Genomic DNA, 115,343 nt, shown 5'->3' on the forward strand with positions numbered 1-115,343 from the left:
GCCTGCGCGCGGGCCTGCCAATGATCTGTTTGTGACCAAGCCCTTCGCCATCGACGCCCTGCTCGATGTGCTGGCGCAGCAGCTCGCGCTGGCATGGCCTGCGGAGAGGGGCGCGTTTGCGGGCAGCAGCAGTCCGCCGCAGCTGCCCGCCGCGCTCGCCAAGGCCGCGGCGCCGCATCTCTCCCGGATCGCGGAACTGGTGCGGATCGGCCACGTCCGGGGGATCGAGGCGGAGATCGATGGTCTTGCCCGGCTCGGCCCGGACGCGGATGGCATCGTCACCGAAATGCGCAGCCATCTCGACAGCTTCGATTTGCCCGCGCTGGCAGCCTGTTCGCAGAAAGCCTTGCACCCATGATCGGCAAAGCCCGCACCGCTGCCGCCACCGCGACGATCCTCGTGATCGATGATAATCCCGAATCGCTCCGGTTCATTGTCGATACGCTCGAAGATCAGGGCATGACCGTGCTGATCGCCCGCAGCGGCGAGGCTGCGCTTGATCTGCTGGCCCATACTGCGCCCGATCTCATCCTGATGGACGGGATGATGCCGGGGCTGAGCGGGCTCGAAACCACGCGGCGGATCAAGCGCGACACCGCGCATGCCCATATTCCGATCATCTTCATGACCGGGATTACCGAGCCCGATCATGTCGTTGCCGCGCTCGACACCGGCGGGGTTGATTATGTGCGCAAGCCGATCGTGATCGACGAATTGCTGGCGCGTATCCGCGTCCACCTTGCGAATGCCCGGCGGTCCTACCGCTCGCAGCTTGCGCTGGGGCGGGCCGGACGCTCGCTGGTGGCGCTGGGTGCGGATGGCACGCTGGCGTGGTGCACCCCGCAGGCCGAAACGCTGTTCCGGCAGATCGATCCGGCGTGGGATGAAAATGGCGAGCGTCTGCCTGCCGGAATCGAACCCGCCGTGCTGCAATTGCTGCGCGACACCGAAGGGCGCAGCGCGCTCAAGCTCGATATCGCGGGCGTAACCGTCGAGATCGCGCGCAGCGAGAGCGATCAGCCGACCGAAATGCTCGTCAAGATCACCGAGATCGGGGAAGCCTCGAAGGTGCGCCTGATCGAGGCGCGCAGCGGCTTGACACACCGCGAGGCGGAAGTGCTGCTTTGGGTGAGCTATGGCAAGACCAATCGGACGATCAGCGAGATCCTCGGCATCAGCCCGCGCACCGTGAACAAGCATCTCGAACAGATCTTCAAGAAGCTGGGGGTCGAGACCCGCGCCGGGGCGACAGCGCTCGCGGTGCGGATGATGGAGGAATAGCCGCGCGCCTGCCGCGCTCCGCCTGCATACGACTACGTCATTTGGACACTACTTTCGCACCGCACAATTGGGGCAGACCACCGGCAGAGGGTCGAGGGCTGGTCGGGCCTGCCAAGCGTGCGTGCGGCGATCCTGATCGGCCTTCTCCAACAGCGTGATCGGAGTGACACATGGCCGGAGTGCAGGTTGGTAAGCGGATCATCGGGGCGGATGCACCGGTGACTGTCGGCTGGGAGAACATCGACCGGGTGCAAGGCGGCCCGCTCAAACAGGCCTTCTTCACCTATTTCCAGCCGGTCGTGCTCTTCGCGCTGATCGCCTTCTGGTACAACGCCCCCAATGAATGGGCGCTCGCCTCGGTCGGGATCTGGATCGGGCTGGGGTTCAAGGTGCTGCTGCTGGCGCTCGAATGGGTCAATCCGCGCTATCGCAGCTGGCAGCTGACGTGGAAGGAATTCGCCACTGATCTGTTCTATGTCGGGCTTGGCTACACCGCCTTGCGGATGATCAGTGGCTATTTCGGCGATGATGTGATGATCGAGGCCATCCGGGGCGCGATGGATTGGGACAAGTTCACCTGGTTCATCGGCCTGCCGCTGCTGGTGCAGGCGATCCTGATCTCGATGATATTCGATTTCGGGCAGTACTGGATGCATCGCGGGATGCACAACTGGTATCCGCTGTGGCTGACCCACGCGCCGCACCACTACATCACCCAGCTGAACATCAACAAGGGCGCGGTCGGCAACCCGATCGAGCTGTTTCTGATCGGCCTCGGCATTGGCGGATTCTTCGATTTCCTGCCGCGCGCCTTCCTGATTGCAGGCGCTTTCGGCATGGCGGTGGGCACCTATCAGCACATCAATGTGCGCTTCAACACGCCGCGCTGGTGGCGCTTCATCTTCAACACCACCGAACATCATTCGGTGCACCACGCGCAGGATTACGAGGCCACCCGCAGCAATTATTCGGGGACATGGATCCTGTGGGATCGCCTGTTCGGCACCTGTGTCGATGGCGAAGCCGAACTGCTCGGCATGGAGGGCGGCCGGCGCATGGATATCGGCGAGACCATGGTCTTCCCCTTCACCCAGGCGTGGAAAGACATGAAAGCGCGCCGTGAACAGCGACAGGGCCTTGGCGGCGCGAGCGCGCCGCAGCTTGAGCCTGCCGAATGACCCGGCTGCGCGTTCCCTACGTCGAAAAGATCTGGCGCATCGAAGACAGTCTGGTGGTCGAGGTGCCGTTGACGCCGGACGAGGCGTTCGCCCGGCTTGATCCGCTGTTCCAGACCGATGGCACCCGCTACGCGATCGAAGGCGATACGCTCGGCTATCTCAAGACCAATCCGCGTGCGCAGGACAAGCTGGCGACCTTCACCAGCGGCACCTTGCGGGTGGAACCGGCGCAAGGCGCAACGCGCCTGACCTACCAGGCCGCGAGCACGGCGCTGCTGCTGTGTTTCCTCGCGCCCTTGCTGTTCCTGTTCTTCGCGCAAGTGATGGAAGCCGCCAACCAGTGGGAGCGCGCCAAGGCCGAAGCGTCTGAAACCGCCAAGAAGAACAAGCCGGACGAGGCGAAGGACAAGCCCCTGCCCAAACTGCACCCGATCGATGTGATGCTCGGCGCGCCCGCCCCGAAAGATCCCAAGGCCGACAAGGACAAGCAGAAAGAACCCAAGGAGAAGTTCAAGACAACGCCCGCCTATGCGCTTGCCGGGCTGTTCTTCGTGCTCTTCCTTGTCGGACGGGTGCTCGAACCGTGGCTGCTCAAGCGCACTTTCCGGCAGGCGCTCACGCGCCCGCATGGCGAAGCCGCCATGGTGGATGGCGGTTCGGATGATCCCGATCCGGCGCGCGCTGCACCTGCATGAATGCCTGCATCCGCCCGGCTGCCCTGCATGACTGATCTTGCGCCCCTGCTCTACGCCTTGCCCGTGCTGCTGATCGCAGGCGCCGCAGCGGGATTTGCAGGCGGGTTGTTCGGAATTGGCGGGGGCTTTGTGGTGGTCCCCGCGCTGATGTTTCTGCTGCCGCTGATGGGGGTCGCGCCCGATCAGGTGGCGCATGTTGCGGTGGGCACCTCGCTGGCTTCGATCATTGTCACCTCGCTGCGGTCAACCCAGGCCCATGCGCAGCGCGGCGCGGTGGATTTCGCGCTGCTCAAAAGCTGGGCCGGATGGGTGGTGCTGGGCACGGCCATCGGCACCGGGCTCGCCAACTTCGTCTCCGGCAACCAGCTCGCGCTGATTTTCGGCAGCGGCGTGCTGGGCTTTGCGGCCTATTTCCTGATGCCCGCGCGGCAAGGTGCACCGCGCTTTGCCGGGCTTCCCACCGGATTGCCGCGCGCCGGGCTTGCGAGCGCGCTCGGGGTCTTTTCCACCCTGCTCGGGATCGGCGGGGGCACCTTGACGACCTTGACTATGACGGTGTGCGGCGCGCCGATCCACCGTGCTATCGGCACGGCCGCCGGCATGGGCGCGATCATTGCGGTGCCCGCCACCATCGGCTTTGCGATCATCGGCATGAACGAGCCCGGCACCGGCTGGGGCGCTGTCGGCTATGTCCACCTGCCCGCAGCATTGGCGCTGATTGCCACCTCGGTGGTGTTCGCCCCGCTGGGCGTGGCCACCGCGCACTTCCTCGCGCCCGCGATGCTGCGGCGGGTGTTCGGCGTCTATCTCGCGCTGATCGGCGTGCTGATGATCACGAAATTCTGAACCAGCCCCTCGCCTCAAGGAGAGCCGCTCATGCCTGTCACCACCCGCCGAAGCTTTCTTGGTGCCGCCAGCCTCGTCAGCGGCCTTGCCGCTGCCCCACTGCCAGTGCTGGCCGCGGCCCCGCGGGGCGAACCCGATTTCGGGCCGAAGATCGGGCAGGCCCTGCTGAGCCGCAACGAAAACCCCTATGGCCCCGCCGCTTCAGCCTTGCGCGCGATCAGCGAGAGTGCGCAGATGGGCTGCTACTACACTGATCGCGGCACCGAAAAGCTCACCGCGATGATTGCCGAGCGTCATGGCGTCAGCCCATCGCAGGTCGTCATCGGTGAAGGTTCGACCGAGATCCTCTGCGCCATCGCGCTGGCCTGGGGCCGCAAGGGTGCCATCCTCTGCCCCGATCTGTTTTGGGATACCACCGTGGTGTATGGCGAGCGGCAGGGCGTGCAATCGATACGCGTACCGCTTGCCGCTGATATGAGCCTCGACCTCACCGCTCTCGCCGCCAAAGTGACTGACGGGGTCTCGCTGATCCAGATCTGCAACCCCAACAACCCCACAGGCATGCTGATCCCGGCGGCTGATCTGCGTGCCTTTGCTGCCTCTGCCGCGCCCAAGGCGACGGTGCTGATCGACGAGGCCTATAATGAATTGACCGATCGCCCCGATGACAATGCGATGATCGATCTGGTGCGCAGCGGGCTCGATGTGATCGTGTGCCGCACCTTCTCCAAGATCTATGGCATGGCGGGGCTGCGGGTCGGCTACGCGATCACCTCGCAAGACAATGCCGAACGGATCCGCGCCCATTTGATGAGCTTTGGCGGCAATCTGGCCGGGATCGCGGCGGCGATTGCCAGCTATAACGACACCGCTTTCCTCAACCAGTCGCGCGCAATGGTGCTGGAAGGCCGCGCGATGATCATGGATGCAGTCGCCAAGGCGGGGCTGACGGCCCTGCCCTCGCAGACCAATTTCGTCTTCGTGAAGGTGCCCGATGCCAACGCGCTGCGCGATGCGATGGGCGAACGCGGCATTGCCATTCGCGGTGCCTATGGCGCGGCATGGCGCGGCTATTCGCGCGTCAGCACCGGCAAGCTCGACGACGTCGCGCGCTACGCCGCGGCCTTGCCCGAACTAGCACAACGCCTCTGGGGGTAAGGCGCTCTCTGCGCCCCCTTCCCCTTGCCCCTTGCCAAGTCGCACGCGGCGAGGCAGCCTCTCCAATCATAACAGGGGGAGAGGGGATCATGAAACATCGCGCCGCAGGCCTGCGGGCCGCTGCTGCCATGGGCGTGCTTGCACTGGCCGCGCAGGCCCCGCTGGCCGCACAGGATGCCGCGAGCGACTTTACCATGGCCGCCAACCGCGCCCTTGCCGAACGGCTCGATCTTTCAGGCGGGCAGGACGAGGCCGAAGCGCTGCGCGGCAAGATCGCCGAAATCCCCGATGGCCTGATCACCAAAGCCGATGGCGCGGTGGTGTGGGATTGGCGGCCCTATGCTTTCCTTGAAGCCGCCGATGCCCCCGCCAGCGTCAACCCGTCACTGTGGCGTCAGGCGCGGCTCAACCGCATCCACGGCCTGTTCGAAGTGGTGCCCGGCGCGATCTGGCAGGTGCGCGGCTATGATATCTCAGTGATGACGATCGTGCGCGGGCAATCGGGCTATATCATCATCGACCCGCTCACCGCCGAGGAAACCGCCGCAGCCGCCTGGCAGCTGGCGATGGCGCATCTGCCGCAATTGCCGATCCGTGCGGTGATCTTCACGCACAGCCATTCCGATCACTTCGGCGGCGTCGGGGGGATCATCACGCGCGAGCAGGCGCTCAGGGACGGCATCCGCATCATCGCCCCGCACGGCTTTTCTGAAGAAGCCGTTGCGGAAAACGTGCTCGCGGGCACCGCCATGGCACGGCGGGCGACTTACATGTTCGGCACCTTCCTTGCGCCGGGGCCGCGCGGGCAGATCGACACCGGGCTCGGCCCGCGCCTGCCCGCAGGCACCATCGGCTATATGGAGCCGACCGAGACGATCCCGCAAAGCGGCGGCACGGTGATGATCGATGGCCTTACCTTCGATTTCATGGATGCCGGCGGGACCGAAGCGCCTTCAGAATTCATGTTCTACATCGCCGATTACAAGGCGCTGCACACCGCTGAAGTCGCCACCAGGGTGCTGCACAATGTGCTCACCCTGCGCGGCGCGCAGGTGCGCGATCCGCTGGTCTGGTCAAAGGTGATCGACCGCGCCTTGCAGAAATGGGGCGGCGTCGCGGACCTCGCGCTGGCCTCGCATGGCTGGCCCTTATGGGGCAACACGCGGGTGCAAACCTATCTGGCGGGCCAGCGCGATGCCTATCGCTATGTTCATGATCGCACGCTCAACCGCGCCAATAACGGCGCGACCCTGCACGAAGTGGCCGATGGCATCGCCGATGCGCCGGTGCAGCAAAGCGCCTTCGACACACGCGGCTATTACGGCACGCTCAATCACAATATGAAGGCGACCTACCAGCGCTATTTCGGGTGGTGGGACGGGGTTCCGGCACATTTCAACCCGCTCCCCCCGGCGGAGTCGGCCAAGCGCTATGTCAAGCTTGCAGGCGGGCCCGACAAGCTGCTGGCGGCGGGCAAGGAAGCGCTGGCAGCAGGCGAATATCGCTGGGCGGCAGAGCTGCTCAACCATCTGGTGTTTGCCGAGCCCGCCAATGCGGCGGCACGCAGCGCGCTGGCTTCAGCCTATGAGCAATTGGGCTATCAGGCGGAATCCGGCGCGTGGCGCAATTACTATCTCGCCGGCGCAGCCAGCCTGCGCGGGACAGCGCGCACCACCGCGGTATCGAGCGCGCAGAGCCGCGCCTATATCGAAGGGATCCCGACCGAGGCGCTGTTCGATGCGCTCGCCACCCGCTTCGATGCTGACAAGGGGCGGGCGCTGCGCGGGCAGTTCCAATTCATCCTGCCCGATCGCGGCGAGCACGTGGCCATCGAGGTCGGCGGCGGGGTCGAATTACCGCGCTATGGCAGCCGCTTTGCTGCGCCCACCGCGACGATCACGATTGACCGCGCGGCGCTTGATGATGTGACACTGGGCGCGGCGACCTTCCCGCAACTGGTGCAAGCAGGGCGGGTAAAGATCGAGGGCAATGTCGCTGCCTTCGGGCAGTGGTTTGCGCTGCATCCGCCCTTCGATCCGCGGTTTGCCGTGGTCGAGCCCTAGGCCCGACGCAAAACCGCCGGGACACAGCGGGCGAAAACCCGATGTATCCCGGCGGTGTTGCCAAGCAGGGGAAGACTCCTCGGCCCGTTGGATCAGAAGCGCGTCGTCACCCCGAGGAAGAACGAGCGACCGATACCCGACACCGGATAGGCCGAGCTCGACAGGTAGGGCTCTTCATCGGTCAGGTTGTTGATCCCGCCGTAGAAGGTCATCCGGTCGGTCGCATCAAGATTGAACGACAGGTTGTGGATCCAGTAATCCTTGGCGAAGCCAGCCGGGCCGAATTCGGTATCAATCCGTTCGATCTGGATCACCGAAGCCAGTGCGGTCGATTCAATATACTGGACCCCGTAGCTGAGCGTGAAGGCCCCGCGGTTCCAGGTTGCCGAACCGAAGCCCGACCATTCCGGCGCGCCCAACTCCCGAAGGCCCGGGTTGACCAGCGTGGTGTCAACCGGATCGAAGAAGCGATCAAGCCGCTCGGTCCAGTTGCCGGCAACCCGGAAGTTGAAGTTGTTCTTGCCGATGTCAAAACCGTAGTTCGCCTGGAAGTCGATCCCGCGGGTTTCCAGCTGTGCGAAGTTGATCTGGGTCTGACGCAGGAAGTTGAGACCCAGGAACGTCGCCGAACCAGCCGTGCGGTTACGCGTGAACAAGCCGCAGAAATCATTCGGGAAGGTCGGCAGATCATAACAGGTGTCGACGATATCCTGCGCCGTCACTGCCTGAATGGCGTCCTCGATCTTGATCGAATAGTAATCGGCCGAGAACGACAGGCCCGGCACGAAGCGCGGCTGTACCACGGTGCCGATCGTGAAGGTGGTGGCGGTTTCCTCCTGCAGATTGGGGTTGCCGCCCGAGGTGCCCGAGAAGCGCGCGGTGAGCGGATCCTCATAGCCGACCGGGATACCATCCGCTCGGCAATTGTTCAGGCGGTTCTGCGCCGTCGGATCATTGCTGGCAAGCAACCGGTCGATATTGGATTGGCTGCACGGATCATTGGGACGGAAGGTCGCGCCCTGCTGCGGATCGAACAGTTCCGCGATGTTGGGCGCACGGATCGCGCGGGCATAGGTGCCGCGGAACCGGATATCGGGAATGGGGGCCCAGACGCCGTTGACGTTCCAGGTAAAGTTCCCGCCGACAGTCGAATAATCAGCGTAACGGCCGGCAGCCCCGAAGCTCAGCTCGTAGAAGAAGGGCATATCCTTCAGCACGGGCAGATTGATCTCGGCAAAGGCTTCGCGGACGTCAAACGAGCCGCCTGCGTTGAACTGACGCGTCGCCGCATCGAAGACCAGCTGCTGGTTAGGCGAAACATCGCCGATGAAAGTCCCGGCCGGCCCTGCGGGCGAATTGGCCGGCAGGATGCCCAGGATCAGGTCATCAAAGCGCGAGCTCGACTTTTCCTTGCGGTATTCGGCACCGACTAGGAAGCCAACCGCCCCACCGGGCAGGTTGAAGAAGCCGCTGGTATCGCCGCTGAGAAGACCCGTCACCACGGTCTGTTCCAGACGGAAGCGGTTGGTGGTCGGGGTGGTGATGAAATCAACCCCGGCCTGGCTCACCGAATTGACCCCGCGGAACAGGTTCACCGGCGCGCATTGGCCATCGCCGGGGCGGAAGGTGAAGAAGCCGGGGGCGATCACCGGGAAGAATTCCGAACCGGGGTGCGGAGGGGCCGCCGGGTTCACCGTCGAACGGCACGCCGGTTGGCCGGTGCGCGGATCGGTGACGACATCAATAGCCGCGAACAGGCGATCATAGCGCACCGAATTGCTGAAGGTGTTCTCGTTGTCGGTGCGGCCATAATTGCCGACGAGCTCGTACTTGAGGTTCGAAGTGATCTCGCCCTCAATCCCGGCAACAATCCGGTAGGTGTCGCGCTTGGCCGTGGAAATGCCCGGCCCGAGATCAAGGAAGTCACGGCTGACCCGCAGACCGCCCGCGTCGGCCGCATCGGCGCGCAACACCTCGGGAATGAAGGGGTTGTCCGGCGCGATGAACAGGCTGTCGTAGAAGGTGTTGTAATTGTTCCGGCTCAACGTGTTGGTGCGGACGTATTTGGCATCGACCCAGATCTGGGCAGCGGGCGAGAACTCGAAATTGGCCCGCAGGTTGGCGTAAATGCGCTCCGATTCCGGGATCAGCGAGGTTTCGTTGGTGCGTTCGACCGCACCATCACCGCCGAACTGGTTGGCGCCGGTCGAAATGATGCCATCACGGAACGGGCGCACCGTGCCATCATCATTGGTGACAAGGCACCCACCGCCGCCCAGGCCGGTACGGCCGATATAGCTTTCGTTACAATCGGGAATGCCGTTGTTGTTGGTGTCGGCCGTGAAGAAATCGAAATCATTACGGAAAATCAGGCCGCGGTTCGATGAAATAGCAAAGCGCGGATCAGCGCCAATCACAAAGGCTGACGAATTCGCCGCCCGATCAACCAGCGCCTGCTCGGCGGCGGTAATGCCGCCCGGGAACAGGGTGGCGACTTGCGCGGGCGTCGGGATCAGCGGCCCGGACGGGAAACGCGTGTTGCCCGGCCCGGGGCCACCAAGCCGGAACCGGTTGGCGAAGTTGGGCATGGTTGCCGCGTTGATATCGCCGCGCTGGAAGCGGCGCAGCGGGTTGGCGTAAGTGGTCGAATTGTTGCCACGGCCGTTGTCACGGGTGAATTCGCGATCACCCATGAGGATTTCATCATCCTGGGTGTAGCCTGCTGCCAGCGTCACGTTGCCGCGTCCGCCAGCGAAATTCTGCCCGACAATACCTTCGATGCGGTAGCTGCGCCCATCGCCTCTGGAGGAAATGCCCATCTGGCTATCAATCATGATGCCTTCGTAGTCGCGCTTGAGCTTGTAGTTGACCACACCCGTGACAGCGTCAGCACCATAGACCGCCGAGGCCCCGCCGGTGAGCACCTCGACCTGTTCGATCAGCAGCCGCGGGATCGTCGCCACGTCCACCGTCTGCGATCCGGCAACGCCCGACACGTGCCGCCAGCCATCAATCACCACCAGCGTGCGGTTGGCCCCAAGCTGCCGGAGATTGAGCGTGGCCTGACCGACCCCGCCCGCGCCGCGCTCAAGCGAATCGGCGACCGTGCCCGACGAAATCAGCGCCGGAATCTGCCGCAGCGCAGCGGTCACATCGGTTGTCCCGAAATTCTGGAAATCGGCATTGGTCAGCGTGCTGACCGGCAGGGGTGCGGTGGCATTCGGATCGCGCGAAATGCGCGAGCCGGTAACCGTGATCGGTGCACCGGCATCCTCGGTGATTTCCCGCTCCTGATCGACATCTTGCGCAGCCGCGCTCTCGGGCGAAAAGCCCGCCGTGAGCACCAGAGCACACGCCAAAGCCGGCATCGAAACCGCGTTGAACCGTTTGATCGCGTTAGTCATAATCTTCCCCCTTTGCACTGCGCTCAGCGGCGTGCGGCCCTGCGGCAGGACAAACCCACCGCTACCAACCCTGCTTGCCCTGACCTTCGCAGCAGCGCTTTTCGGCGGCATGCCACGGCAAGATCGGGATCGCACCCGTTACGCTTGACAGAATGTTACAGCGATTGCCCCCGCCATCATCCCGCCCCCAGATCATTCACGATATTTCTTCGCTCGTGAATTATCGGCAACTTAGTTGCTTGGAAGCCTGCAAAGCAAGGCCCACTAACAATTATCAACCGCGCTTCGCTGCTGGGGGCGCAGTTTGTTGCAAAACCGCAACAATCAGAACCCGGATCAACGACTCAATGCCATCGTCCGACTGCATGCAGCCGTTTCCGCGCCTTGTTTTCAAACGCTTAATTGCAGCCCAGCACTTTCACCCGGCAGGCTGATCGGTTTCCGCAAGAATTCGTCCGATCGCAGCGATCAGCTCCTCGGACTTGTAAGGCTTCTTGAGCAGCTCGAACGCATCGTGCTGGGCGATCCCCAATTCATCGAAGGCGCTGGCGGGGAAGCCCGAAGTGAAAAGCACTCTCATCCGCGGGGCGATCGGCCTGACTTTCTCGGCGAGTTGCACGCCATTGATGCCGCCAGGCATAATGATGTCGGTGAACATCAGATCAAACGCGGTGTCCTTGGCCAGCAAAGCCAGTGCCGCTGCGCCATCAGGTACAGCCACAACCTGGAAACCGGCGTTGCCCAGCAGCCGTTCAACGTGCCCGCGCACCTCGGCCTGATCCTCGACCACAAGGATGCGAATATCCGCGCTGACGAGCTTGGAGCCTGCGGCATTGATCGGTTTCTTGGGCTTTCGCGAAGGCTTGGTGATGGGGAGATAGAGGTTCACCACTGTCCCCTCGCCCAGTTCGCTGTAGATTTGCACCGTACCGCCCGACTGCCGGGCAAAGCCATAGACCGTGCTGAGCCCGAGCCCGGTGCCCTTGCCCACGTCCTTGGTGGTAAAAAACGGCTCGAACGCCTTGGCGATCACCTCCGGGCTCATCCCCGACCCATTATCAGTGACACTGATGCAGACATATCGTCCGGGTGCCAGATCAGGCTTGCTGGCGATCATCCGCGATGAAATGGTCACCACCTCGCAAGCAATCTCGACTTTGCCGCCCTTATTGCCAAGCGCATCGCGCGCGTTGACGGCGAGATTGATGATCGCCTGTTCGAGTGCCCTGCCATCAACCTCGATCGGCTCGAGATCGGGCGCTACGCGGATCGTGAGGTCGATGCTCTCGGTGAGGCCCGAGCGCAACAGCACCGCGACATTGTCGATCAGTTCGGCGAGGTTGACCGATGAGGTGTTGAGATAACCCTGTCCCGAGAACGACAGCAAGCGCGAAGTCAGGCTGGCAGCAGCTTCGGCTGCCTGCATGATCAGCGCCACGGATTCCGCATCTTCGCCTTGCAGTTCGGCCATCTCGAGCAATTCGGCATTGCCCTGGATGATCATCAGCAGATTGTTGAAATCGTGAGCTATGCCGCCCGTCATCTGACCGACCGCCTCGAGCGCGCGGGACCGGGTGAAGCCTTCCTGCTGGCGTTTCTCGACCGTAACATTGCGGCAGGTGCCAACGGTGCGATAGGCCTTGCCATCGGGGTGACGCAGAATGGAGGCCTTGACCTCCAAATCAATGACCACTCCCTGCGTGTCCTTGAGCCGGAATTCGCACTGCCAGCGGTCCGCCTCGGATGCGAGCGCGGCCATCACGGACGTGGTGACGCGCTCGCGATCTTCATCGACAACATATTGCACCCAGCGCGAGGGGTCATTGCCCGAGCCATCGAATTCCACGCCAAGCTTGGCGGTCCAGTTGGGGGTGATCCAGAAGGTGTCCTCGTCGAAATCGTGATCCCACAAGACGTCGCTGACACTGTCGGCAACGATCCGGAAACGCTCCTGTTCGCGCGCGAGGCGATGGGCCGCCTCTGTTTCAGCCGTCACATCGCGGGCAATGCCGACAATGCGCGGCCCGTAGGTGGATTCGCGCACCTCGGCGATGATCGCCATGTGCATCACTTTCCCATCGGGACGGTTGAACCGGACCGTGACGGAATAGCCTTCCTCGTTCCGCAGCGCTGATTCCATCAGCTTTTCATATCCCGGGTGATCATCGGGATGGATGCGCGAGAGGAAGGTTTCAGCCCTGGCCGGGAACAGATCGGGCGCAAGGACGGTCATCTCCAGCAATTCATCAGACCAGTGCAACCGATCGTGATTGATCCAGTAATCAAACACGCCGATCTTGGCGACCGAGCGTGCAATCTGGAAATACTGCTCGGTCTCACGGCCTTGCAGGATCGATTCGTCGAGATCCGCTTCGAGCTTCTTTTCCTGCGTAATGTCGCGGATGGCACCGACCACGGCCGTGGTCCGGCCATTTTCCCCCAGCATCGCTTCGCCAAGCACACGCAGCAGCATTGGCGTGCCTTTGCTGCTGTGGGCGCGCACTTCGGCCTGATAGGGCGTCTGGGTCTTGATGCACGCCTCGAGCATGGCGATCATCATTTGCCGATCGGGCTCATCGACAAAGGTGATGCAATCGGTAACGCTCGGCGGGGCTTCGTGCTTGTCCCATTCCCAGATGTCGTAGGCCCCATCCGACCACAGCACCTTGTCCTCGTCGATATCATAGCCCCAAGTGCCGACCCGGGCGATCTTCTCGCCGCTGGAAATCAGTCGCAGATCCCGTTCGTGCTGTTGCTTGATCTTGCGGAGCTTGGTGAGATCTTTCTGGATCGACAGATAGGCGATGGTCTCCCCATTATCGTCTTTTAGGGGCGAAATATGCAACCCGGCCCAGAAAGGGGTGCCATCCTTGGTGTAGTTAAGAATGGTCTCTTCGACCCGCTCCCCCTCGATCAGACGCTGGATGATCCGCGAGGCGACAACCGGATCAGTATCCTCGCCCTGAAACATCTTGGGCGACTGGCCGATCAGCTCATCGCGGGCGTAGCCCGTGGCGTTTGCCATCGCCTGGTTGACGTAAACGATCCGCGGCCCACCGCGACGCGTCAAATCGGCATCAGTGATAAGCACGAATTCAGCGAGTTGATCGAGCGCATACTCGGACAGGCTGGCCGATTTCGTGGTCGCTTGGCTCATGCGCACCTCTCTCCGAAGGGCTGAAGGTCAATCCAGCGGCGCATGACAATAGGGCAAGACCAAGCAAAGGGAAACAAAGCAAATGATCTCAAATCGCCACCGAAAATCGACATGATATGGTGCGGCCTGGTCCGGTTGGATCAAGGGGATGATTTTGCCTTTCTGCGCGGACGGATTGTCGTGGAAATCCCCTTGACGGCAGAGATCAGATCAATCGCCTTGTATGGCTTTTGGAGAAGATCAAACCCTTCCCATGCATGGACACCGACTTCGGCAAAGGCGCTCGCCGGAAAGCCTGATGTGAACAAGACTTTCATCTTGGGCAGGATCCGGGACGCGGCATCAGCAAGCTGCACGCCGTTCATGCCGCCAGGCATGATCACATCGGTGAACAGCACATCGAAGACCTCGCCCGCTTCGAGACGGGCCAAGGCTGCACTGGCATCCTCGGCACTGGCGACCTCGTAACCGGCGCGAGTCAAAAGTTTTTCGACATGGCGCCGAACCTCGGGCTGATCTTCGACTACCAGGACCGTGATCCCCTTGGCATTGCCTTCGATCTAGGTCTCGCTCACCGGATCGCGCGCCACCTGCTGGTTCGTGCTGACCGGGAGATAGAGCTTGATCGTGCTGCCATGGCCAAGCTCGCTGGTGATCTGCAAGGCGCCGCCCGATTGCCGGGCAAAGCCATAGGCCGAACTCAGTCCCAGCCCGGTGCCTTTGCCCACATCCTTGGTAGTGAAAAACGGTTCGCAGGCCTTGGCGATCACCTCATCGCTCATGCCCACGCCATTATCGGAAACGCTGATGCAGACATAATCGCCGGGCGCAAGATCATAGGTCGCGCCCACCATCTCATCCGTGACGAGGTGGTTGTTCCCTGCTATGATGATCTTGCCGCCCGTCGGCATGGCATCGCGGGCGTTGACCGCCAGATTGATGAGCGCCTGTTCCAACGCGGTCGCATCGACTTCAATATCGCGAATGTCGCTGGCAATGTCGCTTTCGATGGTGATCGCGCTCGTCAGCCCTGATTTGAGCAGCGGCAGCAATTCGTCCATCAGATCGCGCAGATTGAGATGGGTGTTGTTGAGCCGGGTCTGGCCGGAGAAGGACAGCAGCTTGGCTGTCAGATTGGCAGCCGCTTCCGATGCCTTGGTGATCAACTGGATGGATTCGCGATCCTCTTCATCAAGCTGGCTCATCGCCAGCAATTCGGCATTGCCGTGGATGATCATGAGGAGGTTGTTGAAGTCATGCGCGACGCCGCCTGTCATCTGGCCGACGGCTTCAAGGGCCCGCGATCGGGTGAAGCCTTCCCGCAAGCGTTTCTGCTGGGTCACATTGCGCAGGTTGCCGAGCAGGCGATAGGCCCGGCCATCCTCGTGGCGCAGGATCGAAGCATTGATCTCGACATCGACCCGCCTGCCTTCGGTATCCACAACCCTGAATTCGCGGCTCCATACCGGGGTATCGGATTTCAGGGCTTCGATCAGCGAGGCCCAGGTTTCCTCGCGATCTTCCGGGGCCACAAAATCAGCCCACCTCCCCGGAACAAACTGGCTGGTGTCGACCACCAACCCGAGCTTTTCCGACCAGCTGGGTGAAACCCAGCAACTGTTCTGCTCGATATCGAAGTCCCACAGCACATCGCTTACTGTGTCGGCGATGATGCGGAAGCGCTCTTGCTGAAGCTTGAGCAGGTTGGAGGCGGCGACTTCCTCGGTGACATCGCGCGCAATGCCGACAATGCGGCGGTCGCCATCCTCGTCATGCACTTCGGCGATGATATGCATGTTCATCACCTCGCCGTCAGGACGATGAAACCGTATTGTCAGGCTGTAATCTTCGCCTTGCGCGATCGCCCGGCCGAACAATTCATCGAACACGGGCCGGTCCGCCGGATCGATCCCGGAAACGAACGCTTCGGCCGGAGCGGGCCATGGCCGGTCGCTCAGCCCGGTCATCTCGAGCAGCTCGTCCGACCAATATTGCAGATCCTGCCCGACCGAATAATCGAACGTACCGATCTTCGCCGCCTGCCGCGCGCTGGCGAAATAGCGCTCCATCTTGCGACTGTGCGTGAGCGTTTCGATCAGCCGGTCAAGCACCCGCTGCTGGCCGGTGATGTCACGAATGGCGCCGACAACCGCGGTGGTCTTTCCGTCATCCCCCAGCAAGGGTTCGCCGCGGATCACCAGTCGCAGCGGGGCCCCCTTATCGGTGAGCCCGGCAAACTCGTGCTCGAACGGCACGGCATCGCGAATGCACCGCTCCATCAGTTCGACCATCACCAGACGATCAGCCGGGGCGAAAAATCTCAGATGGTCTTCGGCTGTGGCCGGCGCATGGCCCTTTTCGAGATCGAAGAGCGTGTAGGCCCCGTCCGACCACAAGATGCGATCATCGCCGAGATCAAAGCTCCACGTGCCGAGATCGCCGATGATCTCGCCGGCCGAGAACAGCCGCCGGTCCCGCTCGCGCGCGGCAAGCGCCAGGCGCTTTTCGGTGACATTGCGCTGCACCGACAGGAAAAAGCGAACCTTGCCATCCGCATCCCGGATCGGCGCAATATTGAGTTCGGTCCAGTAGGGGCGGCCTTCCTTGGTGTAGTTGAGCACCTCCTCGCGCACGGTAAGGCCCGATTTGAGCCGAGCCTTGACCCGTGCCAACGTGGCCTTGTCGGTGTTCTCGCCCTGAAAGATGCGCGGGGACTGCCCGATCAGCTCCGCCTCGGCGTAGCCGGTCGTCTCCATCAGCGCACGGTTCACATAGATCATGCGCGGGCCACCGTCGCTGTCGGCGTCACCTTCTGTGATGATCACAAAATCCGACACGCGATCAAGCGCAAACAGAGGAAGCCAATCGAAGCCCTGCTGCAATTCGACCATGCCATCCCCCTGCCCTTGACTGCGGCGCCTAGGTCGTGCCCCAGGGTTTCGCAATAAAGTTAAGCAACGCTGCGCTCCTTCGGTTAGGCGGCGGAACTAACGGGATTGGTGTTTGCAAGCGTGAGCTCGGGCCGCGTGTGCGAAACCTGCAGCGGCACGGCAGCCGCAGCACCCGCGCCGTGGTTCTGCAACCGGACGACCAGGTCACGGAAATGCTGCAGCGCGACGGGCTTGGCAAAACAGATGCCGGCCCGCCCACCCGCGTGCCAGCGCACCGTCGCCTGTTCGAAGCTTTGTCCGCCAATGCTGATCGACACCAACTGCCCGATCGCCAGCCCCGGGACGGCATCGATGCAGGTTCCGCGCAGCGACAGGTTGTGCACCGCGACCTGTTCGTGGCGACCGCCGCAGAACAGGCTTGCCGTCTGCGACAGCGGCAACCGGACCGAGCGCAGGCGCTGGTTTCCCGGTGCAGTGCCAGGAAGCTTGCCGATTTCCGCGCTGACCCCAAAGCGGCCATTGGCTACCCAGCGCACCACGCCCGATTTCGGCCCTTCGCAATCATAGCAGAACGCGATGGCATCCCCCACGCAAACGCCCGGAAAGGCATCGGAACAGATGCCGGAAAGCGAGATGTTTCTGAGCGTGACAAAGTGGATCGCGCCATCATGGATGACGTAGGCACTCTTGAATGTGGCGATGCTGCGCTCGGTCTTGCGCCGTTCCATCATATGATGATCCCTTTCCCCTAGGGTGATCAGTGTCCGCAGGTCTGGCTAGCGAAATAAACCGCTCAGAATTATCATTTCTTCGCCCTCATGGCCGTATCAGCCCACAAACCCGGCTAACCACTTGTTCACCGAATGGACGATCACCTCCCGTTTGCGGCAGAAGTTTCATTTGCTGGCCTACTGAGTTTGATGTAGGCCTTAAGACACTTGTTCAGGCAAGATGTGATCGTGCAGATGATAATGTGCAGCGGTTATTTTTCCATGATTTTCAATACGATAGTTCAAAACTTGTTGCATGGTGACCGACTGCTGGGATCAAGGTAACGCACGCTGCGGGGAACGGGACTTCCCCTGTCGGAGATGTCCGGATGAAAACCGCAACTGCTGAAAGTCCGCTGGTCGCGATTGTTGATGATCAACGTGATGTGCGGACAACTGTGGGCCGCGGCTTGGCGGCGCATGGTTTTCGCGCACACCCCTTTGCCAGCGGGCAGGATCTGCTCGATGCGCTCGAATATCTCGAGCCCGATTGCATTCTGCTCGATATGCGCATGCCCGGCATGGACGGTATCGAAACGCTGAAGGCCATTCCGCACCGTCGCCGCAGCATTCCGGTGGTGTTTTTCACCTCGCATGGGGATATTCCCCTTGCCGTCGAAGCCATGCGCCTAGGGGCCACCGATTTCATCGAGAAGCCGGGTTCATTCGAGCAGATTGCCGCCAAGCTGCGCGCGGCGTTGAGCACGCGGGCCAAATCCCATGATCCGGAATACAGCAGCGAGAACGCACGCGAGATCATCGATAGTCTGACGTCCCGCGAGCGCGAGATCATGCGACTGGCCAGCGATGGCATGCAGAGCAAGGAAATCGCCGCCCACCTCAACATCAGTGTGCGCACCGTAGAGTCGCACCGCCATCACGCCATCCAGAAGATCGGCGATGGCCGGCTTATCAACATTGCGAGGCTTTTCCGCGCGGTGGAAGGGAGCTAGGATCGCGTCATGCGCGTGCTGTTCAAGGATGACGATCCGATGACCGCGCGCACTCTTGAACGGCAATTGCGCAAGCTGGGCCATGCCACGGAACGCATCACTGATATCCAAGCGCTGATGTCGGGCCAGAGCGAACTCGAACCCGATGTCATCATCACCGACATCTTCATGCCCGATATCGAAGGTCTCGAATTGATCCGGATGATCAAGCGCAGCCCGCTGGGCGATGTCCCGATCATCGCCATTTCGGGCGGTGGCGCTTACATGGGCGGTATTCCCAATGTCGAAGGCTGCTTTGTGGCCAAGGCTGCTGTTACCATTGGCCCTATCAGGTTTTTGCGAAAGCCCGTCTCGCTTGAAGAATTGCAAACAGCGCTCGATGCCTGCGCGCAGACAAAGCCGCCACCCCCTCACAGCTAGGACCGCTTCAGGCGGGCTTTCCGGGGCAACCCGCCCGCACCCATTGCGCCGCGACCTGCGCGGGCATGGCTTGCCCGAAGAAATGGCCTTGCAGGGCGTGGCATCCCATCGCGGCGAGCCGGACGGCGATTGCGCCATCCTCAACCCCTTCGGCGGTCACGGTCATATCGAGCTTGCGCGCAATCCCCATACAGGCCTCGATCACGGCTTCAGCGGATTCCGATCCGGGCAAAGCGAGGCAGAAGGACTTGTCGATCTTCAACTCGGAAAAAGGCAGGCTGGCAAGGCGGCCAAGCGAGGAATTGCCAGTGCCGAAATCATCAATCGACAGGCCGAACCCGGCCAGTCGCAATTGCGTGACCTTGCGGAAATCGAGCTCGTCGAATTCGAACAGCGTGGCCTCGCTGAGTTCGAGGATTACCCGGCTGGGTGCGATCGCGTAATGGGCGCAGCGTTCCGCCAACCGTTCGCGAAAGCCATCAGCCACGGCGTGGACCCCGAAGATATTGATCGAGATTGACAGATCAGGCGCGGTGGTCAGATCGGCGAGGAATGCGAGCGATTTCTCGATGACGATATCGGTCACGGAGGTAGAAAGATCATCATCGTGGACCAATTGTTCGAGATATTGGGGCGCGAAATAACCGGTGCTCTGGCCCGAGATGCGGAGCAGGGCTTCAAACCCTTTGAGGCGGAGCCCATCGGCATAGAAGATCGGCTGAAAATAAGGCCCGATCTGACCGCTACGTGCCGCCTTCTCGAATTCACCGGGAGACAGCAGATCAGCGGACCGATCGCGCAAAAGCAGGGGCGAGGCATCCGGCAGGGCGATGCTCGCGCGTTCAAGCACCTGACGCAGTTCGCGCGCGGAAAACGGCTTATGGAGGAAACCGGCAATTTCTGCCTTGGCCGCTTGCAGGACCCCGCGCGAGGCTTCGAAGGTGCGCTTATCCGCCCCGGTCATCACATAGATCGCCGCCTTACAATGAGGGCCAAGCCGCGCAATCACATCGATCCCGTCCACCTCCGGCATCATCAGATCGATCAGCAGCAAGTCCGGCCCAAAACTGGCAAGCAGCGCTTCAAATTCGACAAGAGTGGAGCACGCCCGCACTTCGGCGCCGAGCCGTTTTGCCATCAGGGCAATGGTGTCACGGACCGCCGCATCGTCATCCAGCACGAGCAAGCGGCGCGCCGGATACCCCTCAACCGCTCTCGATTCCGGCCGACCAGACAACAAGCTCTCCTGCGGATTTATGTTTCGCGCTCGCTTCATAAGCAACATCTGGCCGGATGTCTTGACGTTTGTGCAAACACACTCAGGCGTGCAGCAGCGAAGCGCATTGCGCAGGTTGCTGCTTGTTGGCATGCCCCCCCGCCAGCGCTTCCGGGGCAATCCCGGATGCCCGTGAACTTGCGTTCGACAGGGCATCCGGACCCGCTGTTTGGCCAGACCCGATGCGGGCAAGGCCTTGGGGGTACCAACGGGGAGCGCCGCAAAACATTCTGCCATGCCGGCCACAGGCAAGCGGCCAGCACAACAGCCGTTTTCATCAACTATTCGGGCCTTAGCTGGTGGTTATCCCATGGAGCGTGAAGGGAATGTCCGCAGGACTACTGAACAAACGCGCGCCAACGTTCTTGAAAACTGCGAAATCATTCCGCCAGCACGCGCAAAATCGCATCTTTGAGCTCGTTGGCCTTGTAAGGCTTGCGCAGTAGAGCGATCCTGCTCTGGTCCTTCAGGCCCAGATGCTCGAAAGCCGCAGCCGGGTAGCCCGAGGTGTAAAGCACTTTCATGTCGGGTGCGATGGCCGCAGCCGCTTCGCCAAGTTCCTGGCCGTTCATCCCGCCCGGCATGATGATATCCGTGTACAGCAGATCAAACGCTTCCCCCTTTTGCAACAGGGCCAGGGCGGACACGGCATTGTTGGCCGCCACCACCGCATAGCCAAGCCGCCCGAGCAGCTTTTCGACATGGGCGCGCACTTCGGGTTGATCCTCAACCACAAGAATGCGCTTGGGGGGAGGGGGAGCCTCTTGCAGCACGTCAGCGCGGCTCTCGCTTGGGTGCACAACACAGCCGGGACAAGCTGACAGATAGAGCTTGACCCTCGTGCCCTGCCCCTCTTCGCTGGTGATCGTGACCCCACCGCCCGATTGCACCGCGAAACCATAGACCGTGCTGAGGCCCAGCCCCGTGCCCTTGCCGAATTCCTTGGTGGTGAAATAGGGTTCGAAGGCCTTGGCAATGATCCCTGACGACATCCCGACCCCGCAATCGGAGACGGACAGGACGACATATTGCCCCGGCGCGAGGCCGGCATCATGGGGCAGCATATCGGCGGTCACCACGTGGTTCTCGCAGGCGATCGCCAGTTCACCGCCATGGGGCATCGCGTCCCGCGCGTTCATGGCCAGGTTGATGATCGCCTGTTCGAGTCCATTGGCGTCGACGTTGGCCTCCCACAGCCCATCACCCACAGACAGTGTAAGCGCAATACTTTCGGGCAAGCCGGCCCGCAGAAGCGGCCACACGCTGTCGAGGAGCGCGGTCATATCGACGCAGCGGGTCTCGAACCGGGTCTGGCCGGAAAATGCCAGCAGGCGGCGGGTCAGCGCGGCCGCGCTTTCGGCCGCATGATTGATCAAGGCCACGCTTTCGGCATCGGGCTCGGCCAGCGTGCTCATTTCCAACAGCTCGGCATTGCCCTGGATGATCATCAGCAGGTTGTTGAAGTCATGGGCTATGCCGCCCGTCAGCTGGCCCACGGCTTGGAGTGCACGGGCGCGGGTGTAGCCTTCCTGCTGGCGCTTGATGGCGGTGATATCGCGCACACTGCCCAACACCCGATAGGCCTTGCCATCGGGGTGACGCAGGATCGTCGCTTTGGCGACAACATCGATCTTCTGCTGGTTGGCACCGATGATCTGGTATTCCCTCTCCCACTGCCCCGCCCCCGATTTCAGCGCGGCGCTGTAGGATTGGAAGGTCTCAGTCACATCAGCCGGGCTGATCCGCTCCATCCAGTGGGCCGCCTCGAAGGGGGCAGGCGGTTCCTCCAGCCCCAGCTTGGTGCCCCAGTCAGGGGTGACCCAGGATTTCCCGGTTTCAAGATTGTGATCCCACAGAATGTCGCTGACCGTATCGGCAATGATCCGGAAGCGGGTTTCGGAGGCTTCGAGATCCGCGAGCGCGGCGGTGAGTTGGCCGACATCGGTGGCCGTGCCGATCACCCGCACCGCCTTGCCATCGGGATTGCGCACAATGAAGGCGCGGATCACGATATGGCCGATGGATCCATCCGGGCGGCTGATCGAGTGATCGACCGAGAACCGCTCCTCGCCCGAAGCAATTGCCTTGAGCGTTACGTCGCGCACCGCATGTTCGCTGCCGCTGATCGCATTGCGCGCGTCGAGATTGTCCGGCCCCATCACCTCGGGCGGATCATAGCCATAGACATTGCGGAAGGCTTCGTTGGCGTAGAACGAGCTGGTTTCGATATTCCATTCGAAGATCACGTCCTGGCTGGCTCTGGCCGCCAGTTCGAAGCGTTCGCGATAGGCGCGGGCGGCCTGCTCGCTCTCGATCAGCCGCGAAACATCGGTGAAGCTCACCAGCACGGCGGCGACCTTGCCGTCCTCGTCGGTGGCGAGAAAGGCGTTGCACAGCGCCCAGACAATATTGCCATCGACCGGATGCTTGCGCCCCATCAGCAGGCCGCGCACCGTGGCCCGTTCGCGCATCGCCCGGTTGAACGGGCGTTCTTCAACCGGCATGGGCGACCCATCGGGACGCAGGAACTCCCAGTTGCGTTCCTCATTCGTCCGATCAAGCGGCGTCACCCCGCTGAGGCCCAGCATCTCCCGCGCCTTGGGGTTGATGTAGCGAATGCGCGAGTCAGGATCGTGAATGATGATCCCGGCCAGCACATTTTCGAAAATGAACTGGTAATCGCGCTCAAGCTGGGAATAGCGGGTCCGCACAGTGCGGTTGGCTGTCACATCGCGCGAAATGCCGATAAAATGGGTAACGGCGCCAGTGGCATCGGTCATCGGCTTGAACGACAGGTGGTTCCAGAAGGTCTCACCCGATTTGCGATAATTCAGGATCTCGCCATCAAAGGGCTGGCCTTTGGCGAGGGCTTCGTCGATCGCTGCGATGGTTTGCGGATCCGTGTCCGCACCCTGGATGATCGCGCACAAGGCATGATCAAGTTCGCCGCGATCAAAGCCGGTGATGTCGAGAAAGGCCTGATTGCAGAAGGTAATCCGCCGGTCACGGCCAAACACCAGCACGCCATCGGTGATGGCATCCAGCATGCCGGTGTAGAACGCCTCGTCCATTCCCGCCCCACTCCCCAGTGCGGATTGATCGCTGCCTGCAAAACCTTGCCAAGGGCAAAGCCCTTGCCGCAGCGTGACAAGCGTGATGCACCAAGCCTTGGGTGTGCCGCAAGGAAATTGGCACGGCAGCGATGATAGCGCGCGGCGGACGGAGTGCTGCTAGCGCACGATGGCGCGGCGATAGCCGGCGGCCTGCGCTTCTTCTTCAGAACAGAACCACGCCTCGGGACGGGTTGCCTCGTAATAGGGCATGCCCGGTAGATGATAGATCCAGGCGCCGCGGCGCGAATGGTTCCCCTTGATAACGCAGGGGCCTTGCCGCGCCGCGCTGCGGGGTGCGGCCGCCGCGCGGGCCTGCGCGCGGCGATCGCGCTGCGGGCTTTGGGCCGCCTGCTTGGCCATGCGATAGGCTTCAGGGGTAGCAAAATCCCACTGCCACATGCCGCTTTTGCTCGCCCGGGCGCGCGCTTCAGCCGCGACATAGTCATCGCTGTATTTGCGGAAGGCCATCGCCCACCCGGCCTCGACCAGAGCCTGCCCGAGATCAGCCGTCCCGATGCGGCAGACGGCCACCATCCGCCCATAGGCATCCGTGCCTTTGCCGAGGCAGGTCAGCGGTGATGTCCCGATCAGCGAGTCAAGCGCATCCTTGGCCATTTGCCCGCAAGGCACAGTCGCGCCATTATCGAAGCACGGCTGATCGCCTTCGGGCGCATCAATGCCGAAAATCCGCACCTGCATGCCGGCCACGGCGAGGGAATCGCCATCAATCACCCGCGCTGGCCCTTGCAGCGCTTGCGCCTGGGCCGAAGGCGCTGCCGCAGCGCTGATCGCGGCGAGCAGGGCCGCCAGCATAAAGGCCATCGGCTTTGGCGTGCGACTGCTCTCCACCAGGAAGCGGATGAGATATCGTTCTGAAAAACAAGCACTTAAATCGGAGACAATCGATCCCAGAAACCGCGTTGTCTTGCGATGTTCAGAAGCAAAGCGCTCCACCTTTTCCCTCCCTTGCGCCAACAGAAGCGAATCTCTGCTGTCTCACAGGGGCGAGAATCTAGGGCATTATTGGCAAGGATCTATGAATGTACGGGAAGACACCGTGCGTTCTTGTTTGCCTGAAATGCGGATCGGGTCTTATTATATTGAAATATATATAAATGTCGCTTATCCCAGAACCTATCCGGGCGCAGGCCAATCTTGAGGATGATGACGGCTCACGCCAACGAGAGCCACACGCAACCGCAAGCGCGCGACCATGGCTGCAAGCGGCTACGTTGCCTCATACGCAAACACTTTGAGTGGAGCGTACGCCTTTCGCCTTTGAAGGTTTAAAAAAGCTGAGAATCTTGTCTAGTAAAGAAACAGCTTTGATTTTCTCACTTCTAAGAAGCGACAGCACTGGATAGTGCTTCCTGCCCAAGGTGGGAGTCATCGAGGTGGATAGGAAAAAAAGCAAGCGCCAAGAAGTTCGGTACGAGTGGGAGATGCGTGACGGAAGTCAATGCAGGATAACACTTTTTGATGTAACAACTTGGGAGGCAGACGAAGCCGCGAAAGCCTGTGGTTGGCCGGGCCATTCTGGTCTTGGCTGAAACCAATTCGCATTGGGCCTGCCTGGTTGGTTGAAGATTCTGGCAGACTGTTCCGATCGCATTTGGAATGGTCTTGGCATCGCGAACCGAATGGTAAGCGCGGGCGAAAGCATGGGAAAAGCTGCGTTACCGGTCATGCGAGAGCCAAACCGATCCCCTAGAATTTGGTCCGAGTCTTTTTGAACAGACGGATGATCCACAGTCGTGTGGCAGCTTTACCAAACAATTGATTAAAAACGATTTATCCTCTATCTTATCTCTTTTTCCGGCACCGTCCGAATGTGAAACGTGCAATAAGTTATTGCGTTGAAATATTTGACTGTCAGCCGGTTTTTGCTAAATTTTTTGCTCCAAGCGAGGGTTCGACTGCTCCCGTAAGGGGGGAGGAAGTGCTATGCCGATGACAAGCCCGAAAGTCGCTTTTGCAACCAGGTCACGTCAGTCTATTGGCAAGCGTGGGAACACCGCCGTCATCTGGGCTCTGACCGCAGCCTTTATCCTGGTAGCAGGACCGTCGGCTTCAGCGCAGTGGGGCGTCAGCCTTCGACGTGAGGTCAGTCCCATTGCGCGGTTCACCCAGATTGAGGATCTCACGGGAACACCGGCCCAAAAACGGCAGACGGAAGCGATCAACGCAATGATCCCAGCCCGTCCCGAACTTGCGGTCGCCGCGCTGGGATTTTCGCTGCCGGCCGTTGGGGCCGATTCGCTCACCCATGCCTCAGCCCTGGATTGCATGACCGCGGCGATTTACTATGAAGCGGCAAATGAGCCGCTGACAGGACAGCGTGCCGTTGCTCAGGTCATCCTGAACAGAGTGAGGCATCCAGCCTTCCCTAATTCGGTGTGCGGTGTCGTCTTTCAAGGCTCGGAGCGTGCCACTGGATGCCAGTTTACGTTCTCTTGTGACGGTTCCTTGGCGCGAGCCCCGTCAAAAAGGCTTTGGCTCCGTGCACAATCAGTCGCCGCCGATGCCCTGAGCGGACTGGTCGAGACAAGAGTTGGGCACGCCACTCACTATCACGCATCCTATGTGCTGCCATACTGGGCACCTAAATTGACCAAGCTGACGACGATCGGATCGCACATCTTCTATCAATGGAACGAGAATTGGTCTCGTCCATCGGCTTTTACCGACCAGTATGCGTTCAACGAAGTCATGCCGCTTAGTGCGCAGACCGCTCTTTCAGGCCACCTGCTCGCAGCAGCGCACTCAGCTTCCAATCCCCTTCTCAGCCCCGCTACACTCTCGATCAACGATGCGGACGTCGCACCTGCCGGACAGTTTTCGTCAACGCAGGCAGCGGCGCGTCCCAAAGTGGCTACACCGCCGTTAACCAACCTCAACGTGCGTGAATCACAATTGATCGCGAGCGGATCGCGGCTGAAAGAGAGAGCCGGACAAGCGCTCGTTGCCGGGCAGGACATCATGCCAGACTGACGATCCCATGAGAATGCAGCAGGGGAGCAGGGCTGCAACCTTGCGGAACGCGTGCAAATGGGCGGTCGGCACGGGGCGGAAAGCATCTGATTACAGTAAGAAAGTGATAAAAAATCCGCAGCCCCTGCAAGGACAAGCGCCGATTGACGAGGCGCCCTCCTGATGATCCGCCTGACTTGTGGTCTGAGCCCGAAATTTCTGCCAGCTACGATTAAAACCCCAGGCCGTTGTGAAGCCCACCGCGGGGCGTGACGGCAAACCGTAGTGGGGACATGCCCCAATACGGTTTGCCGCTCGTTTTCCTGCTTCAGCTGGCGCAGACGCCGGGCACCCGACACCTCGAGACCGCCCTACTTTGCCGTCTGCTTTTTCAAGGTCGCCGAGCTGATCCCATGACGACGGCACACATCCGCCCTCGGCAACTCCGCTTCCTGCTCTTTCAAAACAGCGATAATCTGTTCCTCTCTGAACCAACTTCGCTTCATCAGTCCTTCCCCTTGTCAGGGGCGGTTCCTGCTCATCGCTTGAGGAAATCCAGGGGCTCAGACCATCAGACTTACCGCTGGAGCGGAGGAAAGGTGATAAGGGCAGCCGATGCGACCGAAATTAGTTCCTTTTGGGCCAAAACAAGGCTATGTGACTCGCCATATTCGCGCAGGGGGCGGTAAATGGCACGTATTCGCATGACTTTAATTGGCGCCTTCATTTACTTGATGGCACACCCGGTCATTGCTGCAGCCCATTCGTCTGGCAGCGGCCGAGGCCGTGGTCGCGGAATCGGCAATGGTCACGGTGGCGGGCAACCATTATCGGTTCCCGAAATCGATGCTTCGACTGGAGCGTTGGCGCTGGCTGCCTTGGGTGCAGCCTTGATCTTGGCGTGGGAAATCAACCGGCGCCGCAAGACTGCTTGAAGTCAAATCAAGGACCACTGCCCCGTCAACCAGGCGGCCAAGGCGACTGTGGTGTTCGCTACTACATGTGCGATGACAGCGTCACCCAGTCGCCCCCGGCGTAGCATTGCGGCTGCGAACAGCAGGCCAGCAATCCCGGCCAGAATAATGCGACCGTGTAGCAGCGCAAACAGAATGGTGGACAGCGCCACGGCCAATAATCTGGCCGAAGGCTTTCCTGTGTCCAAGCGGGCCAGAATATAACCGCGAAAGAAAGCTTCCTCTATAAGGGGGACCAAGAGCGTTGTTCCTAACGTTCGCCACAGTGCCCAGACTATCAGAGCGGTGCTGCCCAATGTATCCACCCCAAGAGTGTTTCCTTGAGGATCACCGGAAAACCAAACCCAGATAAGCCCAACCAATAACCCAATTCCGATCGAGACGGGGTCAAACGAGAGCTTTATCTGCGGCGCCAGCGCGCCGCGCATCCAAAACAACGCCCCCGCCATGACTACAACCTGCAGCGGATACCCCAGTGCAGGAAACGTCCAAAATGCGTGAACAATTATCCCTGACAACATGAAGAGGATGAAGGGCAGGATGAGGGCCGCAACGGGATCGTCACGTAATTTGCCTTTAGGCTGCGAAACGAAGCTACGGCGGTGGAAAGTCGGCACCGATTGGGCGAAAAAAAGCACCGCCAGTGCAAGTATTGTGAACAGCAGCCACCCGGCAAAACTATGAAATCCGTTTACCGCTAGTTCTGGCGAAAAATGCTCTCCAATCATGATTAGCACTGTGATCCGCAAGATGTTGAAGATCCAACTGACAATCAGTGCAAGAGGCCAAAGTACGCTCCAGAATCGGCTCTGGTGGAGCGTATCTCGAAATAAAATAGCGTAAATTGTCATGAACCCAGTGATCAACGCGAGCCCTTCAATTCCGGAACACTGGCTGGCCACGGCGACCATGAAATTTGGCAAGCCGATCCACTTGCGCACTGGGTCTACAAACACATCTTGGTGGAGAGCCGACAGAAGAAATGCAACGGCTTGAAAGGTTGCGTTTGAAATCAGTTCGATAGCCCATATTGGCTCGATCAGTTTCGCAAGAAAAGGGATCAAAGCAGCCAAGGCACAGATCAAAACAAGGAGGGGGCTATCTGTCTTCAGCCACATCCACCATTTTTGTGGCGGCAAAAGCCAGAACAACCCACCAAGGGCCGCCAATAATCCACCGCCTGAGAGCGCCAAAAAAACATAAATAAAATCTTGGTTTAAGTTATAATTGGGGATTATTAGCAAAGGGAAAAATATAATGGAAATTCCAACCAGATGAATTAAAGCCCATTTATTTTCTCGGTCAGAATTCTGAAAAATTTCAAAAAATCGGCGCCACGCATTTTTTTGGCCGTATATTACTAAACCTAAAGCAACCACGACACACAATGCACTAATAAATACACTGCGTAAGGCTCGGCACTCTGTTTCAAGACCAGTCAGGCGGCAATCAATTGGAGTGAAGATTTGAAAACTCGCGATGACGGCGAGAGTCTCAATTACGTACAATGTCAGAAGCGAAAAAAATCCGATTCTTGTCACGCAATCATTCCTATTTTTACCCCGCCGTCGCGCTACACGTTTGCTGGTAAACCGAGCGTCAAAACACGTCGTGACAAGTAGTCTGGGCCCGAAGTATCCACTATCCAAGGGTAGGCTTTTGGGTGAATTTGATGCCCATAGCTGCGAGTGATGGCAACAACCAAATCTTGGGCGGGCCGTTCACCTGCCGTCGCGCTCCCCGCACGCAGCGGAGCGGCTCTGTCAGAGCAAGTGCGACAGCTAAGGTCACCCGTTTTCGCTCACATCCACCCAAACAGAACCGAGCTCGGCAGCCGCTACAGGGCAAAGGCACTTCCGCTAGATCATGCTCCAGCGACCAGCCGGAAGGCCCGAAAGGCGCAAACAAAGCAGAGTCTAAGCTCAAGTGGCTTTGGGTGTTGCCCGGGGTTTGTGAGGGAACTGCCTTTCAGCAGGCCAAAACGCGCGATCAACGCAAAGCGCCTTTGGTTAAATCTCGCAGAAATCCAAGGGAAAGCACCTTAAAAAGGCTGGTGCCGCTTACGTGACTCGAACACGTGACCCCATCATTACGAATGATGTGCTCTACCAACTGAGCTAAAGCGGCGCCCGTCGTGATCGCGGGATAGCGCAATCGCTACCACACGCAATCGCAAAAGGTGGAGGCCCGAGCCGGAATCGAACCGGCGTATACGGATTTGCAGTCCGCTGCGTCACCACTCCGCCATCGGGCCGAGCCATCCGTTGGGCCCATAAGACCGCACCGGACAGATCGCGCGCCCTAGCGAGTCCCGCAGGCAAAGGCAATCACTCTTGCGCACCCCCACACGAGAAGCTGGTGCATGCGCCGTCCTTCCGCAACGTCAGGCTGGACCAAAGCCCGATTGCACGGCAAGGCAACGCCCATGACGATAGCCAGCTTGCTCGCACCGATCACCGGCCAGCCCGGCCCGGCCCGCCTTGCTCATGCGCAGGATTGGATGCAGGGGCGCACGCTCTATGGCGGCGCTTCCGCACTGGTCGCCTACACCATGGCAACCCGCGCCTTCCCCGACCTGCCGCCGCTGCGCTCGGCGCAGATCGGCTTTGTCGCGCCGGTGGGCGAAGAGATCGCGCTCACCGCAGAAATCGTGCGGCAGGGCCGCAATGTCACGCAGGTGCGCAGCGAAATCCTGTCGGAAGGCAAGGTTGCGCTCACCGCGTTCTGGCTGTTCGCGACCGGGCGCGAGGCCAATGCACTGCGCCCGGCCGATCCGCCCGCAGACTGGCCCGGCCCGCCCGAAGACAATGCCCCGGCCATGCAGCAAGGCGCCCCGTCCTTCATCGCACATAATTTCGATATCCGTTACGGCCAGGCCAAGGGGAGCGATCACGGCGCCACGGTGCGGCGCTGGGCGCGGCTGACCGAAGCGCATGATCTCGATCCCGTCGCCAAGCTGGTGCTGATGGGGGATGTCATGCCGCCGGGTGCGATGCGGATCATGCAACGCCCCGGACCGATCAGCTCGATCAACTGGTCGTTCAACGTGCTTGATCCGCAATCGATGTCGCCGGATGGCTGGTATCTGGCCGAGAACGCCAGCCAGTTCGCAGCGGATGGCTATTCCTCTGAGCGGTTGCGGATGTGGGACAGCACCGGACGGCAGGTGCTCGACGGGATGCAATGCGTGGCGGTGTTCGGTTAGGGCCGGACTGCGCTCAGCCCCACCCTCGCCCCCTCACACATCGTCGAATTGCGGGCGGCGCTTCTGCATTTCGGCCATCACTGCCTCAACCTGATTGGGGCTGCGCATGATGGCATGCTGTTCGAGGCTTTCCTCAAGCAGGATCGCATCGGTGCTGCGTTCGAACATGGTCGCCTGCAAGCGCTTGGCCGCGCGGATCGCGTGCGGGTTCTTGTTGGCGATGGTCCGGGCGATGGCAGTGGCGCGTTCGAGCGGGTTGTCCTCGACATAGGTCGCCAGCCCCAAGGCTTGCGCCTCGGCCCCGGTGAATTCGCGATTGGTATAGATCAACTCGCGCAGCACATCATCGCGCACCAGCCCGCGCCACAGCGCATAGCCGCCCATGTCGGGCACCAGCCCCCATTTGAGCTCCATGATCGCCATGCGCGTGTCGGGATGGACGACGCGGATGTCGGCACCGCTCGCGATCTGCAAGCCACCGCCAAAACACACGCCATGCACCGCCGCTATCACCGGCACCGGCAGCTTGCGCCACTGCATCGCCACCTGCTGGGCGCGGTTGGCATTGCCATAGGTGCGTTCTGTCAGGCTGGGCTCGTCGGGCGAGGGGTTGCGGGAGAAGTTCGACAGATCAAGCCCGGCACAGAACGCCTTGCCTTCACCCGAAAGCACGACAGCGCGCACGCCCTTCATCCGCTGGAGCACACTGCCCGCCTCGATGATCCGCTCGAACATCTCGGGATCAAGCGCGTTCATCTTGTCCGCCCGGATCAGCCGGACATGGGCCACGCCGTCATCATCGAGATTGATAGTGACCCGCTCATTGGTGGACATGGTGGCAGCAAGCGGCATGGGGGAACCTTCTGTTTTCCGTGGTGAGTTGGGTAGCGCCAAGACTGGCGCAAGGCTGCGAGCAAGTCCAGCCGCAATCACACCACCCGGCGCGGGCCGATTGGCGGAGGAAAGCCGCTCAAACCCCCGAGATGGCGCGTCAGCATCGGGCCAAGCCGGTGCGCGGCGAGCTTGGCGTACAAGCGCCTTGCCGCCAGTTCCGCGCTGGCCTGTTCGCGTGCCCAAGCCATCAACACTTCGTCAGGAAGGCGGCGCTGCGGGGCGGCGGCAAGCCGCCACAACAGCGCGAATTCGGGCGGATCAAGGCCAAGCCAGCAATCCTCGACCCGGCCATCGTGATGGAACAGATCGAGCGTCAAATCGCCGAGCTGGCGAAAGCGCGGCACGAAGGTCTGGCCAGCGGCAAAGAGGCTCGCGCCATCCATCACGGCCATATCAGGCCCGCGCGCTCAACATCTCCGCGACGCGGCGGAGATCATGGCCGAAGCGCCAGTCGCGATAGGAGCCGAAACGGCTCAACCGGATCCGGTGCTGCACCAGACCGGCAAGGAGCAGCGCAACCTGACAGAAGCCGGGCGCTGCCGCGAGCACCATATGCGCTCCGGGTGAAACCTGATCGACAGTGCCTTTCACCAGATGCGCGCTGACAGCCACGACCTGAAAGGCAGTGATCAACAGGGGGTAGATCCGGTTGGCGTTGAGCGCGACGAGGATGAGCCCGGCCAATGCAGCCGTATCGGCGAGGCCGAAAAACAGCGAGAACGCGCCCAGATCGGCAACCCCGTCGCTCAGCGTCTGGAACACCAGCGAAGGCGCAACGATAGTGCTGCCAAAGACGATGGCCAAGCCGCGTTCCGGCCCCCCGCCCCAGCGCCACAATGCAAACAGCAGGCTGACGAATATGATGTTCTGGATATCGGCCAGATGGGCGCCGATGAAGTCGGAGATCATCCCCGCACCTCGCACCAAGCGGCGGCGATCATGGATGGTGTGGCCATCGGCACGCCCCGATGCCTGCGGTGGGCGCCGGACACATCAGCGCGGACGGACACAGGCACCGTTACAGACGGGGGCCGCGACCTGCGCTGGCGCGCTCCAGCCCTTCGCGGAAAGCGCGGTTTTGCCGTCCACCACATCGCTCAGAACCATGGCGGCATTTATGCTGAGGATGACGGTGGCGAGAATGCAGGCGGCCATCGAAAGGATCGCAAGCAGCCGGAGGGGCACCGCATGCTCGCCGTCGAGCAGCTTGGGGACAAGCTGCGGTTCGTCCGGCTCGGCCTGATTCTCCGATGGCACGAAGGGCAAGGCGTCACCCAGCAGGATGCTGCCGGTTTCGTCGCGCGCCCAAGCCTCAACCAGCGGGAAAGTCCTGGCGGGTTGGGCGGCGCTGCTCGCCGGGACAACCGGCTGCGACGGGGCAGGTGTCGCGAGCGAGCGGGAATCACGCGGGCGGGACTGGGGCAGCTCCATCCGATTGTCGCGGTGGACTGCGCGATAATTCTCGACCAGCTCGGACAGGCTGCCCGCGCTGTAGATATCCTTGAGAGCGCGGATGTGCTGGTTGATCCGCGATTCGGATACGCCAAGCTCGCTCGCAATCACCTTGATCGGGACGCGCCGGTCGATCCGCTGCATCACAGCGCGCTGCCTGTCTGTCAGCAGAGGTGTAGCGCTCGGCCGCATTCCCTTCTCCCAAAAACGGATACCCGGGATTCAACCCAATGCATCCGTTCATGACAAGGAAAATCTTCTTTCCGAGGCGAATAATTTCAGAATGTTGGCGCGTGGTTACGCCGCCGTCGAATTGACCCCGACCGAGGCGAGATAGCGCCGGATGTTGCGCGCGGCCTGCCGCAGGCGTTGCTCGTTCTCGACCATGGCGATGCGCACATAGCCTTCGCCGTTCTCGCCATAGCCCACGCCCGGTGCGACGGCGACCTGCGCCTGTGTCAGCAGTTGCTTCGAAAATTCGAGACTGCCCATGCCGCGCAGGGCAGGCGGAAGCGGTGCCCATGCAAACATCGAGGCCTTGGGTGACGGGATCTCCCAGCCCGCGCGCCCGAAGGCTTCGATCATCACATCGCGGCGCTTGCGATACAATTCGCGGTTGCTCTCGATGATGTCCTGCGGGCCATTGAGCGCCGCACACGCCGCCGCCTGAATCGGGGTGAAAGCACCGTAATCGAGATAGGACTTCACGCGGGTAAGTGCAGCAATCAACTGGCGGTTGCCGACCGCAAAGCCCATCCGCCAGCCCGCCATCGAATAGGTCTTGGACATCGAGGTGAACTCGATCGCGACATCCTTCGCGCCCGGCACCTGCATGATCGAAGGCGTCGGATTGCCATCGAAGTACAGCTCGGAATAGGCCAGATCGGACACCACCCAGACCTGATTTTCCTTGGCCCACGCCACCAGCCGTTCGTAGAAGGCGAGATCAACCGTCTCGGCCGTCGGGTTCGACGGATAGCTCACCACCAGCACCGAGGGGCGCGGCACGGTGAAATTGACCGCGCGATCGAGCGATTCCCAATAGTGTTCATCCGGCGTCGTCGGCACGGAGCGGATCGTCGCGCCCGCAATGATGAAGCCGAAGGTGTGGATCGGGTAGGATGGGTTGGGCGCCAGCACCACATCGCCCGGCGCGATGATCGCGGTGGCGAGGCTGGAAAGCCCTTCCTTCGAACCCATGGTGACAACCACTTCGGTTTCGGGATCAAGTTCCACCCCGAAGCGGCGCGCATAGTAATTGGCCTGGGCGCGGCGCAGGCCCGGAATGCCCTTGGACTGCGAATAGCCATGCGCATCAGGCTTGGCCGCCACTTCGCACAGCTTGTCGATGACATGCTGCGGCGGCGGCTGATCGGGATTGCCCATGCCGAGATCAATGATGTCCTGCCCGGCCAGCCGTGCCTGATGCCGCATCGCGTTGACTTCCGCGATCACATAGGGCGGCATGCGCTTCATGCGGTAAAACTGGTCGTTCATGGCGTGTCCTGATCTGGCCGGTGGCGACGTGCGGAATGCTGCGTCCCGTGCAACTCTAGGGCATTATCGGTCGAAGTGGGAAGGCGTTTTCGCTAGAAGGGCATCGACCAAGGGATTCTCCCGCTGCTTAGGCGACACAGCGCGGGATCAAGGGCGGGACAAATGCGGCAATGGCCAATGCGGAAGACAGCAACGAAATCCTCAACGCGGCGCTCGGCCAGTTCATGGCGATGCAAGGCGAAGCGATCCGCGACATGTTCGGCATGGGCGCCGGCGGCGCGAGCGGGATGACGATGCCACAAGGCTTTCCCGAAGGGCTTGATCCGGCAGCGCTGTCGGGCGGGATCGCCGAATGGGCAGGGACCGCCGCGCAATTGCAGCAATTGTGGCTCGATTTCCTGACATGGCAGGCCGGCAAGAGCGCGGAAAAAGCGCAAAAAGGCGCCAATCTGCTCGATCCGGCGCAGTGGCTGGTGATCTCGCAAAGCATGCTGACCCAGATGCCGACCGATCTGTTCAAGGCGCAGGGCAGGCTGGTCGAGGAGTCGATGCAATTGTGGCAGGGCATGGCCGAACGCTTCATCCCCAAGCCGCAGGGCGCCGGGGTCGACCCGGCCGACCCGACTGGCCTGCCACGCAGCGACCGGCGCTTTGCCGATCCGGCATGGCGCGAAAACCCGGCTTTCCTGCTGATGCATCAGACCTACCTGATGCTGGCCGATTATTTCCGCACCAGCGTCAAAGGCATGAGCGACCTCGATCCGGCCAAGCGCCAGCAGCTCGAATTTGCTGTCAGCGCGCTTGCCGAAGCGATGAGCCCGGACAATTTCCTCCTCACCAATCCGGTGGTGATGAAACGCACCATGGAAACGCACGGGCAAAATCTCGTGCGGGGGATGCAGCACCTCATCAATGATCTGAAGCGCGGGCAATTGACCCACACCGATCCCGAGGCCTTCCGGCTGGGCGAGAACCTCGCCGCCAGCCCGGGCAAGGTGGTGCACGAAACGGCAATGTATCAGCTGATCCAGTACAGCCCCTCGACCGAGGCGGTTTACGCGGTGCCGCTGGTGATCTTCCCGCCGTGGATCAACCGTTTCTACATTCTCGATCTCACGCCCAAGAAGAGCTTCATCAAATGGGCGGTGGATCAGGGGATCACGGTCTTTGTGGTGAGCTGGAAATCAGCCGATGCCAGCATGGCTGAGGTGGTGTGGGATGATTATACCCGCGCCCAGATCGAAGCGATCGATCACGTGCGCGCGCGGCTTGACGTGCCTGCCGTCCACACCATCGGCTATTGCGTGGCGGGGACAACGCTGGCCGCGACGCTCGCGATCCTGGCCCGGCGGGGCGAGGCCGACAAGGTGAAGTCCGCCACCTTCTTCACCGCGCAGGTCGATTTCGAGAAGAGCGGCGATCTCAAGCATTTCATCGATGATGCCCAGTTGGAGATGATCGGCAAGCTTTCGCCCGAAGGCTATCTTGACGGGCGCTATCTCGCGGCGACCTTCAACGCGCTGCGCGGACGCGATCTCATCTGGAATTATGTCGTCAACAATTACCTCTTGGGCGAGGATTACCCGGCCTTCGATCTGCTCCACTGGAACGGCGATGTCACCAATCTGCCCGCCAAGTGGCACAATGATTACCTGCGCGATCTCTACCGCGACAACAAGCTGGTGGTGCCCGATGCGCTGCACGCCGATGGCACGCCGATTGATCTGACGCGGGTGGCAACACCCTGCTTCATCCAGGCCGGACGGGAAGATCATATTGCCCCCGCCGAAAGCGTGTGGCGGGCAACGCAGCACTTCACCGGCCCGGTCGAATTCCTGCTCGCCGGATCGGGGCATATCGCGGGCGTCGTCAATCCGCCCTCGGCGAACAAGTATCAATATTGGGTGGGCGACAGCACCGCCCCATCACTCGCGGCCTTTATCGAGAGCGCGGTCGAGCATCCCGGCAGCTGGTGGCCACATTGGCTGGCCTGGCTTGAGCGACAGAGCGATGCGCGCGTCCCCGCCACCGGCAAGCGCGTGCCCGGCAGCAAGGGCGACCGCGTGATCGAGGATGCGCCGGGCCGCTATGTAAAGACCCGCTAGGCCGCTCTTTTTCCAAGACTTCTTCCGTCCTTGGCGTGTTTATTGTGCGCTGCACAAAAAATGCTTGACTTCGCACACGCACACCCTATTTTGTGCAGTGCAACATGGGGTCACCCAAGGACGTGAGGACAATATGGCTGACGAGATCATCAAGGCTGACAGTGTGAAGCCTGCCGCACCGGTTTCGAAGATCGATGCCGCGGCCGAGAAGGCCTATGCCGAAGCCGCTGCCAAGGTGGTGGAAGCCCCCAAGGCGACGGGCAAGGCTCCGGTCGTGAAGGCTGCTGCCAAGAAGGCAACGCCCGCCAAGAAGGTTGCGGCTGCCAAGAAGGTCGCCGTGAAGAAGGTCGCTACCAAGCAAGCCGCGCCGAAGAAGGCTGCTGCCGCCAAGAAGCCCGCCCCCGCCAAGGCGGCGGCTCCGGTGGCCAAGGCTGCCGCGGTGCTTGCTACCCCCGTCACCACCATTACCAAGCTCAAGGATACCATCATGGCCACTGCCAAGAACACCGATTTCACCGCCACCGCCAAGACCGTGGCTGCCGATGTCCAGACCCGCGTGAAGGGTGCCTATGCCAAGACGGCTGAAGTCGCGGCGGAAGTCACCGAATTCAACAAGGCCAATGTCGATGCGGTCGTGGAAAGCGGCAAGATCTTCTTCGCTGGCGCGCAGGAACTGGTGAAGGACAATGTCGAAACTGGCAAGACCGTGATCGAAACCGTCACCGCCGATGCAAAGAAGCTGATGGAAGTGAAGTCGCCGACCGAACTCATGCAGATGCAGGGTGAACTCGCGCGCCGCAATTTCGATGCGATCGTCTCGTTCGGCTCGAAGCGCACCGAAGCCTGGGTGAAGCTCTACAACGAAGCCTTCGCTCCGATTTCGAACCGCGTGAGCATCGCGACCGAAAAGCTGACCAAGGCTGCCTAAGCCAATCTGTTTCTGAGCCGGGCCTCTCCTCTCTCTCCCAACCCGGCTTATGAAAGTGCGCTGATCAAGCGCAGGGCCGGATGAACCAAAAGCGGTTCATCCGGCCCTTTTTTGTGGTCGTGCGCCTGCCTCGTCTGCCAGTTCGTGCCGGACGGCGGGAACAATGTGGCTTCAAGTCTCTTGCACACCTGTAAGCGAATCCCATAATGAAGGCCTATGCCCCGCAACCTTACCCCTCCCCTTGCGCAGAGCGCTGCAGCGCCGGTCATCCCGCTGACCCCGCTGCGCGCGGGTGACGACGACAAGGACGCGGACAAGGACGGCGCCGGCCAAGTCGGGGTTGCCACCAAGACCCGCACCAAGCCCAAGAAGCCGAGCCAGTACAAGGTGCTGATGCTCAATGATGATTACACCCCGATGGAATTCGTGGTGATGGTTCTGAAGCGCTTCTTTTCGATGGATCTCGAACAGGCGACCCGTGTGATGCTGCATGTCCATCAACGCGGCGTCGGAGTGTGCGGGATCTACACCTACGAAGTGGCTGAAACCAAGGTGCATCAGGTGATGGATTTCGCGCGGCAGAACCAGCACCCGCTGCAATGCACGCTCGAAAAGGCCTGATCAGCGCGCTTGCGGCACGGCCAGGCTGCGCAATGACAAGGCCTCGCCACCCCCGCACACAGGGGGACATGACCGCCGCGAAAAATGCCGCTATGGGCTGGGGGGAAAGCGGGTTTGCCCGCATGCAGCCACACCACCAACCGTCAGGCGACAAGGCGTTCCGGACCGCTCGTGCTCAGATTCCTCCCCGCCATTGATCGCTATATCCTGCGGCTCGTGATCGTGCCGATGGTCGGGGTGTTCGCGCTGGCGGCCTCGCTGTTCATGCTCGACAAGATGCTGCGCCTGTTCGATTTCGTCGCGGTGGAAGGCGGCCCGGTCGGCGTGGTGTTCCGGATGCTCGGCGCGCTGGTGCCGGAATATGCCAGCCTTGCCATCCCACTGGGGCTGCTGCTCGGCATCCTGCTTGCCTTCCGCAAGCTCGCCACCTCGAGCGAACTTGATGTGATGCGCGCGGTCGGGCTGTCCTACGGCCGCTTGCTGCGCGTGCCCTATGCGATCACGCTGGTGCTGGTGGCGATCAATGTCGGGCTCGTCTTCTATATCCAGCCGGTCAGCCGCTATTACTACGAACAGCTCGAATATGAACTGCGTTCGGGTGCGCTCGGCGCCTCGATCAAGGTTGGCGAATTCAACAAGCTGGCGGATCGCTTCGCGCTGCGGATCGATGCCAGCGAGGATGAAGGCCGGCGCCTGATCGGTATCTTCGCGCGGGTCGCCAACGAAAAGGGGCAGGTGCTGTCCATCAGCGCGCGCGAGGGTCGCTTTCTGGCGACGAGCGACAACCCCGACACCATCATCCTGCGCCTGATCGAAGGCACCATCATTCAGGACACCAGCCTCAAGGAAAACGGGGCGAGCCCGCGCGTGCTTTCCTTCAGCCGCCACGATCTGCCGATCGATTTGCCCGCGATCGAACAATTCCGCGCACGCGGCGATTCGACACGCGAATATATCCTGCCCGAATTGCTGCGGATCAGCTGGAATGATCGCACCGCCCCCGCCCAGCGCGATGCCGGGCAGGCGACGTTCAACTACCGGCTTGTCGAAATCGTGATGATGCTGCTGATGCCGCTGCTTGCGGTGGCGCTGGCGATACCGCCCAAACGCTCGACCAGCGCGCTCGGCGTGTTTGTCTCGATCGTGATGGTGGTCGCCTATCACAAGGTGAACCAATACGGCGAAGATGTTGCCGCGCTCGGGCGGATCGATCCGATCATTGCGCTGTGGGTGCCCTTTGTGCTGTTCGCAGCGCTCATCATCTGGATGTACACCCGCGTCGCGCATGTGCCGGGCGGCCAGCCCATCGGCGCGCTTGAAACCGCCGCGAGCAAGCTCGGCAAGCGGCTTGCCAAGCTCTTCGCCCGCCGCAAGCGCCATTATCAGCCCGTGCTCCGCGATGGCGACGCCGATCTTGCTGCCCAGGCCGCGGAATAGAGACCGGCGCGATCCATGAACCTTGATTTCTTTCCCTCGCGCACGCTGACGCTTTACCTCGCCAAGATGTTCGCCGTGCGCATTCTGGCGGTGCTGTTCCTGCTGGTGCTGGTGCTGCTGGCGCTCGATCTGCTGGCGGCGACGGGCAAGATCCTCGAGGTGGCGGGCAATGGGCAGGCCGAAATCCTGCGCTATGCCGGGCTGCGCCTGCCGCAGCTGATTGCGCGGTTCCTGCCCTATTCGGTGCTGCTGGCGACCTTGATCACGCTGGTGACGCTCAACCAGAACAGCGAAGTGGTGGCGATGAAGGCAGCAGGCCTGTCAGCCCATCAGGTGCTTGCCCCGCTGCTGCTGACGGCGGCGATAGTCTCGCTGCTCAGCTTCGGCTTCAACGAACGCGTGGTGACGCGCGCCAATGCCGCACTCAACGGGTGGGAGCGCAGCGGATTCGCCGCGATCCCGCCAGCCCCTGATGTGCGCGCGAATATCTATCTCACCGATGGCACCAACATCCTTGTCGCGGCCAGCCTCTCCGGGCGGGGCGGCACGCTCGAGATGACGGGGGTGACCTGGTATGCCCGCGGGCCGGGCGGGATTATCCGCGAACAGGTCAAAAGCCCGCGCGCGGTCTATGCGGCGCCCGGCTGGCGACTCGAAAAGCCGGTGCGCTTTGACGTGGCGAGCGCCTTGTCCACCCCGCTCGAAACCCTTGTCGTCGGCAAGACGCTGACCCCTGAACGGATCGATCTGCAAGCGGTTGATGCCGATGCGCTCAGCTTCTTCGAACTGCGCGGCACGATTGATGCTTTCGAGGCGACCGGCCGCCGCACCTCGGAACTGCGCGCCAAGTGGTGGCACCGCATCTCCGGCCCGCTTTCGGCGCTGCTGATGCCGCTGCTCGGGTCAATCGCCGCTTTCGGGCTCGCCCGGTCGGGGCAATTGTTTGTGCGTGCGATCATCGGGATGGCGCTGGGCTTTGCCTATTTCGTGGTTGATAATGCCGCGCTCGCGATGGGCAATTTTGGCGGCTATCCGCCCCTGCTTGCCGCGTGGGCGCCCTTCGTGCTGTTCCTGCTGGTGGGCGAGACCGTGCTGATCCGGACCGAGGAGTGAGCAATTGGTCGCTCAGGCTGGCGCGGCCCGCCGATGCGGCGGCCATGCCGCAGATCGAACGCGCTGCCGCGGTCGCCTTTGTCGGAGAGGCGGCAATTGATCCATCCCGCACCCGTTCGCCCGACGATTATGCCCGCCTGATCCGCAAGGGCCACAGCCTTGTCGTCCATGTCGGCGAGGCCATGGCCGGGTTTCTTGTGGCCGAGCCGTTCCGCCGCGAACTCCACATCTGGGAAATGGATGTCTTGCCCGCGTATCAGCGCCGCGGGATCGGGGCCGGGCTGGTGCGCGCTGCGATGATTGATGCGCGCAACACCGGGTTCAACGCGCTCACTCTCACCACCTTCCGCGATCTGGCGTGGAATGCCCCCTTCTATGCGCGGCTGGGCTTCGCAGAGGTCACCGCGCTTGATGCGCACCTGCGTCTCGCGGGTGAACTCGCCAACGAGGTCGACGACGGCTTGCCCGCCGACCGGCGCTGCGCGATGATCTGTTTTCTGGATTGAGCGAAGAAGGGGACCTACCCCCGCTTGCCCATCGTGCTGCGCGCGATCCGGCTGACCAGCGTCAGCATGCCGGGATGATTGGCGCCTTCATAGGTCGACCCCGTGCCTAGTTCGCGCGCCAGACGGCGGTGGGCTTCGGGCAGATCATGATAGGGCATCGAGGGCATCAGGTGGTGCAGCGCGTGATAGCGCAGGCCCACCGGCGCCCAGATTTCCGCAGCCAGCCCCGGCGGCGGCACATTGACGCTGTCGAGGAATTGCGCGGTCACCGTCATCGGTTCGCCTTCGTTCTCCCACAAATGCGCCACCAGCGTGCGCAGCTGGTTGAGCACGGCGGTGAAGGAGAAGATCGCAAGCGCGATCAGCAAGGGCCGCCAGCCAATCACGAACGGGCTGGCAAGCAGGACAATGGCCCACACGCTGGCGAGCGCTTCCTGCCAGCGCACGCGGCGCACCAGATCGCCTTCGGGCGGGCGACGGCGGAATTCCGGATTGATCGAGAGCGCCGAGAACCGCTCCCACACCAAGGTGCGCACCGCCGGGATCACCGCGCCAAGCGGGACCAGCACGGCAAACCGCACTACCAGTGCAAGCGGGGCCAGCAGCGCAACCAGCACGAAGGCCGGCAGGCTCCACGGCTTCATCAGCGCGAGCGGGAGATATTCGGGATCTTCCGCGGTGCCATATTGCGTGCGCTTGTGATGGATGGTGTGGACGCCTTCATACATGAAGCTAGGCGTCAGCATGGGAATCCCGACGAGCAGGTTCCAGCCGGTGCGGAAACCCGGCAGCGCATCGCGGTGGATATGCGTGAGTTCGTGGATGAACATCAGCGCGCGATACAGCGCGAGCGCGGCCACCAGCCCCGCTGCCACCTGCACCGCCAGCGTGTGGCTGAGAATCGCAACGGCAATCCCGGCATAGCCGATCCCTGCCGACAGCAGCATATCGGGCCAGTAAATCCCGGGCCGGGCCTCGCCCAGCCCTTTCGTCAGATCGCGCGCGGCGCGCAGCATATCCTTGTCGTCCACGCTCTGGAACGCCGCGCGGGTGGCGCGAACGGGCGCGTCCTTGCGAACAGGCGCAGCAGCAGAAAGGGATTGGGGCATGGTCATGATCGGGAACTTTTCAACAAATTGGCCGCGCTCTTAGCCCAGATCACACTGCCTTGCCAAACCGAGTGTGGTGATGACAGTGATCGAGGCGCTTGCGCCTGTCGTCAACACACGACACAGACGCACTGATCCAACGCAATACGGGACGATAGCTTTGGCAGACGCACCCCTTAACGCCGCAGACATAGGAATTGTGCCCGTCAGCGACAAGCGCGGGCGGGCGCGCTTCGTCGATTGCGGGCGTGCCTTCTCTGACCGGCTGCCGCATTTCGTGCCGCAACTGCGCAGCGAACAACTTGAACTGATCGACCCTGCGAAAAATCCCTTCTTCGGCCACGGGCGGGCGCAATTCTTCATCGCGACCCGCGGCGGCCGCGATGTCGGGCGGATTTCGGCGCATATTGATGATCTTGCGCTCGCCATGCCGGCCGAACAGGGGTTTGGCCCCGGCACCGGCTTTTTCGGCTATTTCGACGCCAGTGATGAAGCCGTGGCTCATGCCCTGCTGGCCGCCGCCGATGCCTGGCTACGCGCAGAGGGCATGCAGCGGATGATGGGGCCGATCTCGCTCTCGATCTGGGAAGAGCCGGGCCTGCTGGTGCGCGGGCAGGATCATGCGCCGATGATCATGATGGGCCATCACCCCGCAGCCTATGCCGGCTGGATCGAAAGCGCCGGGCTTGGCCGGGCGCAAACCCTGTTCACCTATGAGCTCGACATCAGCAAGGAATTCCCCCCCCTGGTGCAGCGCATTGTCAAATCGGGTGAGCGGAACGCGCGCATCAATGTGCGCCAGGTCGACAAATCGCGCTGGGATGATGAAGTCGCGATCGTGCTCGGCATTCTCAACGATGCCTGGTCGGACAATTGGGGCTTTGTGCCCTTTACCCCCGCCGAAGTGGCCTATGCGGGCAAGAAACTGCGCCCGATCATCTTTGAAGAACTCAACATGATCGCGGAAGTCGATGGCAAGCCTGTCGCCTTCATGCTGACCTTCCCCGATATCAACATGGTGCTCGCGAAAATCCGCGGCAAACTGTTCCCGTTCGGCTGGTTCCACCTGCTGCGCTGGCTGCGCCACCCCAAAGGCGCGGGGATGCGCGTGCCGTTGATGGGGGTCGTCAAGGAGCTGCACAACAGCCGGCTCGCCAGCCAGCTCGCCTTCATGATGATCAGCGCGATCCGCAACGAGGCGCATGGCACCTTCGGTTCAACCCGCGGCGAGATCGGCTGGATCCTCGAAGACAATCAGGGAATGGTGGCGATTGCCGATACCATCGAGAGCCACATCAACCGCGAATATGCAATCTACGCAAAGCCTATCGCCTGATCGGCTTTCCTGAAGAAAAAAGGCCTCCACCCGGGTAGAGTGGAGGCCTTTCGGGATCGTATCACCAGCCGCTTGGACGGGAGGGGGGTCTCGGCGGTGACAAAAGCCTAAATGCGCTTCCGTAACGTCAGTTCCCGGCCCTTTGAAAATTTTTTTGCGGCCCAAAATGCCAGCGGACCTATGGCTTGCGGCGATGCCAGCGTAAGGCGATACCGTGGAACCACACTGGCCATCCGGCTGTTGCCCCACCACATCCCTGTCTCTTGATCCCCCAGCGGAGCGAAGCCCATGTCTCTCGGTCAACAGGTTGCCAGCCAGCTTCCCTTCCTCAGGCGCTATGCCCGCGCGCTGACAGGCTCGCAGACCAGTGGTGACGCGCGGGTGCGCGCGCTGCTCGAAACAGCGCTGAGCGATGCAAGCTTGCGCCAGACGATCAGCGAAGGGCGTATCGGGCTCTATCGGGCTTTCAGCAGCCTGTGGGCCGCACGCAGCCACGAAGACGCCGCAAGCCCGGCGCCGGCAAGCGAGCACGAAGCCGGTGCGCAGGCCCGTCTCGCCGCGATTGCCAGCACCGCGCGGCAGGCCTTGTTGCTGACCACGCTGGAGGAATTCTCCGCCGCGCAGGCCGCCGACATCCTTGGACTATCGACCGAAGATGTCACCGCGCTGGTGGCGCAGGCGGTGGCCGAGATTGAACGCGAACAGGCGACCTCGGTGCTGATCATCGAGGATGAACCGCTGATTGCAATGCAACTCGAACATCTTGTCGGTGGGCTGGGCCATATGATCTTTGGCACCGCGGCGACCCGCACCCAGGCGCTTGAGGTGATGGGCGACAAAGTTCCGGGTCTCGTGCTGGCAGATATCCAGCTTGCCGATGGCTCATCAGGGCTTGATGCCGTCGACGATATCCTTGCGATAGCCAGCGTGCCGGTGATCTTCATCACCGCCTATCCCGAACGCCTGCTGACCGGTGATCGGCCCGAGCCGACCTATCTTGTCACCAAGCCGTTTCAGGAAGCCACGGTGAGGGCCGCGATCAGCCAGGCGCTGTTCTTCGGTTCGAGCCGGCCTTTGGGCTGACGCTTCGGGCCACCTACCGCGCCTCCCCATCCGGCCACCAATGATACCATCAGGCTATGGTGGCCGGGTGGGGAGGCGGGGTGGGCGGTCTGAGATGCGCGCAGCGCAAAAAGCACTTCACGCGCGGATGCGGAAATCACCGCGCCGTCGCACCGGCACCCGCATCACGCAGGTCACGCCTTCGGGCGCGAAATCGAGCGTGACCGGACGGCGCAATTCATGCGCGACAATCTTTTCGATCAACTCGGTCCCGAACCCGCGCCGCCGGGTCTGCGCTACGGGCGGCCCGCCGCTTTCGCGCCAGGTGATTTCGGCAAGGCCTTCCTCGACCATTTCCCAGCTGACCGCGATGGCCCCGCCCGGCACGCTCAGCGCGCCATATTTGGCCGCGTTGGTCGCCAGTTCGTGGACCGCAAGGCCAAAGGACAGCGCATCATTGGGCGCGAGTTCGACCGGCGGGCCTTCAATGGTGACGACCTGTTCGGACGTGGTGCGGCAATGCTGCAATTCCGCCTCGATCACTGCACGGATCGGTGTGGTCCCCCAGTCGGTGCCGGTCAGAAGATCATGCGTGGCGGACAACGCCCGGATGCGCCCTTCTAGACTATCGGCAAATTCATCGAGATCATCGGTGCGCCGCCGCGTCAGCGACAGGATCGAGAGCACATTGGCGAGCGTGTTCTTGACCCGGTGATTGAGTTCGCGGCTCAGCGAATTGCGGATCGAATGCTGTTCCTCGAAGAAGGCGAGCCGCTTCTGATCCTCATAGGCCTGCTGGGTCAGCAGCCGTGCCAGCAGCATCAGCAAGCTGGCGAGCGCGAGCCCGAAGAACAAGGTCACCATCGACAGCGGGGCGAGCACCTGCGGGCCCGCCGCCTCGACCACCAGCAGCAGCTTGCGATTGGCGATGGTCACCGGCTGTGCCAGCCGCTCCGTCCCGCCGCCCGAAAGCGAATGCGCGACGAGCAAGTGATCGGTCCCCGCCTTGCCATCATAAAGCCTCACGCCCAGCGGCGGCCTGTCGCTCGCCCCGACCGCCGAATCGAGGAAGGTGCGGGCGTTGAACGGGGCATAGACAAAGCCGCGTAACTGCGCTTCGCCGCCGCTTGCCGGAGGCGGCGCGAACACCGGCATGAAAATGATGAACCCCGGCGCATAGCCGCCCGCGCTTTGCGCGACCTGAATCCGTCCGGAAGTGACCGGACGGCGCAGCCGCGCGGCCTCGTCCATCGCAGCCGCGCGCACCGGATCGGAATACATGTCATAGCCGAGCGAACGCTCGCTCGCCGCGCTGCGCGGGGCAAACATCATCACCGGGGCGATGCGCGGCTTGGTGTGGCTCGCCGGCGGGCGGACTTGCGGAAAGCCGGGGCGGGTGCGGCGGGTTTCGGCCATCAACTGCGGCAGATCGTCCTTGTCGGTCACCGCGATCCAGCCCACCCCTTCGGCCCCGCGCACCCCGACCGCCAACTGCAAGGTGGCGACAAAATTCTCGAACCTCTGGGGCGAGACCTCATCCAGCGCCGAAAACAACGCCGATCCGGCCCGCAGATAGGCCGAAAAGCTGTTGCCCCGCCGATCAAGCGCGGCGGCAATGCTTTGCGCATAATCGCGCATCGCGGCGCGTTCCCGCGTGCGCGCGTTGCTTTCGATCGCGAACACGCTCACCAGCGTGATCGCGGCGATGGTGATGAAGATCACCAGCGGCACCGCGCGCGGATAATCGATCAGCCAACGCCGCGCCCGCCCCCCTGCGGGAGGCGCGATCACCGCGGCCGCATCACGACCCGCAAGGGTTGGAGAAGGGGGCGCCTCGTTCATGAGGGGTGCTGCGGGGCCTTTCGGAACATGCCTGTCTGCCAAGCGGAACCAAACACATGGCGCATCGTTCCGCGTGCGTCCATGCCATTGCTACCGTAGTGGCAATGGACATTGCCCACAGATCGGTTCAAGGTCAGCAGGAAACGGGCGGGATCAAGGAAGACCTAAGCGCTTATGGCCTCTGATGGCTCCAACAAATTTCCGCGGCAGGCGGGCTCCGGCACGGCGCGGCGGCGCGGCGGCGCCAAGGCGGCACCGGAGTGGGCTGACGGGCTGAAACAGCTTTATGATGCGGTGGTGGAGGAAGACCTTCCCGACCAGTTCCTTGATCTTCTGGCGAAGCTCGATGAACAGGAGATGCCGCCGCAGGGCCGGGGAGGATCGTCTTCCTCCGGCCAGGGCGATGCCCGATGAGCGAGAGCGATCCGGCCACCCCGCTGCGCAGCGCGCAGGACAAGGCCGATTTCAAGCGCCAGTTGACCGCTGTCGTGCCGCATCTGCGCGCCTTTGCCCGGGGACTGTGCGGCCGTCCCGACATGGCGGATGATCTGGTGCAGGAAACCATGCTCAAGGCATGGGCCGCGCAGGACCGGTTCGAGCCGGGCACCTCGATGCGCGCCTGGACCTTTGTCATCCTGCGCAATGCCTATCTCACCGATATGCGGCGCAACCGCTTTCGCGGCGAATATGACGAAGGCGTCGCCGAACGCATCCTCACCGCGCCCGCCGGGCAGGAAGAACCGATCCACCTCTCCGATCTGCACCGCGCGCTGCTGACGCTGCCTGCCGAACGGCGCGAGGCGTTGTTGCTGGTGGGCGCAGGCGGTTTTTCCTACGAGGAAGCCGCCGCGATTTGCGGCTGCGCCGTCGGCACCATCAAGAGCCGCGTCGGCCGCGCCCGCGCCGCGCTGTCGGAAATGCTCGCAAGCGGCAATATCCCGCAGCGATCGGTCGATGATGCCACCGCCCACCGCGCGATCCTTGAAGAACTCGATGCCGTGTCGGGGGGCTATATGGGCTCACCCGATGATGGCGACGAGGATTACTGAGCGCCGGTCAAGCAAAAGCCCGCCGCGCCGGGTGGTGCGACGGGCTTTGCTGTTATCCATAAGAGCGGACGCTTACGCGTAGGTCCACACCGTCCCGCGCGCGAGGTTCTCGGACGCGAAAGCCCAGTTGAGCTTGTTCTCGACCACCGCATCAAGATAGCTCGGGCGCTTGTTCTGGTGATCGAGGTAATAGGCGTGTTCCCACACATCGAGCACCAGCAGCGGGTTGAAGTCGCTGTCGGCCAGCGTGTCGGCATCGTGGGTTTCCTCGATGCTGAGCTTGCCGTCCTTCTCGGCCAGCCACACCCAACCGCTGGCGAAGTGGCCGACGCCGCGATCCTTGAGCTGCTGCTTGAGCGCATCAACCGAACCGAAGGCCTCGTCGATCTTGGCGGCGAGTTCGGCCGAAGGCGCGGTGGTGGCCGGTGCCATCGAGTGCCAGTAGAACGCGTGGTTCCAGGTCTGCGCCGAATTGTTGAACAGGCCCTGATTGGTCCCGCGCGAGGCCGCGATGATCGCTTCGAGCGAAGCCTCGGCGTGCGGCGTGCCGTCAATCGCGGCGTTCATCTTGTCGACATAGGTCTGGTGATGCTTGCCGTGGTGGAACGACAGGGTCTCGGCCGAGATGGCCGGGGCCAGCGCGTCATCGGCGTAAGGCAGGGGAGCGAGTTGGAAAGCCATGGATTCCTCCGGATTGGGGCAGGGATGATGAAACTCTACTGGCAACGCATGTCGGGTGACATGGTTGCGCTTTCAAGCGTGATTTACGCTGCCTGATGACTTTCTGATACGGCGCGGTCAACCGCGCTTGTGACAGCGACATTCATGGTAACATTGCCGAGCGTGCGCATCAGATCGGGCAGCATTTCGACCGCAACCAGCAGCGCCAGCGGCTCGACCGGGATGCCCATCGCCAGCGCGATCGGCCCGATCGAGACGACAAAGCTGATCGATCCGGGCAGGCTTACCGCCGAAAGGCTGATGATGCTCGCGATCAGGATCCCCGCCACCGCAATGGCGAAGGGCACTTCGATCCCGGCGAGCGCGGCGATGTAATAGACCACCGCAAGATTCATCGCCGAACTGGTCGCGCGGAAAATCACCACCGCGAGCGGCAAGACGAATTCGGCGGTCGAGACCTTGAGCCCGAGCCGCCCGGCGCTGTCGAGCATGGCGGGCAGGCTGGCGAGCGAGCTTTGGGTCGACAGCGCCACCGCCTGCGCCGGCAGCACTGCCCCTGCAAACCGCATCAGGCCGGTGCGCCCCAGCCCTGCCGCGATGGCATAGGCCAGCACGAGGATGAAGGTGCCCATCGCGGTCACACTCAGCACATAATGCCCGAGCGCGGTGAAGGCCCCGCCCCCGCTTTGCACCCCGACTCCGAAAGCCAGCGCGAACACCCCGACCGGCGCAATCGCCAACACCCAGCCGATGATCAGCAGCATGACGTTGCCGAGCGCGTGGAAGAAGCCGAGCAGCCGGTCAGACTGGTCGGCAGGCAGGCGGGTGATGGCCACGGCGAACATCACGAAGAACAGCGTGAGCGGCAGCATCGCGGTTTCGGCTGCGGCAGCGAAGATGTTGGGCGATACCAGCGAGGCCATGAAATCGAGCACCCCCGGCACCGCCCCAACATTGGCGGGGGTCTGCGCGAGGAACGCGCCCGCGCCTTCGGGCACGGGGAAGGCATCAAGCAGCGCCGGCATGGCGAGCGAGGTGAAGGCCCCGCCGCCCAATTGCACCGCGATCATGATCAGCAGCATCCGCCGTGCGACCGTGCCGACCCGCGCAGCGAGGATCATCTGCACCAGCCCCAACACCAGCAGCGCTGCCACCAGCGGAATGATCGTCATCTGCAAGGCGCGCAGCCACAGGCCGCCAATCAGCGCGGCCAGCTCGCTCGCCCAGGCGGGTGCGCCCAGTGCTGCTCCGGCAATCCCTGCCACCAGCCCGATGATCAGCGCGGCAAAGGTCAGCGCAACCGGCAAGCGGATCGATACCAGCGCGAACCTGCCTGCCTCCGCCGAACCGGGGTTATCCTTGTCCTGCAATGTCGTGTCCTTTGTGCGGGCTTCACGCCCTTCCCTTTGCGCGATAACCGCGCCACAAGCAGGGCACAATCACACAAGCACTATCGGGGGGCACACAAAGTCTATGGCGCGCAAGTTCTTCGGCACTGATGGGATTCGCGGGCGCACCAATGCCGGCGTCATGACGGCAGAAATGGCGATGCGGGTCGGGCAGGCGGCGGGCACTTTCTTCGTGCGCGGCGGGCACCGCCACCGCGTGGTGATCGGCAAGGATACGCGGCTGTCGGGCTACATGGTGGAAAGCGCGCTGGTGGCGGGCTTCACCAGTGTCGGCATGGATGTGATCATGACTGGCCCCCTGCCCACCCCCGCCATCGCCCTGATGACGCGCGAAATGCGCGCCGATCTCGGCGTGATGATCTCGGCGAGCCACAATCCCTTTGCCGATAACGGGATCAAGCTGTTCGGGCCGGACGGGTTCAAGCTGTCTGACGAGGCCGAGGCCGAAATCGAACGTCTGATGGAAGGCCCCGTCACCCTCGCCCCGGCAGAGAAGATCGGCCGCGCGCGGCGGATCGATGATGCGCGCGGGCGCTATATTCACGCGGTCAAACAATCGGTCTCCTCCGAAGTCAGCTTTGATGGGCTGAAGGTGGTGGTCGATTGCGCGCATGGGGCAGCCTATCAGGTGGCCCCGCTCGCGATCTGGGAATTGGGCGCAGAGGTGATCGCGATGGGCGTTGCGCCCGATGGCACCAATATCAATGATGGCGTGGGATCCACCGCGATCGGTGCCTTGCAGGCGCGCGTCGTTGCAGAAGGCGCGCATATCGGCATTGCGCTGGATGGCGATGCCGATCGGCTGATCGTGGTCGATGAGAAAGGCCACGCCGTCGATGGCGATCAGATCATGGCAGTGATCGCCACCCGGATGCACGAAAAAGGCGCGCTGCGCGGCGGCGGGATTGTCGCCACGGTGATGAGCAACCTTGGCCTCGAACGCTATCTCGCCGCGCAAGGTCTCACGCTGGCGCGCGCCAAGGTGGGCGATCGCTATGTCCTCGAAATGATGAAGGCCGGCGGGTTCAACGTGGGCGGCGAGCAATCGGGCCACATGATCCTGCTCGATCACGCGACAACGGGCGATGGGACGGTCGCCGCACTGCGGGTGCTGACCAGCCTCGTGCGATCGGGCAAAGCGGCGAGCGAATTGCTCCACGCCTTCGATCCGGTGCCGCAATTGCTGCGCAACGTGCGCTTTGCGGGGGGCAAGCCGCTGGAGAACGCCAATGTCAAGGCGGTGATCGCCGATGCCGAGGGCGAGCTGGCCGGAAAGGGCCGCCTCGTGATCCGCCCTTCGGGCACCGAACCACTGATCCGCGTCATGGCCGAAGGGGATGACGCAGCGCAGGTCGAAGCGGTGGTGGCGCGCATATGCGCTGCGGTCGAAGCGGCGGTTTAGGAGGTTGCGCGCCCATGCTTGAGATGCGCCCCGATTGCGAGCGCTGCGGCGATGATTTGCCCGCCGAGGCCGCTGGCGCTTTCATCTGCTCGTTCGAATGCACCTTTTGCGCGCCCTGCGCCGAAGCGCTCTATGAGCGCTGCCCCAATTGCGGCGGCGAATTGCTCGACCGACCAACGCGGGCAAAAGCGCTGCACGCGAAATTCCCGCCTGCAACGGCGCGCAAGTTCAAAAGGTAGGCGCGCTGGGCCAGCGTCCGCTTTGGCGGGCTTGGCGAGAAAAGCTGCTGTTCAGCAGGACCCCATTAGCGCCATCTCCACTGTCGGCCGGCAACTCCCCGCCAGCCAGGCCGCGGGATATTCACGGTCAGCCCGCTGAAGACATGCTCTGGCTCTTCCCTGCCTCCGTCCGGCAAAGGGCTGCGATCTCGAAGAGGGCTTGGCTCACAACCTTGGCACGGTCAGGGCCGTAGCGGCCTGATAGATCAGAAAGCGCCTCGCCGAACGGCCTGTAGATATTGGCGAGCACCATCCAGGCCTCGCTCGTCGCTTCGACAACCACCGCGCGTCCATCGTTGGGGGAAGACTTCCGACTGACGAGGTTCTTCCTCTCGAGCCTGTCGATCAAGGTCGTGACCGATCCCTTGGTAAGCGCGAGTGTCTCCGCGATCCGTGTGGGCGAGACGGGGCCTCGCTCGAGCAGATTAAGACAGCGCAGATCGTTGCGCGAGACGCCAAGAACCTTGGCTGCCCTTTCGTCGAGCGCGTCGATGGCGGCGTGCAATTCCCGGCACGCCGCCACGACGCCGGCGTCGTCCTGCGGGCCTTGCTGCGAAGTCAGATCGTCCATGAACTTTTTTTGCCTTTACGGGAACCGAACAGCAAGTATTTTGATTATCAAACTTGTTCATCGTTCAGGAGAAGGCGATCATGTTGGTTTGGGGTTTGATTGCGGCGGTGCCGCTCACGGGCGTGCTGGCGGCCTTCGTCACGCCCCGCGTAGTCGAATATGTCGAGACCATAGAGATCAAGGGGAAAGCTCGGGATATCTTCGATGCGATCCGCTTTCAGGCGCGACTGATGGAGTGGTCCGCTTGGCCACCCGAGACCGGATCAGCATGTGCCGTTGAGGGCCCCGATGGTGAGATGGGTGCGAGAACCGTTTTTATGCAGAAGAACGGTGCGCGCTTCGGACACCAAGAGATCGTCACCATCCAAGACGGAGTGTCCGTCGGGTTTGTCCTTAAGAGCAAGGGCCCGCCACACAAGCCGCAGCTTGATTTCCATGTGGTGCCGGTCGATGCCGACACCACCCGCGTGGTTCTGCACTTCCATAACGACATCATGCCACCCTTCAACCTGATCCAGCGCCTAGCGGGCATGGTCCGCTGGACACGCGAGATGCACCGGAAGGACTTGGACGGGCTCAAGCGCTACATCGAACGGCGCGAGAACTATCTCGGAGAGCAACCGAAGGCTGCCTGAAGTGAGCGCCCCGCTTTATCCGTTCAGCTTCGAGGCGGAGATCGAGAAGTTCGGCGTCGGGAAGGATCGCAAGATCTGGTATAATGTGCTTTTCCTGCCGCCGGACTTGCGAGCCGAGCTGCCTTTTGACACCTATCCGCGGCTGCGCGTCGAAGGCGAGATCGCCGATGTTCCGGTCGCCAACGCCTTCATCCCTGCCGGAGATGGTCGCAACTATGTGATCGTCTCCCCGCAGGTGCTGCGGGATGCGGGAATGAAGCTAGGCGATACAGTCGAGATGCGGTTTCGCATTGCCGATCAGGACCATGTGGATGTTCCGGAGGTCCTGCAGGCAGCGCTGGCTCACGATTCCGATGTTGCCGCTGCGTGGTACGTCCTTACGCCGGGCCGCAAGCGCATGGCTGTTCAGCATGTGCTCTCTGCCAAATCGGCACCGACACGGCAGCGCCGTCTGGAGGAGGCTCTTGACGCCGTGATCCGCTTCAAGGGAGACCTCAACGCATGGCGAAGAGCCCGCAACGGGTGAAGGCGTTCGGATCCGTGGCAACTAGATTGATGCCCGCAAGCGCAAATAGCAGACCTTCAGCTCCCCACCCACTTCCCGCGATAAGCGCCGCTCCCAGAAGCCACCCAAAAGCCGCCGTCCCGCGACGCTGATCGTAAAAACCATCCCCGTGCGCCTGCGCACTTGCTATGGGGCTCGCCATGACCAGCAACACACCCCCATCCACCCCGGCGCACACCCCGCCCCGCATCCTCAGCATCGCCGGCTCCGACAGCTCGGGCGGCGCGGGGATTCAGGCCGATATCAAGACCATCACCATGCTCGGCGGCTATGCGATGAGCGCGATCACCGCCGTCACCGCGCAAAACACCTGCGGCGTCACCGCGATTGCGCCGCTGGCGGGCGAGGTTGTCGCCCAGCAGATCACCGCCTGCCTTGATGATATTGGCGCAGATGCGATCAAGCTCGGGATGCTGCATGATGCCGATATCATCGCGGCGACCGCCCGCGCGCTCGAAGGGGTGAGCGCACCCATCGTGCTCGATCCGGTGATGATCGCCACTTCGGGCGCGGCGCTGATCGCTCCGCAAGCCATCGCCGCGATGCGCGAGGTGCTGTTCCCGCGCGCCACGCTGATCACCCCCAATCTGCCTGAACTCGGCCATTTGCTCGGCCGGACGATCGAGGATTCCGGGCAGATGAGCGAAGCCGCCGAAGAACTCGCGCGGCTTACCGGTGCGGCGGTGCTCGCCAAAGGGGGGCACACGGCCGATGCGCGCGTCATCGATGTGCTGTTCATGCCCGGTCACCTTGGCGAGGGCGAGCGCGCGGTGCAATTCGATCACGCGCGGATCGATACCCCGCACACCCACGGCACCGGCTGCACGCTCTCATCCGCGATTGCGACACTGCTCGGCCACGGCCTGCCGCTCGAACATGCGGTGCGGCTCGGCCGGCAATTTGTGCTCGAAGCGATCCGCGCCGCCCCCGGCTTTGGCGCGGGCAATGGCCCGCTGGGGCATCAGGCGGTGAGGAAAATCGATTGATTCGCTCCGGGCTATCTGGCGATAGCCAGACAGCAACCTAATCCTTCAGCTCGTAAAATGCCGCGATATGATCCCAGGCCTCTTCGGCGGTCTCGCACCAGTGGAACAGGTCGAGATCGGACTGGTTGATCGTCCCTTCCTCGGCGAGCGCTTCGAAATCAATCACCCGCGTCCAGAAATCACGCCCGAACAGCAGGATCGGGATCGGCTTCATCTTGCCCGTCTGGATCAGGGTCAGCAGTTCGAAGAATTCATCGAAGGTGCCAAAGCCGCCGGGGAACACCGCCACCGCCCGCGCGCGCAGCAGGAAGTGCATCTTGCGCAGCGCGAAGTAATGGAACTGGAAGCTGAGATAGGGCGTCACATAGGAATTGGGCGCCTGTTCGTGCGGCAGGACAATATTGAGCCCGATGCTCTCGCTACCCGCATCGCTCGCACCGTGATTGCCCGCTTCCATGATCGACGGCCCGCCGCCGGTGGTGACAACGAACTGCCGCTTGCCATCCTCGATGATCGCCTTTTCGCTGACCATCCGGGCAAGCCGATAGGCTTCCTCGTAATACTTCGCCTTTTCGGCGAGCCGTTCGGCCACTTTCTGCTCGTGCGCGCTCTTGTCTTTCGCGGCGGCCAGCAAGGCTTCCGCCTTGGCCGGGCTGGGAATGCGCGCCGAGCCGTAGATCACCAGCGTCGAGCCGACGCGCGCTTCATCCAGCAGCATTTCCGGCTTGAGCAATTCCAGCTGGAAGCGGATCGGGCGCAATTCATCGCGCAGCAGGAAATCCGTGTCGCGGAACGCCAGCTTGTACGCGGGGTGCGCAGTCTGCGGGGTGCGTTCGGGCGCCTGCTCGGCGAAGCGGGATTCCTCACCCGCGCGGTAGAACTTGCGGGCCTTGAGATCGTGATCGGTCGAATTGTCAGTCATCGCCAAGGCCCTAGGCGGGCGGAGGCGGCGCGGCAAGACACTTGGCATCAATCACCCAGACTTGCGGCCCGCGATAGAGCGCGCAAGTCGCGGCTGCGCGCTGCAAGGCCGATGGCCCGCGCGCCAGCGCTGCCTCGCCCGCGGTGACTTCGGCCAGCACCACACCGGCATAATCTTCCGGCACCGTGCCCGCCTCAAGAAAGGCGCGATCGACCAGCATCACATCAAGGCCTTCGGCGCGCACGAAGGCGGCGAGCGCGGCGGCATCGGGGGTGGTGGCCGCCGCGATTGTCGCCTTGAGGCGGCGGTTGATCTCGTTGAAATAGGTGAGGTGATAGGGGATCGCGTGTTCAACAGTCACATGCGTGGCCCGCCCCGTGACCGCAGGCACGAAGTCGAGATCGCTGCTCAGCCCGCCCACGCGCAGATCGCGCGGCGCCGCGATCAGCCAGTCGATCGCGCCCGGATCAAGCGGGCGGCGCATCCCCGGCGTGGGCGTGGCGAAAGACACCGCGAACAGCGCCAGCAGCCCCGGCAGGACAAAGCGCACCGGCCCGGCACCGCCGGGCGCGCGCAGCCGCTGATCAAGCAACAGGCCGATGATCTGGCCGATCGCCATGAATTCAAGAATGCTCAGCACCCGCTGCGGGTAGCGCGCGGGCAGATGCAACTTGAAGGCAAAGATCGTCGCCACGCCCCACCATGCCACCCCGGCGACAAGCGCCCAGAGATAGACAATATCGGGCGCGCGCGGGCCGCCGGGCGCGCTGCGGATCGCCGCGCGCAGGCCCAGGAACAGCAGCGGGGTAAGCAGCAGCAGATTGACAAGCGTGGCCCAGCGGTTTGCCCAGCACGGGAAGATTTCCGGCAGGACCCCCACCCGCGCCGAACACAGCCAGGCTGCCGAACCCTCCATCGGGACAATCGAGCTGCGTCCGCCCGGCGTGCCGAGATTGGGCATGGTGAGCGCATCGGCAATCGAGATCACCGGCTCCCAGCGGCTGACCTCGCCCGGCACCAGCGCAATCGGCGCGCCGACAGCGAGCGTCGCAGCGAGCATGGTGGTGATTGACTGGCGGGTCAGTTCCACCGGCAAGGGCAGCCGCCGCCGCAGGTAGGACAGGCCCAGCATGGTGAGGCCCACCAGCGCCGTGGTGGGATAGATCGCGGCGAGCACACCAAGGCTCGCAATCATCTGCCAGCGCTTGTCGCGCAGCAGGCCATCGAGAAACAGCAGGAACAGTGGCGGCGAAAAGGCGCGGGCCGTGGCGGTGAAGATGCTGTCTTCATGCACCAGCAGCGCCATGGTGAACCCGGCCATGACAAGCGCTGCGAGCGCGCGCCCGCCGGTCAGCATCAGCGCCGCGCGCCAGGTCGCAAAGGCCGAAACCCCCAGCAGCACGACGGGGATCAACCGCGCCAGCACCAGCGGGGAGATCCCGATAGCCGCAAAGGCCCCGTAAAGCGCGCGCAAGCCGCGCGGGGTCACCGAATGCCAGTAATCCGTGATGAGATCGCCGCGCAGCGCCGCAGGATCAGCCAGCCGCGCGGTCCACGCCAGAAACTGGCGGGCATCATCCTGAATGGCATAGGCAGCGCCCTCGAGCACGAAGGCATTGGTGAGAAAAACGAGGCAGGTGAGCCCGGTGGCCCCCAACAGCAGCAGCAGCCCGAACCGCGCGCCATGCGGGCCCATCAGCCGCGCGACCAGAGCGCTCGGGGTGGTGTGAAAAAAGCTCTGCCGGGGTTCGCTCATCAGATCAGGTGCCCGCTCGGGAATGTCAGATACGCGCAACGCCGCGCCTGTGGCCGCACGCCGCTTCTTGCCTGCCCCGCGCCCGCATCAGCGGCGGATCGCCGCCGTGAGAGCACGCAGGCCCCTCTCCGCACGGCGCGGGCCATGCGTCAAGGCATGGGCCGTGTCCAGCGCTTTTCGGCCAGCAGTGACCCAGCGGCATCCGCTGCACAGCTGCCTGCGCTGTGCTTGACAGGACGGGCCGCATTCCCAAAGGCTGCGCGCCGGGCTTCAACCGAGCAGGCACCCCCTTTATGGCTGACGAGATGCAGACGCTGTCCGATTATGGCAACGTCTCGGGCAATCACTACGACAAATACGCGACGGGTAATCCGATTGCGCGCGCGCTGATGAACGGCTTCTTCGGCGCCTTCGATACGCTGTCGGCGCAAACCGGCGCGAAGAGCGCTTTCGAAGTCGGCTGCGGCGAAGGCGAATTGTCGCTGCGGCTGCTGCGCCGGGGGTGGGAGGTGCGCGGCTGCGATCTCGAGGAAGACGCCGTTGCCGAGGCCAATGCGCGCAGCCTTGCCAGCGGTCACGGCGCGCGCTTCGCGGTGCGCAGCATCTATGATCTGGCCGATGGCGAAATTGCCGCCGATCTGGTGGTGTGCTGCGAGGTGCTCGAACATCTGCCCAATCCGCGCCTCGGGCTCGAACGGCTCGCGGCGCAGAAGATACAGCACATCCTGCTCAGCGTGCCGCGTGAACCGATCTGGCGCGTGCTCAATTGCGCGCGCGGCAAGTATCTCAGCGATTTCGGGAACACGCCGGGCCATCTCCAGCACTGGTCACGCAGCGCCTTTATCCGCCTTGTCAGCGAGTATTTCGATGTGCGCGCGGTGCGCTCACCCCTGCCGTGGACGATGCTGCTGGCCCGGCCGCGCTGAGCAGGGCCGCTGCGGCTTGATACCGGCTACAGGGCAAGCCAAGGATGATATCCTGCCCCGCAAAGGCCAGCCATCGGGCGGGCGCCGTGGGAGGTGCAGGAAGCTTGGCTGAAGGATTGTGATCGACCGCGTAGGCGTCGGTAATCAAGACGGCGGCACGCAAGATTTTCATTATTGACTATCATTCGCAATAGCAGCAAAGCGCCCACACCCCCTTTTTCTTCGGAGTCTTCATGCGTTTGCCCCTCAGTATGGCCGCCCGTTCGCTGGCGGCCGCCTTGCTGTGCACCACTGCCCTCCCCGCGCTTGCGCTTGATACCGCGGTTACCACCGCGACCACGGACAGCGAGACCGCGGAAGACCGTGCCCAGCGCGCCACGGCGCCCTCGTCGATCATCGTCACAGCCAAGCGGGATGGCGAACGCCTGCCGGATCAATCGGGCACGCTGATCTTCGCGGGCAAGCTTGGCGATGTTGTCCAGCTCGGAAATCTGCCACCCGTTGCAGGGCGCAATCTGCGCGTTGCGATGGCCGACATCCCGGGCATCGTCGTCTCGGAAGTCTCCAATGGCTCGTGGGCCTCGTTGTCCTATCGCGGGCTGGGTGAGCCGCACGAAAGCTGGAACCTGCTGACCTTGCAGGACGCGATACCCGCGGTGCCCGACATGTATTCCTATCCGGCGGCCTATTTCATCCCCCCGCTGGAGCTGGTCGAGCGGGTTGAGTTCATCCGCGGGGCATCGGGCCTCCTCTATGGCCCGCAGCCGGGCGGCGCGCTCAATTATGTGATGCGCGGACCACGCCGCGAGGCGGGCGCTGAAGGCTTGGTGCGTGCCACGCTTGGCAGCTGGAATGCGGGACAGATCCTGGGTGGAGCGAGCGTTTCGGACGGGCGCTTTGCGGCCGATGGCTTCATCCAGTTCGCGCAAGGCGACGGCCCGCGCCGGGACAACAGCGATCACGATCAACTCACCGGACAGCTGCGCGGGCACATTCTGGGCGATGACATCACGATCAGCCTCGCGCTCGACTACTACCGCGGGCACTTCGGCGAGCCGGGCGGCTTAGCCCGCGACCGGTATCTGACGGATCGGCGGGGTGGGACCACGCGGTTTGATCGCCTGCGGATTGAACGCCTTGCCCCGACGCTATCGGTCGATTGGCAAGTTGGTGACCTGACACAGGTGACCGCGCGCGCGTTTTACAGCCGCTTCGAACGTGAAAGCTGGCGGCAGGCGGGCGGCGGTTTCGGGCAGGTGACGCCCGAGGCCAACGTGCTGATCCGCCAGTTGCAGGCTTTCGACACCGCGGGCCTCGATATCCGCGTGCGCCGCGATTTTGGCGCTGCCGCGCAACACAGCTTCACCCTTGGTGTGTTTGGCCACACCTCGGATGCGCCGGTGTTTGTCGACAAGGGGTCGAGCAATAATGATTTTGTCGGCCTTGGCGGCGCCCTTGCCCGCGCCCGGCGCAGCGGCGATGCGGCCGCGCTGTTCGGCGAGGTCAAGCTGACTTTCGGCGATCTCCAGATCGTCCCCGGCTTCCGCCTCGAACGGCTGCGGCAAGATGTGGTCGAGACGCTCGATCTTGCCGTCGGCAGTGTTACCGGAGGCGGACCCGGCGGGCAGAACGGGGTGCTCGGCAATCGCCGCAATGTCGAGACCGTGCCGCTGTTCGGTCTAGGCGTAACCTGGGATGCCTCAGAGACCCTGCGTTTTGTGGCCAATGCCAGCCGCGGGTTCAAGCCGTTGCTCTACAATGACGGTGTCACCTTCCAGGCGGGGATCGACGTTGCCGATGAATTTGCCTCGTCCTATGCCTTCACGATCGAGGCGGGCGTGCAGGCCGAACCTGTCCCACCCCTGCGGATCGATGCGAGCCTGTTCAGGGTAACGCTGGAGGATCAGGTCGGCTTCTTGGGTGGGCCGCTGCCAGCAAGCGCGCCCTTCGGAGCCGTGGGCGCTGGCGGCGCGCGGCGCCAGAATGTCGGCTCGATGCGCAATCAGGGGCTGGATCTGGCCGCGAGGCTTGACCTGATCGGCCCGCAGGGCCTTGCCCAATCGCAGAACACCCTGCGCCTCTCTACCAACCTGCAATTGCTCGATGCGACCTTCACCAGCGGCGTCGCGCAAGGCTTCACCCCGCAATATGCGCCCGGCCACATGCTGCGCTCGATCCTTTCCTACATCGGCGCAAACGGCGCGCGGGCAGCGCTGATCTTCACATCGGTGGGCGATCAGCAGGGCGCGGATAACAACGCGGCCGATTTCTTCTTGCCGGGTTACGAGGTGCTTGATGCCTCGGTCGAATGGCCGCTGGGCAGCGGCTTCAGTGTCGGCGCGGGGGTGAACAACATCCTTGATGAACGCTACGCCGGACGGGTGCGGCCGGGTGCAGGCGGCGGGTTTGACCCCGGCATGCCGCGCAACTTCTTCCTTTCTGTGGGCTGGCGAGGATAGCGCCCGTTGGCCGTGATATCGGCGACAGTCGCTATCCTTCGTGGGGTTATCCCAAGAGGGCCGGCTTGGGATTGCGCTGGCCCAGGCAGCCTTGCGAATGATGCCCGGTGGCGGTTCCCCAACACCCGCTGCCGGGCATTTACGCGTTCAGAATGGTCGCAAGCTTTTGCTGCAATTGCTCAGACCGGTATGGCTTTGCCAGAAAATTCACGTTGCTGAGATCGTCCAAGCCAAGGCTCTCGAATGCGGTGGCGGGATAGCCGGAGGTGTAAAGCAACTTGATATGCGGTGCGAGCCGCAACGCCGCCTGACCAAGCTGTGGGCCAGTCATCCCCCCTGGCATGATCACATCGGTGAAGATCAGATCAAAGGCTTGATCATCATGCAAGACAGACAAAGCCTCTTGCGCGTCTGCTGCGGCCGTCACGACATAGCCGAGCTTTGCCAAGAGCTTTTCGACATGTGCGCGAACCATCGCCTCGTCCTCCACCACGAGGATTCGCTGTCCTGTCCGATCTCCGCCATGCTCTGGCTTCGGCAAAGAAAATTCTGGTACTTCGCCTGACCCGAAGCGCGGCAAATAGATCCTGACCGTCGTGCCATGGCCCGGTTCGCTCTTGATTGTGGCATACCCACCCGATTGCTTCGCAAAGCCGAAGACAGTGCTCAGGCCAAGCCCTGTGCCTTCTCCAATATCCTTGGTGGTGAAAAAGGGCTCAAAGGCCCTTGCAAGCACCTCAGGTGGCATGCCTTGGCCCGTATCGGCCACCGAGACCACAACGTAATCGCCAGGCTCCAGATCCAAAAGGTTTGGCTCGGTATGCAGTGAGAGCGTGTGGTTTTCTGCGCTGATGATAATCTCACCGCCATCCGGCATCGCATCACGCGCATTCACAGCAAGGTTGATGATGGCTTGTTCAAGCGCGTTTCCATCGACGTTGGCTTCCCAGACGCCTGGCTTCAAATCGCAGCGGATCGCAATCGTCTCAGCGATGCCGGTTCTCAGCAGTGCGACCGTATTGGGAATCAAGTTCGTCAACGCGACACGTCCAGCACGCAGCTGCGACTGGCGGGAAAAAGTAAGCAGTCGCCCGGTCAAGTCTGCGGCACTGCTTGAGGCACGATGGATCATCGCCACCGCCTGAGCCTGGCTCTCGTCAAGCGCGGTCGTTTCAAGCAGTTCCGCGTTGCCAAGAATGATCATCAGCAAGTTGTTGAAGTCATGCGCCACGCCGCCCGTGAGCTGGCCGACTGCCTCCAGCGCGCGGGCGCGGGTGTAACCTTCCTGATTACGCTTTTCCTTGGTAACATTGCGCATGTTTCCCAGAATGCGGGTCGCTCTGCCGTCAGGGTTGCGCAGGATAGAGGCTTTCACAGCAAGGTCGATCGCCTCGCCCGCAACGCTTTCAGCGGTGAATTCGAACTCCCAGGTGCTGGCCTCAGATTTGATTGCATACTGGAATGATTTGATCAGCGGCGCGCGTTCTGATGGCTTGACCATCTCGATCCATTGGAAGTTCTGGATATGCCGCTGATCGTATTGGACACCCAACTTTGCCGGCCAGTCTTGGCCGGTCCAGGTAACGCCTGTCTCGAAATTATAGTCCCACAGCACGTCGCTGGTGGCATCAGCGATGATCCGGAAGCGCTCCTCCGACTGCTCGAGAGCTGCGTTGGCCTCGGTCAATTGGCCGATATCGGTGGTTGTTCCAATGATCCGCTCGGCTTCTCCGGTGTCATTGCGCACAATGAAACCGCGAACAGCCGCATGCCCGGTCGTGCCGTCCGGTCGGCGAAATTCGTATTGCAACGCATAGCGCTCTTTACCTGAACTGATTGCGTCCAAGGTTGTCCGGCGCACCTTGTCATGATCTGCTTCAACTGCGCTGATGTCCTCCAGGTTATCGAGGTGGATGCTCTCGGGTGGATCGTACCCGTAGATTTTCTTGTAAGCGTCGTTGGCCCAGAATTGCCCGGTTTTGACATTCCATTCAAACACGGCATCCTGGGTCGCATGGACCGCCAACTCAAAGCGCTGGCGCAATCTCTGCGCTTCACGCTCGGCCTCAACGAGCCGGGTAATGTCCGCAAAGCTCACCAGCACTTCCAGAACTTCGCCTTGTTCGTCCAGGACGGGAAAGGCGTTGGCCACCAGCCACAATATTATGTCGTCATCGGGCAGCTTCAGGCCATGAACAACTTCTTTGACAGGCGCTTTCTTTCGGATCGCCTGGTTTGCCGGAAAATCCTCAAGCGGCATGGGTGAGCCGTCTTCGCGGAAGACGACCCAGCGCTCATCTGAGGTCGGTACGCCGTCGAGCTCGTCTTCCTTCATGCGAAGAACTTCGGAAGCGAGGCGATTGACGAAGCGGATCTTGGTGTCGGGCCCATGCACAACGACGCCCGCAAGGACATTGTCGAGGATGAAGCGGTGGTTACCCTCAACCTCAGCAGCCTTGCCTTCAGCAGCCTTCTGCGCGGAAATATCTCGATAAATTGAGATGAAATGGCGAAGTGAGCCATCTTCGTTATAGTGCGGCTTGATCGACACGTGGCACCAGAGCGGCTCGCCCGATTTGCGCCGGACAAGAACATCTTCTGCAAATGCGGAACTGGAAGCGATCGCGGCTTCAGCCCTGGTCATGGCACCTTGGTTGCCAGCCATGAAAAGCCCGCCAGATACAATCTTCTGATTTATTTCAGATTTTTCGTATCCGGTGAGCTTTTGAAAGGCATCATTTACGTACTTTACCTGAGCATCTTTGGTGAAGACGGCCACGCCATCTGAAATTTGACAAAGAATATCACAATACGTCGCTTCATTCATTAAAAGGCGCCTTAGATTCCTTGATCAAACTATGCCTGTTCGCCATGTTCGCAAAACGAAATTTGCAGGCGGCGCGCACCCATTCACACCTTGTGTTGCTGGCTAGCCATCCGATCTGAAAGGGCGTTCTCGCTGCACGAATCATCACCCTCCGCGGGCGGGCGGCCGGCGACAGACCCGCTCAGGGAAAGCCGAGCCCGCATGCGATTGGGTTTTGCTGCCAAAGGACAGGAAGTGTCCGTTGACACCCAAGATGGACTCAAAACGCCAGAACAAACCATGATTTGTCCAAACCGAGTGACAAGGGTTCTGCCCGATCGGGGTCAAATCTGACTTCAGGATTGCCCTACGAACCGAAATCAACAACTTAAACGCTAGGACAGCGACGGCTTCTCCCCCGGGGGATATCCAAAGCTTGTGGAAATGACGGAAAGCTTGCGGCAGCGTCAGGCTAAGCTTTTCTGTTTCGACTGAGGGAGGCGGGCATGGCCACAGTCCTCGTTAGGATCGGTGCCGCTCATTCGCCTCATCGCGATCGAAGGTGAAATCCGCAGGCAAACGGCCACGTACCCTTTGCAGGCGATCTGATGGCGCAGCGATCGAGCCTGCGCGCTTTGCCAACCTCTTGTCAACCGTGCCGGATTCGGTGTCTGAATGCTTCATGGGATCTCCTCGCATCGAGGCCTCTCCTCACTATATCTGTCAGATATCTAAGCGCATAGCGGAGTTTCCGCCACGTTGCATTGCAAGCGTAGCACGGCGTCTCCGTTCCAACTCGATCAATCAATAGTAGCCACCACCTTTCTGCGCGACGTGGCTTCACACCCGCGGTGAGGGACGGCGTGCTCCATGTGCGCGTCCACAGCAGTTAAGTACTGCGGAGTGCCCGAACCTCGAACAAGGCATCCTCTAGCGCCCGCTCAACAGCAGCCAAGTCCAACGCTAGCCGCAGCCCGGTGTGCCCCGTCGCCTGCAATATCACCGCCATGACAGTCTCCGACTGCATCGCCAGTTCAAGCAGGTGCAGGCTGCTCGGACTGGTGTGCCCGTTCAGCCAGGATCGAGCAGTATGGTCGCTGACATGGGTCCATCGCATCACGGTCTTGGTTGCCTGCCTGGTCCCGCCAAGGTCTGCTTTCAGCGCCGCGCCAATCATTTGCGCCAGTAGCGCATCGGACAGGTCGGTAGGCGTTCCGCGAAGTTTGCTTCCGCTAATAGGAACCATTTTTCCCTGCTTTCTCGTGTAGCGCAGAGGACCGAGGCGCTTTTTGCAATCTGCGCTCGAGGTATCGCATGGTCATTCGATGGACGGACGACAATCATGAAGAACCCTCGCCGCCCCCGACCATCCGGGCGGCGCAATATGTTCGCATGTCGACCGAGCATCAGCAGTATTCTACCGATAACCAGGCAGCGACCATCGCGATCTATGCTGAAAAGCACGGGCTCGAAATCGTCAAAACCTACGCAGACGAAGGCAAGAGCGGTCTGAACATCAAGGGCCGGCCGGCGCTGCAGGCACTTCTCGATGATGTTGAAAGCGGACGCGCGGATTTCACGGTCCTGCTCGTCTATGATGTCAGCCGCTGGGGCCGCTTTCAGGATCCTGACGAAGCCGCCAGCTATGAACTGCGCTGCAAGAGCAAGGGCGTGCGCGTTCTCTACTGCGGCGAGGAATGGGAGAACGATGGGAGCATCGGCTCATCGATCATCAAGACCGTCAAACGGGCCATGGCCGGAGAGTATAGCCGGGAGTTGTCCGTCAAGGTGTTCGCGGGCCAGGCCAACCTTATCCGGCTAGGCTACCGTCAGGGCGGCCCCGCCGGTTACGGATTGCGCCGCCAGTTGGTCGATCAGCAGGGTGTGGCAAAAGGTCTGCTGGGCCGCGGCGAGCACAAAAGCATCGCCACCGATCGCGTCATTCTGGTGCGGGGACCAGACGAAGAAATCGCCATCGTCCGCGAGGTCTATCGGCGCTTCATTGAGGCTGGCGAGAGCGAAGCCGAAATCGCCCTTGATCTCAATGCCCGCGGCGTTCGCACAGATCTTGGCCGGGAATGGACGCGCGGAACGGTTCACCAGCTGCTGATCAACGAGAAATACATCGGCAACAATGTCTGGGCGCGCACCTCGTGCAAGCTGAAGGGCGAACACGTCGAAAATGCGCCCGAAGACTGGGTACGCGCCAACGGCGTATTCGACGCCATCATTCCTGCGCCGATGTTTGATGCTGCGCAGACCCTCATTGCCAAGCGCTCGGAAAAACTATCCGATGATCAGATGCTGGCAGCGCTGTCGCAAATCTTTGCGCAGCGGGGCTTCTTGTCAGGCCTGATCATCGATGAGGCCAACGATTGCCCATCGAGCAGCGCATTCCGCTCGCGGTTCGGCAGCCTCCTGCGGGCCTACACTCTGGTCGGCTTCGCGCCGGATCACGACTATCGCTATCTCGAGATAAACCGCCGGCTGCGGGCGCTGCACCCCGATATCCTTGCTGGAATCATGAGCGGTATCGAGCAGACCGGTGGCAGCGTTGTTCGTGATCAGGAGACCGACCTTCTCCGAATCAATGGCGAGTTTTCCGTGTCGGTTACGATTGCGCGCTGCTTCCAGACGTCGGCCGGCGGCAATCGCTGGAAGCTCCGGCTCGATACGAAATTGCGGCCTGACATCACGCTCGCTGTCAGGATGGATGCCGATAACGAGACCCCGAAGGACTATTATCTTCTCCCCGCGCTCGACATGCGCGAGGCGACCCTGCGCCTTGCCGATTTCAACGGCCTGTCGCTCGATGCCTACCGGTTCGACACTCTCGAATTCTTCTACCGGCTGACCGCCCGCGTATCCCTGAGGGCAGCAGCATGAGCGGGGCGAAGCCTGCCCAACGGATCGAGATGATCCCGATCGACCGCGTCAACATCGTCAATCCGCGCGTGCGCAACCAGAAGTCTTTCCGCGACATCGTCGACAATATCGCCAAGATCGGGCTCAAGAAGCCGATTACCGTCACACGCCGGGTCGAGGCGGGCGGACCATTTTACGATCTCGTATGCGGGCAGGGCCGCCTCGAAGCGTTCAAGGCGCTCGGCCAAACCGCGGTCCCTGCGCTGGTGGTGTCCGCCGACCCGGAAGACTGCCTGATCGCAAGTCTGGTCGAGAACTGCGCGCGCCGCCAGCACCGTGCCCTTGATCTCCTCCAGGACATTCGCGGCATGCAGCAGCGGGGGTACTCCAACCCCGAGATTGCGCGCAAAACCGGGCTCACCATCGAATATGTGAACGGCGTGGCGCGGCTCATCGAGACGGGGGAACAGCGTCTGCTGCGCTCGGTCGAGAGCGGAATGATCCCCGTCAGCGTGGCGGTCGAAATCGCAGAAGCTGCTGACCACGATGTCCAGGCTGCACTCACGAAAGCTTACGAAAATGGGCAGCTCAAGGGGCGCAAGCTTTTGGCAGCGCGCAAACTCATCGAGACGCGGCGGCGGCGTGGGAAAGGACTGGAGACCAAGGAACGCGCGCCTCGGGAGCGCGTCTCCGCTGATTCACTGGTCAAGGCCTATCAGGAGGAGACCGAACGTAAGCGAGCGCTGATCACGCGCGCCGAAATGACGCAGAACCGGCTGATGCTGATCACCGAGGCAATGCGGCGCCTCTCGGCCGATGATAGCTTTGTTGCGCTCCTCGAGGACGAAGGCCTCGCGACCATGCCCGAACGCCTTGCTGAGCGACTTCATCCGCAACCGGGAGCGTCGGCATGAGCGGCAAGAAACCACCGTCCCTGCCCGACGGCTTCGAGCATACAACCTTGCGTATCCCGATCAGCGAGATCATGCCGATGCGCGAGGTACCGTCGACGGTCCGGAAGTCTGCGAAGTACAAGCAGATTGCAGCATCAATTGCAGAGGTGGGCATCATCGAGCCCCCGGTTGTGTTCCGGGATCGGGTCAACCCGGCGCAGTATAATTTGCTCGAAGGACATGTGCGCCTCGCAATCCTGCTCGAGCGGGGCGAGACCGAGGTGGTCTGCCTGGTTGCCCTTGAAGATGAGGCATTCACCTACAACAAGCGCGTCAGCCGGATGGCGACGATCCAGGAGCACCGGATGATCCTCAACGCCGTCAAGAAAGGCGTTTCGGAAGAGCGGCTTGCCCGGGCGTTGAACGTCAACATTGGCAATATTCGCGCCAAACGAAACCTGCTGACGGGTATTTGCCCGGAAGCTGTGGACCTGCTGCGAGACAAGCATGTGCCCATGAACGTGTTCGTCGAGCTGCGGCGGATGAAGCCGATGCGCCAGATCGCGGCAGCCGAGATGATGGTCGCGATGAACAAATACTCGACCGGCTATGCCAAATCGATTGTTGCGGCGACCGCCGAAGAAGACCTCGTCGAGCAGAAGCGCAAAGCCGTGCGGGGCCTGACCGAGGCGCAGATCGAGTTGATGAGCCGGGAGAGCGCGCAGCTCGACCGCGATTTCAAGCTGATCGAGCAGAGCTACGGCGCTGACCACCTCGATCTGGTTCTGGCCACCGGTTATCTGGGCAGCCTGCTGAGAAGCGCGCCGATTGTGCGGTATCTGGCCCAGCACCATCCGCAGCTGCTCGCGGAATTTCAGAAGATAACCGACCTGCAGCAGGCGGCATGATGGGGACCCGGACCCGATAAGCGCGGGGACCGCAGGAGACGCCGCACTGTGGGGCGGATCGAGCGCGGCGGCGGGAATGGCGGCGAACCCGCACGAAGCCCGCCACAAGCCCGATAGGGCTTCTGAAACCGCGTGCCGGGCTCGCTTCGAGCCCGGCACGCTAGAGTGCACGGTCGTCGCTGCGACGCTGGAAGTGCTCAATTGCACCACATTGCTGGCCACTCTCATGAACAGGAATGAATTAAACACTCAGCAATCGGCACTTCCGCAATCTGACCAACAACTCAGTCGATTAGCAAGTTATCAACAGATAAATAGAGGCCCGTGATTAAATAAAAGCAGCCTTTCTGACACAACCCATCCTATGGCATGGCATAGGATGCGATACATCTGATTAAGACGCGATAATTTCTGTTCACTATTTAGTGAAGAGAGTTTTGCAAAATTTCAGAGGGCCGTTGAATCTCGCCATTTGGCGCCACGATTGCTTTTCGAGCGGTTGAGAATCGTAGTTCTCGCCTTGGTGCCCCGATTGACCCAGCGAATCGATGTTGGCACTTCAGTTTCGAGAACTCGCCGAGCCGATTTAATTTGGCCCGTCGAGATCACCGAACGAGGGCGACCAAGTGAATCTCAATCAGCAGCATGAGCATATCAAGTGGTTGCTCCGTGCCAGGGGCTCTTCGCTGGCCGACATCGCCCGATCTCTCGACGTGCGGCCTTCGGCGGTAACCCTCGTTTCGAAGGGCCGTGGCCGCTCCCGCAGGATAGAACAAGCGATCGCACAAGCGACTGGCCTTGATGCGGCACAGTTGTGGCCGGACAACTATCCCGATCAAAAGGAGGGCACCATGACCGGATAAGGAGCCAGGCATCCAGAGCGATGCACGCCCACCGGAAATGAAAAGCCCCGGCGCTGCGGGAACAGCAACCAGGGCCATGGAAGATCTGAAGACCTAACACTTCTGATCTCCTTCATTCCGACAGGCATGTCAAGGTCCGAGGGTATCCTCGGGCCACCGGAGAACTCGTGCCCATCGCCTTGGTAGCGGTGGAGGAGAGAAGATCATGAAGTCTAAAAACAAACACCCTCGCCCTAATGGCGAGGCTTACCCACAGTCGCCCACCACCCTTCCCCCGGCTGCTTCCAGGAGCGAACGATATGTCCGCGATCCTGCACCAGCCCGTGCGAACGTTGAAATCATCCGGTCCACCGACGGCGGCGCGCTTCGGACCTTCAACGGCGGTCTGATGCACGAAAATGGCTGGTTCGCGAGCCGGAAAGCACGTCGGCTGTTGCATTGGCAGGGTGCCGCGCAGCGTGACTTCCTTATCCGTGCCGAAGTGGAATTCAGCGTTGTCCGCATGGCCTCTGAAGCAGTCCGGTTCGAGTTCACTGGCCCCGGAGGCAAAGAGGTCTACACAGCCGACGTCGAACTGGTCGACCCCGACGGCACCGTCACCATCGTCGAAATCAAGCGCGACAAGCGTGACCTGTCAGATCCCGTCTATCGCGCAAAGCTCGCGCGTGTGAAGCAAATCTGTGACGAACTCGGGATGCGCTTCCGGATCGTATTCCGCGACGAGATTTGGGTGAGCATCCTCCACCGCCGCAACGTCACTCTCTTTGCGAGCAGGGCCTTTACTGCTGTTCGGCCCGAGCATCACCATCGGCTCGACAATCATCGCGCCAAGGTCAGCAAACTGACGAGCTTTGGCGAACTGGCCGATGCGATCGAACCCAATGACCGTCGATATGGTGAGGCGATCGTTCAGGCTCTCACCGTCGCGCGCAAGATCGAAATCGACCTGACAAGGCCGCTATTCGACGCGACCGAGGTCACCATGCACTGACCATGCGAGCCGGTACGCGCGGGCGGCCGGCTTGCCCCTCCTCACGAGACGATTGGCGCCATGCTTGGCAGCCCCGGACAGCGCGTGCGCTGCCCGCGGAGCCGCCCGGCACGCGTGCGCACCAATGCAATGGAGAAATAGACGTCATGACGTTTCACAAGTTTCAGCCTGGAACCATCATCGAAATCGAAGGCGCGGAGCACACGGCCGCTGGATATTCTGGCGACCGGCTACTTCTCATCCATCGGATCAAAGGCACCACGTTCCAATGTGAGCAGCCCGATGGGTCAATGGCACTGCCGACAGATGAACAGTTCGATCAGCTGCTATTCGACGGCACTGTCGTCATCAGGACGGCGCGCAGTGGAAACAAAGTCCGAAATTTCAATGAAAAAGCCGAATGGGCGCTCGGCGATACTGAGATCGATGACAAAGCCGTTTTGCGCGCAACCATCTGCGACCTGCTCGATGGGCGAGGCGTGGCGAATGGCAACAAATCGATCGAACTGGCCCTCAAGGAAGTTTGGACTCACGACCTGATCGCAAGATTTGGACCCGCGCCTGCCCCCCGGACAATTCGGAGTTGGCGCGCGTCGCGCGGGCACATCGGCAACCGGCATCCGCGGCACATGGTATCGCTGACCGGAAGGAAAGTCGAAGACATCCGGGCCAGTGACTTGAACAAGCAAATCATGTGGTTAAGTGTTCTGCGCGGACTTGATGCGGGCTCGTCTGTCGCCGCGATCCATGCCGACTACACGGCCACAATTGCTCAAGTGAATGACGGCATTCATCCAGCAATTCACAAGCCTGAAAAGCCGCTCAGAATCCTTGATGAGCGCACTGTGCGTCGCGCTTGTGTCGCACTCGAGTCTTCGGAAACGCTGGCGCGGCACGTCGCGAAGGCGGCAGCTGAACAGGATTGGCTTGGCGCCGGCAAACCACTCATCGCCGATTTCGTCATGCAGCGCGTCATCATCGATCACACATGGATCAACGCGCATGTCGTCTGCCCAAAACTGCAGATGGTGCTCGGACGACCGTGGCTAACGCTCGTGATCGACGTCAAGAGCCGCGCGATCGTCGGTCATGTCATCACCTTCATTGATCCGAGTGCGTGGACGGTCGGAGAGGCTTTGCGGCGGATGGCACTGCCAAAGCGCCCACCTCTCGTAATGGCCGAGCAATATCCGGTGCTGCGGATGCTACGCGGCAAAGCTGGCGAGCTCATCGTCGACAACGCGAGCGAGTTCCGAAGTCACGCTATGGAGGCTGCTGCCCGGCACGCTGGTTTTTCGGTCACTTTCTGTCCGATCGGCCAGCCTCGCTATCGCGCCATCTGCGAAAGGGCGATCGGCACCCTCAATTCAAGACTCTCGAAAGATCTCCCGGGGCGGGCCCTGACGCTCCATGACGCACGGAGGTTAGGCTACGACGCGGAAGATTTTGCAGTCGTGATGATGGATGAGCTCGAAGCCGTCGCGAACCAGATCATCGCTGACTACAACACCTCTCCGCATGAAGGCCTTGGCAGCCGCCAACCAGCGCTTGTGTTTCAGCAGGATCTAAACAAATACGGAATCAACAACTTCGCTGACCTCGACAGTTTCCGCCGCGATACGATGGCTGTGGTAGAGGACGCGCAATTGTCTCCCTCGGGGCTTCGTGCATTCGGCCTTCGTTTTCACGACATCCACGCTGTTCCTGACCTTTTGAACGATCTCGTGCCGATTGAGCCCCGGCGACGGCGGCGCAGCGATGCAACGGCCACCGTTCATTTCCGCTATGACCCGTCCGACATCAGCACCATTCACGTGTGGAACCGAAAATCCCGGAAGTATGTCGAACTGCAGTGCGCCGATGAGCGCTATGCTGATGGTATACCGCTGTGGTTGCACGAGAAAATCCAAGCAGAGGCAAAAGCTCAGGGCGCTGCATTCAACACAGAGGAAGAGCGGCTCACGATGCGCGGGCACCTCATCCAGGCCATCCGTAGCATTTCGCCGCGGGCCCTGGCGGAGTCCCGCAAACGCGTTGCCCAACTGCTCGAAATTCCTCGCCTGCGGCAGATCACCGGAAACCTGGTCGATCTGACCAACGCTGAGCCAGATGCAGTGTCATTGGGCGACTTCATCGCGCAGGATCGGGCTGCGCTGACCGCAATCGATCACGAGATTCTCTCATCTCGCCCGGCTCCGAGAAAGGGCCGTGCAAAGACCGATCTCGACTATCGCCGCGAGGAAGCCGCGCAGCCACAACTCGCGCCGCCAGCCCGCGAACGCAAAAACCTTGCTGGCAAGGGAGGATACGCATGAGCGCTCCCCTTTCACCGTCTGCACGCGCGCAGCTTGTCGGCATCGCTAAAGCAAAGTTCGACGCGATCCGGGTCGATTACCCGCCTCAGACAAGCGCCATGGCGCTCCTCGACGAAGTCCGGATCGCCGGTTTGCACCGCGCGCCAGGCTCAGTCTGTGGCGGGGCGATGATGGTGGCACCGAACGGCGTCGGCAAAACAGAGGCAGTTTCCGGGCTGATCCGCATCCTCGCGAAAGAAGCTTCTAATGATGAGGTTCCCGTTTTGCACGTCTACATCCACACCGCCGGAACTACGGACTCGGTGCCGACTTCGATCCTACAAGCGCTCGGCGCTCCTCGTCCCGAGGCTGGGTCGGAAAAGACTCGTTGGCCACGCGCGATTTCCGAGATAGCTCGCCGGCGGGTTCAACTGATTGTCTTCGATGAATTCGATCGCGCAGCCCGCCGCCCTTCCATGAGCATGCCGATTGCGACCATCATCCGCCAGATGATCATGGATTCCGGTCTCGCCCCGGTGGTTTTTGTCGGTTCTGAAAGGGCCACATCAGTCTTTTCGCAGGTGCCAGAACTCAGGGAAAGGCTTGACGATAGCGCCGACCTTCGTCCGATGAACTGGCACTCGGACGGCGACCGGGGCCTCTTCATTGACTTTGTCACTGATCTTGATCGTGCAATGGTCGCAGCAGGCATCGTCGGTTGTGAGGCGGGACTTGGTGACAAGGCTTTCGCACAAGCTCTGTGGCAAGCATCGGACGGCCGCGTGCGCAGGATCATCAAGATCGTCCGGCAAGCAATGAGCTCGGCCTTGCGTGACGGGCGCGATCACATTGACCGTGATGACCTCGCCGCCGGGGTCGATGATTATGCCATCGCCAACGGCTTCTGCGCCCATAATCCGTTCGCGCGGGGGGCAAACTGATGGACGGTCCCACTGACTGGCGCATCTCGCGCCCTGTGCCGATCATCCCGGGGGAATCGCTGGATGGATACGTTTCTCGCGTGGCGGCTACACATCACTTTCCGCGAATGGCTGAAATCACGCAGATCGGGGGAGCAGAAGCAAACGGTCGGCCGCATGCGTCATTTTTGGATGAGGCAGGCATCGTCGCCATTGCGCAGTACCTCGGGATCGACGCAGACCTGCTGAAGCATCATGCGCCGACATTGTCGCCGGACACTCGTCGGCGGAACCTGTTTGGGGTTCAACTGGCAGCAGACTATCTCCAGTTCGCGTATCGGAGGTTTTCTCCTTCAGCGCTCGCAGTGTCACCCCATCATCGGGCACTATGGAACCTGCGCCTGTTCCCATTCTGCACCGAGACGTGGGAATTTCTGGACGAGCGCTGCCCTCACCAGGCGTGTCGCCGCCAGCAACGCTGGCGTCGCACCCTCGGCATCGATCTATGCGATTTCTGCGGTGAGCCTCTGACCCGCGCGGTGGCTGAAACCGTGCCGATCGAATTGCGCCAGAACCTCGAGCATCTGGTCGATCTGATCCATCCGGATGCAGCTCGACGCGACCGGGTCAGAGGAAGGCTACCCGCGGTACTGCGAAAGGTCGAGGCAGATGACCTGCTCACGCTTGCAACGCTGCTTGCTGCCGTGCTGGTCCCAGCGGCTGCGCATCCGATCAGTTCGGCGAACTTGTGCATGGAAAAGGCGAAAAAGTATGCCGTCCCCGCATTATCCGCGGCTTGGCCACTGCTGGAAGGTTGGCCTGCTGCATTCGAAGGCCTTTTGGTGGACCGGATCAACCGCTATTCCAGTGGCCGGGGTGACGGCAACTTTGGGGCCAGCCATCGTTTTTTGCTCAAGTGCAGGCGCCGGGAACTTTCACCGGCGCTCCGCAAGCTCATCGATGATTTCAACGACTATTGCCGGTCCGCACCCCAGCGCGCGCTGACCGGCCAGCAGGCTGCCAACCTTGTCGGCAGCAGGGTCAGCACACTGGTGCAAATGCGCCGCGCTGGCGAACTGAAGTCGGTCCTGTGTCTCGATGGTCACCGATTCCATGTGCTGTTCGACCGGGCCTCGATCGAGCAGCTTGCCGATCGATTCAAACCGCGCATCCGCCGAGAGCGGCTTGCCGCTCGCTTAGGCGTTCCGACCTATGCTGTCCGCGATTTGGTCAATCGGGGGCTGCTGCAAACTGCGCCAGTACCGCCGGGCCGCACGAGGCGCCTGTCGGTCTTCGCAGATTCTGCCGAGGCGCTGCTCACCGCCCTCGCAGAAAAGATGCCAGCGCGGAATTCGGACTATCCAGTCAAGCTCACGAAGCTGATGTATTGCCTGGGCGGCGGCCCGAAGCCCTGGGGGGCTGTCCTCGCAGCGATCCTCGACGGGACCCTCGATGCTGCTCTTGAACCGGGCTCGCATCGCGTGGTCGAACGAATCTTTCTGCGCAGTGCCAAGGTAATCACGCTCTCGGTTTTTTCCGATTGCCCCGAGCTCGATCCGCGCGACACATCGATCCCAAAAGCTGATCTTGCCGACATGATGAGCCTCTCGCGGACCAACTTTTCGCGGTATTCAGAATATCTGCTCGGGCCTGGCGGGCACTTCCTCGATATCTGTCCTCAGAAGGCTCTGAGCATTGCGAAGACTATGATCAGCACCACCGAAATCGCGGCACGGCTACAGATTCACCACACTGACGCATTTCGGTCAGCCACGCAGCGCGGTGTGGCAGTAAAATCTGAGGGGTTGTTCGACCGCGCTTCCGCCTTTGACCTGATGCCCGAGCTCAATGACATCCTCCGCGATACCTGTGGCCGAACCGTTCAGCCCGCTTGCGCGACCAAAGATGGCCGACGGTTGAGCTTGGCTTCGGTCAGTCCCGACGGGCGGTTCAAAATGCCCAAGCTCATCGCCAGGGCGCTCGAGCTGAATGACGGCGGCAGGGTCTTGTTCGAAATCTGCGACACCGGTGTGCTTGTGCGGAGAGCAGAGTAAGTACCTGCATTTTTTGCATTTGATCGACAGTGATCGCTCACCGGACACTTTCGAGGGAACGGAGGCCAGCCCCCCTCCCCTCGGCAAATCCGGCTTGCCCGCTATCTCATTAAGATGGTACGCTTTATATTCTCACACAGGGGCCTCGTCCGTTACACTTTGGCAACGGATCGAGCGGATTTGTCCTCCGTCCAATTGAAATGCAGATTCTGCAGGCGAGGCATACGGCCGAGAGATCTGCAAGGGATATGAGTGAATGCTCGCAGATTCACCGCAGATTTCTGAGCATTGGAAGCGCCCACAGGTTGTTCGAATGCCGATCTCTCGGCTATTGATCCAAACTGTGTACCTTGCGTTTCCCCATGGAACATACTAGGAACATAGTGCCATGAACAAGCATGGTTACAGGGTGGAGCGGATTGCGTGGATCACGATATCGACCAACTCGGAGCCGAGCTTGCCAAGCTCGATCGCGACGATTTGGAACGCATTGTAAGAGGCCTTCTATCGAACGGCGTTGCTCTTAGTTTTCATGGGAAGCGAACCGCACTAGAAATTTATCGCCGCGTGCGGCCACGAGTAATGCGGCGCGAGCCCAAGCTACATGTCGGGCCAAGTGCAGATCAGGCCCGGAACCTCCTTGTTGAGGGCGAAAACCTCCAAGCCATGGTTACGCTTCACAAGTATCGGGGTGAGGTTGATCTGATTTTGACTGACCCACCGTATAACACGGGACAGTATTTTCGATACAATGATCGCTGGGATAACGATCCCAACGATCCCGAACTCGGAACGCTTGTCGGCAAGGAGGACGGTTCACGCCATACAAAATGGATAAAGGCTATGATGCCTCGGCTCCAGGTCATGAAAGCCATGTTGAAGCCGTCTGGGGTGCTCGCAATTTGCATCGATGACAACGAATTATACCACCTCGGCATGATGCTTGATGAAGTATTCGGCGAGGAAAATCGCCTTGGAATCATCAACTGGCAAAAAGCATATTCGCCAAAGAATGATGCGAAGACAGTTTCGAAAACTACAGAGTACGTGCTCGTTTATGCAAAAGATCGAGCGCGAGCCAAAACAGGCCGGGTCGGCCTCGATCGAGGTTTAGTTCGCAATCTAGACAACGATCCTGACGGTGATTGGATACCGAGCGACCCTACAGCTAGACAGAATCGAGACAAGACAGCTTACGCGATCCAATCGCCGGTTACCGGATTCTTACATTACCCCAATGGAGAGTATCGTTTCGACGGGAGTTTACCTGAAGCCAGAGCTCACTGGGTCAATTTCACAAAATCCGATGCCCGGAGGATGCTGGCCGAATGGGGAACCGAATATGTTGAAAAAGATCTAGGAGACGGCCGAGGGAAAGCTCTGATACTAAAAGGATCTACTGTCGCACTTACAGATTACGATCCGCAAGCCGATCCAGTTGTGATTGAGGCAAGTGTGAAGGCGCAATTACGGCGCGAAGCTGGTAACTGGCCGATGCTATACTTTCGTGATGATAAGGCGCGGAAGCCAGGGCGCGGCCGGCCACGGTTAAAAAATCACTTGCACAGAATCCAAGAAGGAAAAGTTCCAAGCACGTTTTGGGATGAAGATTATTATGCTGATCCGTTGGAAATCGGGTCGGTCTCCTGGGCGCATGCCGAATCAGGTCATACCGACTTGGCAAAGCGAGAGCTTGACGCAGTAGTCGGCAAAGATCACGGATTCGACACTGTAAAGCCACTGCGACTGCTCAAAAAAATTATCCAAATCTGGTGCCCTCCCGAAGGTCTTGTCATGGACCCCTACGCCGGGTCCGGTTCGACCGGGCACGCAATTCTTGAATTGAACCATGAAGATGAGTCCAACCGTCGCTTCATTTTGATCGAGCAGGGGGCACCAGAAAATGGCGACAAGTATGCTAGGACGCTTACATGGAAGCGACTCGCGAATGCCATCACCGGCACCCGCCCAAATGGTCGTGATGCCCAACCTCTAGGTGGCGGATTCGAGTATCGACTTCTCACGAAAACAATCGATGCGAAGACAGTTTTGTCAATGCAGCGCAATGAGCTGATCGATATAGTTCTGACTTCACATTGGGAAACGCAGCGACGTAGCGCACCAAGCCTAAGTTATTTTGGCGATGCTGGTTATCAATATCTGATTGGCACTGATGACGCGGGGGAGGGGTATTTTCTTATTTGGGATAACGGAGGCCCCGTAGGTTCTCTCGACCTTGAAACTTACAAGACCGTAGTCACGGAGGGACGCCGAGCTGGGGTGAAAACGCCCTATCATGTGTATGCACGATACGAGATGTTCCAATCTCCAAATGTTCGTTTTTGGAAAATACCGGATCGGATCCTTGCTCATCTTGGCCTCGACGAGAACGGTGAGTACAATTCTGCGGAGCAACAGGACTGATGGAAGCGTTTGGGTTTCAGCAAGCCGCAGCTACAAGAATCGCTGAACGTTTTGTCCATTATGCAGCAAACCCGCTGATGATCGACCGGCTGACGACAGTTCCATTCTTGCAAACTCTTGTTTCAATAACGGGTAGCGGAAAGACCCTAATTCTTGCGGACACAATAGCCCAAATCCGTGACCGCCTGCCCGTTCAGCCTGTCGTGCTTTGGATTTCAAAAGGCAAAATAGTTGTATCTCAGGCCTATGCAAACCTCTCATCAGGCAAGTATGCGGATAATTTGCCAGGTTTCAATGTAAAGCCGTTACTACAACTTGTTCCCACCGATCTCGAGGATACTGCTAGCGCACTTCTACTTGTCGCGACAGTTGGAAAGTTCGCAATTGAAGATAGCGAGGGCGGAGATCGCAAGGTTTTTCAAGCTCAACTTGATCTTGCGTCTGCATCGCTCTGGACCCTTCTTGCAAGACGTCTAACCGACAAAGGCATTCGACGCCCACTCATTGTTGTTTATGACGAGGGTCATAATCTTTCAGACCTGCAAACTAGAAGATTGCTGGAATTGGCTCCAGATGCCCTCATATCTGCAAGTGCAACAATGGCGCTGCCTTCAAGGCTAGAGCCAACCATCAATAGATTGAAGACAGATCGGGGATGGCAAGAAAGCGATTTTATTACTGCAGTCTCCAGCAAGGATGTGGTGAATTCGGGACTCGTAAAGGAGCGCATTGCCATAGGTGGATATGTGACCCCAATGGAGACGGCCGTAGACGCTCTACTTGCCGATATGGCGGACGCGAAGCTTGCCGCAACTGAATTGCCCATCTCCTTTGCGCCCAAAGCCATTTACGTTTGTAGCACCAATACCGTTGATGGTGTGCCTATCAGTGAGGATGTAAAGAGGCCCTTCCAAGAGCGTCAGGCCAGACCCATTCAAATCTGGAGGCATCTAGTTGAAAATGCTGGAATCGATCCCTCAAAAATTGTGATCTACAGCCAACTCAAATTCGCACCCGGGTTTCCTCCTCCTGCCTCTCTTCGACTTTTGTCCGGCGGAGACAACGACTACACTTCGTTTTTGCAAGGCGAATATGAACACATCATTTTCAATCTGGGCTTGCAGGAAGGATGGGATGATCCTGCCTGTAGCTTCGCCTATATCGATAAAGAAATGGCTTCTGCACGCCAAATCACTCAGGTGATCGGTAGAGTTTTGCGACAGCCTGGGGCGCAGCATTATACGAACCCAATCCTGAATACAGCGCATTTCTATATTCGTTCAGACGAACGCGGAGTTTTCGATGAAATCCTAGAGGACGTCAAGAACCAACTTGTGAAAGACTACCCTGCTGTTGGTTTAAATATAAAGCAGGGTGTGACTGGCCGGATTTTAGACAAGGTATTGCCCGAACCCCCACGTACGGTTCCGATGATCGGGATACACTCAGCGGAGGCCAAAGAGCCGATCGCCAAAATAATTAACGGCATGATCGACTTTTCATCTGACGTTGCGAATACCATTGGCCAGGGCAGCCGCATGCTTGTCCTGCAGAGAATCGGTGATGGCTCAGAGGCGAACTACGAGTGGATTGAGGTCGAACATAGTAACCGCGTCACAGCTCGAGCAATTTTCCGGCGGGAGCTTCAGCGTCTCTATTCTGGTGCACTTCGGCGAGCGGGAGGACCGATCAACCTAGTGGATATTGAACTTCCGAAGTTTGATGCCTTGGTTGAGCTCACGAGCCCCGCCGCTGACCATATTCGTCAAATAGCGCGCCAGGTCGTCGAAACATACATCTCTAATTCAAGGATTTTTCAAAACGACTTCGATTCTCCCTATACCGTTGGGCCAGTTATGGTTGATCCATTGAGTGCCGTTGAATTCTCGAAATCTTTGCATAAGCGGTATTCGGGCCTGAACCCTCTTGAGCTACGATTCGCAAAAGCGCTTGATAAGTCGCAAAGGATCTGGGCACGCAATCCCGTCAATAGTGGTTTCTACATTCCGCTTCTGGATCTGGCGTCTTCTGCAACATACTGGCCAGACTTCCTCGTCTGGGTCGACAAGACGATATTTGCCATCGACACAAAAGGCGATCATCTGTTGACAGATGCAACTCTCGGGAAATTATTCGAAATCGACACACTCGGGGATCCCGCGAAGTTGGTGCTTCGACTCATATCCGAGGGGGAGGCGCAAGTTTCCGCCAGCGGTCAAATTATTAAACTCAGCAATATCGGATATACGGTTTGGAGCTGGAAATCAGGAAAACTTCATGCGCAGCATGCGGAAGACGAGCGTGCTACAATTAAGCTAGCTCTTGGATAGCTCACCACATTTATTGGAAGGGCGGACTACGGGAAGACGGTCGACTGAGGTACACGGACGAGACCAGTTCCGACTTTCGAGCAAAACGAGAATCGGTCATGGGAAAGCGCCAAAGCTCCGGCGACTTTGGTGCACCATCTCGCGCAACCGTTCAGGTTGAAGAACCTCGACTGCCGTCCCCCAAGCATAGAGGTGCCAGCACATCTCGAGCAATCCGGACGCCTTAAACCGTACCAGCAGTGAGCCGTCCGGTTCATCCTCGACCGTTTGTGTCGGGTGAAAGACGAAGCGGCGGGCATGTGCCGCCGCTTCCGGCGAAAACCGCCAGACGACATCGCCATACTCAGCCGCATTCTCGAAGGAACCGAACCCCTTTTCGGCATGGCGGCGGATATCGAAATCCTGATCGAACTCGAAGGATTCCTCCAGCACCTCAGCAGCCTCGATTTCCTCAACGCGGAAGTGTTGCAGCGGTGCAGACGACGGTTTCGCGATGTCTCTCGCGACCAGATAGCGGCGAACACCCAGTAAAAGACCGTGCGGCGCGACGATGCGCTCGACTGACTTAGTCTGGCCTCGCTTTCGATAGGGAAAGCGGAGCAGAAATGGCCCCTTCAGCGCTTCATAGATTGCCATATCGACATCACGATTGGCGGCCGGTTTTGGTCCGGGACGAGCCGCGTGCCCCAGTGCCTCGAGCAGCGCTTCCTCATCCACGGCGAGACGTGTGCCCTTTTCTGGCGGGACAAGCGCCCTCACCTTCCGGTCGAGGTTCCTCGCAAGTGCCGCTTCTTGCAGCATGCCGGCCTGTTCGAGCTGCGCGATCCCGGTCGATAGTGCCGCGAGTTCTTCTGGCGAGGGTGACAGGAGAGCTGCAACGTGGCGAGCGGGCATACGCCAACGCTTTTTCCGATCTTCCCCTTCTTGGGCTTCCGTCTGGGGAAACGCCGCTTCAAGCGCCTCGGTCATCCTCTGCGCGGTCCGGTACACGCAGCCGAATTCTTCCATGATCTCGTCGAGCGACACGCCGCTGCGGCGCGTCGCCATCATCGCGAGTTTCAACAGCTCCTGTGCCTTGGCGAATGACATTCGGAATCTCCATGACAGGTTTTGTCATGCTGAACGGGCATAGCTTATGGTAAGGAGCTATGCATGCGATTTATCGAAGGAAATTTCCGCTTCTCGGCCTCGGACCTGATGCGTTTCAAGGGGTGCCGCCACGCGACGTTCCTTGACCTGCGGTTGATTGAACAAGGTGACATCGCTCCGAAGGGAGACAGTGCTGAAGCATTGCTCCTGCAGCAGCAGGGCGATGAGCATGAGCTGGCCTTTCTGGAACAGCTTCGCGCTGCAGGTCGGTCAATCACCGAGATCCCCAAGGATGGGCTTTCCCTCGAGCAATCGGTCGAGCTGACCCACGCGGCCATGGCGCAGGGGGCAGACATCATCTTCCAGGGCGCGTTGCTCGATGGTGCCTGGGGCGGCTACACGGACTTCCTGGAGCGGGTTGATCGCCCCTCCGCGCTCGGTTCCTGGTCCTATGAAGTTGTCGACACCAAGCTGAAGCGCAAGCCAGACCCCAAGCATGTGTTGCAACTGTGCCTTTACAGCGATCTCCTCGCCAAGGTGCAGGGTCTGGCTCCTGAGGCCGCGCATCTCCAGCTGGGAGACGGCAGCCGATACACGGTTCGTCTGGCCGATGTCTCCGCGTACGCGCGGCATGCGCGCTCGATGCTTGAAGGGTTTGTGGCCGAACGCCCGGCAACCCGCGCCGAGCCCAACGCCTCCTGTGGCCTTTGCCGCTGGAGCGATCATTGCAATGCGCAGTGGGAGCAGGACGACAGCCTTGCCCTTGTCGCAGGCATAACCCGCAGCCAACGCCAGAAACTCGAGGCAGCCGGGGTTACCACCATGACGGCGCTTGCCGGGAGGGCGGAACGTGTCCCGAAGATGGCAGCAGAGACGCAGCGCAAGCTTGTGGCACAAGCCAGACTGCAGACGGCCCGGCGCGCGGGCACCGGCCCATCCTTCGAGTTGCGGGAACCGGAGCCGGGCAAAGGCTTCGGTCTCTTGCCTGAACCGGCGGATGGCGACGTGTTCTACGACATTGAAGGCGACCCATATTTTCCCGGAGGCCTCGAATATCTCCATGGTGTCTGGTTCATGGAGGACGGTGAGTGGCAGTTCCGGGCCTTCTGGGCGCATGATCGCGACGAAGAAGGGCGGGCTATGCGCGACCTTCTCAGCTTCCTCGTCGAACGCATTCGGCGATACCCGAGGGCCCATATCTACCACTATGCCAATTACGAGATCGCTGCCCTTCGGCGCCTGACGGCCGCGCACCGCACCGGCGAGGCTGCGATGGATCAGCTGCAGCGCGAGCAGAGGTTCGTCGATCTTTTCAAGGTCGTCGGTGGCGGTCTAATCGCGTCCGAGAAGGGCTATTCGATCAAGGATCTCGAAGCCTTCTACATGGAGAAGCGCGCCGCAGACGTTGCCACGGCGGGTGCCAGTGTCGTCTTCTATGAGCAGTGGCGGCAAACCGGCGAGCAGCGGCTCCTCGATGAGATCCATGACTACAACCGGACCGACTGCATCTCGACACAACTGCTCCGGGATTGGCTGATCAGAGAGGTGCGCCCCACGGGCATGCCGTGGCCGGTCCTTGGCGATGTGCCTGCTGGCGGCACGCTCTCGAATGTCGAGGCAGAGGATGCCGAGCTCGAAGCCCTTCGGCAGCGGCTCGAACCCGTGCGCGCGCGTCTCGGCGAACAGGTCGCTACACTGCTGCTCGACCTGAGCCAGTTTCACAAGCGGGAGGACAAGCCTGCTTATTGGGCGATCTTCGACAGGCTTGCGCAGGAAAGCGAGGAACTGCTCGACGACCTCGACTGCCTTCAGGGTCTCGAGGCCATAGATGCCCCGGTTCAGGTGACCACCAAATCCTCGGAACGGACCTACCGCTTTCCCGAGCAGGACACCAAGCTTCGGGCGGGCAAAGCCCCTTGCATCAAGCCCGCTGCCATGCCGGAAGACGTGCAGCTTCAATCGATCAATCATGACGACCGCACACTGGTTCTGCGCCGCTCGCACGCGAAGGGGCCCCTCCCCGACAGGCTCGATCTTCTCCCGCCCAAGCCAATCCGGAACGATGTGCTTCGCAATTCACTGTTGGCCGTCATCGACGAGATGATCGCCAATACGGGACGCGTTCCGGCCCTTGAGCATCTTCTCACCAAAGCCCTTCCCGTGTTCAGCGATGGGCCGAGGCCGGGCGGGATCGTTCTAGAGGATGATGACCTTCCTAAGGCTATAAGCCGCGCGATCGCAGCCATGGACCAGACGGCCCTCGGCATCCAGGGTCCCCCTGGGACGGGAAAGACCTATGTGAGCGCCCTGTCGATTGCCGACCTCGTGCGGACGGGAAAGCGCATCGCCGTCGCCTCAAACAGCCACAAAGCGATCGGCAATCTTCTCAAGGCAGTCGCAGAAAGGGCCGAAGACCAGGCGCTCGCCTGTTCCATCGTCCAGAAGGTCTCAGATGCCGAGGATGCTGACGATCATCCGGCCATCATTGCTGTAACCGACAACAACGCTCCCGAGATCGGGACCGCACACGTCGTCGGTTCCACCGCCTGGCATTTCGCGCGCTATGACGCGCCTGCATTCGACTACCTGTTCGTCGATGAGGCCGGACAAGTCTCGCTCGCCAACATCCTCGCGATGGGCCGCTGCGCCCATAACATCGTCCTCGTCGGTGACCCGATGCAGCTTCCGCAGCCGCTTCAGGGCAGCCATCCCGGGGAGAGCGGGCTTTCCTGCCTCGAATACCTGATCGATGGGCACCGGGTCATTCCGCCCGAACGTGGCATCTTCCTCGCGGAGAGCCGCCGCATGCATCCCGGGATCTGCCGGTTCATTTCAGCGGCAGTCTATGAGGAACGTCTGGCTAGTGATGAGGCAGCCGCGGCGCAGACGCTCGTTTCCCCAACCGGTGCAAGCCTGCTTGGCGCACGTCTGGCACCTGTCGAACACAAGGGACGATCCCAAGTCTCACCCGAAGAGATTGCAGCCATCCGCGGCCAGATCGAAGCGATGGTAGGTTCGGTCTATCGGGACCGAAACGGCAAGGATCACGTGATCGCGCACGAGGACATACTCGTCGTCGCCCCCTATAATGCACAGGTCAATGCGCTGAAGGCGGCTCTGCCGCCGGGTGTGCCCGTCGGGACCGTCGACAAGTTCCAGGGGCAGGAAGCGCCGATCTGCCTAGTGTCGATGACGACTTCCAGCGGCGAGGAGATGCCCCGCGACCTCGCCTTTCTGTTCTCGCTGAACCGGATCAATGTCGCGGTCTCCCGCGCGCAGGCGGCAGCCATCGTGATTGCGAGCCCGCTGCTGCTCGAAACGCCATGCCGGACGGTCGAGGATATGACGCTGGTGAACGTGCTGTGCCTCCTCAATGAATTTGGACATGACAGGTTTTGACGTGTTGGCCTGTGATACTCCTCTCATCGAAAGAAGGAGCATCGCAGATGGCTTACTGGGACCTCGGAATGAAGCACATCGTCGACGTTGACGGGCAGCTGCTCGCGATCGACGCGGATGTGATCGACACCACGCGCCTGCTGGAAAAGGCGAACCGGCCGACCGACAGCCACTTGGCGATGGTTCGAGCCGGCGAGCGCATCCTGCTTCAGCCCCGGCAGCTGATCCGGCTTCCCGCCGATGAAGTTCTGTTCTTTGAAACAGACGAGAATACAGTGCACTATGGCGAACAGCGTCTGGCGGCATAGGGCGACGGCACCGCGCAGGTAGTCATTGAGGAGTGTGTCTGATGCAGACTGATGGCGCTTCAGGGAAGAACATCATCATCTTCTCGGACGGAACCGGGCAGTATGGCGGCGTGCTGCCTGACCAGCGCCTCTCCAACATCTACAAAATGTACCGTGCCATGCGCCCCGGCACCCAGACCGGCTTCGATCCTGCCGATCAGGTCGCCTATTATGATCCGGGCCTGGGGTCAGGGGAACTCGGAGGCAGGGTTCGGAACATCCTCGCAGCCGCCTTTGGCACCGGGATCAGCGAAAACATCATCGATTGCTATGAGGCCATCCTGCGCCACTACGAGGATGGCGACCGCATCTTCCTGTTCGGCTTCAGCCGGGGTGCCTACACCGCCCGGTGCGTGGCCAACGTGATGAACCTGTGCGGGATTCCGCGTCATGACCAAGACGGAAGGCCGCTCCCCACTGGCGGTGTCGCCTTGCGCAAGATTGCCGAAGAAGCGGTCTACCGCGTCTATGAGCATGGCTCTGGCAGGGATCGCGGAAGGTATGAACCGGAGCGCGAGGAGCTGGCACGGCGCTTCAGGTTGAAATACGGAAGCGAAGGCCGGGGTGCCAATGGCGAGTCCCAGGGCAACGTCGCTCCGATATTTATCGGTGTGTTCGACACGGTCGCGGCTCTCGGGACAGTGATCGTCAAGCGGGTGCTTTCCGTTCTGGCGGCGCTCAGCAGCGTCCTCGCAATTGCTGCTTGGGCGAGCGATCTGGGTTCGATGTGGAAAATCCTCGCATCCGCTCCCGCAGCTTTCTTTGCTGGCAGCTTGGTCTGGTCGGCGAAGAAGCAGTTCAAGTTCATTGAGAAGCCGCCGCAGGGGGGCAGGATAAGCTGGCACTTCGCAGCCTGGAACCTCAAGCACTATGATCGCTTCCTCGACAGCAGCGTGGGCTACGGGAGGCACGCGCTCTCGATCGATGAGAACCGAAAGCGCTTCCCCCGGGTTGGCTGGGGGAATAGCGGCGACACTCTCGAGCAGGATCGCGGCCCCCTCAAGTGGCTGAAGCAGGAATGGTTCGCAGGCAATCACTCCGACATCGGCGGGAGCTATCCGGAAGACGAATCCCGCCTCTCCGACATCGCCCTTCAGTGGATGATCGATGAACTGAAATCGATCCCGACCCCTCCGCTGATTGATGAGCGCTTCGTGCAGACCTTCCCCGATCCGCTGGGGATCCAGCATGACGAAGTGAAAGCCAGCCTCGAGCTATGGCCGCGTTTCTGGCCAACCTGGTTGAGGTTTGGTTGGTCGGCCGAGACCAGGAAAGTGCACCCTGAGGCAGTTTTGCACCAGAGCGTCCTTACCCGCTTCGCCGCAGCGTCGGTGCCTCAATATGACCGGCGGGCTCCCTATCGGCCGGAGAATCTTCGGGGGCATGTTAGCACCGCAGACTACTACCCGGCATCCGATTGAAGCCACGATGGAATTCGAGAGACTTGACCCACCGCTCGGCGCAACTTCATGCCGGGGTATCGAAGGGACCAGAGCGATGAAATTGCTGCTTGCGAGCGTGGGATTGGCAGTAGCCCTTACTGCAGCGCCTGTTTCGGCTCAGCGGTTCGTATGTCGCGGGACGACGAATTCGCCATATCCGCAATTCGTCTCGACCTACCATGATCACCAGCGCGTCGCTCCGGGCGCGCGCGGGCTGTCGGACCAGTTCACGTCATTCTCGGCGGTATTCGATGATGCTGATGACGATGATGGTGACGGTCAGCCTGATCTGCGCCTCAATCCCGAATACGTCGTGTATGAGCTGCGAGGTCTCGCGCCGGGGCGGAACGGCAATTTCGACGAACCACCCGTCTCAATTGACCGCCCGAACAAGTGGTATGCCTCCCCCGGTCTAGTGCCGCTTGTCGAGGCGATACAGGGTGTCACCAGTCGCCGCCTCGACGACAGCTACAGCGGGGTTGGGACAGTGTGGAACCGCGGACATCTCGCTATGAGTGACCATGCCCAGCGGATTAGTCCCGAGGCAGGCTGCAACACCCATGTCTTCTGGAATGCCTCTCCGCAGGCCGCAGACCTCAATCAGGGGCCTTGGCTGCACCTCGAGAACTACTCCGCCGCCGCCTCGAACAAATATCGCAGCATCTGGGTAATCGCCGGCCCGATCTTCGATCCTGCCACACCAAAGCTCACAATCGGCGATCCGGGTGAGTTGCAAGTCGAGATCCCCGACGCCTTCTTCAAGATACTCATCCACGAGAGCCCCTCGGGCATCGATGCGTTGGCCTTCATCTTCGAGCAGCCGAACGCACTGGATGCCGACGGCAAACCCGTTCCGACACAGACATGGGTCAATTGCAACCGGGCGAGCCAGCTCGGCCATGTCTACGATCACCGGCCCAACCTTGTTACGATCAGGGAAATCGAGCGACGAACCGGGCTCCAGTTCTTTCCGGATCATCCTGATCGGCAAACTCTCCTGGGCAAGCGGCCGCGTAAGCTGTGGCCGATCGAGACCCGTTTCTGGGATAGCAGCACGCCCTGTGGCGGGCAACGGAGCCATCCCTAATGGAGGCAAGAGCTTCAGCCATGGCCGCCTGCGATATCGTCCAGCGTGAGCCGGCTCCATTGTTTTTGGTCGATCTCGCCTCCTTGCTGGCAGACCGGACGCAGCGCTGGTCCATCTGGCCTAGGCATCTGACAGACAGCCGTCTCACGGGTGATGACGTCTCTTGTCTGATGAAGCTTCGCAAATCATTGACTTTTCCGAATTGATCCGTGAATTCTCGTTGCTCCTGATTGGGAGGGTTGCATGAAGAAGATGTTGGTAGCGGCAGTGGCCGCGTCGTTTGTTTCGGGCATGGCTGTGCACGCGCAGCAGGGTCCGGTCGTGGAAGCGCAGCCCGTCGATGCGGCTACGCAAGCATTGCCCGTCAATACCCTTGTGCTGGTTACACCGGCTGAGGAGATCACGTCGAAGAAGATGAAGGAAGGCACCCAGCGGCGCTTCCTCGTCGTCGAAGATGTCGTCTACGGTGGCAAGGTCATCATTCCGCGCGGATCCGAAGTGCAGGCAACGGTGACCTGGCGTACCGGCAAGGGCATCGTCGGCAAGAGTGCGAAATTCGAGCTCAGCTTCGACTGGGTACGCGTTGGCAGCACCAACTGGCGCCTGCGCGGCCAGCATCGCCAGGAAGGCAAGGGCAATACGGCAGGGGCACTTTTGGGCTCAGCGATCATCACCGGCAAGTCGGCCACAATGGCGCCGGGACAGATCGTGAATGTGTTTACAGCGGAACCGATCCCGTTCCGGTGAGCCTTGACTGCTCTGTTAGCGTCACCGGCGAGAATGGCTTAAGATGACTAGAGCAAGGTGGTTGCGAAAAGCCGTGAGGTGATCACTTTGCTATTGTTGATTGAAAAGAGGGGGGAGGACCTTTGCCGGATGCCAGAACGATCAGTTTGAAAGAAACGATCGAGCTGCTGGATGGCGCCTTCGCCGGCGTTAGCAAGGGCATGTGTCAGGGCGAATATGCCTTATGGCTCGGCTCGGGAATTTCGCGTGAGCGTGTGATCGACCTAAACGGAGTTCTCGCGAAGCTTCTGGACTTCCTGCGCGTAAGGGCAACCGCGGCAACCGATTGTGCGTATAGGGCGGCGTTCGAAACAATCATCGATATGGCCAAGCCGTCTGAGGACGATCGCAAGGGGATCGACTTGGCCAAGCCGGTCAAGGAATGGCCTTGCGCCAAGGTTCTGCTAGCGCGGCTATGGAACCAATACTCCAAGGTGCTGGCAGTTGAGATCCCCACGGAAAATTCCGACTATCTTCTTTGGACCGGGCTCGACTTCCCGAACACTTTCGCAGGTCAGGATCCAGACGCTGAACACCTCGCCATCGGCATTCTAGCCCTAGAAGGAGCGGTGACCAAACTCGCGACTGCTAATTGGGATGGGCTGCTCGAGGCGGCGATGACGGAATTGGGATATCCCGACAATTTCTATCGTGTGACGGTAACAGGTGACGATTTGCGCGGGCCGACGGCGGCGGCGACCCTTTTCAAGTTCCACGGCTGTGCGCTTCGCGCGATCGAGACCGAAGCCACCTATCGCCCGCTGTTGGTCGCGCGTTCGGCGCAAATCACAGGGTGGATGAGCAGCGACAAGTTTAAGATCGTGCGCGATCAACTCGAAGCGGTGATACAAACGTCGCGCACGATGATGATTGGGCTCTCTGCGCAGGATGAGAATATCAAACACTTGTTCGGCAGTGTGAATACGCACAGGGGCTGGAAGTGGACCGACGAACCGACCCCGATCGTCTTCTCCGCGGACGAGTTGGGCGATGATCAAAAGAACCTTTTGACCGTCGCCTACGGGGACGATTACGAGCCAAATCGGGACGAGATCTGCAAGCGAGCGCGCCTCCAGGCCTTTGCTAAGCCGCTACTTCTAGCGCTCCTACTTCAGGTGCTGACAAGCAAGTTTTACGTGCTAGCCGACGATGCTAATGCGCCAGGCCTAGACGCTGCGGCACGCGCGGCAATCACCGACGGCATCACACATTTGCGCGACCGCGTCGCCGTTGCCGACAACGGGGACAGAGCTGCGTTTGTGCGCTTGATCGCGGCAGCGCTGGCGCGTGCCCGGCATCAATTGCAGAACGGGACGAGTGGCGCGGGCGTTCAGCAGTATTTCCCGGTCCATGATCGCCCGGCGCATTTGATGCAGGGCAACATCGCGCTCGCCGCTACTGGGCAACGCGAGGCCGCCGTGGCACTTGGACTGATCGGGCTGGAGCATAAGGAAACAACCTGGACGCCCGCGCTCGATGATCCGGCCGATCCGCGATCGGGTGCGTTGCGATTAGCGTCGGCAAGTAGCGCGGCGCGGGTCTTCTTCGTTGCGAATGACGACAACATTACCAGTCTGTTGGAGGCCGGCGCCTTTGATGAGGACGATGACGATGTCGTTGTGATTTGTTCGCGCAAGGTCGGTGAACGCCAGCAGCGCAGCCCTCGCGCCTCGCTGCGCGACGGAACGCTCGGTCCACGCTATGTATCATTCGGATCGATGCTCTCCGGCGCGACCAGCATCGATGGCCTGCGAGACGACTTCAGGAACGAGGCCTCGATATGACGACCACTAGCGAACGCGTCGTGGAAATCCTTGTCCAGGAGGGCAAATATCGCGAGCTGGTGCAACCGATTAAGATCGGCTCGATGTCGTTCGAGTTCGATCGTGCGCTCGTGGCTAGCGAGCGGGCTAACGATCTGGTGATCGTGATCGAGCTGAAGGGCGGGACATCGGACGAAGCGATGATCCGCAAAGTGCTGGCGCTGACACGCGCGCTGGACGTGCTGAAGTCGAAACGCTCGGTGACTGCCGTGCTGACATCCGGCCAAGCGTCGCCCGAGACAGTGCAGTCGATCAGCCGGGTGTGCCGGGTGCTGCCGATCGGAACGCCCGCCGGACCGAAGGCAGCGGATGCGGTGCGCGACTGGCTTTCGGTGTTACTGCCGATCAGTCAGCCGGCGATGGTCGAGGCATTGGTTGATTGGGCGGGGGATCTCCGCCGCGAAATTCCGGCGACGGCGGCCGGACCCCTTTCGGATTTGTTGATCGAGATAGCGCCGCTCGGAAAACAAGCGGTGGAGGACGTGTTGGCCGATGCGATCAAGGTGACGGTCGAACCGGCTTTGGCCGAAGGCGAGGACGACGCATGAGCGCTGGACGGCTAAAGACGCTCGTTATCCGGAACTTCCGCAGCCTGCGCGGTGAGGTCGTGGTGCCTCTCGATGCCCAAGTTGTGCTGGTTCACGGCACAAACGGGATGGGCAAGACAAGCGTGTTGTCGGCGCTTGAACTCGCGCTAACGGGCAAGATCGCGCACCTCGCTGCCGACGGTAATGGCTATCGGTCTTATCTCACCACGCTCGAAACCGGTGGCGGATCGATTGAGCTGACAACCACCGGGCCGCTTCGCGAGGGCGCCCGGACCGTGGGCGGACTCGATTTCTCAGACACCACGTTCAAACCGGCGCCTTTGCTCGACGATGCGGACGCGCACTTCTTCGCCGAGCGTTGCTACCTGCCCCAGGCGACGCTTGGGAAGTTGCTCGAACTCTATGATGATCAGGGGACGGGTTCGACCTCGCCCCTCACGCAATTCGTAAAGGATCTGCTCGGCCTCGACCCGCTAGATGCTCTCGTCGATGGCTTGTATCCCGCCTTCAACGTCACACGAATCCGTAACCTCGTTCCAGCTTATCGTCGACTCGAAAGTCTGCGGACGGCGCTCGTGCAGGAGCGCGATCGCACGAGCCAATCGATCCGGACTACTGAGCACTCGCGCGACACGCGCGCTTCGGCGCTTACCGTTACACTGGCCGAACTGGCGATGCCGAACCCAATCACGGTTGGTCCGGCGACGGATATCGAGGCGTTGCGGATGCAACTGGAGACTGAGCGGAGCGAGGAGCGCGTGCTGGCCGACCTTGGCGGCGTAAGGTCCCACATTACTAGCCTGCTCGAACGTTGGCGCTCTTTGCCGTCGACCGACGCAGGGCACGATCGCGCTGCGAGCGAACGCGCGGAAGCGAACGCGGCCGAGGCGTTGCGCATGTGGCGAGCTGGTGTTGGCAAAGAATTGGGCGATCTGATTGCGACACTCCGAACGCAGTTATCTGACATCCCAGAAATCGACGACGAGCCGGAGGAAGCGCGCGCGTTTGCGGCGCGCCGGGCCGAGGCGGAAGCGACACGCGCGGCCAGTCTGGTCAAGACGAGCAACGCGGCGGCCGAAAAGGTAAAAGCGCTGAACTTGACCGTGCAGCGCGCCACCGCCCGGATCGATGAGCTGAATAATGCGCTTGCGAGCGGCGCCGAGGACGCGCGTTCGCTGGCGACCGCGCTGGCCGGTGTCGCACCACATGTCGAGGGCGACATTTGCCCGGTGTGCGACCGGAACTTCGCCGATCAGGATGCGGGTTCGCTGTCGGCGCATATTGCGGCCAAGATCGCGTCGCTGACCAGCGAGGTGGGCCGACTCCAGGCCTTGTCCGCGGAACGAGCTGAGGAGAGCACCCGGCTCGCCGTTGCGCAACGCGATCTTCTAAGTGCGACCAGCGGTCTGATCGACGCCGAGGAGCTAGCCGATCTGACAGTGCGCGCGTCGCAAATGGCAGACGCCGCACAACGACTCAAGCAGATGGCAATCATTGCCGAGGAAGGCCAGCGGCTGACTACAGAGGCGCGCAGCGCCCGCGATGTGGTTGCGGCGGCACGTCGACTGGACGAAGTATCGACGTCGCTGGTGCCGGAGATTGAGCAACTTGTGCAGAGTATGACCGGCACCTCGGCGAGTGGCTTCCAAACGGTAGATGCGGCGTTGGCCGAGGCCGAACGCTTGGTAGGTGAACGCATTCGTGCAGCGGAAGCTGTGCTTGCGGCACGCGTTCGTGCCCTGTCCGAACTGGACCTTTATGCCACGGACAGCGCGCGGATCGAGATGCTAAACAATGAACTTGAGGCGATAAAGACGCGCTTAGTGATCGTCGAGAGCGCAATAGCCGAGGTAGACACGGATCGCGAGCACGCCAAGAAGGTATCGAATGCAGCCGATCGCGTGCGCGCCGGCATCGTCAAGAAGGTGTTCAACACCTCTCTTAACAAGTTGTGGCGCGACCTGTTCGTGCGGCTCGCGCCGTCGGAGCAATTTGTACCGCAATTCCAGTTGCCATCCCAGGAGGGCGGCAAAGTCGAGGCAGTGCTGGAGACGTTGCACCGCTCTGGCAAGGCGTCGGGATCTCCCGGTGCGATGCTTAGTCAGGGCAACCTCAATACGGCAGCGCTGACGCTATTTCTCGCGCTCCATCTATCCGTACCATCGCGATTCCCCTGGCTCGTGCTAGATGACCCGGTACAATCGATGGACGATGTCCATATCGCGCAGTTTGCCGCGCTGCTGCGGACGCTTGCCAAGGGCCTGGGGCGGCAGCTCATCGTCGCCGTTCACGAGCGCGCACTGTTCGACTATCTAACCTTGGAACTGAGTCCGTCATTTCCCGGTGACAGCCTTATTGCGGTCGAGATCACTAGGAACTTCGACGGCGATGCTGTCGCGACGCCCGCATCGTTCGCCCATCATGAAGACCACCTGATCGCCGCCTAGAAGGGCGAAGCCGACCCGCGAGAACTTCGGCTATTGGAAAGGACGCGGGAACTGGCGGTTTCAGCGTAAGCTGCACTCCAACATTTGTATTTGGAATGTCGGGTTAGTTTCCGCTCAATGCCCGGAGGTCGGACTTCGGCAGCGTGCGGGTTGCCATCAATCGCTGGCTTCAGCAGGCGCTACTTCGACTTCGGCAAGATCCAGCTTGCTTCGCATCCAGAGATTGCGAGCCTTAACGATCGAAGCATATTCCGATCTGGAAAGCAGGATGTGGCTAGCTCGACCAGATTCGTCGCGTGCCAGGCCAATGGGGCGGATGTCGGCATCCACCAGCGCGGTATGAGGATCGCGGCGAAAATCGTCGAGATCTACCGTTTCGTAGACCAACCGTCGGTCATCTTCGTGGGCTCTTTTCATGGGCACCGCCTCGCGTCGCGAATGGGATGTGCGATCCTACCGCAAGACGCCCTGCTTCCCAAGAGGCGCTACGACCACTGTTCTCGCAGGAAATTTCCCTATAATTCAGACACCAATCCACGAACTGACAGCATCAGGAGTGCCAGTCGGCATGGCTTTCACCCCCGCCCACATCCGCATCAGGGCAGGAATTTTGTCAAAGCGGGCAGGCTTTGTTGTCAAAGGATAGGAAGCTGGATGCCCCGCAAGGATTCGAACCTTGATTGACGGAGTCAGAGTCCGCTCTCTTACCATTAGAGGACGGGGCATCACCGGCGGCTGGCCGTGCCCAAATGGCACCGCCGCTGCGAGACGCGCCCCTTAAAAGCGCAGGCGCCCGAGGTCAAGACTTAGCGCCCCTGCCAGCCGCCGAGCGCGCTGCTTGCTCTTGCAGGAACCTTGGGTTAGTTTCGCGCCCAAGTGCTTTGTCCGACGTGGGGGCAAAGTGGAATGAAAGTTGAAGAATATGGCGGATGCTCGGCCGCCGGACAGACCTAACAGAGCTGGCAGTAAACGGGGCGTAAAGTCCGGCAAGGTAGCCGATTTTCGCTACAAATCCGCCCCCCAGCCCGACAATACCCGGCCGCCTCGCAGCGTGCGTCCGGGCAGCAAAGCGCAACAGATCGCTGATCCTCGCCGCAAGCGGCCTGCCGATCTGGCGGCCATCAGTTCTGTGCGTGCACCGGGGCAAGGCGAGGCCTATGCCGCGCTTGATCTCGGTACCAACAATTGCCGCCTGCTGATCGCGCGGCCTTCGGGCGAGGATTTCACCGTGATTGATGCGTTCAGCCGGGTGGTCCGGCTCGGTGAGGGACTCGCCACCAGCGGGCGCCTGTCGGATGCGGCGATGGATCGCACGCTCTCCGCGCTCGCCATCTGCGCCGACAAGCTGCAACGCCGCAATGTCCGGCTGGCCCGCTCGGTCGCGACCGAAGCCTGCCGCCGCGCCAGCAACGGGCCCGCTTTCATCGAACGCGTGCGCCGCGAAACCGGCATCGTGCTCGATATCATCAGCGCCGAGGAAGAAGCGCGCCTTGCCGTGCTGGGCTGCCACATCCTGCTCGAAGCGGGGGATGGCCCGGCGGTGATCTTCGACATCGGCGGGGGATCGACCGAACTCGTGCTGGTCGAAGCCGGCACGCCCGAAGCGCGCGTGCCGCGCATTCTCGATTGGTTGAGCGTGCCATGGGGCGTCGTCTCGCTGACGGATACAGTCGGCCGCGCCGAGACAGGCGAGGCCGAGCGCATGGCCCGCTATGCCGCGATGCGCGCGCTGGTGGGGGAAAGCTTTGCGCCCTTTGCCGAACGCGTGCGCGCGGCGGCCAAGCATCCCGATATCCGCCTGCTCGGCACCAGCGGCACGGTGACGACGCTGGCAAGCCTGCATCTCGAATTGCCGCATTATGATCGCAAGGCAGTCGACGGGCTGATCGTGCCCGCACACGCGATGCGCGCCATCAGCGCCCGGCTGTCGGCGATGACCCCTGCCGAACGCAGCCAACTGCCCTGCATCGGCAATGATCGTGCCGATCTCGTGGTGGCGGGCTGCGCGATCCTCGAGGCGATTCTCGATCTGTGGCCCGCGCGCCGACTGGGCGTCGCGGATCGCGGCATTCGCGAGGGGATTTTGCGCAGTCTGATGGCAGCCGAGCATCGCCGCGAGCGGGGCCTCGGCCTGCCTTTTCCCAAGCGCGGCGCGCAGGATGGCCGGGCATGAGCCGCTCAGGCCGCAACCCGGACAAGCGGGTCAAGACCGGGCGCGGGCGCACCGCATCGCAAGTGCGCTGGCTCGAACGCCAGCTCAATGATCCCTATGTCCAGCGCGCCAAGGCCGAAGGCTATCGCAGCCGCGCCGCCTACAAGCTGATCGAGCTCGATGAACGCTTCGATCTGCTCAAGCGCGCGCGCCGCGTTGTCGATCTCGGGATCGCACCGGGCGGCTGGACGCAAGTGGTGCGCGCCAAGGTGCCGCAGGCCAAGGTGGTGGGGATTGATCTCTTGCCCGTCGATCCGATCGAAGGCGTCACCATCTTCCAGATGGATTTCATGGATGATGCCGCCCCGGCCGCACTCACCGAAGCGCTCGGCGGCGCGCCCGATCTGATCCTGTCGGACATGGCGGCCAACACGGTCGGCCACAAGCAGACCGATCACCTGCGCACGATGGGCCTTGTCGAAGCGGCAGCGTGGTTTGCCACCGAAACGCTCGAACCGGGCGGCGCGTTTGTTGCCAAAGTGCTGGCAGGGGGCACCGACACGGATCTGCTGGCGCTGCTCAAGAAGCACTTTACCAGCGTCAAACACGCCAAGCCGCCGGCGAGCCGCAAGGGCTCGTCCGAATGGTATGTGATTGCGCAGGGGTTCAAGGGGCAGGGCTAGGCCGGCCCCTTGCCAGGACGCGGCTTATTCAGCGGCAGGAGCCGCGTCGGCACCGGCTTCGGCAGCCACTTCTTCACCAGCCTGCGCGCCTTCCGCACCGGCGGTTTCTTCCGCTGCGGTTTCAGCGGCCGGGGTAAAGGCGGGCAACGGCAGGTTGGAACCATTGGCGTTCAGGTAGAGCGCGACCGCAGCGCGATCCTCGATCTTGCCGAGACCGGCAAACGCCATCTTGGTGCCGTCAACATAGCCGCGCGGGTTCTTGAGCCAGGAATTCATGCGTTCCCAGTCCCACTGGCCGCCAAGACCCTTGAGCGCACCGCTGTAACCAAAGCCCGGCTTGGCCGCGACCGCTGCGCCCATGATCGCGTGGAGATTGGGGCCAACCCCGTTGGCACCGCCCGCATTGATCGAGTGGCACGACTGGCACTTGGACCAGACCTTCTCGCCATCCGCCGCTGTCACCTTGGTCAGCGCTTCGGCAAAGGACATCTCCGACGCACCGCCGCCAGCGTCCTCGGCAACGGCGATCACATAGCCAAGTTGCTCCGGCCGCTCGGCGCTGCTGCCGTGGAAATACTTGTCAGCCAAGATCGACAGACCGAGCCCGAGCCCGGCCGCGAACAGCACCCAGCCCGCAGCGGTGTTGAACAGATCGCCGCCAGCCTTCTGGCCTGTGGGCGTGGTTTGCGAAGAATTGTCCTGTGTCATCCCGCTGGCCCCTTAATGTTGCACAAAGGCCCGCGCAAGGGGCTTGAACCCATCATCGCTTGCATGAATTGCAAGCGGGCTTGCCGCTGAGCGAACGGCGTTCTAGCACGCCCTTATGAACCCCAGCCTCAACCGCAGCTTTCCGGGCCCGGCCCTGGCTCTGGCGCAGCAGCTCCAGGACGCCGCCGCAGCGGATCCCGCGCGCGCGATTGCCTTTCAGGGCTCGCCGGGAGCCAATTCGCACCGCGCCGCAACCGAAGCACGGCCCGCCGCCTTGCCGCTGCCGTGCTTCAGTTTCGAGGATGCGCTGGATGCGGTGAAGGATGGCCGCGCGGGGGAAGCCATCATCCCGATCGAAAATTCGCAGCACGGACGCGTGGCCGATATCCACTTCCTGCTGCCCGAAAGCGGGCTGGCGATTGTGGGCGAATATTTCATGCCGATCCACCATGCGTTGATGGCGACAGGCGATGGCCCGTTTGCCGCCGCCTACAGCCATCCGCAAGCGCTCGGCCAGTCGCGCCGCTTCCTTAGGGACCGGGGCATTGTCCCGCTCAGCCATGTCGACACTGCGGGGGCGGCCGCCTTCGTGGCGGAGCGCGGCGATCCCGCGCTGGCCGCCATCGCGCCGGCCATCGCGGCCGACCTCTACGGGCTGAAAATCATCGCGCATAATGTCGAGGACAGCGCCGATAACATGACGCGCTTTGTGATCCTCGCGCGTGATCCGTTGCCGCCTGCCGCGCTGGCGGGCCAATCACTGGTGACCACCTTCATTTTCGAGGTGAAGAACATCCCGGCTGCGCTTTACAAGGCGCTCGGCGGGTTTGCGACCAACGGGGTCAACATGACCAAGCTGGAAAGCTACCAGCAGAACGCCAGCTTTTCGGCAACGATGTTCTATGCCGATATCATCGGCGCGCCGGGCGATCCGGCGGTGGACCGTGCGCTCGAGGAATGTGCGTTCCATTCCAAGGAATTGCGGATTCTCGGCAGCTATCCGCAAGGCCGCGCGCGCGGCTGAACGGGCGGCGGAGCCGCTCCGGCGCACAAGCCTGTTGCGCCCCCTGCCCAGCCATGCCACCAATCGGGCGGCATGATCGCAGCGGCGCCACCCCCTCTCCCCAGCACCCCGGCCGCTTCCCCGGCGAGCCCTGGGGCCGATCCACCGGCCGGCTGGGAGGCTTTGCGCGCGGCGGATGATATCCAGTTTGCCCCCGTCCCGGTGCCCGATGTGCCGCCGCCCCAACTGGGGGCCTTTGAACGCTTCCTGCAAGGCCTGTTCGAAATGCTGGGAGCGATCCTTGCGCCGGTCGGGCAATGGCTCGGCGCGTGGTGGTGGCTGATCCAATGGGTGCTTCTGGCAGGGGTTGCGGCCTTTGTGCTCTTCCTGCTGGCGCGCAGCGTCGGCCCGCTTGCACGACGGCGCGAGGCCAAGGCCGATGGCGCAGCGGCGGAATGGCGGCCCGATGCCGCCGCCAGTCTCGCACTGCTGGAAGACGCCGAAAGGCTCGCAGCCGAGGGACAGTTTGACGCGGCAACCCACCTGTTGCTGACCCGCAGTGTCAGCGCGCTGGCGGCAGCGCGCCCCGGCGTGGTCGAACCTTCGAGCACCGCGCGCGAACTGGCCGTGCTACCGGCAGTGCCCGATGGTGCGCGCGAGGCCTTTCGCATCATGGCCGATCGGGTCGAGCGCAGCCTGTTTGCGCTCCAGCGGCTTGACCGGGCTGACTGGGAAGCTGCGCGCGATGCCTATGCCCGCTTTGCGCTGGCCCTGCCGCCACAAGGCACGCACGCATGAACCCCCGCGCGCCTTTCTCGCGCGGCGCGGTGATCGCGCTGGTGGCCGGCGGATTTGCCCTGTTCCTCGCCCTGCTGGTCCTGATCGGTCGGGGGGACAGCCCGCTCGCCGACACGCAAAATGGCGGCGCCCATGCCGCGGCCAAGGGGCTCAACGGCTATGCCGGGTTCACGCGGCTGCTGGCGGCCTCCGATTACCGCATCACCCGCTCGCGCAGCCCGGAAGGGCTGAAAACGCGCGGCGTGCTGGTGCTGACCCCGCCGGCCTCGGCTGATCCCGAGATGCTCGGCGATGTGCTCGAAAAGCGCCGCAATCTCGGCCCGACCCTGGTGATCCTGCCGAAATGGCGCACCAGCCCGCCGCCGCAAAACCTCCCGCGCGAGGCGGCGGCAAAATTCCAGCGCGGCTGGGTTATCCTGCAAGGCGCTGAAGCCGCGCCGTGGCCCGCGGCGCTGCCCGCGCCCTTCGGGTTCGCGCACAAGCTCGCGCAGGCGACTGCAACAGATCGCTCCCCCGCGCCGCGCTGGGGCGGTCTCGGGCAGGCCGGCGTGCTGCCTGCCCGCCCGGTGGGCTATGCCGAAGGCGACGGCTCGCACGAGGCAATCATCACCGATGCAGCAGGGCGCGCCCTCGCGCTGCGCACCGGGCTTGAACCGATCGGGCCGGTCGCAACCAGCCAGCCGGTGATCTTTCTTGCCGAGCCCGATCTCGCCAACAATTTCGCGCTGGCCGATCCGGCTCGCGCAGCGGTGGCCTTGGCGCTGATTGCCGAGTTGGATCGTGACGGCTCTCGCGATGTCACCTTCGATCTCACGCTCAACGGGTTTGGCGGGGCCGAGAACCTGCTCACCCTCGCCTTCCGCCCGCCTTTTCTGGCGGCGACCTTGTGCCTGATCATGGCGCTGGTGCTGGTGTTCTGGCGCGCCATGCTGCGCTTCGGCCCGGCCACGGTTGCGGCGCCCGCGCATGCCTTTGGCAAGCAGCAACTGGTCGAAAACGGTGCTGGGCTGATCCTGCGCGCCAAGCGCTGGGGCCTGCTGGGTGCGCCCTATGCCCGCGCGGCCGAGCGGCGGCTGGCGCGCGCGCTTGGCCTCGCGGGCCACGATCCGGCGAGCCTTGATGCCGCGCTGGCGGTGCGCGCGCCGCAGGAAGAGCCCTTCTCCACGCGGGCCGCCCGGCTCGAATCCGCCACCACCCCCACCGCAATCCTGAGCGCCGCACAGGCGCTTGATTCCCTCCCGAGAAAGCTGACCTCATGAGCATGAGCCTTGCCGAGCTGACCACCCTTGCCGACGCGATCCGCCGCGAGGTGCGCAAAGCCATTGTCGGGCAGGATGCGCTGATCGAACAATTGCTCGTTGCCATGGTGGCGGGCGGCCATGTCTTGATGGAAGGCCCGCCGGGGACCGCCAAGACTTTCCTCGCCAACAGCTTTGCCAGCGCGCTCGGGCTTGATTTCGGGCGCATCCAGTTCACGCCCGATCTGCTGCCGGGGGATATTCTGGGCTCGAACCTGTTCAACTTCCAGACTAGCCAGTTCACGCTGACGCGCGGGCCGATCTTCTGCGAATTGCTGCTGGCGGACGAAATCAACCGCACCCCGCCCAAGACGCAGGCCGCGCTGCTCGAAGCGATGCAGGAACGCCGGGTGACGCTGGACGGGGAAACCCTGCCCTTGCCTGCGCGTTTCATGGTGGTGGCCACCCAGAACCCGATCGAGAACCAGGGCGTCTATCCCTTGCCCGAAGCCCAGCTTGATCGCTTCCTGTTCAAGCTGCTGGTGCCCTATCCCGATGAGGCCGAAGAAGCGCGCATTGTTGCTGCCTACAGCCAGAAGCACGGGCCGCAGCGCCCGGCCGATGTCGGGGTGACCGCGGTGGCCGATGCGGGCACACTCACGGCGGCATCGGGCGCGCTCGATCAGGTGACCGTGGCCGAGGACATCACGGCCTATGTGGTGCGGCTGGTGCGGGCCACGCGCAGCCATGGCGAACTTGCGGTGGGCGCGAGCCCGCGCGCCGCAGTGCTGCTGGCCGGTGCTGCGCGGGCGCGCGCGGCGCTGGAAGGGCGCGCCTATGTCCTGCCCGATGATGTCAAGGCGCTGGCGGTGCCGGTGCTGCGCCACCGCCTCACCCTGACTCCCGCTGCCGAGATCGAGGGACGCGATCTCGAAGCGCTGGTGACCGAGCTGGTCGAAGCGACCGAGGCCCCAAGGTGATCGGCCGTTAAGCGCATCGCTGCCCTGCTGGCGCGGCTTCCCGCCGTGCCGATTGTGCCCACCGCGCGCGCGGGCTGGGCGCTGGCGGCGCTTGCCCCGCTGGCGGTGCTGATCGCGGCGGCGGCACCTGCGGCCTGGGCGCTGGCCCCTGCGATCGGCCTTGTGCTGCTGGGGCTGGTGGTGATCGACGGCGGGCTTGCCGGCGGCTGCGGGGCATGGCGGATCGCGGCACCGGCTGACGGCGAAGTGGGCGCGCCGCTGACGATCCGGGTCGCTGCCGAGCTGGGCACCGCGCGCGCCGCAGCCGCGCTGGCCTGCGATCCACGCCTGGGCAGCGCGGGGCGCATCACGCTTGCCCTGACCCGCACCGAAAACGTTTCCGCTGGCGAAGCCCTGCTCACTCCGGTGCGGCGCGGCACGGCCAGCCTCACGCGGCTGTGGCTGCGCTGGGACGGGCCGCTTGGTCTCGGCGCGCGCCAGATCACCCGCCCGCTCGACCAGACCATCCGCATCTGGCCCAACCTCGCGCCGGTGCGCAGCCGCGCCTTGCAGACCTTTCTGCGCGATGCGCAAAGCGGGCTGATCGCGCTGCGCATCCGCGGCGAAGGGACCCAGTTCGAAGCGCTTTCCGAATATGAAGCGGGGATGGATCGTCGCCGCATCGACTGGAAGGCGAGTGCGCGCCACACCCGGCTCTATGCGCGCGAGAACGAAAGCGAGCGCAACAACCAGATCGTCTTCGCCTTCGATTGCGGACAGGCGATGTGCGAAGCCCTCGATGGCCAGCCGCGCATCGATCGCGCGGTCACCACCGCGCTCACCTGTGCCTATGTCGCGCTCAAAAGCGGCGACAAATGCGCGCTGTTCGGCTTTGCCCAGACGCCGCAACTGCTCACCCCGTTCATCAGCGATGCGCGCGCCTTCCACCGCCTGCAAGCCGCGGCGGCGAGCCTGGACTATGCCAGCGCCGAGCCCAATTTCACCCTCGCGCTCGCGACACTCACCGCAAAGCTCAAGCGACGTTCGCTGATCGTGCTGTTTTCCGATTTCACCGATCCCACCGCTGCCGAACTGATGGTGGAAAGCATCGGGCGGCTGGTCGATCGGCATCTGGTGGTCTTTGTCACCCTTGCCGATAGCGAGCTCGAGACCTTCATCACGGCCCCGCCCACCGATCTTGCGACGCTCGCCCGCAGTGTCACCGCCGAAAGCCTGGCCCAGCAGCGCGCGCTGGTGCTGCAACGGCTGCGGCGCATGGGGGTCGATGTGATCGAAGCGCCGTGGGAACGCATCGGATACCAGCTGATTGATCGCTATCTGGCGATCAGGAATGCCGAGGCGATCGGATGAAACTTGCTGCCCTCCCCCGCGGCCTGATGGGCCTGCTGCGCCGAAGCGAGGCCACGACGTCACCCGATCTGGCGGCGGCGGCCTTGCGTTCGGATCGCTTCCGGCTGGAGCGCGAGGCCGATTGGCGGCGGCTCGAAGCCATCATCACCGCGATGGAAAAGGGCCGCATTGGCAAGCTGAGCGATGCCGATCTGCTCGCCCTGCCAACGCTGTATCGCACCGCCGCATCGAGCCTTGCGAGCCTGCGCGAAACCTCGCTTGATGCGGCAACGCTGGCCTATCTCGAACATCTTGTCAGCCGGGCATGGTTTCAGGTCTATGGGCCACGGCTGGGCCTGTTCGGGTGGCTGCGCAGCTTCCTGCGCGGCGGGTGGAGCGCGGCGGTGCGCGCGCTTGGCCCTGATATCCTGATCACGCTGGCGGTGATGGTGGCAGGCGCGCTGGTCGGCTGGCTGCTGGTGACGAGCGATGTCGACTGGTTCTACCGCCTTGTCCCCGGCGGACCGGGGGAGGTGCGGGTGCCGGGTGCGAGCCGCGAAGAGCTTGCCGCAACGCTCGGCACTGAAGCGGGGATCGGCGGCCTATCGACCTTTGCCGCTTATCTTTTCAGCAACAATGCCGGGGTGTGCATCCTTGCCTTTGCGCTGGGTTTTGCCTTCGGCATCCCTTCGCTGTTGCTGATGGTACACAATATGGCGCTGCTGGGCGCGCTGCTGTGGCTGTTTGACGGGCAGGGTCTGGTGGTCGAGCTGGCGGCATGGCTGAGCGTGCACGGCACCACGGAATTGTTCGGCATCCTGCTTTCGGGCGCGAGCGGGCTGCATATCGGGCGGGCGATGGCCTTTCCGGGCGACATGTCCGTGCTGGATGCCGCCGGAGCCGCCGGGCGCCGCAGCGCACTCGTCATGGTCGGCGTGGTGTTCATGATGATCATCGCCGCGCTGCTCGAAGCCTTCCCGCGCCAGCTGGTCGCCGGGACCGCCGAACGCTTTGCCATCGGGGGCGCGATGCTGGCCTTCTGGCTCGCCTATTTCTTCCTCTACCGCCCGCGGGGCGAGACCGACGCAGACGCCGTGCCATGACTGCTTCCGCCCTGCCCCATGCCGAACAGCGGCGCCGCGTGATCACCACGCCCGAAGGCCTCGCCCTGCCGCTGGTGATCGCCTCACGCGGGGCGCGCGCGGGCGCACTGATCCTTGATGTGATGATCATCCTGTTCGCGCTTATCACCTTTCACATCGTGCTGATCGCGGTGGCGGGCGGGCTGCTCGACACTGCGGGTGCGAGCGTCAGCAATGACCCCACGGGCGCGGCGGAATTCCTCCAGATCCTGCTGATCATCGGCGTGTTCCTGAGCTGGTATGGCTATTTCCTGGTGCAGGAGTTGGGCCCGCGCGGCGCAACGCTGGGCAAGCGTATCCTCGGCATCCGCATTGCCGCGCGCGGGCAGGCGCGGCTCACGCCCGAAGCCGTGATCGCGCGCAATCTGCTGCGCGATATCGAGGTGTTTTACCCGCTCGTCTTCCTCGTCGTCAGCGCGGTGAGCGCCTTGGCGGGCGAGGATACCGGCCCCATGATCTGGGCTGCGGTCGGATGGTTTGCGCTGTTCCTGCTGCTGCCCTTCTTCAACCGCGATGGCCTGCGCGCGGGCGATATCATCGCGGGCACCTGGGTGGTGGAAGCCCCGCGCGTGCGGCTGGCCGAGGCGCTGTCGACCACGCAAGCCGCGCGCGGGACCAGCGCCACCAGCGGCGCGCGCTACACCTTCGGCCCGGCTGAACTGGGCATCTATGGAATCCGCGAATTGCAGGTACTCGAACGGCTCCTGCGCGATGGGCAGGAGCAAGCGCTGGTCACAGTCCACCAGACGATCTGCACCAAGATCGGGTGGGAACCGGGCGCAGGCGATGAACGCGCCTTTCTCGAAGCGTTCTATGCAGCCTTGCGCGCGAAGCTCGAAAAGGACATGCGGTTCGGAAAACGCAAGGCGGACAAATTCTCATGATCATCACCCGGCGCACTCTGATCGGCGGCTCTCTGGCACTGGCGGCAAGCGGCTGCATCCCGCCCGATCAAAGCCCGGTCGGCAGGCTTGCCGCGCAATTGCGCCTGATCGAAGCGGCCGAGCTCGACAGCGCGGGCGGCACGCTCGGCGCGGACATCTTCGAGCCGAGCAGCGGGATGGCGGTCGGGATCAACGCCGATCGCCGGTTTGGCCATGCCTCGTCGTTCAAGCTGTCGCTGGCGGCGTTGCTGCTGCAACGCCATGCCGCAGGCGCGATCAATGCCGACAAGCGCGTGACATGGGGCGAGCGTGACATGCTGGAGCATGCACCCTTCACCCGCGAACGGATCGGCACGGGTGCGACCTTGCGCGAACTGGCCGAGGCGACGCAGACAACCTCCGACAATCCGGCCGCCAATATCCTGCTGCGCGAATTGGGCGGCCCGGCGGCGCTGACGGCGTTCTGGCGCAGCCTTGGGGACGAGGCCAGCCGGTTGGATCGCTACGAGCCGGAGATGAACCTCGTGCCCGAAGGCGAATTCCGCGACACCACCACGCCTGCCGCGATGGCGCGCACCGTGGCGAAGATCGTCCACGGCGATGCCCTGCCCGAGGCCGAGCGCGCGCAATTGCGGCAATGGATGATCGACACACAAACCGGGCTGCGGCGGGTGCGCGCAGGCCTGCCCGCAGACTGGGTGGCGGGTGACAAGACCGGCACCAGCGGGCTCGTCGGCACCACCAGCAGCTTTATCGATATCGGCTTTGTCGAACCCACAAAGGGCCGCGCGCCGGTGACGTTTGCGGCCTATTACCGCGCGCGGGGATCGGGCGAGGCGGTGAGCGCCAGCGCCGAACGCGTGCTGATGCGGGTGGGCCGGGTGATCCGCGAATTTGTCGAACGCGACAAAAGCATCCCCTTCCACAACATGTTCCGGCAGATTTAGGTTCTACGGCCCCTTTCTCCCCTCCCCGAGAGGAGGGGAGACGTATCAATGATCCGGGGTCGTTGACGCCTTTTCCTCGCCGCCGAAGATCGCCACCTCGTTCACGCCCGCGCTGGTGGCGCGGCCGCGATACATCCCGTTGGTGTTGAAGCTGTAGAGCGCTTCGCCCGCGGGGGTGACAAGGATTACCCCGCCATCCCCGCCGAGCGCGGCCACTTCGGCCATGACATCATCGGCGATCTTCTGCGCCCCTGCCGCGGGGGCCATGCGCAACTTGGCGCAAATCTCGTGCGCCACGCCAACCCGCAGGAAATATTCGCCCCAGCCCGTCGCCGAGACCGCACAGGCGCGGTTATCGGCATAGGTGCCCGCCCCGATCACCGGGGCATCGCCGATCCGGCCCCAGCGCTTGCCTGTCATCCCGCCGGTTGACGTGCCCGCAGCAAGATTCCCGCTCTGGTCAAGCGCCACCGCGCCGACCGTGCCGAACTTGAGATCGACATCAAGCGCCGAGAGCTTTTCCGCCTTCATCCGTTCAAGCGCTTCGCGCCGCGCCGGGGTGGCGAACCATTCGGGCGGGGTCACGGCAAAGCCCTTTTCGGCGGCGAAAGCCTCCGCGCCCTTGCCCATCATGAAGACATGCGGACTGGCGGTGCGGACGGTATCGGCGAGCAGGATCGGGTTCTTCACTGTCTTGACCCCGGCGACCGCCCCGGCCGAGCGATCCCGCCCGTCCATGATCGACGCGTCGAGTTCATTCTCGCCTTCCCAGGTGAACACCGCGCCGCGCCCGGCGTTGAACAGCGGCGAGTCCTCCATCGGGATGATCGCGGCTTTCACCGCATCCATCGCACTGCCGCCTGCCGCCAGCACCGCGCGCCCGGCATCTAGCGCGGCTTGCAGCGCCGCTTCGTAGGCGGCGCGCTTTTCCGGGGTCATCTCGGCCCGGTCGAGCGTGCCCGCTCCGCCATGGATCGCCAGCGACCACTTTGGCTCAGCCTCCTCGGCCAAGGCGGGAACGGGGCAAAGTGCGAGAGCGACGAGCGCGAGCGTGATGGCGTTTTTCATAGGCTGTGATGGCTACCGCAAAGCGCCCGCGCACGCTAGGCCTATGGCACAGGACAAGAGAGAGAGGCGTGATGAGCGGATTTGGCAGGGAATCAACCACCGACGAGGTCCTGGCGGGCCATGATCTGAACGGGCTCACCGTGTTCGTGACCGGGGGCAATTCCGGGCTCGGGCAGGAGACCGGCCGCGCCATGGCGGCGCGCGGTGCGCATGTCGTGCTGATGGGGCGCGATGCGGCCAAGCTGGCGGAGGCCGCCGGAGCGATCCGCGCCGGGCAGCCCGATGCGCAGATCGAGACCATCACCGGTGATCTCGGCGCGCTGGCCAGCCTCGCGGCATGCGGAGCGGAAGCGCGCGCGCGGTTCGCCAGGATCGATCTGCTCATCAACAATGCCGGCGTGATGGCCTGCCCGTTTGAACACACCGCCGATGGCTTCGAACGGCAATTCGGCACCAATCACCTCGGGCATTTCGCGCTGACAGCGCATCTCTGGCCGCTGATCGTGGCGGGCAGCGCGAAGCGCATCGTCAACCTGTCGAGCCGCGCGCACCACATGGCCGATGTTGATCTGGACGATCCCAATTTCGAACGGCGCGCCTATGATCCCTGGGTGAGCTACGGGCAGGCCAAGACGGCCAATGTGCTGTTCTCGGTCGAACTCGAACGGCGTTACGGGCCAAGCGGCATCCATGCCTATGCGGTGCATCCGGGCGGGATCGAGACCAACCTTGGCCGCCACCTCACCGATGCGATGCGCGCAGCGCTGATGGCGCGGGTCACCAAGTCGGATAGCGGCTTTGCCTGGAAGACCATCCCGCAGGGCGCGGCGACAAGCTGCTGGGCGGCGACCGCGCCCGAATTGGCAGGCGCAGGCGGGGTCTATTGCGAGGATTGCCATGTCGCCGCGGTGGACAACCAGTCGAGCGGCGGCGGCGTGCGTGCCTATGCGCTTGATCCGGCACGCGCGGCGCGGCTGTGGCAGATTAGCGAGGAATTGACCGGAATTTCCTATCCGGTCTAACGGCTTGGCATGATTCTGCGCGATGCCCTGCCGCACGATGCCGAAGCGCTGGCCGAATTGGGCCGGGCGTCATTCTGTGCGGCGTTCGAACATCTCTATGATCCGGCCGATCTCGCCGCGTTCCTCGAACAGGTGCACGCCGTGGACGCAGTGGCGGATGAAATCGCTGATCCGGCGATCTTCCACCAACTCGCGGTGGACGAGGAGACCGGCGCACTCACCGGCTATGTGAAGCTGAAATACCCCGGCGGCTATCCCGGCCACGGCGATGCCGCGAACCCGATCACGCTGGGTCAGCTTTACACCGCACCGGGGCGCACCGGCGAAGGCATCGGCGCAGCGCTGATGGAATGGGCGCTTGCGCTCGCCCGCGCCAAGGGCTGCGATGCGGTGCAGCTATCGGTGTGGAGCGAGAATTACGGCGCGCAGCGGTTCTACCACCGCTATGGCTTTGCCAAGATTGCCGATATTGATTTCTATGTCGGCCGCCACCGCGATGATGAATTTCTCTATGAATTGCGGCTTTGATCCCACTGTCTGACCCTCTATAGGAGCCTGCATGTCTGCAATCCGGCCCTGGCGCACAATCGAACGGCGCAAATGTCGCCAGATCATGGTGGGGAATGTCCCCGTTGGCGGTGATGCCCCGATCACTGTCCAGACCATGACCAACACCCCGACCGAGGACGTCAAGGCGACGATCGACCAGATCCGTCGCTGTGAGGAAGTGGGCGCGGATATCATCCGTGTCTCCTGCCCGACCGAGGAATCCACCGCCAATTTCAAGCAGATCACCCGCGCCGCGCGTATCCCGGTGGTCGCCGACATCCACTTCCACTACAAGCGCGCGCTCGAAGCGGCAGACGCTGGCGCGGCGTGCCTGCGCATCAATCCGGGCAATATCGGCTCGGCCGATCGCGTCGCCGAAGTCGTGCGCGCCGCCAAGGCCAATGGCTGCGCGATCCGCATCGGAGTCAACGCCGGGTCGCTCGAAAAAGACCTGCTCGAAAAATATGGTGAGCCCTGCCCCGAGGCGCTGATCGAAAGCGCGCTCGACCACATCAAGCTCCTTCAGGACCACGATTTCCACGAATACAAGGTGGCGGTGAAGGCCTCCGACGTGTTCCTCGCGGTCGCCGCCTATCACGGGCTGGCCGAGACGGTCGATTGCCCGCTGCATCTCGGCATCACCGAGGCAGGCGGCCTGATCGGCGGGACGGTGAAATCCTCGATCGGCATCGGCAGCCTGCTGTGGGCGGGGATCGGCGATACCATCCGCGTCAGCCTTTCCGCAGAGCCCGAGCAGGAGATCAAGGTCGGCTTCGAGATGCTCAAGGCGCTTGGCCTGCGCACCCGCGGTGTGCGCATCGTTTCGTGCCCCTCATGCTCGCGGCAGGGTTTTGACGTGATCCGCACGGTCGAGGCGCTCGAGGCGCGGCTTGAACACATCAAGACCCCGATGAGCCTCTCGATCCTTGGCTGCGTCGTCAACGGCCCGGGCGAAGCGCGCGAGACCGACATCGGCCTCACCGGCGGCGGCGCGGGCAAGCACATGGTCTATCTGCGCGGGGTGACTGATCACACCATCCAGGACGAGGACATGCTCGATCACATCGTGCGCCTTGTCGAGGAAAAGGCCGCCGAGATCGAGCGGGGCGAGGCGACCGCCTTCGATCCCCACGCCGCGCCGCAGCAAGCGCCCCAGACGACAGTCGCCGCCGAGTGATCCGCAAGGTCTGGGCCGGGGGTCTCGCAGCGGCGCTTGCCGCCTGTGCGACAGTGCCGGACACGCCGTCCTATCCCGAAGCGCGGCCCTATGCCGTCACCGCCAATGCGGCCTCCGAGGTCGATGCCGCGCTGGCGCGCGCGGCGGCCTCGGGCAAGCGGGTGCTGCTGGTGATGGGGGCCAATTGGTGCCATGACAGCACCGCGCTGGCGGGCTGGCTGGCGACCCCGCGCTTTGCCGCGCTGACTGCCGCGCGCTATGACGTCGTCTATGTCGATGTCGGCGTGCCCCAGACAGGCAAGGGCCGCAATCTCGAGATCGCCCGCCGCTTCGGCCTCGACAGCGTTCCCGGCACCCCCGCCCTGCTGGTGCTGACAGCAGAGGGCAAGCTCATCAACCGCGACACCGCCGCCACCTGGCGCAACGCTGCGAGCCGCAGCGAAGAGGCGATCTTTGCCGAGCTGGCAGCGCTGGCTGATACGCCCGCCCCATGATCGCCGCGATGCTCCTTGCCGTCGCGCTGGCGATGGATGCCTTCGCCGTGGCACTGACCCAAGGGGCAAAGTTCCGGCCCGATGCGCGCGGCGCGCTGGCAATTGCGGCGACGTTCGGCGGGTTTCAGGCGGCGATGCCGCTCGCGGGCTGGATCATCGGCGCGGTGGCGCTGATCTATGTCGAAGCGCTCGATCACTGGATCGCCTTCGGCCTGCTCACCTTTCTCGGTGCGCGGATGCTCGGGGGGGGCAACGCGACAGACGCCGGAGAGGACGAAGCCGCCCGCGCGCTCACCGGGCGCACGCTGCTGCTGGCCGGCGTGGCGACGAGCATTGATGCGCTGGCGGCGGGGATCACGCTCCCCACGCTCGACGTCGCACCGCTGCTCGCCGTGGCGCTGATCGGCATCGTCACCTTTATCATGAGCCTTGGCGGGGTGCTGCTCGGGCGGCGCGCCGGTGATGCCTTCGGCCCATGGGCCGAGCGCGCGGGCGGGCTGATCCTGATTGCACTCGGGTGCAAGATCCTCGCCGAGCATTCGGGCTGGCTGTGATCCGCGCGCAAAGCGCTGTCCTACCTGCTGGCATGCTGGCATGATGAACGCTATGCGCTCACCCATTCTTCTTGCCACGCCGCAACGCCTGCCGACGGAACCGGCAGCAGGTTTTTGCGCTTATGACAGTGTCTCAATTGTCTCCAACTGAAAGCTGAACGCGGCCAAACCTTAATGCTCCACGTCGTCCACCACGCGGATTACATGGCCCCGAAGCCCGAACGCGGCACCTTCAAGTTCGACAAATACTGGCTGGTGATGGAGGAATTGCGCCGCAGCGGCGCAGCCATCACCGAACACGCGCCCGAACCGATTCCGCGCGCGTGGCTTGAAGCGGTGCATTGCCCGGCCTATGTTGACGAGGTGTTCCGCGCCGCAGTGCCGCAACACAAGGAACGGCGCATCGGCTTTCCGGTGACGCCTGCAATCGTCAGCCGGGTGCGCCACACCAATGGCGGGACATGGCTCGCCGCGCAGCTCGCAAGGGATCACGGCTATGCCGCCAACTCCGCCGCGGGCAGCCACCATGCGCTGCATGATACGGGCGCGGGTTACTGCGTGTTCAATGATCTCGCCGTCACCGCCAATCGCCTGCTCGCCGAAGGCGACGCCCGGCGGGTGCTGATTGTCGATTGCGATGTGCATCAGGGCGATGGCACGGCCAGCCTGACAGCGGGACGCGAGGATATCTTCACCCTCTCGCTCCACGCCGAGAAGAACTTCCCGGTGCGCAAGGCCCGTTCAAGCCGCGATGTCGGACTGCCCGACGGGGTGGATGATGAAGGCTATATGGAGGCTCTCACCCGCCACCTGCCCGAAGTCATGGCCGATTTCGCGCCCGATTTCGTGCTCTATCAGGCAGGCGTTGATCCGCACCATGCTGACAAGCTGGGGCGGCTGGCGCTGACCGATGCCGGGCTGGCCCTGCGCGATCGGTTCGTCATCAGCGAATCGCGCCAGCGCGGCCTGCCTGTGGCGAGCGCCTTGGGGGGCGGATATGGCGATGATCCGCGCGCGGTTGCGGCGCGCCACGCCGCCTCGATGCTGGCCATGGCTGACGAGAATACACGCTGGAGCGATACCGCCGGGCGACAGGCCGGAAACAGCCCGCCATAAATTCACTCTTGGGAAAGGCGCATGAGCCGATATAGTATGCCATCATGACAACGCGGCGCGACATTCTCAAAGGCACGCTTGGCGGGGCGCTGGTGGCAGGCGCGGCGCTGGCCTTGCCTGCGCGGCTCGCGGCATCGGTTGCCCCCGGCAACCCGCGCGAGCGCATGCTGTTCGATATCGCCAAGCGCGAGCTTGATCGGGCGGGCAGCGCGATCTGGAAGCGCGATATTGTCGGCATTGCTGATTTCGGGCTGCATTCGGCCAAGCCGCGGTTCCACCTTGTCAACCTTGAGCGTGGCGAAGTGCAGAGCCTCCATGTCAGCCATGGCATGGGTTCGGATTACGAGCATGATGGCTGGCTCAAGCAGTTTTCCAATGTCGAAGGCTCGAACGCGACCAGCCGCGGCGCCTATGTGACATGGGAATGGTATGTCGGGCGCTATGGCACCTCGGTGCGCCTGGGCGGGCTCGATCCGACCAATGAAGCCGCGCTGCGGCGCTACATCGTGATGCACCGCGCCGCCTATGCCGAGCCGGCGCACCTCGCCAAGTGGGGTCGCCTTGGCCGTTCCAATGGCTGCTTTGCCTTTGGCGAGGATCAGTTCCGCACCGCGCTGCTCACGCTTTCGGGCGGGCGGCTGCTCTATGCCGATAGCCTCGGGCTGGAAGAAGACGGCAGCATCCAGCCGATGGCGGAACTGGCGTTGCTGCGTTCCGAGCGCCCCAATGATCTGCAACGCTACGCGCCCGGATCCTATTGATCGGTTGCTGCGCCTTGGCGCGGTTCAGCTTAGCTATCCCGCAGATCATCCTCGATCACGATCACCTCGTCGACCGGCTGCTGGGTCCGCTCGCGCACCCGCGGCTTGTCGAGGCTGGCAAGCACCGGGGCATCGCGCTCGTAGATGTCGTTGAAGGTCGCCATCTGGCCGTTGATGTCCGACGCCATCGTGAAATAGGTGATGTAGGCGGGCCACTGCTTTTCCAGCATCACCTTGGTATATCTGCCCGAAGTCGAGATTGCGACCGCTTCCTCCTTGGTCGCGCCCTTGCCGAGGATCGCCATGGTGATCGCGAGTTCCAGCGCGCGTTCGGTGCGGATGCAGCCGTGGCTCAGCGCGCGGTCATCATTGGCGAAAAGGTGGCGCGAGGGCGTATCGTGGAAGAAGATCGCATGCGGATTGGGCATTTCGAGCTTCATCATCCCGAGCGAATTGCCGGGGCCGGGCTGCTGCACCACCGTGACAAAGCCATTCGCGCCCTTGGTCGCGACATAGCCATTGCGCTTGGCCCATGCCGGATTGGCGAGTGCGCGCGCGCCCAGCCCTTCGCCTTTGACGATGGATTGCGGCACCGTCCAAGTCGGGTTGAACACCACGCCTTCGACCGTCTCGGCAAGCTGCGGGGTCGCGGTGCGCCCTGGCTTGCCCACGACCGTGCGATAGGTGCTGATGATCCGGTTGTTCACCGTCAGACGCAGCTGGTATTCGGGGACGTTGGTGATCAGATATTGCGAGCCGAGATCGCGCGGCAGCCAGCGCCAGCGATCCATATTGGCAAGGATCAGCTTGCGCCGCTCGGCATTGCGGGCCGGTGTCCGGCCCAGCTCTTCACGCAGGCGCGTGTAATCGGGATGCGTCGGCGCCAATTGCGCCAGCGTGCCCGCGATGTCGCCGCTGGCGAGCGCATCAGTCAGCAGCTTGCCCGTGGGGAAGCGCTCGGCATCGGTGTCGACCACAAACCACTGGCGGCGCGCTTCCATCGGGGTGCGGCCATCACGCAGATCCTCGACCAGCCAGACAAAGGCTTGCGAGGCGATCTCGTCCAATTCCTGCGAGGGCCCCGAAGCAATCGCCACCTTGAGCGCGGCGAGTTCGTAATCCGCGGGCATCAGCCCTTCGGCGCCGATCCCTTCGATCACCGCGATGAGCGCGCGGGCCTGCGCCACGGTCCACGGCTGGGTGAGCGGGTGGATCACTGCCATGCTGGGCTGCACGACAGGTTCGGACACCACTTGGGGAAAGGCCTGCTGGAAGGAGGGCGATGGCGAGTATGCGGGCGCAGGCGCAGGCACGGGCGCACGCGGCGCTTCAGGACGCTGCTGCGCGCTGACGCCTGCCGCCATCAGTGCCGCCAGCGCCGCACTGCCACCAAGATAACCCACCCACTTGCTCATCACACACCTTTGCACTGCGCGGCCCGTCTTGCACGGCGCCCGCGCCTTTCGCCCGGGCCATAGGCCGCCCGGTACCAGTCTATCAACTATTGAGCCTTGCCGCGCGATGAATCTGCACAGCTGCGATGCCGCAAAACCCGCAAGCCCCGCGTGACTTGGCCCTTGCGACGCGCTAGGCGCCACCCGGCCATGCAGCCTGCCACGCGCTCCCTTCTGCCGATCGCTGTCGCCTTTGCCGGCGTCGGCTTCCTGTCGGTGATGGATGCCTTCATGAAAGAGGCCGCGCTGCTGGCGGGCGCCTATACCGCAACCTTGCTGCGCTCGGCGCTGGGGGCGGCCATCATTGCCCCGATCTGGCTTGCGCGCGGCCCGGCATGGCCCGCGCCCGCCGTGCTCAAACTGCATGTCGAACGCGGGCTGATCAGCGCGTTCATGGCGCTGACCTTCTTCTTTGCCCTGACCCGCCTGCCGCTGGCCGAGACGATTGCGCTCAGCTTCATCGCGCCGATCATCGCGCTCTATCTGGCGAGCGTGCTGCTCGGCGAGACGATCAGCCGCAAGGCGATCAGCGCCAGCATTCTCGGCTTTGTCGGCACGCTGGTGATCATCGGCGGGAAGATCGGGCAAGGCGCGCTTGATGATGGCGCCTTGCTCGGCCTTGGTGCGATCATGATTTCGGCGCTGCTTTATGCCTACAACTTCGTGATCCTGCGCCGCCAATCGCAAGTCGCAAAGCCGGTCGAGATCGCGACCTTCCACAGCACCATCAGCGCGCTGGTACTGCTGGGGTTTGCGCCCTTTGTCTGGGTGACGCCGCCATCACAGGCATGGCTGCCCCTGATTGCTTCGGGGTTCCTGACCGTGGCCGGCGCATTGTCGATGGCGTGGGCCTATGCCCGCGCCGAGGCGCAGGTGCTGGTGCCGATCGAATATTCGGGCTTCCTGTGGGCAAGCGTGCTGGGCCTTGCGTTCTTCAACGAGGTTCCCGGCCTTGCCACCTGGGCTGGCACGGCGCTGATCGTCAGCGGCTGCTGGCTCGTCACGCGGCAGGCCAAAACGCCCGCAGAAACGCCCGCACAGGCGCAATTTCCTGCCGCCAGCCCCCTTGACCTTGCGGCCCTGAAAGCGCAATCGCCTCGGCGAAAGGGCCGCTCCCACGGATCGGGGCGCGGCAATCTGGAACATCGCTGAAAGGACGACAGCCGCCATGACTGCAATCGGCAAGGACACGCTTGGCACCCGCGACATTCTGAATGTGGGCAGCAAGCAGTACGCCTATTACTCGCTCGCGAAAGCCGCTGAGCAGCTGGGCGACATCTCCAAGCTGCCGATTTCGATGAAGGTGCTGCTCGAGAACCTGCTGCGCTTCGAGGACGGCGGCTTCACCGTCGCGCGCGAGCATATTCAGGCGGTCGTGGATTGGCAGAACAACCCTACCACCGGCGAGGAAATCCAGTACCGCCCGGCGCGCGTGCTGTTGCAGGACTTCACCGGCGTGCCCTGCGTGGTCGATCTCGCCGCGATGCGCGATGCGATCAAGAAGCTCGGCGGCGATACCGCCAAGATCAATCCGCTGGTGCCGGTCAACCTCGTGATCGACCACTCGGTGATGGTCGACGAATTCGGCCACCCCAAGGCGATGGAAGCCAACATGGCTCTGGAGTACGAGCGCAATGCCGAACGCTACGACTTCCTCAAGTGGGGCTCGAAGAGCTTCAAGAACTTCACCGCCGTGCCCCCGGGCACCGGCATCTGCCACCAGGTGAACCTCGAACACCTCGCCCGCGCGGTGTGGTCGTCGGAAGGGCCGGACGGCGTGATGGTCGCCTATCCCGACACCTGCGTCGGCACTGACAGCCACACCACCATGATCAACGGTCTCGGCGTGCTGGGCTGGGGCGTGGGCGGGATCGAGGCGGAAGCCGCGATGCTCGGCCAGCCGGTCTCGATGCTGATCCCCGAAGTGGTCGGCTTCTATCTTGAAGGCCGCATGGCCGAAGGCGTGACCGCGACTGACCTCGTGCTGACCTGCGTCCAGATGCTCCGCAATGTCGGCGTCGTCGGCCGCTTCGTCGAGTTCTACGGCCCCGGTGTGGCCAACCTTACCCTCGCTGACCGCGCCACCATCGCCAACATGGCCCCCGAATACGGCGCGACCTGCGGCTTCTTCGGGATCGACGACAAGACGCTCGATTACCTGCGTCTCACCGGCCGCAGCGAAGACACCATTGCGCTGGTCGAAGCTTATGCCAAGGCGCAGGGCATGTGGTTCGACCCCGCCAACGAGCCGGTGTTCACCAAGACCCTCTCGCTCGACATGGCCGCCGTCGTCCCCAGCCTTGCCGGGCCCAAGCGCCCGCAGGACAAGGTGATCCTCCAGGAGGTCGACGACCTGTTCAATTCGGACCTCACCAAGGCCTATGGCAAGGCTGCGCCCGCGCGCGTCGCGGTCGAGGGCAAGGACCACGACATCGGTGACGGCGACGTGGTGATCGCCGCGATCACCTCCTGCACCAACACCTCGAACCCCGACGTGCTGATCGCCGCGGGTCTCGTCGCCAAGAAAGCCAACGAGAAGGGCCTCAAGCCCAAGCCGTGGGTCAAGACCTCGCTCGCCCCCGGATCGCAGGTGGTGACCGACTACCTCGTGAAGTCGGGCCTGCAGGAGCACCTCGACGCGGTCGGCTTCGACCTTGTCGGCTATGGCTGCACCACCTGCATCGGCAACTCCGGCCCGCTCGCCGCGCCGATCTCGGCTGCTATCAACGGCAACGACATCGTCGCTGCCTCGGTCCTCTCGGGCAACCGCAACTTCGAAGGCCGCGTCTCGCCTGATGTGCGCGCCAACTTCCTCGCCTCGCCGCCGCTGGTGGTCGCCTATGCGCTGAAGGGCACTGTCACCGAGGACATCACCACCACCCCGATCGGGCAGGACCAGAACGGCAATGACGTGATGCTCGCCGATCTGTGGCCGACCAACGCCGAGATCGCCGAACACCGCGCCGCCAATATCGACCGCTCGATGTTCGAATCGCGCTACGCCAACGTCTATGATGGGGACGAGCACTGGCAGGCGATCACCGTCGAGCCGTCCGACACCTACACCTGGCGC

At 62.2% G+C, this 115,343-nt stretch carries 94 protein-coding genes, 3 tRNA genes and 1 pseudogene (2 of these 98 running past the window's edge); 66 read left to right on the forward strand and 32 right to left on the reverse strand.

The features are described 5' to 3' along the window. The 7 genes from SOQ14_RS04940 to SOQ14_RS04970 form a co-directional block, all read left to right on the forward strand. Nucleotides 1–358: the 3' portion of an ATP-binding response regulator gene (locus SOQ14_RS04940; protein ID WP_322896949.1), read on the forward strand. It extends 1,136 nt beyond the left edge of the window; 358 of the gene's 1,494 nt are visible here — the last part of the coding sequence; the start codon falls outside the window, past its left edge; it ends in the stop codon at nucleotides 356–358. Then, entirely contained in the window at nucleotides 355–1,281 is a 927-nt protein-coding gene (locus SOQ14_RS04945) for a response regulator (protein ID WP_322896950.1), read from the forward strand. The genes SOQ14_RS04940 and SOQ14_RS04945 overlap by 4 nt, the downstream gene beginning before the upstream one ends. A 170-nt stretch (nucleotides 1,282–1,451) precedes the next feature. Then, nucleotides 1,452–2,459 carry a sterol desaturase family protein gene (locus tag SOQ14_RS04950; protein ID WP_322896951.1) on the forward strand — a complete coding sequence of 336 codons (1,008 nt, stop codon included), beginning with the start codon at nucleotides 1,452–1,454 and terminating at the stop codon, nucleotides 2,457–2,459. Further along, a complete protein-coding gene (locus SOQ14_RS04955) occupies nucleotides 2,456–3,154 on the forward strand; it encodes a hypothetical protein (RefSeq protein WP_322896952.1) in 699 nt (232 codons plus the stop codon). Before SOQ14_RS04950 ends, SOQ14_RS04955 begins: the two co-directional genes overlap by 4 nt. 27 nt (nucleotides 3,155–3,181) lie before the next feature. Next, nucleotides 3,182–4,000, forward strand: a complete 819-nt coding sequence (locus tag SOQ14_RS04960; RefSeq protein WP_322896953.1) for a sulfite exporter TauE/SafE family protein — start codon at nucleotides 3,182–3,184, stop codon at nucleotides 3,998–4,000. Nucleotides 4,001–4,030: 30 nt separating this feature from the next. Next, entirely contained in the window at nucleotides 4,031–5,158 is a 1,128-nt protein-coding gene (locus SOQ14_RS04965; protein WP_322896954.1) for a pyridoxal phosphate-dependent aminotransferase, read from the forward strand. An 89-nt stretch (nucleotides 5,159–5,247) separates the two neighbouring features. After that, nucleotides 5,248–7,221 carry an alkyl/aryl-sulfatase gene (locus tag SOQ14_RS04970; protein WP_322896955.1) on the forward strand — a complete coding sequence of 658 codons (1,974 nt, stop codon included), beginning with the start codon at nucleotides 5,248–5,250 and terminating at the stop codon, nucleotides 7,219–7,221. 92 nt (nucleotides 7,222–7,313) lie between these two features. Here the strand turns inward: SOQ14_RS04970 and SOQ14_RS04975 are convergent, their stop codons facing one another. The 5 genes from SOQ14_RS04975 to SOQ14_RS04995 all read right to left on the reverse strand — a co-directional run bounded on the left by SOQ14_RS04975 (nucleotide 7,314) and on the right by SOQ14_RS04995 (nucleotide 17,404). After that, the gene (locus SOQ14_RS04975) at nucleotides 7,314–10,625 is read right to left on the reverse strand and encodes a TonB-dependent receptor domain-containing protein (protein WP_322896956.1); all 3,312 of its coding nucleotides are present in this window, start codon (nucleotides 10,623–10,625) and stop codon (nucleotides 7,314–7,316) included. Between the two features lie 418 nt (nucleotides 10,626–11,043). Beyond that, entirely contained in the window at nucleotides 11,044–13,782 is a 2,739-nt protein-coding gene (locus SOQ14_RS04980; protein WP_322896957.1) for a PAS domain-containing protein, read from the reverse strand. Nucleotides 13,783–13,922: 140 nt separating this feature from the next. Next, entirely contained in the window at nucleotides 13,923–14,342 is a 420-nt protein-coding gene (locus SOQ14_RS04985) for a response regulator (RefSeq protein ID WP_322897052.1), read from the reverse strand. Further along, nucleotides 14,343–16,673 carry a PAS domain S-box protein gene (locus tag SOQ14_RS04990; RefSeq protein ID WP_322896958.1) on the reverse strand — a complete coding sequence of 777 codons (2,331 nt, stop codon included), beginning with the start codon at nucleotides 16,671–16,673 and terminating at the stop codon, nucleotides 14,343–14,345. It abuts the gene before it with no gap. A gap of 83 nt (nucleotides 16,674–16,756) precedes the next feature. Beyond that, nucleotides 16,757–17,404, reverse strand: a complete 648-nt coding sequence (locus tag SOQ14_RS04995; protein WP_322896959.1) for a PilZ domain-containing protein — start codon at nucleotides 17,402–17,404, stop codon at nucleotides 16,757–16,759. Nucleotides 17,405–17,772: 368 nt separating this feature from the next. Here SOQ14_RS04995 and SOQ14_RS05000 point away from each other — a divergent pair, with 368 nt between their 5' ends. Together SOQ14_RS05000 and SOQ14_RS05005 are read left to right on the forward strand one after the other, a co-directional pair. Further along, entirely contained in the window at nucleotides 17,773–18,396 is a 624-nt protein-coding gene (locus SOQ14_RS05000) for a response regulator transcription factor (RefSeq protein ID WP_322896960.1), read from the forward strand. A 9-nt stretch (nucleotides 18,397–18,405) separates the two neighbouring features. Beyond that, a complete protein-coding gene (locus SOQ14_RS05005; protein WP_322896961.1) occupies nucleotides 18,406–18,816 on the forward strand; it encodes a response regulator in 411 nt (136 codons plus the stop codon). 7 nt (nucleotides 18,817–18,823) lie between these two features. Here the strand turns inward: SOQ14_RS05005 and SOQ14_RS05010 are convergent, their stop codons facing one another. From SOQ14_RS05010 to SOQ14_RS05020, 3 genes are all read right to left on the reverse strand, one after another. Next, complete coding sequence (locus SOQ14_RS05010; protein WP_322896962.1) at nucleotides 18,824–20,053, reverse strand: EAL domain-containing response regulator; 1,230 nt, start codon at nucleotides 20,051–20,053, stop codon at nucleotides 18,824–18,826. 419 nt (nucleotides 20,054–20,472) lie between these two features. Continuing rightward, a complete protein-coding gene (locus SOQ14_RS05015; RefSeq protein ID WP_322896963.1) occupies nucleotides 20,473–23,163 on the reverse strand; it encodes a hybrid sensor histidine kinase/response regulator in 2,691 nt (896 codons plus the stop codon). Between the two features lie 159 nt (nucleotides 23,164–23,322). Continuing rightward, complete coding sequence (locus tag SOQ14_RS05020) at nucleotides 23,323–24,027, reverse strand: thermonuclease family protein (RefSeq protein WP_322896964.1); 705 nt, start codon at nucleotides 24,025–24,027, stop codon at nucleotides 23,323–23,325. A gap of 1,122 nt (nucleotides 24,028–25,149) precedes the next feature. On the opposite strand from SOQ14_RS05020, the gene SOQ14_RS05025 reads away from it, so the two are divergent. Then, complete coding sequence (locus tag SOQ14_RS05025; protein WP_322896965.1) at nucleotides 25,150–26,196, forward strand: cell wall hydrolase; 1,047 nt, start codon at nucleotides 25,150–25,152, stop codon at nucleotides 26,194–26,196. A 290-nt stretch (nucleotides 26,197–26,486) separates the two neighbouring features. On the opposite strand, the pseudogene SOQ14_RS05030 reads toward SOQ14_RS05025, so the two are convergent. Further along, nucleotides 26,487–26,681 (reverse strand): annotated as a pseudogene (locus tag SOQ14_RS05030) (transposase); the annotation flags it as partial. A 183-nt stretch (nucleotides 26,682–26,864) separates the two neighbouring features. Between SOQ14_RS05030 and SOQ14_RS05035 the strand changes: the two are divergent. Next, nucleotides 26,865–27,110: a VPEID-CTERM sorting domain-containing protein gene (locus SOQ14_RS05035; protein ID WP_322896966.1), complete on the forward strand. Its 246-nt coding sequence runs from the start codon at nucleotides 26,865–26,867 to the stop codon at nucleotides 27,108–27,110. Nucleotides 27,111–27,112: 2 nt separating this feature from the next. On the opposite strand, the gene xrtE is transcribed toward SOQ14_RS05035, so the two are convergent. The 3 genes from xrtE to SOQ14_RS05050 all read right to left on the reverse strand — a co-directional run bounded on the left by xrtE (nucleotide 27,113) and on the right by SOQ14_RS05050 (nucleotide 29,403). Further along, nucleotides 27,113–28,690 carry an exosortase E/protease, VPEID-CTERM system gene (gene xrtE / locus SOQ14_RS05040; protein ID WP_322896967.1) on the reverse strand — a complete coding sequence of 526 codons (1,578 nt, stop codon included), beginning with the start codon at nucleotides 28,688–28,690 and terminating at the stop codon, nucleotides 27,113–27,115. Nucleotides 28,691–29,200: 510 nt separating this feature from the next. Then, nucleotides 29,201–29,276 (reverse strand) — tRNA-Thr (locus SOQ14_RS05045). Nucleotides 29,277–29,329: 53 nt separating this feature from the next. Then, nucleotides 29,330–29,403 (reverse strand) — tRNA-Cys (locus tag SOQ14_RS05050). A gap of 171 nt (nucleotides 29,404–29,574) precedes the next feature. On the opposite strand from SOQ14_RS05050, the gene SOQ14_RS05055 reads away from it, so the two are divergent. Beyond that, complete coding sequence (locus tag SOQ14_RS05055; protein WP_322896968.1) at nucleotides 29,575–30,354, forward strand: acyl-CoA thioesterase; 780 nt, start codon at nucleotides 29,575–29,577, stop codon at nucleotides 30,352–30,354. 33 nt (nucleotides 30,355–30,387) lie between these two features. On the opposite strand, the gene SOQ14_RS05060 is transcribed toward SOQ14_RS05055, so the two are convergent. The 5 genes from SOQ14_RS05060 to SOQ14_RS05080 all read right to left on the reverse strand — a co-directional run bounded on the left by SOQ14_RS05060 (nucleotide 30,388) and on the right by SOQ14_RS05080 (nucleotide 34,197). After that, nucleotides 30,388–31,206: a crotonase/enoyl-CoA hydratase family protein gene (locus SOQ14_RS05060; protein ID WP_322896969.1), complete on the reverse strand. Its 819-nt coding sequence runs from the start codon at nucleotides 31,204–31,206 to the stop codon at nucleotides 30,388–30,390. A 77-nt stretch (nucleotides 31,207–31,283) separates the two neighbouring features. Further along, on the reverse strand, nucleotides 31,284–31,640 hold the full coding sequence (locus SOQ14_RS05065) for a hypothetical protein (protein WP_322896970.1): 357 nt from the start codon (nucleotides 31,638–31,640) through the stop codon (nucleotides 31,284–31,286). A 1-nt stretch (nucleotide 31,641) separates the two neighbouring features. Continuing rightward, nucleotides 31,642–32,157, reverse strand: a complete 516-nt coding sequence (locus SOQ14_RS05070) for a hypothetical protein (protein WP_322896971.1) — start codon at nucleotides 32,155–32,157, stop codon at nucleotides 31,642–31,644. Nucleotides 32,158–32,241: 84 nt separating this feature from the next. Beyond that, nucleotides 32,242–32,844 carry a hypothetical protein gene (locus tag SOQ14_RS05075; RefSeq protein ID WP_322896972.1) on the reverse strand — a complete coding sequence of 201 codons (603 nt, stop codon included), beginning with the start codon at nucleotides 32,842–32,844 and terminating at the stop codon, nucleotides 32,242–32,244. A gap of 153 nt (nucleotides 32,845–32,997) precedes the next feature. Next, nucleotides 32,998–34,197 carry an LL-diaminopimelate aminotransferase gene (locus SOQ14_RS05080; RefSeq protein ID WP_322896973.1) on the reverse strand — a complete coding sequence of 400 codons (1,200 nt, stop codon included), beginning with the start codon at nucleotides 34,195–34,197 and terminating at the stop codon, nucleotides 32,998–33,000. Between the two features lie 170 nt (nucleotides 34,198–34,367). Here SOQ14_RS05080 and SOQ14_RS05085 point away from each other — a divergent pair, with 170 nt between their 5' ends. From SOQ14_RS05085 to SOQ14_RS05110, 6 genes are all read left to right on the forward strand, one after another. Next, nucleotides 34,368–36,302, forward strand: coding sequence for a PHA/PHB synthase family protein (locus tag SOQ14_RS05085; protein ID WP_416232733.1), 1,935 nt, complete (start codon nucleotides 34,368–34,370; stop codon nucleotides 36,300–36,302). A 133-nt stretch (nucleotides 36,303–36,435) separates the two neighbouring features. Then, nucleotides 36,436–37,230 (forward strand): phasin family protein, encoded by a 795-nt coding sequence (gene phaP / locus SOQ14_RS05090; protein ID WP_322896974.1) that lies wholly within the window; start codon nucleotides 36,436–36,438, stop codon nucleotides 37,228–37,230. A gap of 282 nt (nucleotides 37,231–37,512) precedes the next feature. Further along, nucleotides 37,513–37,851 (forward strand): ATP-dependent Clp protease adapter ClpS, encoded by a 339-nt coding sequence (gene clpS, locus SOQ14_RS05095; RefSeq protein ID WP_416232734.1) that lies wholly within the window; start codon nucleotides 37,513–37,515, stop codon nucleotides 37,849–37,851. A 171-nt stretch (nucleotides 37,852–38,022) separates the two neighbouring features. After that, nucleotides 38,023–39,288, forward strand: a complete 1,266-nt coding sequence (locus SOQ14_RS05100; RefSeq protein WP_322896976.1) for an LptF/LptG family permease — start codon at nucleotides 38,023–38,025, stop codon at nucleotides 39,286–39,288. Between the two features lie 15 nt (nucleotides 39,289–39,303). Continuing rightward, nucleotides 39,304–40,401, forward strand: coding sequence for an LPS export ABC transporter permease LptG (lptG, locus tag SOQ14_RS05105; protein WP_322896977.1), 1,098 nt, complete (start codon nucleotides 39,304–39,306; stop codon nucleotides 40,399–40,401). Further along, entirely contained in the window at nucleotides 40,398–40,907 is a 510-nt protein-coding gene (locus SOQ14_RS05110) for a GNAT family N-acetyltransferase (protein ID WP_322896978.1), read from the forward strand. Before lptG ends, SOQ14_RS05110 begins: the two co-directional genes overlap by 4 nt. Nucleotides 40,908–40,921: 14 nt before the next feature. On the opposite strand, the gene SOQ14_RS05115 is transcribed toward SOQ14_RS05110, so the two are convergent. Next, nucleotides 40,922–42,022 carry a fatty acid desaturase family protein gene (locus SOQ14_RS05115; RefSeq protein ID WP_322896979.1) on the reverse strand — a complete coding sequence of 367 codons (1,101 nt, stop codon included), beginning with the start codon at nucleotides 42,020–42,022 and terminating at the stop codon, nucleotides 40,922–40,924. A gap of 193 nt (nucleotides 42,023–42,215) precedes the next feature. Here SOQ14_RS05115 and SOQ14_RS05120 point away from each other — a divergent pair, with 193 nt between their 5' ends. Beyond that, complete coding sequence (locus SOQ14_RS05120) at nucleotides 42,216–43,352, forward strand: N-acetyltransferase (RefSeq protein ID WP_322896980.1); 1,137 nt, start codon at nucleotides 42,216–42,218, stop codon at nucleotides 43,350–43,352. Between the two features lie 288 nt (nucleotides 43,353–43,640). Beyond that, nucleotides 43,641–44,435 (forward strand): response regulator, encoded by a 795-nt coding sequence (locus SOQ14_RS05125; protein WP_322896981.1) that lies wholly within the window; start codon nucleotides 43,641–43,643, stop codon nucleotides 44,433–44,435. Nucleotides 44,436–44,552: 117 nt separating this feature from the next. Here SOQ14_RS05125 and SOQ14_RS05130 read toward each other — a convergent pair whose 3' ends face one another. Continuing rightward, nucleotides 44,553–46,256: a CHASE domain-containing protein gene (locus tag SOQ14_RS05130; protein WP_322896982.1), complete on the reverse strand. Its 1,704-nt coding sequence runs from the start codon at nucleotides 46,254–46,256 to the stop codon at nucleotides 44,553–44,555. Between the two features lie 174 nt (nucleotides 46,257–46,430). Between SOQ14_RS05130 and SOQ14_RS05135 the strand changes: the two genes are divergently transcribed. Beyond that, nucleotides 46,431–46,670 (forward strand): NepR family anti-sigma factor, encoded by a 240-nt coding sequence (locus SOQ14_RS05135; protein WP_322896983.1) that lies wholly within the window; start codon nucleotides 46,431–46,433, stop codon nucleotides 46,668–46,670. Further along, nucleotides 46,667–47,305 (forward strand): sigma-70 family RNA polymerase sigma factor, encoded by a 639-nt coding sequence (locus SOQ14_RS05140; protein ID WP_322896984.1) that lies wholly within the window; start codon nucleotides 46,667–46,669, stop codon nucleotides 47,303–47,305. The genes SOQ14_RS05135 and SOQ14_RS05140 overlap by 4 nt, the downstream gene beginning before the upstream one ends. 72 nt (nucleotides 47,306–47,377) lie before the next feature. Here SOQ14_RS05140 and SOQ14_RS05145 read toward each other — a convergent pair whose 3' ends face one another. Both SOQ14_RS05145 and SOQ14_RS05150 read right to left on the reverse strand, forming a co-directional pair. After that, nucleotides 47,378–47,986, reverse strand: coding sequence for a superoxide dismutase (locus SOQ14_RS05145; RefSeq protein ID WP_322896985.1), 609 nt, complete (start codon nucleotides 47,984–47,986; stop codon nucleotides 47,378–47,380). Between the two features lie 83 nt (nucleotides 47,987–48,069). Next, nucleotides 48,070–49,356: a dicarboxylate/amino acid:cation symporter gene (locus tag SOQ14_RS05150; RefSeq protein WP_322896986.1), complete on the reverse strand. Its 1,287-nt coding sequence runs from the start codon at nucleotides 49,354–49,356 to the stop codon at nucleotides 48,070–48,072. A gap of 103 nt (nucleotides 49,357–49,459) precedes the next feature. On the opposite strand from SOQ14_RS05150, the gene glmM reads away from it, so the two are divergent. Then, complete coding sequence (gene glmM / locus SOQ14_RS05155; protein WP_322896987.1) at nucleotides 49,460–50,797, forward strand: phosphoglucosamine mutase; 1,338 nt, start codon at nucleotides 49,460–49,462, stop codon at nucleotides 50,795–50,797. Nucleotides 50,798–50,811: 14 nt separating this feature from the next. Beyond that, nucleotides 50,812–51,036 (forward strand): DUF1272 domain-containing protein, encoded by a 225-nt coding sequence (locus SOQ14_RS05160; RefSeq protein ID WP_322896988.1) that lies wholly within the window; start codon nucleotides 50,812–50,814, stop codon nucleotides 51,034–51,036. Between the two features lie 127 nt (nucleotides 51,037–51,163). On the opposite strand, the gene SOQ14_RS05165 is transcribed toward SOQ14_RS05160, so the two are convergent. Further along, on the reverse strand, nucleotides 51,164–51,646 hold the full coding sequence (locus tag SOQ14_RS05165; RefSeq protein ID WP_322896989.1) for a MarR family winged helix-turn-helix transcriptional regulator: 483 nt from the start codon (nucleotides 51,644–51,646) through the stop codon (nucleotides 51,164–51,166). 53 nt (nucleotides 51,647–51,699) lie between these two features. On the opposite strand from SOQ14_RS05165, the gene SOQ14_RS05170 reads away from it, so the two are divergent. The 3 genes from SOQ14_RS05170 to thiD all read left to right on the forward strand — a co-directional run bounded on the left by SOQ14_RS05170 (nucleotide 51,700) and on the right by thiD (nucleotide 53,832). After that, complete coding sequence (locus SOQ14_RS05170) at nucleotides 51,700–52,281, forward strand: SRPBCC family protein (protein WP_322896990.1); 582 nt, start codon at nucleotides 51,700–51,702, stop codon at nucleotides 52,279–52,281. Between the two features lies 1 nt (nucleotide 52,282). Next, complete coding sequence (locus SOQ14_RS05175) at nucleotides 52,283–52,807, forward strand: YdeI/OmpD-associated family protein (protein ID WP_322896991.1); 525 nt, start codon at nucleotides 52,283–52,285, stop codon at nucleotides 52,805–52,807. Nucleotides 52,808–52,986: 179 nt separating this feature from the next. After that, nucleotides 52,987–53,832 (forward strand): bifunctional hydroxymethylpyrimidine kinase/phosphomethylpyrimidine kinase, encoded by an 846-nt coding sequence (gene thiD, locus SOQ14_RS05180; protein ID WP_322896992.1) that lies wholly within the window; start codon nucleotides 52,987–52,989, stop codon nucleotides 53,830–53,832. Between the two features lie 37 nt (nucleotides 53,833–53,869). On the opposite strand, the gene SOQ14_RS05185 is transcribed toward thiD, so the two are convergent. Together SOQ14_RS05185 and SOQ14_RS05190 are read right to left on the reverse strand one after the other, a co-directional pair. After that, complete coding sequence (locus SOQ14_RS05185; RefSeq protein ID WP_322896993.1) at nucleotides 53,870–54,754, reverse strand: LOG family protein; 885 nt, start codon at nucleotides 54,752–54,754, stop codon at nucleotides 53,870–53,872. 10 nt (nucleotides 54,755–54,764) lie between these two features. After that, entirely contained in the window at nucleotides 54,765–56,510 is a 1,746-nt protein-coding gene (locus SOQ14_RS05190) for a hypothetical protein (protein WP_322896994.1), read from the reverse strand. Between the two features lie 293 nt (nucleotides 56,511–56,803). On the opposite strand from SOQ14_RS05190, the gene SOQ14_RS05195 reads away from it, so the two are divergent. Both SOQ14_RS05195 and SOQ14_RS05200 read left to right on the forward strand, forming a co-directional pair. Next, nucleotides 56,804–57,436, forward strand: a complete 633-nt coding sequence (locus SOQ14_RS05195) for a class I SAM-dependent methyltransferase (protein WP_322896995.1) — start codon at nucleotides 56,804–56,806, stop codon at nucleotides 57,434–57,436. 233 nt (nucleotides 57,437–57,669) lie between these two features. Next, complete coding sequence (locus SOQ14_RS05200) at nucleotides 57,670–59,895, forward strand: TonB-dependent receptor family protein (RefSeq protein ID WP_322896996.1); 2,226 nt, start codon at nucleotides 57,670–57,672, stop codon at nucleotides 59,893–59,895. A gap of 139 nt (nucleotides 59,896–60,034) precedes the next feature. Here SOQ14_RS05200 and SOQ14_RS05205 read toward each other — a convergent pair whose 3' ends face one another. Continuing rightward, nucleotides 60,035–62,722: a hybrid sensor histidine kinase/response regulator gene (locus SOQ14_RS05205; RefSeq protein WP_322896997.1), complete on the reverse strand. Its 2,688-nt coding sequence runs from the start codon at nucleotides 62,720–62,722 to the stop codon at nucleotides 60,035–60,037. An 868-nt stretch (nucleotides 62,723–63,590) separates the two neighbouring features. After that, nucleotides 63,591–63,947 (reverse strand): hypothetical protein, encoded by a 357-nt coding sequence (locus SOQ14_RS05210; protein WP_322896998.1) that lies wholly within the window; start codon nucleotides 63,945–63,947, stop codon nucleotides 63,591–63,593. Nucleotides 63,948–64,015: 68 nt separating this feature from the next. Between SOQ14_RS05210 and SOQ14_RS05215 the strand changes: the two genes are divergently transcribed. The 10 genes from SOQ14_RS05215 (at nucleotide 64,016) to SOQ14_RS05260 (ending at nucleotide 79,243) form a co-directional block, all read left to right on the forward strand. Beyond that, nucleotides 64,016–65,587: a recombinase family protein gene (locus tag SOQ14_RS05215; RefSeq protein WP_322896999.1), complete on the forward strand. Its 1,572-nt coding sequence runs from the start codon at nucleotides 64,016–64,018 to the stop codon at nucleotides 65,585–65,587. Further along, nucleotides 65,584–66,480: a plasmid partitioning protein RepB C-terminal domain-containing protein gene (locus tag SOQ14_RS05220; protein ID WP_527194246.1), complete on the forward strand. Its 897-nt coding sequence runs from the start codon at nucleotides 65,584–65,586 to the stop codon at nucleotides 66,478–66,480. Before SOQ14_RS05215 ends, SOQ14_RS05220 begins: the two co-directional genes overlap by 4 nt. Continuing rightward, nucleotides 66,477–67,367, forward strand: coding sequence for a plasmid partitioning protein RepB C-terminal domain-containing protein (locus SOQ14_RS05225; protein WP_067402658.1), 891 nt, complete (start codon nucleotides 66,477–66,479; stop codon nucleotides 67,365–67,367). Before SOQ14_RS05220 ends, SOQ14_RS05225 begins: the two co-directional genes overlap by 4 nt. Before the next feature lie 626 nt (nucleotides 67,368–67,993). Then, on the forward strand, nucleotides 67,994–68,230 hold the full coding sequence (locus tag SOQ14_RS05230; protein ID WP_322897001.1) for a helix-turn-helix domain-containing protein: 237 nt from the start codon (nucleotides 67,994–67,996) through the stop codon (nucleotides 68,228–68,230). Between the two features lie 205 nt (nucleotides 68,231–68,435). Further along, on the forward strand, nucleotides 68,436–69,221 hold the full coding sequence (locus tag SOQ14_RS05235) for a hypothetical protein (RefSeq protein WP_322897002.1): 786 nt from the start codon (nucleotides 68,436–68,438) through the stop codon (nucleotides 69,219–69,221). Between the two features lie 146 nt (nucleotides 69,222–69,367). Further along, entirely contained in the window at nucleotides 69,368–71,536 is a 2,169-nt protein-coding gene (locus SOQ14_RS05240; RefSeq protein ID WP_322897003.1) for an integrase catalytic domain-containing protein, read from the forward strand. Next, entirely contained in the window at nucleotides 71,533–72,456 is a 924-nt protein-coding gene (locus SOQ14_RS05245; protein ID WP_322897004.1) for an AAA family ATPase, read from the forward strand. Before SOQ14_RS05240 ends, SOQ14_RS05245 begins: the two co-directional genes overlap by 4 nt. Then, nucleotides 72,456–74,489 carry a TniQ family protein gene (locus SOQ14_RS05250; RefSeq protein WP_527194247.1) on the forward strand — a complete coding sequence of 678 codons (2,034 nt, stop codon included), beginning with the start codon at nucleotides 72,456–72,458 and terminating at the stop codon, nucleotides 74,487–74,489. Before SOQ14_RS05245 ends, SOQ14_RS05250 begins: the two co-directional genes overlap by 1 nt. A 423-nt stretch (nucleotides 74,490–74,912) precedes the next feature. Further along, nucleotides 74,913–76,913: a site-specific DNA-methyltransferase gene (locus SOQ14_RS05255; protein ID WP_322897006.1), complete on the forward strand. Its 2,001-nt coding sequence runs from the start codon at nucleotides 74,913–74,915 to the stop codon at nucleotides 76,911–76,913. Further along, entirely contained in the window at nucleotides 76,913–79,243 is a 2,331-nt protein-coding gene (locus SOQ14_RS05260; RefSeq protein ID WP_322897007.1) for a DEAD/DEAH box helicase family protein, read from the forward strand. The genes SOQ14_RS05255 and SOQ14_RS05260 overlap by 1 nt, the downstream gene beginning before the upstream one ends. A gap of 96 nt (nucleotides 79,244–79,339) precedes the next feature. Here the strand turns inward: SOQ14_RS05260 and SOQ14_RS05265 are convergent, their stop codons facing one another. Then, entirely contained in the window at nucleotides 79,340–80,332 is a 993-nt protein-coding gene (locus tag SOQ14_RS05265) for a helix-turn-helix transcriptional regulator (RefSeq protein WP_322897008.1), read from the reverse strand. Nucleotides 80,333–80,395: 63 nt separating this feature from the next. Between SOQ14_RS05265 and SOQ14_RS05270 the strand changes: the two genes are divergently transcribed. The 8 genes from SOQ14_RS05270 to SOQ14_RS05305 all read left to right on the forward strand — a co-directional run bounded on the left by SOQ14_RS05270 (nucleotide 80,396) and on the right by SOQ14_RS05305 (nucleotide 92,211). After that, entirely contained in the window at nucleotides 80,396–83,731 is a 3,336-nt protein-coding gene (locus tag SOQ14_RS05270) for a TM0106 family RecB-like putative nuclease (protein WP_322897009.1), read from the forward strand. A 47-nt stretch (nucleotides 83,732–83,778) separates the two neighbouring features. Beyond that, nucleotides 83,779–84,039, forward strand: coding sequence for a hypothetical protein (locus SOQ14_RS05275; protein ID WP_322897010.1), 261 nt, complete (start codon nucleotides 83,779–83,781; stop codon nucleotides 84,037–84,039). 41 nt (nucleotides 84,040–84,080) lie between these two features. Continuing rightward, nucleotides 84,081–85,499 (forward strand): T6SS phospholipase effector Tle1-like catalytic domain-containing protein, encoded by a 1,419-nt coding sequence (locus SOQ14_RS05280; RefSeq protein ID WP_322897011.1) that lies wholly within the window; start codon nucleotides 84,081–84,083, stop codon nucleotides 85,497–85,499. Nucleotides 85,500–85,575: 76 nt separating this feature from the next. Then, nucleotides 85,576–86,607 carry a DNA/RNA non-specific endonuclease gene (locus tag SOQ14_RS05285; protein ID WP_322897012.1) on the forward strand — a complete coding sequence of 344 codons (1,032 nt, stop codon included), beginning with the start codon at nucleotides 85,576–85,578 and terminating at the stop codon, nucleotides 86,605–86,607. A 243-nt stretch (nucleotides 86,608–86,850) separates the two neighbouring features. Beyond that, nucleotides 86,851–87,354 carry a hypothetical protein gene (locus SOQ14_RS05290; RefSeq protein WP_322897013.1) on the forward strand — a complete coding sequence of 168 codons (504 nt, stop codon included), beginning with the start codon at nucleotides 86,851–86,853 and terminating at the stop codon, nucleotides 87,352–87,354. 122 nt (nucleotides 87,355–87,476) lie between these two features. After that, nucleotides 87,477–89,177, forward strand: a complete 1,701-nt coding sequence (locus SOQ14_RS05295; protein ID WP_322897014.1) for an SIR2 family protein — start codon at nucleotides 87,477–87,479, stop codon at nucleotides 89,175–89,177. Continuing rightward, a complete protein-coding gene (locus SOQ14_RS05300; RefSeq protein WP_322897015.1) occupies nucleotides 89,174–89,764 on the forward strand; it encodes a hypothetical protein in 591 nt (196 codons plus the stop codon). The genes SOQ14_RS05295 and SOQ14_RS05300 overlap by 4 nt, the downstream gene beginning before the upstream one ends. Beyond that, entirely contained in the window at nucleotides 89,761–92,211 is a 2,451-nt protein-coding gene (locus tag SOQ14_RS05305) for an AAA family ATPase (protein ID WP_322897016.1), read from the forward strand. The genes SOQ14_RS05300 and SOQ14_RS05305 overlap by 4 nt, the downstream gene beginning before the upstream one ends. Nucleotides 92,212–92,367: 156 nt before the next feature. Here the strand turns inward: SOQ14_RS05305 and SOQ14_RS05310 are convergent, their stop codons facing one another. Beyond that, nucleotides 92,368–92,628, reverse strand: coding sequence for a hypothetical protein (locus SOQ14_RS05310; RefSeq protein WP_322897017.1), 261 nt, complete (start codon nucleotides 92,626–92,628; stop codon nucleotides 92,368–92,370). 234 nt (nucleotides 92,629–92,862) lie between these two features. Next, a tRNA-Gln gene (locus SOQ14_RS05315) sits at nucleotides 92,863–92,936 on the reverse strand. Nucleotides 92,937–93,133: 197 nt separating this feature from the next. Between SOQ14_RS05315 and SOQ14_RS05320 the strand changes: the two genes are divergently transcribed. Further along, complete coding sequence (locus SOQ14_RS05320; protein ID WP_322897018.1) at nucleotides 93,134–94,384, forward strand: Ppx/GppA phosphatase family protein; 1,251 nt, start codon at nucleotides 93,134–93,136, stop codon at nucleotides 94,382–94,384. Continuing rightward, entirely contained in the window at nucleotides 94,381–95,046 is a 666-nt protein-coding gene (locus tag SOQ14_RS05325) for an RlmE family RNA methyltransferase (RefSeq protein ID WP_322897019.1), read from the forward strand. Before SOQ14_RS05320 ends, SOQ14_RS05325 begins: the two co-directional genes overlap by 4 nt. 24 nt (nucleotides 95,047–95,070) lie before the next feature. Here SOQ14_RS05325 and SOQ14_RS05330 read toward each other — a convergent pair whose 3' ends face one another. Then, nucleotides 95,071–95,754, reverse strand: coding sequence for a c-type cytochrome (locus SOQ14_RS05330; RefSeq protein ID WP_322897020.1), 684 nt, complete (start codon nucleotides 95,752–95,754; stop codon nucleotides 95,071–95,073). A 115-nt stretch (nucleotides 95,755–95,869) separates the two neighbouring features. Between SOQ14_RS05330 and SOQ14_RS05335 the strand changes: the two genes are divergently transcribed. From SOQ14_RS05335 to bla, 8 genes are all read left to right on the forward strand, one after another. Continuing rightward, entirely contained in the window at nucleotides 95,870–96,778 is a 909-nt protein-coding gene (locus SOQ14_RS05335; protein ID WP_322897021.1) for a prephenate dehydratase, read from the forward strand. A 72-nt stretch (nucleotides 96,779–96,850) separates the two neighbouring features. Beyond that, nucleotides 96,851–97,555, forward strand: coding sequence for a hypothetical protein (locus SOQ14_RS05340; protein ID WP_322897022.1), 705 nt, complete (start codon nucleotides 96,851–96,853; stop codon nucleotides 97,553–97,555). Beyond that, on the forward strand, nucleotides 97,552–98,814 hold the full coding sequence (locus SOQ14_RS05345) for a DUF4350 domain-containing protein (protein ID WP_322897023.1): 1,263 nt from the start codon (nucleotides 97,552–97,554) through the stop codon (nucleotides 98,812–98,814). Before SOQ14_RS05340 ends, SOQ14_RS05345 begins: the two co-directional genes overlap by 4 nt. A gap of 2 nt (nucleotides 98,815–98,816) precedes the next feature. After that, on the forward strand, nucleotides 98,817–99,773 hold the full coding sequence (locus SOQ14_RS05350) for an AAA family ATPase (RefSeq protein WP_322897054.1): 957 nt from the start codon (nucleotides 98,817–98,819) through the stop codon (nucleotides 99,771–99,773). A gap of 45 nt (nucleotides 99,774–99,818) precedes the next feature. Beyond that, nucleotides 99,819–101,123: a DUF58 domain-containing protein gene (locus SOQ14_RS05355; RefSeq protein ID WP_322897024.1), complete on the forward strand. Its 1,305-nt coding sequence runs from the start codon at nucleotides 99,819–99,821 to the stop codon at nucleotides 101,121–101,123. Between the two features lie 26 nt (nucleotides 101,124–101,149). Beyond that, entirely contained in the window at nucleotides 101,150–102,205 is a 1,056-nt protein-coding gene (locus SOQ14_RS05360) for a stage II sporulation protein M (RefSeq protein ID WP_322897055.1), read from the forward strand. Beyond that, the gene (locus SOQ14_RS05365) at nucleotides 102,202–103,128 is read left to right on the forward strand and encodes an RDD family protein (RefSeq protein WP_322897025.1); all 927 of its coding nucleotides are present in this window, start codon (nucleotides 102,202–102,204) and stop codon (nucleotides 103,126–103,128) included. The genes SOQ14_RS05360 and SOQ14_RS05365 overlap by 4 nt, the downstream gene beginning before the upstream one ends. Continuing rightward, nucleotides 103,125–104,075 (forward strand): class A beta-lactamase, encoded by a 951-nt coding sequence (gene bla / locus SOQ14_RS05370; protein WP_322897026.1) that lies wholly within the window; start codon nucleotides 103,125–103,127, stop codon nucleotides 104,073–104,075. Before SOQ14_RS05365 ends, bla begins: the two co-directional genes overlap by 4 nt. A 45-nt stretch (nucleotides 104,076–104,120) precedes the next feature. On the opposite strand, the gene SOQ14_RS05375 is transcribed toward bla, so the two are convergent. Continuing rightward, nucleotides 104,121–105,143 carry an isoaspartyl peptidase/L-asparaginase family protein gene (locus SOQ14_RS05375; RefSeq protein WP_322897027.1) on the reverse strand — a complete coding sequence of 341 codons (1,023 nt, stop codon included), beginning with the start codon at nucleotides 105,141–105,143 and terminating at the stop codon, nucleotides 104,121–104,123. A gap of 71 nt (nucleotides 105,144–105,214) precedes the next feature. Here SOQ14_RS05375 and SOQ14_RS05380 point away from each other — a divergent pair, with 71 nt between their 5' ends. The 7 genes from SOQ14_RS05380 to SOQ14_RS05410 all read left to right on the forward strand — a co-directional run bounded on the left by SOQ14_RS05380 (nucleotide 105,215) and on the right by SOQ14_RS05410 (nucleotide 110,816). Further along, nucleotides 105,215–106,165 carry an SDR family NAD(P)-dependent oxidoreductase gene (locus SOQ14_RS05380; RefSeq protein ID WP_322897028.1) on the forward strand — a complete coding sequence of 317 codons (951 nt, stop codon included), beginning with the start codon at nucleotides 105,215–105,217 and terminating at the stop codon, nucleotides 106,163–106,165. Nucleotides 106,166–106,174: 9 nt separating this feature from the next. Continuing rightward, a complete protein-coding gene (locus SOQ14_RS05385; RefSeq protein ID WP_322897029.1) occupies nucleotides 106,175–106,693 on the forward strand; it encodes a GNAT family N-acetyltransferase in 519 nt (172 codons plus the stop codon). A 31-nt stretch (nucleotides 106,694–106,724) separates the two neighbouring features. Then, a complete protein-coding gene (gene ispG, locus SOQ14_RS05390; protein ID WP_322897030.1) occupies nucleotides 106,725–107,891 on the forward strand; it encodes a flavodoxin-dependent (E)-4-hydroxy-3-methylbut-2-enyl-diphosphate synthase in 1,167 nt (388 codons plus the stop codon). Beyond that, on the forward strand, nucleotides 107,888–108,385 hold the full coding sequence (locus SOQ14_RS05395) for a thioredoxin family protein (protein ID WP_322897031.1): 498 nt from the start codon (nucleotides 107,888–107,890) through the stop codon (nucleotides 108,383–108,385). The genes ispG and SOQ14_RS05395 overlap by 4 nt, the downstream gene beginning before the upstream one ends. Continuing rightward, nucleotides 108,382–108,939: a manganese efflux pump MntP gene (locus tag SOQ14_RS05400; RefSeq protein ID WP_322897032.1), complete on the forward strand. Its 558-nt coding sequence runs from the start codon at nucleotides 108,382–108,384 to the stop codon at nucleotides 108,937–108,939. Before SOQ14_RS05395 ends, SOQ14_RS05400 begins: the two co-directional genes overlap by 4 nt. Before the next feature lie 174 nt (nucleotides 108,940–109,113). Next, nucleotides 109,114–110,055: a histone deacetylase family protein gene (locus SOQ14_RS05405; protein ID WP_322897033.1), complete on the forward strand. Its 942-nt coding sequence runs from the start codon at nucleotides 109,114–109,116 to the stop codon at nucleotides 110,053–110,055. A 44-nt stretch (nucleotides 110,056–110,099) separates the two neighbouring features. Further along, a complete protein-coding gene (locus SOQ14_RS05410) occupies nucleotides 110,100–110,816 on the forward strand; it encodes a murein L,D-transpeptidase catalytic domain-containing protein (RefSeq protein WP_322897034.1) in 717 nt (238 codons plus the stop codon). A gap of 29 nt (nucleotides 110,817–110,845) precedes the next feature. Here SOQ14_RS05410 and SOQ14_RS05415 read toward each other — a convergent pair whose 3' ends face one another. Next, nucleotides 110,846–112,231, reverse strand: a complete 1,386-nt coding sequence (locus SOQ14_RS05415; protein ID WP_322897035.1) for a L,D-transpeptidase family protein — start codon at nucleotides 112,229–112,231, stop codon at nucleotides 110,846–110,848. A gap of 189 nt (nucleotides 112,232–112,420) precedes the next feature. On the opposite strand from SOQ14_RS05415, the gene SOQ14_RS05420 reads away from it, so the two are divergent. Beyond that, nucleotides 112,421–113,422, forward strand: a complete 1,002-nt coding sequence (locus SOQ14_RS05420; RefSeq protein ID WP_322897036.1) for a DMT family transporter — start codon at nucleotides 112,421–112,423, stop codon at nucleotides 113,420–113,422. A 16-nt stretch (nucleotides 113,423–113,438) separates the two neighbouring features. After that, nucleotides 113,439–115,343, forward strand: the 5' portion of a protein-coding gene (gene acnA / locus SOQ14_RS05425) for an aconitate hydratase AcnA (RefSeq protein WP_322897037.1). 768 nt of this gene lie beyond the right edge of the window; 1,905 of the gene's 2,673 nt are visible here — the first part of the coding sequence; the start codon lies at nucleotides 113,439–113,441; its stop codon lies off the right edge, out of view.

This window comes from Erythrobacter epiphyticus, from assembly GCF_034653295.1.
Classification (GTDB): Bacteria; Pseudomonadota; Alphaproteobacteria; order Sphingomonadales; family Sphingomonadaceae; genus Erythrobacter.

Coding starts and splice junctions, on each gene's coding strand:
- SOQ14_RS05060 (WP_322896969.1), bottom strand. CDS start 31,206: ATGCCGCTTGCTGCCACCATGTCCACCAATGAGCGGGTCACTATCAAT.
- SOQ14_RS05410 (WP_322897034.1), top strand. CDS start 110,100: ATGACAACGCGGCGCGACATTCTCAAAGGCACGCTTGGCGGGGCGCTG.
- SOQ14_RS05400 (WP_322897032.1), top strand. CDS start 108,382: ATGATCGCCGCGATGCTCCTTGCCGTCGCGCTGGCGATGGATGCCTTC.
- SOQ14_RS05070 (WP_322896971.1), bottom strand. CDS start 32,157: ATGATCTCCGACTTCATCGGCGCCCATCTGGCCGATATCCAGAACATC.
- SOQ14_RS04950 (WP_322896951.1), top strand. CDS start 1,452: ATGGCCGGAGTGCAGGTTGGTAAGCGGATCATCGGGGCGGATGCACCG.
- SOQ14_RS05420 (WP_322897036.1), top strand. CDS start 112,421: ATGCAGCCTGCCACGCGCTCCCTTCTGCCGATCGCTGTCGCCTTTGCC.
- SOQ14_RS04955 (WP_322896952.1), top strand. CDS start 2,456: ATGACCCGGCTGCGCGTTCCCTACGTCGAAAAGATCTGGCGCATCGAA.
- SOQ14_RS05205 (WP_322896997.1), bottom strand. CDS start 62,722: ATGAATGAAGCGACGTATTGTGATATTCTTTGTCAAATTTCAGATGGC.
- SOQ14_RS05285 (WP_322897012.1), top strand. CDS start 85,576: ATGAAATTGCTGCTTGCGAGCGTGGGATTGGCAGTAGCCCTTACTGCA.
- thiD (WP_322896992.1), top strand. CDS start 52,987: ATGACCAGCAACACACCCCCATCCACCCCGGCGCACACCCCGCCCCGC.
- SOQ14_RS05375 (WP_322897027.1), bottom strand. CDS start 105,143: ATGAAAAACGCCATCACGCTCGCGCTCGTCGCTCTCGCACTTTGCCCC.
- SOQ14_RS05000 (WP_322896960.1), top strand. CDS start 17,773: ATGAAAACCGCAACTGCTGAAAGTCCGCTGGTCGCGATTGTTGATGAT.
- bla (WP_322897026.1), top strand. CDS start 103,125: ATGATCATCACCCGGCGCACTCTGATCGGCGGCTCTCTGGCACTGGCG.
- SOQ14_RS05125 (WP_322896981.1), top strand. CDS start 43,641: ATGTCTCTCGGTCAACAGGTTGCCAGCCAGCTTCCCTTCCTCAGGCGC.
- SOQ14_RS05320 (WP_322897018.1), top strand. CDS start 93,134: ATGGCGGATGCTCGGCCGCCGGACAGACCTAACAGAGCTGGCAGTAAA.
- ispG (WP_322897030.1), top strand. CDS start 106,725: ATGTCTGCAATCCGGCCCTGGCGCACAATCGAACGGCGCAAATGTCGC.
- SOQ14_RS04970 (WP_322896955.1), top strand. CDS start 5,248: ATGAAACATCGCGCCGCAGGCCTGCGGGCCGCTGCTGCCATGGGCGTG.
- SOQ14_RS04995 (WP_322896959.1), bottom strand. CDS start 17,404: ATGATGGAACGGCGCAAGACCGAGCGCAGCATCGCCACATTCAAGAGT.
- SOQ14_RS05085 (WP_416232733.1), top strand. CDS start 34,368: ATGGCCAATGCGGAAGACAGCAACGAAATCCTCAACGCGGCGCTCGGC.
- SOQ14_RS05385 (WP_322897029.1), top strand. CDS start 106,175: ATGATTCTGCGCGATGCCCTGCCGCACGATGCCGAAGCGCTGGCCGAA.
- SOQ14_RS04965 (WP_322896954.1), top strand. CDS start 4,031: ATGCCTGTCACCACCCGCCGAAGCTTTCTTGGTGCCGCCAGCCTCGTC.
- SOQ14_RS04980 (WP_322896957.1), bottom strand. CDS start 13,782: ATGAGCCAAGCGACCACGAAATCGGCCAGCCTGTCCGAGTATGCGCTC.
- SOQ14_RS04975 (WP_322896956.1), bottom strand. CDS start 10,625: ATGACTAACGCGATCAAACGGTTCAACGCGGTTTCGATGCCGGCTTTG.
- SOQ14_RS05280 (WP_322897011.1), top strand. CDS start 84,081: ATGCAGACTGATGGCGCTTCAGGGAAGAACATCATCATCTTCTCGGAC.
- SOQ14_RS05160 (WP_322896988.1), top strand. CDS start 50,812: ATGCTTGAGATGCGCCCCGATTGCGAGCGCTGCGGCGATGATTTGCCC.
- SOQ14_RS05005 (WP_322896961.1), top strand. CDS start 18,406: ATGCGCGTGCTGTTCAAGGATGACGATCCGATGACCGCGCGCACTCTT.
- SOQ14_RS05330 (WP_322897020.1), bottom strand. CDS start 95,754: ATGACACAGGACAATTCTTCGCAAACCACGCCCACAGGCCAGAAGGCT.
- lptG (WP_322896977.1), top strand. CDS start 39,304: ATGAACCTTGATTTCTTTCCCTCGCGCACGCTGACGCTTTACCTCGCC.
- SOQ14_RS05275 (WP_322897010.1), top strand. CDS start 83,779: ATGGCTTACTGGGACCTCGGAATGAAGCACATCGTCGACGTTGACGGG.
- SOQ14_RS05310 (WP_322897017.1), bottom strand. CDS start 92,628: ATGAAAAGAGCCCACGAAGATGACCGACGGTTGGTCTACGAAACGGTA.
- SOQ14_RS05260 (WP_322897007.1), top strand. CDS start 76,913: ATGGAAGCGTTTGGGTTTCAGCAAGCCGCAGCTACAAGAATCGCTGAA.
- SOQ14_RS05210 (WP_322896998.1), bottom strand. CDS start 63,947: ATGGTTCCTATTAGCGGAAGCAAACTTCGCGGAACGCCTACCGACCTG.
- SOQ14_RS05265 (WP_322897008.1), bottom strand. CDS start 80,332: ATGTCATTCGCCAAGGCACAGGAGCTGTTGAAACTCGCGATGATGGCG.
- SOQ14_RS04990 (WP_322896958.1), bottom strand. CDS start 16,673: ATGGTCGAATTGCAGCAGGGCTTCGATTGGCTTCCTCTGTTTGCGCTT.
- SOQ14_RS05190 (WP_322896994.1), bottom strand. CDS start 56,510: ATGAGCGAACCCCGGCAGAGCTTTTTTCACACCACCCCGAGCGCTCTG.
- SOQ14_RS05220 (WP_527194246.1), top strand. CDS start 65,584: ATGAGCGGGGCGAAGCCTGCCCAACGGATCGAGATGATCCCGATCGAC.
- SOQ14_RS05270 (WP_322897009.1), top strand. CDS start 80,396: ATGCGATTTATCGAAGGAAATTTCCGCTTCTCGGCCTCGGACCTGATG.
- SOQ14_RS05200 (WP_322896996.1), top strand. CDS start 57,670: ATGCGTTTGCCCCTCAGTATGGCCGCCCGTTCGCTGGCGGCCGCCTTG.
- SOQ14_RS05025 (WP_322896965.1), top strand. CDS start 25,150: ATGCCGATGACAAGCCCGAAAGTCGCTTTTGCAACCAGGTCACGTCAG.
- SOQ14_RS05140 (WP_322896984.1), top strand. CDS start 46,667: ATGAGCGAGAGCGATCCGGCCACCCCGCTGCGCAGCGCGCAGGACAAG.
- SOQ14_RS05300 (WP_322897015.1), top strand. CDS start 89,174: ATGACGACCACTAGCGAACGCGTCGTGGAAATCCTTGTCCAGGAGGGC.
- SOQ14_RS05380 (WP_322897028.1), top strand. CDS start 105,215: ATGAGCGGATTTGGCAGGGAATCAACCACCGACGAGGTCCTGGCGGGC.
- SOQ14_RS05115 (WP_322896979.1), bottom strand. CDS start 42,022: ATGACCATGCCCCAATCCCTTTCTGCTGCTGCGCCTGTTCGCAAGGAC.
- SOQ14_RS05240 (WP_322897003.1), top strand. CDS start 69,368: ATGACGTTTCACAAGTTTCAGCCTGGAACCATCATCGAAATCGAAGGC.
- SOQ14_RS05250 (WP_527194247.1), top strand. CDS start 72,456: ATGGACGGTCCCACTGACTGGCGCATCTCGCGCCCTGTGCCGATCATC.
- glmM (WP_322896987.1), top strand. CDS start 49,460: ATGGCGCGCAAGTTCTTCGGCACTGATGGGATTCGCGGGCGCACCAAT.
- SOQ14_RS05135 (WP_322896983.1), top strand. CDS start 46,431: ATGGCCTCTGATGGCTCCAACAAATTTCCGCGGCAGGCGGGCTCCGGC.
- SOQ14_RS05195 (WP_322896995.1), top strand. CDS start 56,804: ATGGCTGACGAGATGCAGACGCTGTCCGATTATGGCAACGTCTCGGGC.
- SOQ14_RS05235 (WP_322897002.1), top strand. CDS start 68,436: ATGAAGTCTAAAAACAAACACCCTCGCCCTAATGGCGAGGCTTACCCA.
- SOQ14_RS05245 (WP_322897004.1), top strand. CDS start 71,533: ATGAGCGCTCCCCTTTCACCGTCTGCACGCGCGCAGCTTGTCGGCATC.
- phaP (WP_322896974.1), top strand. CDS start 36,436: ATGGCTGACGAGATCATCAAGGCTGACAGTGTGAAGCCTGCCGCACCG.
- SOQ14_RS04945 (WP_322896950.1), top strand. CDS start 355: ATGATCGGCAAAGCCCGCACCGCTGCCGCCACCGCGACGATCCTCGTG.
- SOQ14_RS05130 (WP_322896982.1), bottom strand. CDS start 46,256: ATGAACGAGGCGCCCCCTTCTCCAACCCTTGCGGGTCGTGATGCGGCC.
- SOQ14_RS05405 (WP_322897033.1), top strand. CDS start 109,114: ATGCTCCACGTCGTCCACCACGCGGATTACATGGCCCCGAAGCCCGAA.
- SOQ14_RS05020 (WP_322896964.1), bottom strand. CDS start 24,027: ATGGCCTTTATGCTGGCGGCCCTGCTCGCCGCGATCAGCGCTGCGGCA.
- SOQ14_RS05350 (WP_322897054.1), top strand. CDS start 98,817: ATGAGCCTTGCCGAGCTGACCACCCTTGCCGACGCGATCCGCCGCGAG.
- SOQ14_RS05185 (WP_322896993.1), bottom strand. CDS start 54,754: ATGACTGACAATTCGACCGATCACGATCTCAAGGCCCGCAAGTTCTAC.
- SOQ14_RS05345 (WP_322897023.1), top strand. CDS start 97,552: ATGAACCCCCGCGCGCCTTTCTCGCGCGGCGCGGTGATCGCGCTGGTG.
- SOQ14_RS05075 (WP_322896972.1), bottom strand. CDS start 32,844: ATGCAGCGGATCGACCGGCGCGTCCCGATCAAGGTGATTGCGAGCGAG.
- SOQ14_RS05365 (WP_322897025.1), top strand. CDS start 102,202: ATGACTGCTTCCGCCCTGCCCCATGCCGAACAGCGGCGCCGCGTGATC.
- SOQ14_RS05290 (WP_322897013.1), top strand. CDS start 86,851: ATGAAGAAGATGTTGGTAGCGGCAGTGGCCGCGTCGTTTGTTTCGGGC.
- SOQ14_RS05415 (WP_322897035.1), bottom strand. CDS start 112,231: ATGAGCAAGTGGGTGGGTTATCTTGGTGGCAGTGCGGCGCTGGCGGCA.
- SOQ14_RS05165 (WP_322896989.1), bottom strand. CDS start 51,646: ATGGACGATCTGACTTCGCAGCAAGGCCCGCAGGACGACGCCGGCGTC.
- SOQ14_RS04960 (WP_322896953.1), top strand. CDS start 3,182: ATGACTGATCTTGCGCCCCTGCTCTACGCCTTGCCCGTGCTGCTGATC.
- SOQ14_RS05335 (WP_322897021.1), top strand. CDS start 95,870: ATGAACCCCAGCCTCAACCGCAGCTTTCCGGGCCCGGCCCTGGCTCTG.
- SOQ14_RS05325 (WP_322897019.1), top strand. CDS start 94,381: ATGAGCCGCTCAGGCCGCAACCCGGACAAGCGGGTCAAGACCGGGCGC.
- SOQ14_RS05035 (WP_322896966.1), top strand. CDS start 26,865: ATGGCACGTATTCGCATGACTTTAATTGGCGCCTTCATTTACTTGATG.
- SOQ14_RS05065 (WP_322896970.1), bottom strand. CDS start 31,640: ATGGCCGTGATGGATGGCGCGAGCCTCTTTGCCGCTGGCCAGACCTTC.
- SOQ14_RS05080 (WP_322896973.1), bottom strand. CDS start 34,197: ATGAACGACCAGTTTTACCGCATGAAGCGCATGCCGCCCTATGTGATC.
- SOQ14_RS05145 (WP_322896985.1), bottom strand. CDS start 47,986: ATGGCTTTCCAACTCGCTCCCCTGCCTTACGCCGATGACGCGCTGGCC.
- SOQ14_RS05215 (WP_322896999.1), top strand. CDS start 64,016: ATGGTCATTCGATGGACGGACGACAATCATGAAGAACCCTCGCCGCCC.
- SOQ14_RS05225 (WP_067402658.1), top strand. CDS start 66,477: ATGAGCGGCAAGAAACCACCGTCCCTGCCCGACGGCTTCGAGCATACA.
- SOQ14_RS05360 (WP_322897055.1), top strand. CDS start 101,150: ATGGGCCTGCTGCGCCGAAGCGAGGCCACGACGTCACCCGATCTGGCG.
- SOQ14_RS05340 (WP_322897022.1), top strand. CDS start 96,851: ATGATCGCAGCGGCGCCACCCCCTCTCCCCAGCACCCCGGCCGCTTCC.
- SOQ14_RS05305 (WP_322897016.1), top strand. CDS start 89,761: ATGAGCGCTGGACGGCTAAAGACGCTCGTTATCCGGAACTTCCGCAGC.
- SOQ14_RS05055 (WP_322896968.1), top strand. CDS start 29,575: ATGACGATAGCCAGCTTGCTCGCACCGATCACCGGCCAGCCCGGCCCG.
- SOQ14_RS05015 (WP_322896963.1), bottom strand. CDS start 23,163: ATGGACGAGGCGTTCTACACCGGCATGCTGGATGCCATCACCGATGGC.